At 49.2% G+C, this 103,261-nt stretch carries 104 protein-coding genes, 2 tRNA genes and 1 pseudogene (1 of these 107 only partly in view); 50 read left to right on the top strand and 57 right to left on the bottom strand.

All coding sequences use genetic code 11. The annotated features are described in order from the left end of the window. Positions 1-191: hypothetical protein (locus QQL65_RS01365; protein ID WP_284361280.1), on the top strand; the 191-nt coding region annotated here is incomplete at its 5' end. A 387-nt stretch (positions 192-578) separates the two neighbouring features. Here QQL65_RS01365 and QQL65_RS01360 read toward each other — a convergent pair. Genes QQL65_RS01360 through QQL65_RS01350 form a run of 3 tightly spaced genes read right to left on the bottom strand, consistent with a single transcriptional unit; the run spans position 579 to position 4,531 of the window. Further along, on the bottom strand, positions 579-2,222 hold the full coding sequence (locus QQL65_RS01360) for a thiamine pyrophosphate-binding protein (RefSeq protein ID WP_284361279.1): 1,644 nt from the start codon (positions 2,220-2,222) through the stop codon (positions 579-581). A gap of 12 nt (positions 2,223-2,234) precedes the next feature. Next, positions 2,235-3,386, bottom strand: a complete 1,152-nt coding sequence (locus QQL65_RS01355) for a CaiB/BaiF CoA transferase family protein (protein ID WP_284361276.1) — start codon at positions 3,384-3,386, stop codon at positions 2,235-2,237. Continuing rightward, the gene (locus QQL65_RS01350) at positions 3,386-4,531 is read right to left on the bottom strand and encodes an acyl-CoA dehydrogenase (RefSeq protein ID WP_284362054.1); all 1,146 of its coding nucleotides are present in this window, start codon (positions 4,529-4,531) and stop codon (positions 3,386-3,388) included. Before QQL65_RS01350 ends, QQL65_RS01355 begins: the two co-directional genes overlap by 1 nt. Before the next feature lie 244 nt (positions 4,532-4,775). Between QQL65_RS01350 and QQL65_RS01345 the strand changes: the two genes are divergently transcribed. After that, positions 4,776-4,849 (top strand) — tRNA-Gly (locus QQL65_RS01345). 2 nt (positions 4,850-4,851) lie between these two features. Here the strand turns inward: QQL65_RS01345 and QQL65_RS01340 are convergent. The 7 genes from QQL65_RS01340 to kynA form a co-directional block, all read right to left on the bottom strand. Continuing rightward, positions 4,852-5,382 (bottom strand): GNAT family N-acetyltransferase, encoded by a 531-nt coding sequence (locus tag QQL65_RS01340; protein ID WP_284361274.1) that lies wholly within the window; start codon positions 5,380-5,382, stop codon positions 4,852-4,854. 58 nt (positions 5,383-5,440) lie between these two features. Then, positions 5,441-5,884 (bottom strand): hypothetical protein, encoded by a 444-nt coding sequence (locus tag QQL65_RS01335; protein ID WP_284361271.1) that lies wholly within the window; start codon positions 5,882-5,884, stop codon positions 5,441-5,443. Positions 5,885-6,124: 240 nt separating this feature from the next. Next, complete coding sequence (locus QQL65_RS01330; RefSeq protein ID WP_284361268.1) at positions 6,125-6,553, bottom strand: hypothetical protein; 429 nt, start codon at positions 6,551-6,553, stop codon at positions 6,125-6,127. 129 nt (positions 6,554-6,682) lie between these two features. Further along, positions 6,683-8,602 carry a putative bifunctional diguanylate cyclase/phosphodiesterase gene (locus tag QQL65_RS01325; RefSeq protein WP_284361265.1) on the bottom strand — a complete coding sequence of 640 codons (1,920 nt, stop codon included), beginning with the start codon at positions 8,600-8,602 and terminating at the stop codon, positions 6,683-6,685. Position 8,603: 1 nt separating this feature from the next. Beyond that, positions 8,604-9,737 carry an FIST signal transduction protein gene (locus QQL65_RS01320; RefSeq protein ID WP_284361261.1) on the bottom strand — a complete coding sequence of 378 codons (1,134 nt, stop codon included), beginning with the start codon at positions 9,735-9,737 and terminating at the stop codon, positions 8,604-8,606. Positions 9,738-9,961: 224 nt separating this feature from the next. Continuing rightward, on the bottom strand, positions 9,962-10,201 hold the full coding sequence (locus QQL65_RS01315; RefSeq protein ID WP_284361258.1) for an Lrp/AsnC family transcriptional regulator: 240 nt from the start codon (positions 10,199-10,201) through the stop codon (positions 9,962-9,964). Then, a complete protein-coding gene (kynA, locus tag QQL65_RS01310; RefSeq protein WP_284361255.1) occupies positions 10,198-11,043 on the bottom strand; it encodes a tryptophan 2,3-dioxygenase in 846 nt (281 codons plus the stop codon). Before kynA ends, QQL65_RS01315 begins: the two co-directional genes overlap by 4 nt. Positions 11,044-11,047: 4 nt before the next feature. On the opposite strand from kynA, the gene QQL65_RS01305 reads away from it, so the two are divergent. Then, complete coding sequence (locus QQL65_RS01305; protein WP_284361253.1) at positions 11,048-11,218, top strand: hypothetical protein; 171 nt, start codon at positions 11,048-11,050, stop codon at positions 11,216-11,218. A 6-nt stretch (positions 11,219-11,224) separates the two neighbouring features. Here QQL65_RS01305 and kynU read toward each other — a convergent pair whose 3' ends face one another. Genes kynU through QQL65_RS01270 form a run of 7 tightly spaced genes read right to left on the bottom strand, consistent with a single transcriptional unit; the run spans position 11,225 to position 19,494 of the window. Beyond that, positions 11,225-12,418 (bottom strand): kynureninase, encoded by a 1,194-nt coding sequence (gene kynU / locus QQL65_RS01300; RefSeq protein ID WP_284361251.1) that lies wholly within the window; start codon positions 12,416-12,418, stop codon positions 11,225-11,227. A gap of 7 nt (positions 12,419-12,425) precedes the next feature. Next, the gene (locus QQL65_RS01295; RefSeq protein ID WP_284361249.1) at positions 12,426-14,045 is read right to left on the bottom strand and encodes an AMP-binding protein; all 1,620 of its coding nucleotides are present in this window, start codon (positions 14,043-14,045) and stop codon (positions 12,426-12,428) included. After that, positions 14,042-15,187 (bottom strand): acyl-CoA dehydrogenase family protein, encoded by a 1,146-nt coding sequence (locus QQL65_RS01290; protein ID WP_284361247.1) that lies wholly within the window; start codon positions 15,185-15,187, stop codon positions 14,042-14,044. The genes QQL65_RS01295 and QQL65_RS01290 overlap by 4 nt, the downstream gene beginning before the upstream one ends. Beyond that, entirely contained in the window at positions 15,187-15,990 is an 804-nt protein-coding gene (locus QQL65_RS01285) for an enoyl-CoA hydratase family protein (RefSeq protein ID WP_284362052.1), read from the bottom strand. Before QQL65_RS01285 ends, QQL65_RS01290 begins: the two co-directional genes overlap by 1 nt. A gap of 11 nt (positions 15,991-16,001) precedes the next feature. Further along, a complete protein-coding gene (locus QQL65_RS01280; protein WP_284361245.1) occupies positions 16,002-16,466 on the bottom strand; it encodes a MarR family winged helix-turn-helix transcriptional regulator in 465 nt (154 codons plus the stop codon). Further along, a complete protein-coding gene (locus QQL65_RS01275) occupies positions 16,463-17,209 on the bottom strand; it encodes an SDR family NAD(P)-dependent oxidoreductase (RefSeq protein WP_284361242.1) in 747 nt (248 codons plus the stop codon). Before QQL65_RS01275 ends, QQL65_RS01280 begins: the two co-directional genes overlap by 4 nt. Further along, on the bottom strand, positions 17,206-19,494 hold the full coding sequence (locus tag QQL65_RS01270; protein ID WP_284361240.1) for a bifunctional salicylyl-CoA 5-hydroxylase/oxidoreductase: 2,289 nt from the start codon (positions 19,492-19,494) through the stop codon (positions 17,206-17,208). Before QQL65_RS01270 ends, QQL65_RS01275 begins: the two co-directional genes overlap by 4 nt. 160 nt (positions 19,495-19,654) lie before the next feature. Here QQL65_RS01270 and QQL65_RS01265 point away from each other — a divergent pair, with 160 nt between their 5' ends. The 8 genes from QQL65_RS01265 (at position 19,655) to QQL65_RS01230 (ending at position 26,132) form a co-directional block, all read left to right on the top strand. Beyond that, a complete protein-coding gene (locus QQL65_RS01265) occupies positions 19,655-20,494 on the top strand; it encodes an alpha/beta hydrolase (protein WP_284361238.1) in 840 nt (279 codons plus the stop codon). 270 nt (positions 20,495-20,764) lie between these two features. After that, positions 20,765-21,910, top strand: coding sequence for an ABC transporter substrate-binding protein (locus QQL65_RS01260; protein ID WP_284361235.1), 1,146 nt, complete (start codon positions 20,765-20,767; stop codon positions 21,908-21,910). A gap of 74 nt (positions 21,911-21,984) precedes the next feature. Further along, positions 21,985-22,905: a branched-chain amino acid ABC transporter permease gene (locus tag QQL65_RS01255; RefSeq protein ID WP_284361232.1), complete on the top strand. Its 921-nt coding sequence runs from the start codon at positions 21,985-21,987 to the stop codon at positions 22,903-22,905. After that, positions 22,898-23,887: a branched-chain amino acid ABC transporter permease gene (locus QQL65_RS01250; protein ID WP_284361229.1), complete on the top strand. Its 990-nt coding sequence runs from the start codon at positions 22,898-22,900 to the stop codon at positions 23,885-23,887. The genes QQL65_RS01255 and QQL65_RS01250 overlap by 8 nt, the downstream gene beginning before the upstream one ends. Further along, on the top strand, positions 23,880-24,629 hold the full coding sequence (locus tag QQL65_RS01245; protein ID WP_284361228.1) for an ABC transporter ATP-binding protein: 750 nt from the start codon (positions 23,880-23,882) through the stop codon (positions 24,627-24,629). Before QQL65_RS01250 ends, QQL65_RS01245 begins: the two co-directional genes overlap by 8 nt. Continuing rightward, entirely contained in the window at positions 24,626-25,315 is a 690-nt protein-coding gene (locus QQL65_RS01240; RefSeq protein WP_284361226.1) for an ABC transporter ATP-binding protein, read from the top strand. Before QQL65_RS01245 ends, QQL65_RS01240 begins: the two co-directional genes overlap by 4 nt. 2 nt (positions 25,316-25,317) lie before the next feature. Further along, on the top strand, positions 25,318-25,734 hold the full coding sequence (locus QQL65_RS01235; protein WP_284361224.1) for an acyl-CoA thioesterase: 417 nt from the start codon (positions 25,318-25,320) through the stop codon (positions 25,732-25,734). Continuing rightward, complete coding sequence (locus QQL65_RS01230; RefSeq protein ID WP_284361223.1) at positions 25,734-26,132, top strand: RidA family protein; 399 nt, start codon at positions 25,734-25,736, stop codon at positions 26,130-26,132. Before QQL65_RS01235 ends, QQL65_RS01230 begins: the two co-directional genes overlap by 1 nt. Here the strand turns inward: QQL65_RS01230 and QQL65_RS01225 are convergent. After that, the gene (locus QQL65_RS01225; protein WP_284361220.1) at positions 26,129-27,028 is read right to left on the bottom strand and encodes an AraC family transcriptional regulator; all 900 of its coding nucleotides are present in this window, start codon (positions 27,026-27,028) and stop codon (positions 26,129-26,131) included. The two genes, QQL65_RS01230 and QQL65_RS01225, sit on opposite strands and share 4 nt — an antisense overlap. A gap of 159 nt (positions 27,029-27,187) precedes the next feature. Here QQL65_RS01225 and QQL65_RS01220 point away from each other — a divergent pair, with 159 nt between their 5' ends. Both QQL65_RS01220 and QQL65_RS01215 read left to right on the top strand, forming a co-directional pair. Beyond that, a complete protein-coding gene (locus QQL65_RS01220) occupies positions 27,188-28,705 on the top strand; it encodes a flavin-containing monooxygenase (protein WP_379863037.1) in 1,518 nt (505 codons plus the stop codon). Between the two features lie 67 nt (positions 28,706-28,772). Continuing rightward, positions 28,773-29,216 (top strand): cupin domain-containing protein, encoded by a 444-nt coding sequence (locus QQL65_RS01215; protein WP_284361216.1) that lies wholly within the window; start codon positions 28,773-28,775, stop codon positions 29,214-29,216. Between the two features lie 81 nt (positions 29,217-29,297). Here QQL65_RS01215 and QQL65_RS01210 read toward each other — a convergent pair whose 3' ends face one another. Next, a complete protein-coding gene (locus tag QQL65_RS01210) occupies positions 29,298-31,496 on the bottom strand; it encodes an autotransporter domain-containing protein (protein WP_284361214.1) in 2,199 nt (732 codons plus the stop codon). A 131-nt stretch (positions 31,497-31,627) separates the two neighbouring features. On the opposite strand from QQL65_RS01210, the gene QQL65_RS01205 reads away from it, so the two are divergent. Continuing rightward, positions 31,628-32,368 (top strand): helix-turn-helix transcriptional regulator, encoded by a 741-nt coding sequence (locus QQL65_RS01205; protein ID WP_284361210.1) that lies wholly within the window; start codon positions 31,628-31,630, stop codon positions 32,366-32,368. A 67-nt stretch (positions 32,369-32,435) separates the two neighbouring features. Here the strand turns inward: QQL65_RS01205 and QQL65_RS01200 are convergent, their stop codons facing one another. The 6 genes from QQL65_RS01200 to ilvA form a co-directional block, all read right to left on the bottom strand. After that, positions 32,436-33,842, bottom strand: a complete 1,407-nt coding sequence (locus QQL65_RS01200; RefSeq protein WP_284361208.1) for a TRAP transporter large permease — start codon at positions 33,840-33,842, stop codon at positions 32,436-32,438. Next, complete coding sequence (locus QQL65_RS01195) at positions 33,839-34,492, bottom strand: TRAP transporter small permease subunit (protein ID WP_284361205.1); 654 nt, start codon at positions 34,490-34,492, stop codon at positions 33,839-33,841. Before QQL65_RS01195 ends, QQL65_RS01200 begins: the two co-directional genes overlap by 4 nt. Positions 34,493-34,602: 110 nt before the next feature. Then, positions 34,603-35,604, bottom strand: a complete 1,002-nt coding sequence (locus tag QQL65_RS01190) for a C4-dicarboxylate TRAP transporter substrate-binding protein (RefSeq protein ID WP_284361202.1) — start codon at positions 35,602-35,604, stop codon at positions 34,603-34,605. Between the two features lie 145 nt (positions 35,605-35,749). Next, entirely contained in the window at positions 35,750-37,099 is a 1,350-nt protein-coding gene (locus QQL65_RS01185; RefSeq protein WP_284361199.1) for a sigma-54-dependent transcriptional regulator, read from the bottom strand. Between the two features lie 3 nt (positions 37,100-37,102). Next, a complete protein-coding gene (locus tag QQL65_RS01180) occupies positions 37,103-38,827 on the bottom strand; it encodes a sensor histidine kinase (RefSeq protein WP_284361197.1) in 1,725 nt (574 codons plus the stop codon). A gap of 48 nt (positions 38,828-38,875) precedes the next feature. Continuing rightward, the gene (gene ilvA / locus QQL65_RS01175) at positions 38,876-40,132 is read right to left on the bottom strand and encodes a threonine ammonia-lyase IlvA (protein WP_284361195.1); all 1,257 of its coding nucleotides are present in this window, start codon (positions 40,130-40,132) and stop codon (positions 38,876-38,878) included. Positions 40,133-40,336: 204 nt separating this feature from the next. Here ilvA and QQL65_RS01170 point away from each other — a divergent pair, with 204 nt between their 5' ends. Beyond that, positions 40,337-41,638, top strand: a complete 1,302-nt coding sequence (locus QQL65_RS01170; RefSeq protein WP_284361192.1) for a DUF3422 domain-containing protein — start codon at positions 40,337-40,339, stop codon at positions 41,636-41,638. Positions 41,639-41,651: 13 nt separating this feature from the next. On the opposite strand, the gene QQL65_RS01165 is transcribed toward QQL65_RS01170, so the two are convergent. The 5 genes from QQL65_RS01165 to QQL65_RS01145 form a co-directional block, all read right to left on the bottom strand. Then, positions 41,652-42,596, bottom strand: coding sequence for a P1 family peptidase (locus tag QQL65_RS01165; protein ID WP_284361189.1), 945 nt, complete (start codon positions 42,594-42,596; stop codon positions 41,652-41,654). Continuing rightward, a complete protein-coding gene (locus tag QQL65_RS01160; protein WP_284361187.1) occupies positions 42,593-43,240 on the bottom strand; it encodes a hypothetical protein in 648 nt (215 codons plus the stop codon). Before QQL65_RS01160 ends, QQL65_RS01165 begins: the two co-directional genes overlap by 4 nt. Positions 43,241-43,300: 60 nt before the next feature. After that, positions 43,301-44,044, bottom strand: coding sequence for a hypothetical protein (locus QQL65_RS01155; protein WP_284361186.1), 744 nt, complete (start codon positions 44,042-44,044; stop codon positions 43,301-43,303). Between the two features lie 152 nt (positions 44,045-44,196). After that, positions 44,197-44,826: a GntR family transcriptional regulator gene (locus QQL65_RS01150; protein WP_284361183.1), complete on the bottom strand. Its 630-nt coding sequence runs from the start codon at positions 44,824-44,826 to the stop codon at positions 44,197-44,199. A 3-nt stretch (positions 44,827-44,829) separates the two neighbouring features. Then, positions 44,830-46,719, bottom strand: a complete 1,890-nt coding sequence (locus QQL65_RS01145) for a glycosyltransferase family 2 protein (protein ID WP_284361181.1) — start codon at positions 46,717-46,719, stop codon at positions 44,830-44,832. Positions 46,720-46,817: 98 nt separating this feature from the next. On the opposite strand from QQL65_RS01145, the gene QQL65_RS01140 reads away from it, so the two are divergent. Next, the gene (locus QQL65_RS01140) at positions 46,818-47,654 is read left to right on the top strand and encodes a transporter substrate-binding domain-containing protein (RefSeq protein ID WP_284361179.1); all 837 of its coding nucleotides are present in this window, start codon (positions 46,818-46,820) and stop codon (positions 47,652-47,654) included. On the opposite strand, the gene QQL65_RS01135 is transcribed toward QQL65_RS01140, so the two are convergent. Both QQL65_RS01135 and QQL65_RS01130 read right to left on the bottom strand, forming a co-directional pair. Then, the gene (locus QQL65_RS01135) at positions 47,648-48,514 is read right to left on the bottom strand and encodes a sterol desaturase family protein (protein ID WP_284361177.1); all 867 of its coding nucleotides are present in this window, start codon (positions 48,512-48,514) and stop codon (positions 47,648-47,650) included. The genes QQL65_RS01140 and QQL65_RS01135 overlap by 7 nt on opposite strands. A 105-nt stretch (positions 48,515-48,619) precedes the next feature. After that, positions 48,620-49,027 carry a tellurite resistance TerB family protein gene (locus QQL65_RS01130; protein WP_284361175.1) on the bottom strand — a complete coding sequence of 136 codons (408 nt, stop codon included), beginning with the start codon at positions 49,025-49,027 and terminating at the stop codon, positions 48,620-48,622. 222 nt (positions 49,028-49,249) lie between these two features. Here QQL65_RS01130 and QQL65_RS01125 point away from each other — a divergent pair, with 222 nt between their 5' ends. Beyond that, the gene (locus QQL65_RS01125; RefSeq protein WP_284361173.1) at positions 49,250-50,857 is read left to right on the top strand and encodes a lysine--tRNA ligase; all 1,608 of its coding nucleotides are present in this window, start codon (positions 49,250-49,252) and stop codon (positions 50,855-50,857) included. A gap of 70 nt (positions 50,858-50,927) precedes the next feature. Here QQL65_RS01125 and QQL65_RS01120 read toward each other — a convergent pair whose 3' ends face one another. Beyond that, positions 50,928-51,563 carry a S24 family peptidase gene (locus QQL65_RS01120; protein ID WP_284361171.1) on the bottom strand — a complete coding sequence of 212 codons (636 nt, stop codon included), beginning with the start codon at positions 51,561-51,563 and terminating at the stop codon, positions 50,928-50,930. A gap of 175 nt (positions 51,564-51,738) precedes the next feature. Between QQL65_RS01120 and QQL65_RS01115 the strand changes: the two genes are divergently transcribed. Beyond that, a complete protein-coding gene (locus tag QQL65_RS01115) occupies positions 51,739-52,077 on the top strand; it encodes a DUF952 domain-containing protein (protein ID WP_284361168.1) in 339 nt (112 codons plus the stop codon). 3 nt (positions 52,078-52,080) lie between these two features. Next, positions 52,081-53,193 (top strand): quinone-dependent dihydroorotate dehydrogenase, encoded by a 1,113-nt coding sequence (locus tag QQL65_RS01110; RefSeq protein WP_284361166.1) that lies wholly within the window; start codon positions 52,081-52,083, stop codon positions 53,191-53,193. Between the two features lie 58 nt (positions 53,194-53,251). Here the strand turns inward: QQL65_RS01110 and QQL65_RS01105 are convergent, their stop codons facing one another. After that, the gene (locus tag QQL65_RS01105) at positions 53,252-53,914 is read right to left on the bottom strand and encodes a YiaD family glycine zipper/OmpA-like lipoprotein (RefSeq protein WP_284361163.1); all 663 of its coding nucleotides are present in this window, start codon (positions 53,912-53,914) and stop codon (positions 53,252-53,254) included. A 240-nt stretch (positions 53,915-54,154) separates the two neighbouring features. On the opposite strand from QQL65_RS01105, the gene QQL65_RS01100 reads away from it, so the two are divergent. From QQL65_RS01100 to QQL65_RS01090, 3 genes are all read left to right on the top strand, one after another. Continuing rightward, positions 54,155-54,231: transfer RNA gene (locus tag QQL65_RS01100), tRNA-Met, on the top strand. Positions 54,232-54,533: 302 nt separating this feature from the next. After that, on the top strand, positions 54,534-55,628 hold the full coding sequence (locus QQL65_RS01095; protein ID WP_284361162.1) for an SIR2 family protein: 1,095 nt from the start codon (positions 54,534-54,536) through the stop codon (positions 55,626-55,628). Continuing rightward, positions 55,625-57,406, top strand: coding sequence for an ATP-binding protein (locus tag QQL65_RS01090; protein WP_284361160.1), 1,782 nt, complete (start codon positions 55,625-55,627; stop codon positions 57,404-57,406). Before QQL65_RS01095 ends, QQL65_RS01090 begins: the two co-directional genes overlap by 4 nt. 355 nt (positions 57,407-57,761) lie before the next feature. Here the strand turns inward: QQL65_RS01090 and QQL65_RS01085 are convergent, their stop codons facing one another. From QQL65_RS01085 to QQL65_RS01075, 3 genes are all read right to left on the bottom strand, one after another. Continuing rightward, a complete protein-coding gene (locus QQL65_RS01085) occupies positions 57,762-58,958 on the bottom strand; it encodes a hypothetical protein (protein ID WP_284361158.1) in 1,197 nt (398 codons plus the stop codon). Positions 58,959-59,602: 644 nt separating this feature from the next. After that, positions 59,603-60,046, bottom strand: coding sequence for a hypothetical protein (locus tag QQL65_RS01080; protein ID WP_284361155.1), 444 nt, complete (start codon positions 60,044-60,046; stop codon positions 59,603-59,605). Positions 60,047-60,741: 695 nt separating this feature from the next. Then, entirely contained in the window at positions 60,742-61,110 is a 369-nt protein-coding gene (locus QQL65_RS01075) for a winged helix-turn-helix transcriptional regulator (RefSeq protein WP_379863027.1), read from the bottom strand. A 113-nt stretch (positions 61,111-61,223) separates the two neighbouring features. On the opposite strand from QQL65_RS01075, the gene QQL65_RS01070 reads away from it, so the two are divergent. The 6 genes from QQL65_RS01070 to QQL65_RS01045 all read left to right on the top strand — a co-directional run bounded on the left by QQL65_RS01070 (position 61,224) and on the right by QQL65_RS01045 (position 67,638). Beyond that, positions 61,224-61,919: a glutathione S-transferase family protein gene (locus QQL65_RS01070; RefSeq protein ID WP_284361154.1), complete on the top strand. Its 696-nt coding sequence runs from the start codon at positions 61,224-61,226 to the stop codon at positions 61,917-61,919. 30 nt (positions 61,920-61,949) lie between these two features. Continuing rightward, positions 61,950-62,654, top strand: coding sequence for a DUF899 domain-containing protein (locus QQL65_RS01065; protein WP_284361152.1), 705 nt, complete (start codon positions 61,950-61,952; stop codon positions 62,652-62,654). Further along, a complete protein-coding gene (locus QQL65_RS01060; RefSeq protein WP_284361149.1) occupies positions 62,641-63,426 on the top strand; it encodes a DUF2182 domain-containing protein in 786 nt (261 codons plus the stop codon). Before QQL65_RS01065 ends, QQL65_RS01060 begins: the two co-directional genes overlap by 14 nt. Positions 63,427-63,445: 19 nt before the next feature. Beyond that, the gene (locus QQL65_RS01055) at positions 63,446-63,955 is read left to right on the top strand and encodes a nuclear transport factor 2 family protein (protein ID WP_284361147.1); all 510 of its coding nucleotides are present in this window, start codon (positions 63,446-63,448) and stop codon (positions 63,953-63,955) included. A gap of 944 nt (positions 63,956-64,899) precedes the next feature. Further along, positions 64,900-65,166, top strand: a complete 267-nt coding sequence (locus QQL65_RS01050; protein WP_284361145.1) for a hypothetical protein — start codon at positions 64,900-64,902, stop codon at positions 65,164-65,166. Between the two features lie 1,533 nt (positions 65,167-66,699). Beyond that, entirely contained in the window at positions 66,700-67,638 is a 939-nt protein-coding gene (locus QQL65_RS01045) for a tyrosine-type recombinase/integrase (protein ID WP_284361144.1), read from the top strand. A gap of 113 nt (positions 67,639-67,751) precedes the next feature. On the opposite strand, the gene QQL65_RS01040 is transcribed toward QQL65_RS01045, so the two are convergent. Both QQL65_RS01040 and QQL65_RS01035 read right to left on the bottom strand, forming a co-directional pair. Then, entirely contained in the window at positions 67,752-68,498 is a 747-nt protein-coding gene (locus QQL65_RS01040) for an alpha/beta hydrolase (RefSeq protein WP_284361142.1), read from the bottom strand. 109 nt (positions 68,499-68,607) lie between these two features. Further along, a complete protein-coding gene (locus tag QQL65_RS01035; RefSeq protein WP_284361141.1) occupies positions 68,608-69,528 on the bottom strand; it encodes a LysR family transcriptional regulator in 921 nt (306 codons plus the stop codon). A 55-nt stretch (positions 69,529-69,583) separates the two neighbouring features. On the opposite strand from QQL65_RS01035, the gene QQL65_RS01030 reads away from it, so the two are divergent. The 4 genes from QQL65_RS01030 to QQL65_RS01015 are packed head-to-tail and all read left to right on the top strand — an operon-like array spanning position 69,584 to position 74,374. After that, entirely contained in the window at positions 69,584-70,156 is a 573-nt protein-coding gene (locus tag QQL65_RS01030) for a TRAP transporter small permease (protein WP_284361140.1), read from the top strand. Further along, positions 70,153-71,463, top strand: coding sequence for a TRAP transporter large permease (locus tag QQL65_RS01025; protein ID WP_284361138.1), 1,311 nt, complete (start codon positions 70,153-70,155; stop codon positions 71,461-71,463). Before QQL65_RS01030 ends, QQL65_RS01025 begins: the two co-directional genes overlap by 4 nt. Positions 71,464-71,487: 24 nt before the next feature. Continuing rightward, positions 71,488-72,612 (top strand): C4-dicarboxylate TRAP transporter substrate-binding protein, encoded by a 1,125-nt coding sequence (locus QQL65_RS01020; RefSeq protein WP_284361136.1) that lies wholly within the window; start codon positions 71,488-71,490, stop codon positions 72,610-72,612. Positions 72,613-72,670: 58 nt separating this feature from the next. Next, complete coding sequence (locus QQL65_RS01015; protein WP_284361135.1) at positions 72,671-74,374, top strand: alpha/beta hydrolase family protein; 1,704 nt, start codon at positions 72,671-72,673, stop codon at positions 74,372-74,374. A gap of 253 nt (positions 74,375-74,627) precedes the next feature. Here the strand turns inward: QQL65_RS01015 and QQL65_RS01010 are convergent, their stop codons facing one another. The 4 genes from QQL65_RS01010 to QQL65_RS00995 form a co-directional block, all read right to left on the bottom strand. Beyond that, positions 74,628-75,482 (bottom strand): formate/nitrite transporter family protein, encoded by an 855-nt coding sequence (locus QQL65_RS01010; RefSeq protein WP_284361133.1) that lies wholly within the window; start codon positions 75,480-75,482, stop codon positions 74,628-74,630. Next, positions 75,483-75,662 (bottom strand): PLDc N-terminal domain-containing protein, encoded by a 180-nt coding sequence (locus tag QQL65_RS01005; protein ID WP_284361132.1) that lies wholly within the window; start codon positions 75,660-75,662, stop codon positions 75,483-75,485. A 2-nt stretch (positions 75,663-75,664) separates the two neighbouring features. Further along, the gene (locus QQL65_RS01000) at positions 75,665-76,555 is read right to left on the bottom strand and encodes a mechanosensitive ion channel family protein (protein ID WP_284361131.1); all 891 of its coding nucleotides are present in this window, start codon (positions 76,553-76,555) and stop codon (positions 75,665-75,667) included. A gap of 81 nt (positions 76,556-76,636) precedes the next feature. Continuing rightward, on the bottom strand, positions 76,637-78,235 hold the full coding sequence (locus QQL65_RS00995; RefSeq protein WP_284361130.1) for a CHASE domain-containing protein: 1,599 nt from the start codon (positions 78,233-78,235) through the stop codon (positions 76,637-76,639). A gap of 152 nt (positions 78,236-78,387) precedes the next feature. On the opposite strand from QQL65_RS00995, the gene QQL65_RS00990 reads away from it, so the two are divergent. Beyond that, on the top strand, positions 78,388-78,600 hold the full coding sequence (locus QQL65_RS00990) for a CsbD family protein (protein ID WP_284361128.1): 213 nt from the start codon (positions 78,388-78,390) through the stop codon (positions 78,598-78,600). A gap of 54 nt (positions 78,601-78,654) precedes the next feature. On the opposite strand, the gene QQL65_RS00985 is transcribed toward QQL65_RS00990, so the two are convergent. Genes QQL65_RS00985 through QQL65_RS00975 form a run of 3 tightly spaced genes read right to left on the bottom strand, consistent with a single transcriptional unit; the run spans position 78,655 to position 80,724 of the window. Beyond that, positions 78,655-79,644 carry a sensor histidine kinase gene (locus QQL65_RS00985; protein ID WP_284361126.1) on the bottom strand — a complete coding sequence of 330 codons (990 nt, stop codon included), beginning with the start codon at positions 79,642-79,644 and terminating at the stop codon, positions 78,655-78,657. Between the two features lie 60 nt (positions 79,645-79,704). Beyond that, entirely contained in the window at positions 79,705-79,875 is a 171-nt protein-coding gene (locus tag QQL65_RS00980) for a DUF1328 domain-containing protein (protein WP_284362050.1), read from the bottom strand. A 60-nt stretch (positions 79,876-79,935) separates the two neighbouring features. Further along, positions 79,936-80,724, bottom strand: coding sequence for a response regulator (locus tag QQL65_RS00975; protein WP_284361124.1), 789 nt, complete (start codon positions 80,722-80,724; stop codon positions 79,936-79,938). Between the two features lie 221 nt (positions 80,725-80,945). Between QQL65_RS00975 and QQL65_RS00970 the strand changes: the two are divergent. From QQL65_RS00970 to QQL65_RS00960, 3 genes and pseudogenes are all read left to right on the top strand, one after another. After that, a pseudogene (locus QQL65_RS00970) lies at positions 80,946-81,065 on the top strand (NepR family anti-sigma factor); the annotation flags it as partial. Further along, positions 81,062-81,625 carry a sigma-70 family RNA polymerase sigma factor gene (locus QQL65_RS00965; RefSeq protein ID WP_284361122.1) on the top strand — a complete coding sequence of 188 codons (564 nt, stop codon included), beginning with the start codon at positions 81,062-81,064 and terminating at the stop codon, positions 81,623-81,625. The pseudogene QQL65_RS00970 and the gene QQL65_RS00965, both read left to right, overlap by 4 nt. Before the next feature lie 22 nt (positions 81,626-81,647). Further along, positions 81,648-82,544 carry a diacylglycerol/lipid kinase family protein gene (locus QQL65_RS00960; protein WP_284361121.1) on the top strand — a complete coding sequence of 299 codons (897 nt, stop codon included), beginning with the start codon at positions 81,648-81,650 and terminating at the stop codon, positions 82,542-82,544. Positions 82,545-82,647: 103 nt separating this feature from the next. On the opposite strand, the gene QQL65_RS00955 is transcribed toward QQL65_RS00960, so the two are convergent. The 7 genes from QQL65_RS00955 to QQL65_RS00925 form a co-directional block, all read right to left on the bottom strand. Next, positions 82,648-83,160 carry a Dps family protein gene (locus QQL65_RS00955; protein ID WP_284361118.1) on the bottom strand — a complete coding sequence of 171 codons (513 nt, stop codon included), beginning with the start codon at positions 83,158-83,160 and terminating at the stop codon, positions 82,648-82,650. Between the two features lie 92 nt (positions 83,161-83,252). Continuing rightward, positions 83,253-84,305, bottom strand: a complete 1,053-nt coding sequence (locus tag QQL65_RS00950) for an AI-2E family transporter (RefSeq protein ID WP_284361115.1) — start codon at positions 84,303-84,305, stop codon at positions 83,253-83,255. 63 nt (positions 84,306-84,368) lie between these two features. Then, positions 84,369-84,800: a hypothetical protein gene (locus QQL65_RS00945; protein ID WP_284361114.1), complete on the bottom strand. Its 432-nt coding sequence runs from the start codon at positions 84,798-84,800 to the stop codon at positions 84,369-84,371. Positions 84,801-84,805: 5 nt separating this feature from the next. Further along, positions 84,806-85,120 carry a hypothetical protein gene (locus QQL65_RS00940; RefSeq protein ID WP_284361110.1) on the bottom strand — a complete coding sequence of 105 codons (315 nt, stop codon included), beginning with the start codon at positions 85,118-85,120 and terminating at the stop codon, positions 84,806-84,808. Positions 85,121-85,227: 107 nt separating this feature from the next. Next, positions 85,228-86,238: a PRC-barrel domain-containing protein gene (locus QQL65_RS00935; protein WP_284361106.1), complete on the bottom strand. Its 1,011-nt coding sequence runs from the start codon at positions 86,236-86,238 to the stop codon at positions 85,228-85,230. 95 nt (positions 86,239-86,333) lie between these two features. Beyond that, positions 86,334-86,492 (bottom strand): DUF3309 family protein, encoded by a 159-nt coding sequence (locus tag QQL65_RS00930; RefSeq protein ID WP_284361103.1) that lies wholly within the window; start codon positions 86,490-86,492, stop codon positions 86,334-86,336. 217 nt (positions 86,493-86,709) lie between these two features. Then, on the bottom strand, positions 86,710-86,892 hold the full coding sequence (locus QQL65_RS00925; RefSeq protein WP_284361100.1) for a hypothetical protein: 183 nt from the start codon (positions 86,890-86,892) through the stop codon (positions 86,710-86,712). Between the two features lie 662 nt (positions 86,893-87,554). On the opposite strand from QQL65_RS00925, the gene QQL65_RS00920 reads away from it, so the two are divergent. Further along, positions 87,555-88,469 carry an MBL fold metallo-hydrolase gene (locus QQL65_RS00920; RefSeq protein WP_284361096.1) on the top strand — a complete coding sequence of 305 codons (915 nt, stop codon included), beginning with the start codon at positions 87,555-87,557 and terminating at the stop codon, positions 88,467-88,469. Between the two features lie 5 nt (positions 88,470-88,474). Here the strand turns inward: QQL65_RS00920 and QQL65_RS00915 are convergent, their stop codons facing one another. From QQL65_RS00915 to QQL65_RS00905, 3 genes are all read right to left on the bottom strand, one after another. Further along, positions 88,475-89,542, bottom strand: coding sequence for a YeeE/YedE family protein (locus tag QQL65_RS00915; protein ID WP_348529115.1), 1,068 nt, complete (start codon positions 89,540-89,542; stop codon positions 88,475-88,477). 103 nt (positions 89,543-89,645) lie between these two features. Continuing rightward, positions 89,646-90,002 carry an ArsR/SmtB family transcription factor gene (locus tag QQL65_RS00910; RefSeq protein WP_284361091.1) on the bottom strand — a complete coding sequence of 119 codons (357 nt, stop codon included), beginning with the start codon at positions 90,000-90,002 and terminating at the stop codon, positions 89,646-89,648. A gap of 43 nt (positions 90,003-90,045) precedes the next feature. Continuing rightward, positions 90,046-90,333, bottom strand: coding sequence for a thioredoxin domain-containing protein (locus QQL65_RS00905; RefSeq protein ID WP_284361089.1), 288 nt, complete (start codon positions 90,331-90,333; stop codon positions 90,046-90,048). Between the two features lie 209 nt (positions 90,334-90,542). Between QQL65_RS00905 and QQL65_RS00900 the strand changes: the two genes are divergently transcribed. The 11 genes from QQL65_RS00900 (at position 90,543) to QQL65_RS00850 (ending at position 100,136) form a co-directional block, all read left to right on the top strand. Next, positions 90,543-91,277 carry a cytochrome c biogenesis CcdA family protein gene (locus QQL65_RS00900; RefSeq protein WP_284361087.1) on the top strand — a complete coding sequence of 245 codons (735 nt, stop codon included), beginning with the start codon at positions 90,543-90,545 and terminating at the stop codon, positions 91,275-91,277. Positions 91,278-91,286: 9 nt separating this feature from the next. Further along, entirely contained in the window at positions 91,287-91,865 is a 579-nt protein-coding gene (locus tag QQL65_RS00895) for a SoxW family protein (RefSeq protein ID WP_284361084.1), read from the top strand. A 143-nt stretch (positions 91,866-92,008) separates the two neighbouring features. Beyond that, positions 92,009-92,470, top strand: coding sequence for a sulfur oxidation c-type cytochrome SoxX (gene soxX / locus QQL65_RS00890; protein WP_284361083.1), 462 nt, complete (start codon positions 92,009-92,011; stop codon positions 92,468-92,470). A 23-nt stretch (positions 92,471-92,493) separates the two neighbouring features. Beyond that, entirely contained in the window at positions 92,494-92,952 is a 459-nt protein-coding gene (gene soxY, locus QQL65_RS00885; RefSeq protein WP_284361082.1) for a thiosulfate oxidation carrier protein SoxY, read from the top strand. Positions 92,953-92,976: 24 nt separating this feature from the next. Then, on the top strand, positions 92,977-93,300 hold the full coding sequence (gene soxZ / locus QQL65_RS00880) for a thiosulfate oxidation carrier complex protein SoxZ (RefSeq protein WP_284361081.1): 324 nt from the start codon (positions 92,977-92,979) through the stop codon (positions 93,298-93,300). Positions 93,301-93,348: 48 nt separating this feature from the next. Beyond that, positions 93,349-94,203, top strand: coding sequence for a sulfur oxidation c-type cytochrome SoxA (soxA, locus tag QQL65_RS00875; RefSeq protein ID WP_284361080.1), 855 nt, complete (start codon positions 93,349-93,351; stop codon positions 94,201-94,203). 82 nt (positions 94,204-94,285) lie between these two features. Next, complete coding sequence (gene soxB / locus QQL65_RS00870; protein WP_284361079.1) at positions 94,286-95,980, top strand: thiosulfohydrolase SoxB; 1,695 nt, start codon at positions 94,286-94,288, stop codon at positions 95,978-95,980. 89 nt (positions 95,981-96,069) lie between these two features. Continuing rightward, positions 96,070-97,377: a sulfite dehydrogenase gene (soxC, locus tag QQL65_RS00865; RefSeq protein ID WP_284361078.1), complete on the top strand. Its 1,308-nt coding sequence runs from the start codon at positions 96,070-96,072 to the stop codon at positions 97,375-97,377. Beyond that, positions 97,361-98,437, top strand: a complete 1,077-nt coding sequence (locus QQL65_RS00860; protein WP_284361077.1) for a c-type cytochrome — start codon at positions 97,361-97,363, stop codon at positions 98,435-98,437. Before soxC ends, QQL65_RS00860 begins: the two co-directional genes overlap by 17 nt. 50 nt (positions 98,438-98,487) lie before the next feature. Further along, the gene (locus QQL65_RS00855) at positions 98,488-98,787 is read left to right on the top strand and encodes a c-type cytochrome (RefSeq protein WP_284361075.1); all 300 of its coding nucleotides are present in this window, start codon (positions 98,488-98,490) and stop codon (positions 98,785-98,787) included. A gap of 77 nt (positions 98,788-98,864) precedes the next feature. After that, positions 98,865-100,136 (top strand): NAD(P)/FAD-dependent oxidoreductase, encoded by a 1,272-nt coding sequence (locus tag QQL65_RS00850; protein ID WP_284361073.1) that lies wholly within the window; start codon positions 98,865-98,867, stop codon positions 100,134-100,136. 24 nt (positions 100,137-100,160) lie between these two features. Here the strand turns inward: QQL65_RS00850 and QQL65_RS00845 are convergent, their stop codons facing one another. Continuing rightward, positions 100,161-100,361: a heavy-metal-associated domain-containing protein gene (locus tag QQL65_RS00845; protein ID WP_284361071.1), complete on the bottom strand. Its 201-nt coding sequence runs from the start codon at positions 100,359-100,361 to the stop codon at positions 100,161-100,163. Between the two features lie 159 nt (positions 100,362-100,520). On the opposite strand from QQL65_RS00845, the gene QQL65_RS00840 reads away from it, so the two are divergent. Both QQL65_RS00840 and QQL65_RS00835 read left to right on the top strand, forming a co-directional pair. Then, a complete protein-coding gene (locus tag QQL65_RS00840) occupies positions 100,521-102,992 on the top strand; it encodes a heavy metal translocating P-type ATPase (protein ID WP_284361069.1) in 2,472 nt (823 codons plus the stop codon). A gap of 66 nt (positions 102,993-103,058) precedes the next feature. Further along, positions 103,059-103,261, top strand: partial view of a c-type cytochrome gene (locus QQL65_RS00835; protein ID WP_284361066.1) — the start only. 208 nt of this gene lie beyond the right edge of the window; only the first 203 of its 411 coding nucleotides appear in the window; its start codon is at positions 103,059-103,061; the stop codon falls past the right edge of the window.

Raw genomic sequence — 103,261 nt, 5'->3', positions numbered from 1 at the left:
TGGCCGCGCCGCGCAGGGGCAACAAATCGAATAGGACGGCTTTAGTCCGTCATGAGATTTGTGTTGCGCCCCGTGAGCGAAAAGACTTCCAGAACAGCTTCAACATGCCGTTCGATGATTTACGCCTGCCTTCGGCGTCAGACTGGACAATTTGCAACCAAGCGAAGAACGGCGACCCACTCTTCATTTGACCCAGCTTTCTTTATGAAGTGGTTGCTCTTTTTGACGCCGCCGTCGCAGCCTTATGGCTGCTTCCCCGACACCCCCGCCAATTGCTGCCCAACACTTGCACTGAGCAAGCGAGAGACAAGATGGACGAGCACTCAGTGCGAGGACCCCGGCGGACTTTTCCGCCGCGTCCGCGCAGGTGCAGTGATTTACATAGGGCGGACACACTTGTGTGTAGCCCGTCATGAAAATCACGGTGTGCACCGTGAGCGAAGAAGAGTTCTTCACGACCCCAACAACGCGTCCGTTGTCCGCAAGGTCTTCAAGAAAGCTGCACACAGTTTAGCGCGCTCAGAAAGGGCGGGGATAAGTTTTGGCGAATTTATCTCATCAACAGTGGTTGCTGGCGCCTAAGCGCCACGCAATTTGCTGATCGTGGTGGTTGGTGAAATTGCCTCGGGATCGATTTTGATGTGAATAATTGACGGTTTGCCAGCAGCGCGAGCGCGATCAAATGCAGGTGCAAACTCTTCGGTCTTCTCTACCGTTTCGCCATGTCCGCCATAGGCGCGGGCGAGGGCAGCGAAATCTGGGTTCACCAAGTCGGTGGCCGAAATACGATGCGGGTAGTGCTTCTCTTGGTGCATGCGGATGGTGCCGTAAATGCCATTGTCGATTACAAGCGTGATGATGTTTGCGCCCGATTGCAATGCTGCGCCAAACTCATTGCTTGTCATTTGGAAACAGCCATCACCTGCAAAGCAGATCACGTCCTTTTCCGGGTGGCGGAGTTTGCCCGCGATGGCAGCAGGTAGGCCATAACCCATTGAGCCTGAAGTTGGCGCGAGTTGTGTGCCATATTTCTTAAAGCGCCAGAAGCGGTGTAGCCAAATCGCATAGTTACCCGCGCCATTGGTGAGGATCGCATCGTCGTCTAGCGTTTCGCGCAGGTGCGCCATGATCTCGCCCATTTGCACATCGCCTGGCGTCGCCGGTAAATTGTCGGTCCATGCATGGTAGGCAGCGTTCGCTGCTTCGGCAGCACCTGTGTCGGCGCGGGCGGGGATGGTTTCAATTGCGTCAAAGAAAGCGCCCGGTGTGGCGTTGATGGCCAAAGTGGGCGTGTAGATGCGCCCTAATTCTTCTGCGCCGGGGTGAATGTGGATCAAGGTTTTGCCCGGATTTGGCATGTCCAGAAGCGAGAAGTTCTGGCTTGGGTTTTCAGAAAAACGTGCGCCGAGCAAAATCACGCAATCGGACTTGGCGATCCGCTCATTCAGCGCTGGGTTGATGCCCAGCCCCACGTCACCTGCATAGTTTTTGTGGCTGTGATCAAACAGTTGCTGACGACGGAAGGAGCAACCAACAGGTAGGCTGTGTTTTTCACTAAAGGCGCGCAGTTGGGCAACGGAGGTTTCGTCCCAGCGTGAGCCACCGGCGATGACAATCGGGTCTTTGGCGTTGGCCAAAAGCTCGGCAAACTGAGATGCGGCTTTTCTGGTTGGGGCGGGTTCTGCGACTTCGATAAAGGTGCAAGGATCAACGTCTACCGTATCGCGCAGCATATCTTCAGGCAGCGCTAGAACCACAGGTCCGGGGCGACCGCTCATCGCGATGTGGTATGCGTGGGCAATAATTTCTGGAATTCGGGACGCGTCGTCGATCTCTTCAACCCATTTGGCAAGGTCGCCAAATGTCTGGCGATAATCAACTTCTTGGAAGGATTCCCGGCCCTTCATTTCGCGGCCAATTTGACCAACGAACAGGACCATTGGGGTGGAATCTTGCTTGGCCACATGCACGCCAGCGGCGGCATTGGTGGCACCGGGACCGCGGGTAACCATGCAAATGCCCGGGCGGCCAAGCATTTTGCCGTCTGCTTCTGCCATGATGGCGGCACCACCTTCGTGACGAGAGGTGACCACATTGATATTGCTATCCACTAGGCCATCCAGAACAGCCAAATAACTTTCGCCGGGCACGCAGAACACGCGGTCAACGCGTTGGGCCTCTAGGCATTTCACCAGAATTTCGCCGCCGGTCATCTTCGCCATTTCAAAATGGTCCTATTCTTTATTCTTTTGCAATTCGGCCAAAATCTCAGCGCGGTGCTGATCGACTTTTGGGGAAGCTTTATCAAGGGTCAGTTCAGCATCGGAAAATGTGATGGGGGTGCGCACGCCGGGCACGCCATCAAGGTCTAGTTGCATGTTGCGCGCAATCACTTGTGGGTCTGCAAAGACCTCATCGATATTGTTGATTGGTCCGGCTGGCACGTTGCAACTGTGCAGCGCGTCCAAAAGCTCCCACTTGTCCCATTTTGCAAAAGCCTCGGCCAAGATTTTGGTCAATGCTTCGCGGTGGTTTTGTCGGGCGGAATTGGTCGCGTAAGCTTCGTCGGTCGCCAAATCGTCAAGCTCTAGCAAGTGGCACAGACGCTGGAATTGCCCGTCATTGCCAACGGCCAAAATGATATGTCCATTTTTCACTTCAAGCACTTGGTAGGGCACAATATTGGGATGGGCATTGCCCATGCGCTGCGGCGCGACACCAGAGGTGAGATAATTCATGGCTTGGTTGGCGAGAACGCCCACCATTGAATCAAGCAATGCCATATCCACTTGCTGGCCAATCCCAGTGCGTTCGCGCTGCCACAATGCGGCTTGGATGCCGATGGTGGCGTAAAGCCCTGTCATAATATCCGCCAAAGCGGTGCCGATTTTTTGCGGCTCGCGTCCCGGTTCTCCAGTGATCGACATCATGCCGGACATGCCTTGGACGATGAAGTCGTAACCTGGTTGCGGGGCGTAGGGACCAGTTTGGCCAAAGCCAGTGATCGAGCAATAGATTAGGCGCGGGTTGATTTCTTTCAGCGTGTCGTAATCAAGGCCATATTTCTTGAGGCCGCCAAGCTTGAAGTTTTCCACCAACACATCTGATTGCCTGACCAGGTCGAGTACAATTTCGATGTCATCAGGGTTCTTGAAATCCAATGCAATTGAGCGCTTGCCTCGGTTGCAGCTGTGGAAATAAGCGGCTGACCGATCATCTTTACGCTCAACGAAAGGAGGTCCCCACGTGCGGGTGTCATCACCCTTTGGGCTTTCGACTTTGATCACGTCTGCGCCCAAATCCGCAAAGGTTTGGCCGACCCAAGGGCCAGCCAAAACCCGTGCAAGTTCAAGAACTTTTATGCCTTCAAGTGGCTTGTTGGACATCAAAAGAACGCCTGTAATCCAGTTTGTGAACGACCAAGAATAAGCGCATGCACATCGGCAGTGCCTTCGTAAGTGTTCACGGTTTCAAGGTTGATCATGTGACGGATCACGTCAAATTCATCCGAAATGCCGTTGCCGCCGTGCATGTCACGGGCCATGCGGGCAATGTCCAACGCTTTGACGCAGTTGTTGCGCTTCACGAGCGAGATCATTTCTGGCGCGGCGTTGGCTTCGTTCATTAAACGACCAACGCGCAATGAGCCTTGTAGGCCAAGAGTGATGTCAGTCATCATGTTGGCGAGCTTGAATTGGAATAATTGCATTTGTGCCAATGGCTTGCCGAACTGCTTGCGCTCCATGCCGTACTTGTTGGCGGCGTGCCAGCACGCTTCAGCAGCGCCCATGGCGCCCCATGAAATGCCGTAGCGGGCGCGGTTCAAGCAACCAAATGGACCTTTGAGCCCTTCAACATGCGGCAGCAAAGCATCTTCGCCCACTTCCACATTTTCCATGACGATTTCACCAGTGATAGACGCGCGAAGCGAAAGCTTGCCGCCGATCTTTGGTGCGGAAAGGCCTTTCATGCCTTTTTCAAGGACAAAACCGCGGATTTTGCCGCCATGGGCATCTGACTTGGCCCAGACCACAAACACATCAGCAATCGGGCTGTTGGAAATCCACATCTTGGTGCCGTTCAGCACATAGCCATTGTCGGTTTTTGTGGCGCGGGTCAGCATGCCGCCTGGATCAGAGCCAGCATCTGGCTCGGTAAGGCCAAAGCAGCCGATCAAGTCGCCAGCAATTAGCCCGGGCAGATATTTCTGACGCTGCTCTTCTGAGCCATAGGCATAGATTGGGTAGATCACCAATGATGATTGCACTGACATCATGGAGCGATAGCCGCTATCGACGCGCTCAACTTCGCGGGCGATCAGACCGTAAGCCACATAGCCCATGTCAACGCCGCCATATTCTTCCGGGATGGTTGAACCCAGCAAGCCCATATCGCCCATTTCTTTGAACAGGGCAGGGTCAGTTGTTTCGTCATTGTAGGCTTCGCGAACGCGCGGGCGCAGCTTTTCATCAGCGAAGGCGCGTGCGGTTTCTTGCACCATGCGCTCTTCTTCGGTTAGCTGATCATCCATGCGGAATGGATCTTGCCAAGTGAATGCCCCAAGGTCAGGGCGGTCTTTATCGCGAATGCTCGGGCGCTCAGTTGTCACGGGTCGTACCTATGGGTTATTTTAAACTTCAAATAGTTTATCAGATCGATTGGCGCGATTCCAACGAAAGATGCGCATTTGTTCATGCGCAAAATGCATTTAACCCAAAAGTCGCAGTCAATCCTTGACGGAAATCATGTGGCGCTGCAAAGGTGAAGCGCTCTGTGCGGGTGTAGCTCAATGGTAGAGCAGCAGCTTCCCAAGCTGACGACGAGGGTTCGATTCCCTTCACCCGCTCCAACTTACCCCAAACGATATACATCTGTTGGCAAGCCATTTTCATCCAGCCCGCTTGAAATGAGCGCAAAGCCTAGGCCTTTGAGGATTTTGATGGACGCGGCGTTCTCTGGGTCAACAGTGGCGCGCAGGCGCGAGAAGCGGCAGCGCTCATTCCCATCCCGCACTATGGCTTGAGCGATCTCTTTGCCATAGCCTTTGCCCCATGCGGCAAACTCAAAGCCATAGATAATTTCGGGTGAAGTGCCTTCGGGATGGACGATGCCGCCCCAGCCGATCATGCGGCCGGTCGACTGTTCAATAATTGCACCAGCGCTTGATCCGTTTTTGACAACTGATGCGTAGGATGCTGCGATCCAGCGCTTGGCTTGTTCTTCGGATATTGGGGTGCCGTCATCAACCCATTTAGAAACACGGCTGTCGGCGAAAATCTCGACGATACGCGTCACGTCTGCAGCCGCAAATGGGCGCAAGCGCAAGCGGCTTGTCTCAAAGCCATATTGTTTGCTGTTTATTGATTGTTCAGAATCCGCCATGCCAAGATAGTAGGAAGCGTGAACTATTGGAGCAAGCAAAATTGGTTTGCGAAGGTGTTTAGTCTTTGCAGAGCGTTTTGAGAATCGAAGAGAGGGCCAAGGCAATCTCGTCCAATTGAGCGGCATATCGGGTATGCTTGCGGTCCATCATATATGGGTCTTCGCTTGAATGAATTGAGCCGTAAAAGAAATCATTTTGCACGCTGATTTTTGCGCAGTGCTCAAGCGCAACTGTGCATTTCTTTGCCAACAGGCGCGCATCATCGCTATCTGGCGTGACGGTTTTGGCTTCAATTGTGGCTTTGTGCGCAATTTGGCGCATTTTGCCGATATTGGTGTTGATTTCTGATAGGCGCGCGAGCGTTTCTTGACGTGTAAGCGGTATTGGCTTTTTAAGCTTTTTACCATCCTTATCGCGCGTTGTGAGCGCAAAGCAATTCGGCGTCCGAAATGCTTCAGGAATAAGGTGATCGAGAAAGTTTTTCTTCATCGCTGCAAACATAGTTTCTGCCCCATTTTCCCCCGACAGATCTTGTGCGTGGGGGAAAATACTATGCGATGTTTTAAAAAACCCTAAACCAATCATGCGATTTGGGTGAATATATCAGTTGATCTGACGATTGTTGATGTACAATTCGGCTATATCGATTTACCGAATGGTAAAATCTCACCATTCCCACCTTCTAATATTTGTCTGTTCACAGTATTCAATCGTTTTACTTGCTATTTATCAACTTTGATTTCATCCGGTTTGAATAATAATGCCGATTACTAGTGTTGCGAACACAAGGCAGATCGGGATTAGGCAAACCTGAAGAGCTGCCTCTCTTCCTGAGATTAGGCCGGTATTGGTGGCAAATGGCTGGCGTAGAAATGTTGCCCATCGCGTTTTGTGTTGGCCCGAAAGAGGATCAGGTTTGGGCAGGCGTGTGAGCATGTAAGGTGTGCCAAAATACATGACGAAATAGACGGCGCAGATCACAATCATAAAAACGGTTTGGCTGGAGCCGCTAAAGACCCACCAGAAGATGCACAGCATTGCGAGATAACTTCCAGCGACGATGCCATACACACCAATGTGCAGTTGTGTTTCAGGCTCATCCGCTTGGCTGAGGAGGTGAGTGGTTATCTGCTCAAGCTCTGATTGAACCTGTTTGGCTTTGAGTTGCATATCGCTGCTCCATAAGATGTATTGTGAATGCATCTTATGGTGTGTGGCAATGTATAAGCAATATTTCACATGCATCAATTGATGTGTAAAAGTGACGCGTAGGCTATGACAATTTGAAGAGTGTCGGTGTTATGACAAGCAGCGCGTCTCGCGGCGGTTCCAATGTTGGGCATTGAGTACCATCTGAATTTGACGATCACTGCCTTTGTTGAACTCATCAACGTCTTTCGCAGGCTTTCCAAATAGGAAACCTTGCCCTTGGTCACAACCAGCAGACTGCAGCTGGCTGAGTTGCCAAATCTCTTCCACGCCTTCTGCGGTCACAATTGTATTGAGTGAACGGCCAAGGCTGACAATGCTGTCGATAATGGCATTGCATTCCGCGTTGCCGCCAATACCTTGGACAAAAGAGCGATCAATTTTGATTTTTTGGAACTTGTATTTTGCTAGGTAAGACAATGATGAGTAGCCAGTGCCAAAATCATCGAGTGCCACAGCAACACCCATCTTGTTGATATTGTGGATGATCTCCATGGTCATTTCAGGGTTCTGAACCAGAACTGACTCAGTAATTTCCAGCTCCAAACGACGCGGATCAATACCGCTATTTATGATGGCGGTTTCAACCATGTCGACAAAACGCAAGCTGCGCAGTTGATGGGAGGAAACATTTACGGCAATTTTTTCGTCATTCTGCCATGTGGTTGCCTCTTGGCATGCGCGTTCAAGTACCCAGCGGCCAATTTCTGAAATCTGTCCGGTTTCCTCAGCGATGGCAATAAAGCGGTCCGGTGGAATGTGACCCAGTTCAGGATGTTGCCAGCGCACGAGTGCTTCGTAACCCTGCACTTCTCCGTTGATGAATGAGACTTGGGGCTGGTAGTGCACCTCGAGTTCCGTGCGGCTAATTGCCCGGCGGAGATCAGTGGCGACGCGACGCCGCTCACGTACCTCGACATCCATTTGGGTTTCAAAGATGCGGTATTTAGATTTCTTGTCGGTTTTGGCTCTGTAGAGCGCCAAATCTGCAAACTGCATCAGCGTTTCCGCGCAATAGTCGCTGCTTGGACCCAAGGCGATGCCAACGCTCGCGTCAATGTTGAGATCGTGCTGATTGATGGTCAATTGCTTCCACAAAATATCGCAGATGTTCTGCGCCATATCGCACAGTTCTTCTTCATCTGTTGGTCGATCGACAACGATCAAAAACTCATCGCCACCGAGACGGCCGATCACCACATCTTCGCTGATCATGTCTTTAAGACGACGCGAAACGCATTTGAGCACCGCATCGCCAGCAATGTGACCAAGCGTGTCGTTGATTTCTTTAAACCCGTCCAGATCAAGATACATGATGCCGAATTGGTAGTCCTCGTTTTTCGCACGCTCAATGGCTTCGTCGAGCGTTGCCCGAACATTTGCGCGATTGGGAAGGTCCGTAAGGCTGTCATGGTGCGCGAGTTGGAATATTCTGCTTTCAGCAACAACACGGTCTGTAACATCTGTGTAGGTCAGCAAGTAGCCGCCCGATGGCAAAGGATTGACTGTTATTTCTATGCTTTGACCATTGTTGAACGCATGGATTTCGCTCGACCATTTGTCCGTCGAAACGCGCTTGTAGCAATGGGCGACGAAGTCTTCCCAATCATCGCCAAAGAACAGATCTTTGTCTGCACGCGTTTCAAGCAGCTCGCGCAGTGTCATGCCCTGCCACATTTGCGTTTCTGCTAGACCGAACATGGCACAATATTGTTGGTTGAATACTTGCAGGTCATCATTTGCACCAAATAGACAAAGCCCTTGGTGCATGGCGTTGATTGCCGCTTCGAACCAAGTGTTTTGTTCTTTGGTTTTTTCGACAGTCTTGCGCAATTCAGAGTTAAGCTCGTCGAGCTCTTCGTTCATCAAACGGGTTGCGCGTTCGCGGCGCTGCGCGTCCAAATCGATTTCTTTGTATGCGCCGTCCACCAGTTTTGCGAGCTTTTCGATGTCGATATTGCCTGCATCATCTTTTGCGGAGGCAATTTGTCTTACCAGGAGCCTGTGCATTTTATGCAACATCCTTTTCTGAGAATGTCGAAATAGTCATGGTCTGGTTGTGGAACATGGTGTGGGTGCCGCTCGAGCGCGGGCAAATTTCGCCATAGGAGTAGAAGCCGATATAGGGCACATCCTGTCCGATATGGTCGTCAACGGTTTCAATTTCGTCTTCGGCGCGCTGGCCCATAACGAGCTTGCGGCCGATGCAGCTCACCAACAAACCCAAGCTATCGCTTTTATTTCGGGACGTGGCATCTGTTGCAGCCTGCGCAGCACCATAGATTAGCGCATCGCGTGTCGCTGTCATCAATTGTGCTACAGCGCCCTCTTGCATGGTGCCAGCGAAAATCAGCGATTTTGCGTCTCGATCAATGTTCAAAAGTGTGCGCACCGCGCCTTGGTCTTCTTCGTTCGTTGGGTGAACCCAAAGCGGAAACAAGAGGCCAGAGGCGGGCAGTGCAGCCGCTTCGTCGCCCAAATAGCGTTCGTACAAATCGAGCGCGGGCTTGCCGTCCAATTCATAGAGCACATTGCCTTCAGCCCGTGTAACCACACGACGTGGCCCGAAAGGTGTCCAGCCGCCTTCACAACCGTGTGCGACATCTAGCGCATCGCCATATAGGCCAACCGCAACCACCATTTTTTCGCCGACCTGATCGTTCAGCCCAACAAAGGTGCGCACAAACTGGTCACCATCGCCTGCCAATCCGCCAACTACGGGAATGTGGTTTGGAATGAGTGTGGCCATGCCTTCGACAAGTTCTGTGCCATTGACCTGCATGCCGTCACTCAGAACAAATACTGCGGCCAGATCGTCAGCCATCAAGTTTGTGGCGATGTCTAATCCTGCGGTTTGTGAGTTGGTTGAATCGCTGAAAGGGATGCAAACCGACTTGAGACGCGTCTTATCGAATTTCACCGCCGCACATGTGGCGTTAGCGCTGGCATGTGCTTGGCGCGAAAACTGACCGCCGGAAGAACATCCCATGAGTGTCGCGTTTGGTGCGCGCTGCCGTAACGCACGATGTAGATCTTGGGCCAAATCGGGGTCTGCGAAATAGAGCATCAAGTCTGGCTCAAAACCAAATTGCCAGTTTTGTCCCAACTGCTCTGCTGTTGTGTTTGAAAAGGTTTCAACGCGCATATTTCGCCCCTCGCAATTTCCCTGTTGCTGAGCGTATTTTTGTCGGTTGAGAGAAAGAAAAGCTTAATTGGGCAGGCTTTGCTGCAAAATTGGTTAATTAAATCAAGCGTTTTCTTTTAAGAATGGAGCGAAGTCCTAGAAACCCGGCGCCTTTCGACGCCGGTGATGTTGTGTAAGAGGAAATACGTAGTTGCAATTTGCAAAACGGCTTTAGCAAAGGACGCTTAAAACGCCTTGAAAGTTAAGGTTGTGAGCGATCGGGAAATACCTGGAATGTCCAAGATATTGTCATTGATATACATGCCCACATCTTCACCCTCAGGAATATAGATCTTCATCAAGAGATCGAAATTGCCGCTGGTGGAATAGAGCTCGGAAGTGATCTCACGCTCATAGATGGCATCAGCGACCTCGTACGTCTTGCCGGGGTCGCAACGCAGTTGCACAAAAACACAAGTGGTCATAGCTGGGTCCTCACATGCCATAGTTCGGGGAACAGTTCTACTTCCAGCATACGCCGGAGATAGGATACACCGCCAGTGCCGCCGGTTCCCCGCTTAAATCCAATAATTCGCTCAACTGTTGTAACGTGATTAAAGCGCCAGCGGCGGAAATAATCCTCAAAATCAACAAGCTTTTCAGCCAACTCGTAGAGCGTCCAATATTTGCTTGTGTCTTGATAAACAATTTTCCATGCGTTTTCGACATCGCTAGAGGGCTGATGTTGCTCGCGCACATCTCTTGTTAAAATCTCATTAGGTACGTCAACACCGTTGCGATTGAGCAAGCGCAGTGCTTCGTCATATAGGCTTGGTTGATTGAGTTCATCGTCCAACAATTGATGGATGTGCGGTTTGTGCGCGTGCGGTTTGAGCATCGCTTTGTTGCGGTTGCCCAAAATATATTCAACTTGCCGGTACTGTTGAGATTGGAAGCCTGATGACTGCCCAAGCGTGTTGCGAAATTCAGTGTATTCGCTTGGGGTCATGGTGCGCAGCACGTCCCATGCGCTATTGAGTTGTTCGAAAATGCGAGCGACGCGCGCGAGCATTTTAAACGCGGGCGCTAGGTCGTCATTGCGCAGCGCGTTGCGGGCGGCGATTAATTCATGAATAGCAAGGCGCATCCACAATTCAGATGTTTGATGCTGAATGATAAACAGCATTTCATCATGGGCCGTCGAGAGTGGCTTTTGCGCGTCTAGGATTTTGTCGATTTGTAAGTAGTCGCCATAGGACATGCGTCCGTCGAACGACATTTGAGCGCCTTCTTTGGCGGGGTCGTAGGGCTTGTTTTCGTTAGTCATCATTATGTCCAATATTGAATTACAGCATTTCCCGAAATTGGGCGAAGAACAATTGCTAGTTCAAATTGGCGGCATCGCCGCGTGGGATACCAAAACGACTTTCATCGGTCACATACCAATCGCACGCAACAAAGTGATGTTGCGCCCAGTTTTGATTGATATGACCGAATGGTGATTGCATTTAGGTTACTCGTGACCGTGTTTGATATTGCGGATTATCCCACAACTTTTCATTGATGACACGTTCCAATATTGTGGCTGCACCAACAACATCATCTTCGTCGATGTAAAGTGGGGTGAAGCCAAAACGCATAGAGTTTGGCGCACGGAAATCGCCGATCACACCGTTGGCAATAAGGGCCTGCATGCCGGCATAGGCATGTTCGAATTTGAATGAAACCTGCGAACCGCGATTGTTGCCATCGCGCGGACTGGCCAATTCAAGGTTTGGGCAACGCGCCTCCACCTCTGAAATAAACAGATCGCACAATTGAATTGATTTGGCGCGCACGTCGGCCATTGAGACCATGTCCCAAATGTCTAGGGACGCTTCAAGCGCTGTGAGCGCAATCACTGGCGGTGTACCAACGCGCATCCGTTCGATGCCAGCACCTGCCTGATAATCTAGATCAAACGCGAAGGGGGAGGCATGTCCCATCCAGCCAGAAAGGGCAGGGCGGATATTGTTCTGATGTTTGGGCGCCACATAGATGAAGGCGGGTGCGCCCGGGCCACCGTTTAGGTATTTGTAGGTACAGCCCACGGCAAAGTCGGCGTCGCAAGCGGTAAGGTCAACTTCAACCGCGCCAGCAGAGTGGGCCAAGTCCCAAATCACGATGATACCAAGCGCATGCGCTTTTTCGGTGATCGTTTTCATGTCGTGCTTGCGGCCAGTGCGGTAATCCACCTCGGTGAGCATCAACACGGCGATCTCTTCGCTTAGCTCAGCTTCCACATTTTCAGGATCGGCAAGGCGCAGTTCATGCCCGTTGTTGAGTGACTTCAGCAGACCATCGACCATGTAAAGATCTGTGGGGAAATTGCCATTGTCTGAAAGGACTACTTTGCGGCTTTGGTTTAGCTCAAGCGCTGACGCCACGGCTTGGTAGACCTTGATCGACAATGTATCACCCATAACCACGTAGCCAGCGGGTGCGCCAATGAGTTTACCGATACGGTCTCCAATGCGTGCTGGTTGTCCCATCCAATCGGCTTTGTTCCAGCCGGTGATCAGCATGTCGCCCCACTCTTGGGTCAACATGCTGCCCACCTTCTCGGGCGTTGCTTTGGGCAAGGGTCCCAAAGAATTGCCATCGAGATAAATCACACCTTCGGGCAGGTGAAACATGGATTTGGTCTTTTGAAAAATGCTCATTTGACTTTTACGATGCTCGCAATTGAAAACGCTGGATCTTGCCCGTTTGGGTTTTTGGCAGTGCGTCGGTGAAGATCACAGAACGCGGATATTTATAGGGTGCGATGGTGGCTTTCACATGATCCTGCAATCGCTTGATGGTGTATTCATCTTTTGGCACATCATCGGCCAAAACAACATGCGCCTGAACGATAAAGCCGCGATCCTCATCCGGTGCGCCAACCACGGCGCACTCAACCACATGCGGGTGCGCCAATAGGGCGGCTTCAACTTCAGGGCCGGCAATGTTGTAGCCAGCAGAGACGATCATATCATCATTGCGGGCGGCGAAATGGAAATAGCCATGATCATCTTGCACAAATGTATCGCCGGTAATATTCCAACCGTCGCGCACATATTTGGCTTGGCGATCATCGGCCAGATATCGACATCCGGTTGGGCCGCGAACGGCCAAGCGACCAGGTTCGCCACGTGGCATTTCGTTCATGTTGTCGTCGACGACTTTCGCTTCATAGCCGGTCACAGGACGCCCAGTGCACGCCGCTTTTGCATCTTCAAATCGATTGGTGATGAAAATGTGCAGCATTTCGGTGGCACCAATGCCATCAAGCATTGGTTTGCCGGTTTTTTCGCGCCATTCATCAAATACGGGAGCAGGGAGCGTCTCGCCTGCAGACACCGCACATCGCAATGTTGAAAGGTCAGCGCCTTCATCCATGGCGCGCATCATGGCTCGGTAAGCGGTGGGGGCTGTGAAGCAAATGGTGGCTTTGTGGGTTTCGATGATTTCGATCATATTTGCGGGAGAGGCAGTTTCCAGCAGCGTCGCCGTCGCGCCAAACCGAAGCGGGAAGATCGCTAGGCCGCCAAGACCAAAAGTGAACGCCAATGGGGGCGAGCCAACGAAGACATCTTTTGGGGTAACGCCGAGCACTTCTTGCGCATAGCCATCGGCAATCATCAAGAGATCGCGATGGAAATGCATGGTGGCTTTGGGATCACCTGTGGTGCCGGAGGTGAAGCCCAAAAGTGCCACATCGTCGCGGCCCGTATCTACGCAATCAAACTTGACGGGTTTGCCGAGGGCAATCCGATCAAGTTCCGCGTCGTGGTTGGCGGTGCCATCAAAGCTGACAATGGTTTTGAGAAATTTCGAGGTTTTTCCGCATGAAACGATTTCATCCATCATCCGGCTGTCGCAGAGCGCAAAGCTGATTTCGGCTTTGTCGACGATGGCCGACAATTCACCCGCGCGTAGCATAGGCATGGTGTTGACCACCACTGCGCCTGCCTTTGTGGCTGCGAGCCAGCAGGCAACCATTGCAGGGTTGTTGGCGGAGCGAATGAGAATGCGGTTGCCCGGCTTTACCCCATAGTCTTCTACCAATGTGTGGGCGAGGCGGTTCGTCCAATCAGCAAGTTCTTTGTAAGTGCGCTGACGGCCATTGCCAATTAGCGCGACATTGTCGCCAAAACCTTTTTCGACCATGCCATCGGTTAAGATGCGGCCAACATTAATCCGCTCAGGATAGTTGAAATTCTCAGTGAGAAAGGTCGGCCATTGGTCTTCTGGCGGCAGGTTGTCCCGCGTAAACGTGTCGGTATGCGCCGATGGTCCCAGCTTCATGATCTCTCTCCCATTGCTTGCCGCGCGATCACGATTTTTTGGACGTCAGATGCGCCCTCATAAATGCGTAATGCGCGAATCTCGCGATATAGGCTTTCCACAATCGAGCCCTTGCGAACTCCATCCCCTCCGTGGATTTGAACAGCCTTATCAATAACTTCTTGTGCTTTGTCTGTGGCGTATAGCTTGGCCATGGCGGCTTCGCGCGTCACGCGTTCTGCGCCCATATCTTTTGTCCATGCGGCGCGATAAACGAGTAACGCGGCGGCATCTACATCAAGCGCCATATCTGCAATGTGGCCCTGAACCATTTGTAAATCAAAAAGCGGTGCGCCGAACAGTTCGCGGTTTGATGCGCGATTGAGCGTTTCGTCCAATGCACGGCGCGCAAAGCCAAGGGCCGCAGCGCCTACAGTTGAGCGGAAAACATCCAAGACCGACATGGCGATCTTGAAGCCTTGCCCTGGCGAACCGATCATTGCGGAAGGCGGCAATTGCATATCAGTGAATTTGAGACGCGCCAGCGGATGTGGGGCGACAACATCGATGCGCTCGGCGATTTCGAGCCCGTCTGTATCTGCGGGAACCAAAAAGGCGGAAAGTCCTTTTGCGCCGGGGCCTTCGCCTGTGCGCGCAAACACAACATAGATATTAGCAATGCCGCCATTTGATATCCACGTTTTTTCGCCGTTCAGGACATAATGATTGCCCTTCAGTTCAGCGCTGCATTCGATATTGGCAACGTCTGATCCTGATTTTGGCTCGCTTAGTGCGAATGCAGAGATGGCTTCGCCGGAACGTGTTTTCTTCAGCCAGTCACGCTGTTCACTGGTGCCAAACAAAGATACCGCGCCCATGCCAAGGCCCTGCATGGCAAAGGCAAAATCGGCCAGCCCATCATGGCGTGCAAGCGTTTCGCGGATCAAGCAAAGGCTGCGCACGTCGAGCTTTTCGTCTATGTTTGCGCCTGAATGGATAAGAAAGCCAGCGGCGCCCAGATCAGCAACAAGCTTTTGGCAGGCAGCGTCCGTGTCCGAATGATCGACAGGCAGGTTTGCACTGCACCATGCTTCAAGTTCTTGAGACAGTGCGCGGTGTTTGTCTTCAAAAAAAGGCCAATTCAGAAAGCTCTTATCTGACATCAGTCGCCCTCAAAAACCGGTTTTTCTTTTTTCACAAAAGCGTTGTAGGCGCGCTCAAAATCTTGGGTTTGCATGCAAATGGCTTGCGCTTGAGCTTCTGCCTCGATCGCTTGGTCCAGCGACATGTTCCATTCCTGGTTCAATTGGGTCTTGGTGATGCCGTGGGCAAATGTTGGACCTGAAGCAATGCGTTGCGCCATTTTGATGGCCGCTGTCTCGAGCTCGTCGGCGCTATGCAGGGCATTGAAAAAGCCCCAGTTTGCGCCTTCTTCCGCGCTCATGGATCGGCCGGTATATAGCAGTTCTGCGGCGCGGCCTTGGCCGATGATGCGTGGCAACATTGCGCATGCGCCCATATCACAACCTGCGAGGCCAACACGGGTAAACAGGAACGCGGTTTTGGCTTCCGGTGTGGCAAGGCGTAAATCTGAGCACATGGCGATGATGGCACCTGCGCCAACGCAAACACCATCAATTGCGGAGATGATTGGTTTGCCGCAATAGAGCATGGCTTTGACCAAATCGCCGGTCATGCGGGTAAAGGCCAACAGCTGCTTCATATCCATATTGACGAGCGGGCCAATAATGTCGTGCACATCGCCGCCGGAGCAGAAGTTGCCGCCATTGGATTTGAACACCACCACATCGACATCGTCAGCGTAAACCATCTGCCGGAACGTGTCGCGCAACTCGGCGTAGCTTTCAAAGGTCAGCGGGTTTTTGCGCTCAGGTCGCAGCAGGTTGATGATAGCAACCCGGCCATCCATTTCCCAAGAAAAGTGCTCTGGTTTCAAGTCTTTCATCGAAACGGGGGTCAATGATCTTCCTCCCGCACTTTTGATAGAATGTCGATGAAATGTCCGATTTCGGTTTCGTCGATCTCTTTGAGATGCTCGTTGATCCAGCGCTCGTGCTCTGCTGCCATTTCGGCAAATTTTTCGATGCCTTTAGGGGTGAGGCGCACGAGGGTGGCGCGCTTGTCGCCCTTTACTTGCACCCGCATCACAAAACCTTCTTGCACCAATCGATCAATGATGCCGGTGACATTGCCGTTTGAGACCATCAATTGTTTGGAGAGCTGGCTCATGCGCAGCCCTTCGCGGGTGCGATCGAGCATGGCCATCACATCAAAACGCGGCAGGGTGGATTGAAAGCCAAGCCGGAGTTCTTCACGCAATTCGTTTTCGATGAACCGTGTGGTTTTGAGCATTTGCAGCCAAAGCCGCAATCGCTGTTTGCTTACAGGTTGGTCTTCAAGTTTCTCGTTTGCCACGCTCATATTTCGCCCCCTGAAATTGAAATGGCTTGTCCATTGATCCCATCAGAACCTTCGCCACATAGCCAAAGTGCGGTGGCAGATACTTCTGATGGTTCGATTAGTCGCCCTTGCGGGTTGTTTTTTGCGATGGTTGCACGCGCGTCATCTTCTTTCATGCCGGTCTTTTCAACAATCGTTTCAACGGACCGGTCCGTCATTTCTGTGTTGAGAAACCCTGGGCAGATCGCGTTGACGGTGATGCCCTTTTTCGCCACTTCAAGCGCCACAGATTTGGTGAGGCCAACCACGCCATGTTTGGCGGCGGTATATGGTGCAACATAGGCATAGCCTTTTAGGCCCGCAGTTGAAGCAACAGAAATTAGACGGCCCCAATCTTTGCCCTGCATACGCACTAGGCCCTCTTTGAGGGTTAGAAATACGCCAGTTAGATTGACTGCGATCATGCGGTTCCAACTGTCTAGGTCTGTTTTGACAATTGGGGCACTTTCCGCCGCGCCTGCATTGGCAACTACAATGTCCATGGGGCCAATTTGGTCGAACAGGGCTTTGACCGAGTTTTCGTCGGTCACATCTGCAACTACGGCTTGGATGGACTTGTGTTTTGCCGCGACCTTGTGAAGAGACGCTTTTGTGCGACCAGAAATGAAGACATTTGCGCCTTTCTCAGCGAAGGCGAGGGCCATATCTGCGCCAACGCCGGTGCCGCCACCTGTGATCAAAACCTTTTTGCCAGAAATGCTCATACCTTGATCCCTATGCCTTCAGCGCGTTCAGCGAGGCGCATCATTTGATCGCGGCCGGGGTGATATGGATCGGGCCATTCAGTTTGTTTGTCACCCAGCGCCGCTGCTGCGTGTAGCGTCCAGTATGGATTGGCAAGGTGTGGTCGCGCAAGGCAAACCAAATCGGCGCGCCCAGCAATTAGAATTGAATTCACATGGTCGGGTTCATAAATGTTGCCCACCGCCATTGTTTTAAGCCCGGTATCGTTGCGGATACGGTCTGAAAATGGTGTTTGGAACATGCGACCATAAACCGGCTTAGCGTCAGTCGAAGTTTGCCCTGCTGACACATCAATAATATCGATGCCGGTTTCAGCGAACATCTTGGCGATCTCTACCGCTTCTTCGGGCGTTACGCCGTCATCGCCAACCCAGTCATTCGCTGAAATGCGCACAGACATTGGCTTTTCGTCTGGCCATACAGCGCGCATGGCGCGGGCAACTTCGAGTGGATAGCGCATGCGATTTTCAAGCGAACCGCCATACTCGTCGCTGCGATTGTTGGACATTGGGGAAATGAAGGATGAAATCAAATAGCCGTGGGCTGCGTGCAATTCGATCATGTCAAATCCGGATCGTTCTGCCATTTCAACTGAGGATACGAATTGGTCGCGCACCATATCCATATCAGCGCGATCCATTGCCTTTGGTGTAGCGTTATTTTTTGACCAAGGAATGTCCGACGCTGAAAGAAGTGGCCAATTGTCGTTCTTAAGCGGGGCATCCATTTCTTCCCAGCCCAATTGGGTGGAGCCTTTGCGGCCTGAATGGCCAATTTGGCAGCACATCTTGGCGCTTGTTTCGGCATGCACGAAATCAGTAATACGCTTCCAAGCTGTTTCATGTTCTGGTGCATAAAGGCCTGGGCAGCCAGGTGTGATGCGACCTTCAGGTGAAACGCAGGTCATTTCCACATAAACAAGTCCCGCGCCGCCTTTGGCTCTTTCCGCATAATGGGAGAAGTGCCAGTCTGTGGGGCAGCCCCCTTTGGCTTTATATTGAGCCATCGGAGATACGACGACGCGGTTTTCCAATTCCATCTCGCGTAGTTTGAACGGGGCAAACATTGGCGCGCGGTGGGTGTTTTTTGCACCGGCTTGGGTCTGAAACCAAGTCTCGGCAGATTTAAGCCATTCAGGATCGCGCAGGCGCAGATTTTCGTGGCTAATGCGTTGTGAGCGGGTCAGCAATGAATAGTTGAATTGTACAGGATCAAGATCGAGATAGCGTTCTACTTGCTCAAACCATTCGGTGGAATTGCGGGCCGCTGACTGCAAACGCAAAACATCTAAGCGACGGTCTTCTTGGTATTTTTTGAACGCATCTTCCATTGTTGGTTCTGTGTGCAAAAATTCTGCAAGAGCGATGGCGCTTTCAAAGGCTAGCTTTGTGCCTGAGCCAATTGAGAAGTGGGCTGTTGCGGAGGCATCGCCCAAAAGCACAACATTCTCATGGTGCCATTTTTCGCACAGGACGCGTGGGAAATTGATCCAAGCAGAACCACGGATATGCTTGGCATTGGTCATCAAGCTATGACCGCCTAGATGGTCCTTGAAAATCTGTTCGCAAATCGCGATGCTTTCTTGCTGGCTTAGTTCGCCAAAGCCGAACTTGTCGAAGGTTTCTTGGCCGCACTCGACAATGAATGTGGCCGTGTCGTTGTCAAACTGATAGGCGTGGGCCCAAACCCAGCCATGCTCGGTTTCTTCAAAGATGAAGGTGAATGCGTCATCAAATTTTTGGTGGGTGCCCAGCCATACAAATTTACAGGCGCGTACATCGATGTCGGGCTTGAAATGGCCTGCAAACTCTGTGCGCGTTTTCGAATTGAGCCCGTCGGCACCGACCACCAGGTCATATTCTTTCATATATTCAGTGGCTGGTTTTGCTTCGGTGCCGAACTGCATTTCAATGTTTAGTTGGCGGGCGCGCTCTTGCAAAAGCAAAAGCATTTGTTTGCGGCCAACGCCACAAAATCCATGGCCTGTGGATACAGTTTTTGTGCCACGGTGATGCACCGCAATATCGTCCCAATAGGCGAAGTGCTCGCGGATCATATCGGACGAGATTTTGTCGTTGACCGCCATATTGTCGAGGGTCTCATCGCTCAAAACGACGCCCCAGCCAAAGGTGTCGTCGGCTTGGTTGCGTTCGATGATGGTGATGTTATGCGATGGATCGCGCAGCTTCATGCTGATGGCAAAATAGAGCGCAGCTGGGCCGCCGCCGAGGCACAAAATTCTCATCAAACCCTCCCGTTCAATTTTCAATATGATGGCACTGTCGAAAATGTATTTCAAGCTCAAAATTTTAGGCTTGAAGTATTTTTGAAATCGTGCCTCAATATGGGTGAGGATTTGATTGTGGTGACTTGCCAAAACCTGGCGGTTGCGCAACCAATAGGGGATGAACAGCGACGTGAAGCAGCCTTTGATCAAAGATTGGGATGATGCTTATTCCAATGGTGCCTATATTGATGGGGCGGATGACTTTCCGCCGCGCTGGGCCGCTTTGGCTGCTGCGTTTCGCGAGGAATTGACGGCCCTTGGTCGCGCGAAGCTTGATTTATCCTATGGTGATGCGCCGCGTGAACAGATGGATCTGTTCATGCCAGAAAGTCTGCCAAAAGGTTTGGCGATGTTTGTGCATGGTGGCTATTGGATGGCTTTCGACAAATCAAGTTGGTCCCATCTGGCAAAAGGTGCGCTGGACAATGGGTGGGCGGTTGCGCTGCCAAGCTACACGTTGGCGCCTGATGCTTCATTGACACAAATGACTGGGCAAATCGCCCGCGCAATAGAATTTGCTGCTGCCAAAATAGATGGGCCTATCCGTCTGTCTGGGCATTCAGCTGGCGGGCATTTGGTGAGCCGACAAATTTGCAGCGAGACGCCTTTGCAACGCTTTGTGCAAAAGCGAATTGAAAAAGTCGTATCGATTTCCGGGCTGCATGATTTGCGGCCCTTGATGAACACAAAAATGAACGAGACGCTCTATCTGGATGAAGATGAGGCGATGGCTGAAAGTGCTGCGTTACAACGCCCGATGGAAGATTCGGATTTGATGTGCTGGGTGGGCGCCGATGAGCGACCTGAGTTTTTACGGCAAAACAAATTGCTGGCGGAAATTTGGGCGGGATTTGGTGTGCAGACGGAGTGGCACGAGGAGGCTGAGCGCCACCATTTCAACGTCATTGATGATTTGGCGGACGCGAAATCTGCACTGTGTCAACAGTTTGCGCCTTAATCCGGCGATGCTTTAAGCTTGATATTTTAATATTGAAATATATTGAAATTCATGCACACTGAGGAGGGATGAGAAGAGCTGAGGAGAGTAACGAGTTGCCCGTTGGTGTATTGCCAATTGAGGTGACCTGTGTGTTGGAAATGCCAGATTGGTTTGCGGCTACAAGCCAATTAAAGCAATTCACGCTTTACAAAAAACACCACCTCTCTAACCTTCTTCTTATCACAAAGCGGTCACCAGTTTTGAGGTGACATTAATTGGGAGGAAAGTATGAAACACTTGAAAAAGATAGCGGCGAGTGCGCTTGCACTATCGCTTGCAGCCACGAGCATGGCCTATGCTGGTGGGGCGAAGATCGGCATGATCACGACCCTATCAGGTGGCGGTTCTGGTCTTGGCATTGATGTGCGCGATGGCTTTATGCTGGCGATCAATCAATCTGACAATAAAGATGTTGAAGTCGTGATTGAAGATGATGCACGCAAGCCTGAGTTGGCCGTGCAAATCGCAGACAAAATGATCCAAAGCGAGAAAGTCGATATTCTCACTGGTATTATTTGGTCAAACCTTGCGATGGCGGTAATTCCATCTGCAACAGCGCAGGGCAAATTCTACTTGTCACCAAATGCTGGCCCATCTCCATTGGCGGGCAAAGGGTGTCATCCAAACTACTTCAACGTGGCGTGGCAGAATGATAATTTGCACGAAGCCATGGGTGCTTATGCAAATTCTGTTGGCTACAAAAACAGCTATATCCTTGCGCCAAACTATCCAGCGGGCAAGGATGCCTTGACGGGTTATAAGCGTTTTTATGAAGGCGATTTGGCTGGTGAGGTTTACACCAAACTTGGCGCAACTGATTACGCGGCAGAAATTGCGCAAATCCGCGCCTCTGGTGCTGACAGCGTATTCTTCTTCTTGCCAGGGGGCATGGGCATTGCGTTCATGAAACAATATGCGGCATCTGGCGTTGATATTCCGGTGCTTGGCCCTGCATTCTCATTCGACCAAGGCATTTTGGGTGCGGTTGGCGACGCAGCGCTTGGTGTGAAGAACTCTTCACAATGGTCAAAAGACCTAGATAATGAAGCCAACAAGGCATTTGTTGCCAGCTTCCAAGAAGCTTATGGCCGTTTGCCTTCACTGTATGCAAGCCAAGGTTTTGACACCGCGAACTTGATCTTGTCGGCGCTTGAAGGTGCTGATGTGAAAGATGCAGATGCGTTCCGCGCTGCGCTGAAAGTTGCAGAGTTTGATTCTGTACGTGGTGACTTCCGGTTCGGCAACAACCAACACCCAATTCAAAACATCTATGTTCGTGAAGTGGTGAAAGAGGGTGATGTGTTGACCAACAAGATTGTTGGCTTGGGTCTTGAACAGCACCAAGATGCATATGCCCAAGAGTGTGGCATGTAATCTTTGAACTAACGTGCGGGGTGCTTTCGCGCTCCGCATGTTCCTTATGTAGGCTCTAGTCGGACGATTACTCCATGACAGCTGCCCTTTTTTTCGAGCAATTGCTGAACGGACTGCAATTTGGCGTCACGCTATTTCTGATGGCGGCTGGATTGACCTTGGTGTTCGGCGTGATGGGTTTGATCAATCTTGCCCATGGCTCACTCTATATGGTTGGCGCTTTTGCTTGCGCGGCAGTGGCCGCTGCAACTGGCTCCTTCTGGCTTGGTCTTGTTGCTTCAATAGTTGCTGCCGCATTTGCTGGCGCCCTAATTGAGATGACTGTGATCCGGCGATTGTATAATCGCGATCATCTGGACCAAGTGTTGGCAACGTTTGCCCTGATTTTGATCTTCTCTGAAGGGTGCCGGTTTATCTTTGGTTCGTTCCCGCTGTTTTTGGACGTGCCTGCAATTTTGGCTGGTCCGATCACTCTGCCCGGCGGATTGCCTTACCCAATTTATCGTCTTTCAATCATTGTCGTTGGTGGCTTGGTGGCCTTGGGACTTTATTTGCTTATTGCAAAAACCCGACTTGGCATTCGTATCCGCGCTGGCGAAGCAGACCGCGAAATGATCGCCGCACTCGGTGTAGATATTCGCACGCTCTACACAATTGTATTTGCATTGGGCGCTGGGCTCGCTGGCTTCGCTGGCGCGCTTGTTGGTGCCTTGCAATCGGTGCAAGTGGGTATGGGCGAGCCAGTGTTGATCCTAGCTTTCGTGGTTATCGTGATTGGCGGTATTGGTTCGATTAAGGGCGCTTTGATCGCCTCAATTTTGGTCGGGATTGTGGACACGCTCGGGCGTGTTTCCCTCCCTTCATTGTTTGGCCTGTTTATGGACCCAAGCGCGGCAAACTCCATCGGGTCGTCTTTGTCCTCAATGTTGATCTATGTGTTGATGGCGGTGGTTTTGATCTTCAAACCAGAAGGATTGGTGTCGCAAAATGGCTAGTCTTTCTCGTGAAACACTTCTCAATATTTTCCTGACCATTGGCATGCTGGCACTGCCGTTTGTGGCCACTGCGATCGATGAGCCTTTCTATATCACCCTTGCAACGCGGGTTGCGATATTGGGACTGGCCGGCGTTGGGTTGAATTTGGCGCTTGGCACTGGTGGCCTTGTGTCCTTTGGCCATGCAGCATTCTTTGGCTTGGGTGGATATGCGGCAGGCATTTTGGCCAGTCACGCGCTCAATTATACGCCGATTATGGAAAGCCCGTTTTTGATCGAAGGCACCAACCAAATGCTGATCATTTGGCTGGTCGCGATTATCGTCTCGGGCATTGGTGCCTATTTGATCGGGCTGTTGAGCCTTAGAACGTCTGGCGTCTATTTCATCATGATCACCTTAGCGTTCGCGCAGATGATCTACTACTTTGCGATTTCTTGGCCCGCCTATGGGGGCGAAGATGGTTTGTCTATCTATGTGCGCAATGCGTTTCCCGGCGTGAACACGCTTGATCCGCAAGGGTTCTATTTCATCTGCTTTGCGCTGTTGATGGCTGGCATTTGGCTTTCAGCAACGTTGAAGAATTCGCGTTTTGGTGCTGCGCTGCAATCTGCACGGCAAAATGAAGAGCGTTTGAGCGCTGTTGGCGTAAAACCCTTTAACATCAAGCTTACCGCTTTTGTTATTTCAGGCATGATGACCGGACTAGCTGGGGCGCTTTTCGCAGACCTCAACCGGTTTGTTTCCCCTTCAATGCTCTCTTGGCATATGTCGGGTGAGATCATGATTTTGGTGATTTTGGGTGGTGTTGGCCGTCTATACGGGCCGCTTGCTGGTGCCATTATTTACATCATTTTCGAGTTTATCTTTGGCGGCATGACCGAGCATTGGCAGTTCTTCTTAGGGCTTGTATTGCTTGGGGTTGTGTTGTTTGCCCGAGGCGGGGTGATTGGTTTGATCGCGGGGAGGGCACGCCATGACTAATCCCATTCTTGAGATCAAAAACCTCAACAAAAGCTTTGGCGCGTTGAAAGCCACAGACGATGTTTCGATCACCCTCAATGCGGGTGAAATCCACGCGCTGATCGGTCCTAATGGTGCGGGTAAGTCAACGCTGATCAAACAGATTTGCGGCGGGTTGTCGTCAGACAGCGGTTCAGTCATCTTCAACGGTCAAGATTTGGCCGGGCTTGATGTGGCTGAACGAGCACAGTTGGGATTGGGCCGCACTTTCCAGATATCTTCTGTGATTATGGAGTTTTCGGCGCTGCGCAATGTCATGCTTGCGGTCCAAGCAAACGCAGGCACAAGCTATCGCTTTTTCAAAAATGTGCGGACAGATAAAAAGCTTGTGGATCGCGCGATGGCGATTTTGGCGCGGGTTGAGCTTGAAGGGCGCGCTGATGTAAGCGCTGCTGAATTGTCTCATGGTGAACGACGACAGTTGGAAATTGCGCTGGCGCTGGCGCTGGAGCCGAAGGCGTTTTTGCTCGATGAACCCATGGCAGGTATGGGGCCGGAGGGCTCGAAACGGCTGATCAGCTTTCTGGATGGTTTGCGCAAAGAGGCGCCGATCTTGTTGATTGAGCATGATATGGATGCCGTGTTTTCTCTGGCGGACCGGATCTCTGTATTGGTTTATGGTCGTGTGGTTGCTTCTGGGACAGTCGATGAAATTCGCAACAATCCTGCGGTGCGCGAAGCCTATTTGGGAGAAACAGCATGAGCGAACTCCTAGATATTGAAAATATCGAAGTGTTTTACGGTCCTTCGCAAGCGCTGTTTGGGGTTAGCCTTAAGGTCGGCGAAGGTGAAGTTGTGGCGCTGATGGGCCGCAATGGGATGGGCAAGACCACCACAATTCGCACCCTTTGCCGAATGTCAAAGCAAAAGGCTGGTCGAATTGAGTTCGCAGGTTGCGACATCGGGTCCATGCCTTCGCACAAGGTTGCCCAATTGGGTGTTGGGTTGGTGCCCGAAGGGCGGCGCTGTTTCGCCAATCTTACGGTTGAAGAAAACCTGGTTGCAGCCGCTCGCGCGGGCGAATGGAGCCTTGCGCGAGTATATGAGTTGTTCCCACGCCTTGAAGAGCGGCAGGGCCAAATGGCCAACACCCTTTCTGGCGGCGAACAACAAATGCTAGCCATCGGCCGGGCGCTAATGACCAATCCTAAGCTACTTGTTTTGGATGAAGCGACCGAAGGGTTGGCGCCGGTTATCCGCGAAGAAATCTGGCGCGCTGTGCGCGAGTTAAAAGCAACTGGGCAATCGATTTTGATTGTTGATAAAACCCTATCCGAATTGCTGCCAATCGCGGATCATTGTGTCATCCTTGAACGCGGACGCACTGCTTGGACGGGAACGCCAGATGCGTTGACGCCTGAGTTGGCTGACCGGTATTTGGGGGTCTGATTATGGCGGCCTTCCAATATGATCAACCAGTGATGTTCCGTCATTGTGACCCGGCGAAAATCGTTTTCTATCCGCGTTATTTTGAAATGGTGAACACGGTAATTGAAACGTGGTTTGAGCGTGAGGCGAACTATCCATTTCTGACGATGTTTGACGACGCAAATACGGGTGTGCCAACCGCTGCAATTGAAACGCGATTTCATGCGCCTAGCCGCATGGGTGACATGCTGAACTGGACGTTGCAGGTCACGCGTTTGGGTGGCACCAGCGTAAGCTTCGACATTGACGCGCATTGCAAAGATCAAAAGCGCGTAAGCGTTGTCACAACCCTTGTGCATGTGGATGGGCAAACGGGCAAACCAAAATCATGGCCGCAAGCGGTAAGAGATAATATTCATAACTTTATGGAACGGACATAATGGCGAACATCAGTTTACACCCTGAAGGCTGGAAACCAGCAAAAGGCTACGCGAACGGCATGATCGCTGAAGGGCGCACGATTTTCGTTGGCGGCCAAATCGGCTGGAACGCTGATCAAGTTTTTGAAACCGATGATTTCATCGAACAGATGAAACAGGCCCTACGCAACATAGTCGCGGTGGTCGAACAAGCTGGTGGCGAACCAAAAGACATTGTGCGTCTAACTTGGTTCGTGACGGACAAAAAAGAGTATTTGGCCAAGCAAGCGCAAGTGGGCAAAGCCTATCGCGAAGTGATGGGCTACAATTTCCCCGCCATGACCATGGTTGTGGTTGCTGACCTGATTGAGGATCAGGCGAAAATCGAAATTGAAGCGACAGCGGTTTTGCCGGACTAATCGAATTGGCGCTTACTCGTCGACAGAGTTTGGTTTGGCGTTTCGCCAAAGGCTTCACGGTATTCTTGCGCAAAGCGCCCCAGATGCTGAAAGCCCAAATCAAGTGCAATTTGAGTAACCGTTTGGTTCGGGCCGGGTGCTAGCAACAAGTGCCGCGCCCAACGAAGGCGTTCCAATCGCAACATCTGCATGGGCGTTAGGTTGTAAGCCTTTTTAAAACTATATTGCAACGCACGCGGTGATGCGCCTGCAGCTCGCGCAATATCATCAAGCGTTAGGTCCAGATCAAATTGAGATTTGATAATCTCCATCGCGCGCTTCATTTGGTTGTTGGCGAGTTCGGTTGGCCGCGCATCAAAGAAGCATTGGATGTTGCTTGGGGCAGCTTGCAGTAGCTCAAGGATCATCTCTGACCCCGACGTTGGCATCACGTCACGGTCTGCATCTTGGAACATGTGGCGCAATCTCTGCCGCCACGTTTCGAGCTGCTTTGCTTTCATGCGGATGGTGGGTTCAAAACGAATAGGTGATTTTAGCTGACGCCCTAAGAATTGCTCGGCTTCTGCTTTGACCCGCTGAGCATCAATTTGCACGAGCAGCATTTCGCAATCTGCATGCCAGACCATTTCGGTTTTTAGGTCTGGGTTCAAGATGGTGGCAAATTCGGGTGAGCTGTCAACGATCTGATGGCCATTCTTTACCTGAGCGCGTCCACGAAGTGGGATTTGGATAAGATAAAACTCTTCCAATTCACCTGGCTTGATCTCTACTTTGCCGCCATAGCGCATGTAGTTGAACGATAGGTCGTCGGTCGCCACATGGTTGTGCACCACGTCAAGTTGTGAGGTGCCGGGCAGAATATCCAGTTTGTGCGCGCAATATTTGCGCGCGACCATTTCGCGGGCGCAATCAAGGTCGCTCGAGCGGAACAATCGATGCTTTGCCAATGGCTCGTGGACAACAGGCTTGCTTAACCAAGTGCTGTCTACGCACTTTTGCGTTTTCTGGATAGACTCCTCCCCGTATCTGCCTTTTAGTTTAGGCATAAAATAAAAATGATGCAATCGGCGGAGGAGGGGACGATGGCACAAAAGAAAAAGGTCGCAGTGATTGGTGCGGGCGTGAGCGGGCTGGTGACAGCAAAAACGTTCAAGGAAAAGGGCCACGATGTGACTGTGATTGAGCGCAGTCATGATCTTGGTGGGGTATGGGAGTTGTCACGGTCTTATCCGGACGTTCAAACCCAGAGCCCAAAAGACTTATATCGCTACACCGATAAGGCGATGCCGGATGATTATCCAGAATGGCCTAAAGGGCCGCAGGTGCACGCTTATTTGGATAGCTATGCGGCTGACTATAATCTGCGCGATCTCATTCGGTTCAACACAAGTGTTTTAGGGATGGCGCGGCGCTCGGATGGCGCAAAGGGTTGGACCTTGTCTCTGCAGGAAGAGGGCGGCAAGCCAAAAGATGAGGACTATGACTTCGTTGCGGTTTGTACCGGACAATTCAGTGAGAAAAACATTCTAACGCACCCCGGCCAAGAAGCGTTTGAAACGCAGGGCGGGAAGGTGATGCACTCGTCAGAATATACGGACCCCTCGATTGTTGAAGGCAAAGACGTAACGGTTTTGGGCTTCTCAAAGTCGGCAACAGATATTGCGGTGAACGCAGTGAAGTCTGGCGCAAAATCAGTGAACATCGTTTATCTGCAAAGCGTGTGGCGGGTGCCCTATTTCATCGGCGGGCTGATTAATTTCAAGCGCATTCTTTATATTCGCAAGCAAGAGCAGATGTTCCCAAGTTGGGGGCTAAACCCGATGCAAAAGTTTGCGCATGTGATCGCCAAACCTTTCGTTTGGGCGAATTGGCGTGGACTTGAGGCGCTGTTGAGCATTCAGTTGAAGCTGAAGAAAACGGGGCTGAAACCGGACATCAAAATTGAAGATGAGATCAATTGTTCGGTGCCGATTGTTACTCCTGGTCTGTTCGACATGATTGCCGATGGTCGGATCAAAGCGATCAAAGGAACCTTCAAAGAATATGAAGGGGACAGCGTTGTTCTAACCGGTGGGGAACGCGTGAAAACAGACATTGCAATTCAAGCGGTGGGTTGGAAGCTTGGCGTGCCGTTCTTACCCGATGAATATCAGGAAAAACTCGTAGAAGAGGATGGGCAATATCGGCTTTATCGGATCATTGCCAATCCTGACTTGCCGGATATGGGCTTTGTTGGTTTCAACTCATCTTTCTGCACGGTCTTGTGTGCAGATTTGGCGGCCAATTGGTTGGTGCGCTATGCGGATGGCAAGTTGGATAAGCAGCCAACAGCTGCTGAGATGAACAACAATATTGAGATGATGTTGAATTGGAAACGCAATGAAAAACCGTCTGCCAAAGTCTATGGCGGTTTGTGTGTTGCCCCTTACCACTTCAAACATTTTGATGAGTTACTCGATGATATGGGCGCGAAGAAGCGTCACCGCAATCCAATTGCGGAAAACCTTGCGCCGCCAAATGCGGATGCATATCGCGAGTTTTTGAATTCGACCCCAGACTACAAGGTAAGTTAGGCGGGCCGATGCTTCGCTGCCGCACCTAGCGTGCGGCAGCGCTTAAAAACCTAAATGGAGAGATAAGATGAATATGACACCCGGCATTACGCCGAGCGGTGAGGGCATCTCTGCGCTCAAATGGAACATCTTGGGGCAAACTTACATCCCAAAACTATATTCTGATAATGCATTTGTTTGGCACGCTTTGCTGCCTGCGGATAGCTTTGTTCCGCCTCATGTGCACCCAACTCAGGATGAGTGGATCACGATCCTTGACGGTGAATTAGAGGTGGCGTTCGGGGATCAAGTATTCACCGCGGGCGCTGGTGACACGGTGAAAATGCCAATGGGAATTGCCCACGGCATAACCAACAAATCTGGCAAGGACGCCAACTGCTTTTTTGGCGTAGCGCCAAGTCGCAAGCTTTTTGAATTATTCAACGCGCTGCATGATTTGGGGGATCCTGACGAGGTTGTTCGGCTTTCTGCATTGCACGAGGTGGATTTCCTCCCCCCGCCAGCGGGATAGTCAAAACAACCTAACCCCAAATATGAGGGCGGAGGCTTTGCCAGCCTCCGCCCTAAACCAAATTATCAGTTGAAGTTTTACCTAAAAGGAAGACTTGAATCCCGCTTGCGCTGTTATGCCAAATCCATGGGCCGTGCCACTGGTTAGCTCAGTGTCAAAGTACAGATTGGTGTTTTCATTTAGTTGTTTGTTGGCTGTCAGACCAACAAAAGCCGAACCGGAGATGGGCGCGCCGCCGGGATCAAAGGTTAAGTTTGTTCCAAGCAAGTTGGCGGTTACAGAATTTGCACCCCAATTGAACTGGCCATCGACACCTGCGCGAGCGGTTACCAGTGTTTCGTTGTCGTTTACCAAGTCGGCTTCGACTTTTAGACGGGTGTCGAGTGCATGAACGTCGCGAGCGCCAACTGTTAATATTGAATCGGCACCGTTTTCTGTATAGCCGTCAATATGTTGGAATGTGTAACGACCACGTAAGCTGGTACGGGTTGGTTTGCCGCCAAAATCAGTTTCCAGCAGATTGAATGTCACTTCGGGTGCAACAAAATACCCGTTAAAGTCAGCGGTGACTGTTTCTATTCCAGTTGCGGCCAAGTTGTTTAGGATTTGCCGGCTGCTTGTATGCTGCAAAACACCACCAGTTATGGCTAGGTCAATATGGCCGCCAATTTGTCCGTAAAGACCAGCATATTGCCCTTTTGCATCGACGGTTTGGGTGTTGCCTGGGGTGCTGAGTTGTGCCGCACCAAACCCAACGAATGCACCAGCCGTAAATTCTGGATCGAGCATGGATTCGACACCGATTACGCCACCGCCGAATACAGTATTTGCTTGGGTTGCGGAACCTGAAGCGTTGTTGGATTGCAGGCCTGCGAAACCATTGGCCCATACTCTGCTATGATCTTCGGCTTGCCAGTCTGCTCCTTCTGGCCATTTGTTGGTCGGTGATTGAGCATAGCCTAAAGCGTTTGGATTTTCCTCGGCGTTGGCGTTCGATGTTTTGGGCTTGGCAAGCATGTTGAACGTGCCAGCAAGCAGGGCATCGAGTGAATTATCGATATGGGCGAAGCTGGTGGTATCAATTACATCCACAACATTGCCTTGGACCAATGAAGGTGCGCCATTTGTGTTCAAAATGTCGGGCGCTTTGTCAAAAGTGTAGTGGAGCGAAAGACCGTTAGCTACATTTAGCGTGTCTGTGCCTCCGCCAAATACCAATCCGCCTTGCAACACTGTGCCGGGCAACAGGCGAAGTTCGTTGTCGGCGACACTAGCGAATTCGATGGCGTTGCCTAAAGCTGAAAACACACGCCCTGAAATTATGGCTTTTGAATCCAAGCCATCCACCAGGATGCCTGATGCATTGGGACCGCTGGTGTTGATTGTGCCATTGTGAGTTACCGAGGTTCCAAGACCAAATGCATTTACACCATAAGAGCTGTCGCCGCTGGTTGAGACCACTCCATTTACAATTGCTTGTGAGTTGGTGCCGCTGACAGAAATGCCTGGAGCAAAGTCACCACTGGTCGTAATGCTGCCGTTGTTCGTTGCTGTAACACCGCCTGAACCGATCAATTGGATGCCCAATGCAGCATTTCCTGTTGTGCTTATTGTGCCGTTATTTACCGCCGTCGATCCGTCGCCTGTCGATAATATTGCTGTCGCAGAGGTGTTGGTCGTTTTGATTATGCCACTACCAGCGTTGGTAATTAGTGCATTGACGCCCGTAGAGTTGACGCCATTGCTTGCAGACCCAGTCGTGTCAATTGTGCCAGAGTTTGTGATCTGAATATTTGTTCCAGTTTGTGCTTGGATACCATGTGAGTCGTCACCTTTGGTCACTAATTCGCCGCTGTTCGTGACAGTGGAGCCAGTCCCAGTAGCCAGGATGCTTGTTGATGAAGGCAGGAAGGTCGTGACTGTGCCAGTGTTGATCACTTGGCTATTGGTCCCAAATGTTGCAATGCCGGTTGCGGCAAAACCGCTCATAGTAATTGTGCCATGGTTTTCAACTACTGCGTCTGCGCCTGTCGCAACGACGCCAACTGCGGCTGCCGCTGGCACAAATATTACGCCGCCTTGTTCGACGACGCCTTTGTCGCCAGGATTTAACATCGACTTACCGGAACCTAAGACTTCTCCGTTTGTTACGGTAAAGCTTTGGGCAAATATTGGCCCGGTAGATGCAATTATCGCGATGATTGAAACGGCGCCGGACAACATTTTGATCGTGTCGGTTGAGCCGTGTTTTGAACAAGATATCTGATTGAAGTATGGCATTTGAACCCCACAAACTAAGCTAAACAATCGATAAACAGATTGTTGTTTCTTGACGCCTGCCAAATGAGAGGCGAAATAGATTTTCATGTGGGCAATTTTCCAAGTATTGTTGCGTACCTGAGGGACACTAAATGAATACACTCGAAAAGCTCTATGATTGCGCGTCTCGGTATCTTGAAAAGGATCGCGATTGGTCGAGCTTCTCAGTGGAGTTTGGTCGTATCTTTGATTGTGAGTTTGCGTTGTACCGCACCTCAGACGAAGACGCAGTTGCAGTCACAGCCCACGATTCAGTTTTAGCAACTTCAAATCCTGATTGTATGCAGGACTTCTTTGAAAACCGGTTTTATCAAATGCGTCCAATGCAGGAGGGTGATTTAACGCCGCTCGAGCCACATCGGCGCACGGAATATTTTTCAGATGAGCAAGTACGTGAACTTGGACCTTTCTATACCTTTATGCAGAAGCATGGTGTGTTCTATCTGATGATTGCGCCAGCGTTGATGCCTGATGGTTCGGTGTTGTCGCTGACGGTTTGGCGCAGCGAAGACGAACCAAATTTTGATGATGTTGAGAAACAGAGATTAGCCCTGTTTATGCGTTATCTATTGGCGTTAGTGCGCGACAGTGAGCTTAAAATGGTCAATCACGAATCTCGATTGTCCGATTTTGGCGAGCGTTATGGACTGACCAGTGCTGAGATTGAGGTTCTAGGTGCGCTTTTGGCAGGGCATTCATTGCGTGATATTGCGACCAAGAGTGGTCGGAGTTATGGGACTGTCCGGTGGCACGTGCGCAATATTTTGAGCAAGTGTCATGTTAACAGCCAAAAAAATCTATTACACGAGTTCTATGCTTTGATTGAGAATTAGGACGCTAGGAACGATTTGGGAAAGATCTGCCGGAACGTCAAAGCCCCGGCAGATGGAATGCGGTTAATCAGCCAAGCAACAAGCTAGGCAGCCATAGCACGATGCCTGGGAAGGCAATGAGCACGGCAATGGTGATCGCGTCAGCTACGAAGAATGGTGATGCGCCGCGGAAGACATCTTGAACTGAGATGTCCGAACGCACGCCCGCCACCACGAAGCAGTTGAGGCCAATGGGTGGAGTGATCAGGCAAAGCTCTGCCATTTTCACCACAATGATCCCAAACCAGATCGCGCAACCCCAGCCGCTCATGCCAAAGGCACTATCAGCTGCGGTGACATCCATGCCGCCATTAAGCGCCATAACGGCTGGGAAGACCACCGGAAGCGTTAGGAGCAACATGCCGATCGCATCCATGAACATGCCCAAAATGGCATAGGCCAAAAGGATCATGATCAGCGTGATCATTGGGTTTTGCTCAAGCGTTACGATCCAGTCCGAGAAAGCACCGGGCAAATCCGCAAAGCCAAGGAAACGGACAAAGATCAACACGCCCCAAATGATCGTGAATATCATGACAGCGAGTTTGCCGGTTTCCATCAGTGCGTCTTTGAATTGTGGCCAACGCATGCCGTGGATGAGTGCCATCACGAAGATGACAAATGCACCGATCGCGCCACCTTCAGTTGGTGTGCCCCATGCATCACCGCCGAACGGGTTGTAGATGAAGCAAATGATGATGATCACAACAAAGAAGATCGGAAATGCCGGCGGTAGCGACTTGAAGCGCTCGCCCCAAGAATAGCCCTTTACCGGTGGCCCCAGTTTTTTGTTGAATGTGGCCATCAACACAACCAACCCGCCATAAATGAGCGCTGATACAGCGCCCGGCAAGAAACCGGCAAGCAGCAACGCGCCAACATCTTGTTCCACAATGATGGCGTAGATCACCAAAATCGCTGACGGTGGGATAAGAGACGCAAGTGTACCGCCTGCTGCCACAACGCCTGCTGCAAAGCGCTTGTCGTAGCCGATTTTGAGCATTTCAGGGATGGCAATGCGCGCAAACACCGCAGAGGTGGCGACCGATGCACCAGACACGGCGGCAAAGCCAGCTGTCGCAAACACGGTTGCAACGCCCATGCCGCCAGGCAACCAGCCAACCCATCGTTTTGCTGCTTCAAACAATGCTTTGGTGAGGCCTGCATAATAGGCGAGATAGCCAATAAGGATAAAGGTTGGGATTAGCGAGAGCGCTTGCGACGACACTTTGGAGTGTGGCACTTGGCCTGCGGTTTTGGCGGCGACTTCGAGCGCCCAGAAAAACTGGTTTGGATCGTAACCCTTTTTGGACCAGAAAATCCAAATGAGTCCGGTTAGGCCAGCAAGGGCAGCGGCGAATGCAACACGCACGCCGATCAATACCATAATCAACAGCAGGCCGGTGACGATGAGGCCAATATCAATTGAGGTCATTTAACTGTCTCCTCATCAACGTCGTCGAAACCTGAAACATGTTCGGCCTCGCGGGCAGCTTGGGTTGCTGCATCTTCGATAAGGGGTACCGCGACAGGCTCAAGTGTGCCAGTGCGCAGTGCACGACCATATCCCCAAAGCTGAAGGGTCAGGCGGATTGAAAGAATGAAAAACGCAACCGGAGCTAAAAGCTTCGCGGGCCAGAGCGGAATGCCAATATCCATCGATGAGTCTCGGCTCCACATTGGGGCGGCGAAATCGAACGACCGGGCAAAGTGAGCCCACGACCCCCACATCAATAACAGCATCAAAATGAGCATCACGAATGTCGAGATGAACTCAGCGGTCCAAAGCGGGCGGCCCTTTAGCCGACCAACCAAGATGTCCATGCGGATGTGTCCACCAAGGCGCTGGGTGTAGGCGACGCCCACAAACGCGATGAGCGGCATGGCTTGTTCGATCCAATCGACATAACCGGGCAATGGTCGATTCATGAAATTGCGACCGCCAACAGAAACAACCGCCATTAACATGAGTGAAAAGACGGCCAAGCCGCCAATGAATGCCAAAAGGCCTTCGATTTTGAACAGTTTGCGATCAAATTTTGAAAGCCAACTGTCATCGGTAAGAACAGATGAAGCACCTGCCATTTTAACTCCCCCCAAGTTTGAAGCCAAAGCTCAAACCTTAGTTTAGATAAAATTCACCCGGCGTCACGCTTTTCAAAGGCGCGGCCGGGTGAACTTGTCATTTGTCGGGCTTAGTTTGAAAGAGTTGAGAGCACGAGGTCTAGCAACTCTTGAGCTGGTAGGCCTTTGGCTGTGTTGTCTTCAACCCAAGCTTGAGCGATGCCGCCAGCAGCTGAACGGAATGCTGCAAGCTCTTCGTCTGAGTAGGTCACTTTTTCGATGCCACGCTCTTCAAGCGCTGGGCCCCAAGCTTCCATTGTTGCACCATTATAGTTGTTCACATAATGCGCCAAAGCTTCAGGAATTGAGCTAAGCAAAGCGTCGCGGTGCGCGTCAGAAAGACCGTTTAGGGCATCTGTATTTGCAACAACTGGGCAGTTCACTGTGCCTGGGTTCAGGTTAGTCGTCCACCACTTGCCGCTTTCGATTGTGCCATATGACATGTGCGCGTGCGGTGCGAATGAGACAGCTTTCACAACGCCTGAGTCAAGTGCTTGGCGCACTTCGGTAGCTGACATTGAGTTTGGAACCGCTTTAACAGATTCCATAGCACGGCCAATGCCGCCTGTTGCGCGAACAGTCATGCCTTCAAAGTCGGCAACTGTGCGTGGAGCATCGCCAACGCCAACAAAGTTATATTGTGGCAGCGGAGAAGGCATCAACAATGTAGCGTTCCAACGACCCAAGTCTTTTTGGGTTGCTGGGTGGCTGTAAACCGCCATTGACGCTGCAATTTCAGCTTCCAAAGAGCTAACGCCAAGGAATGGCAATTCCAAAACGGTGATCGATGGGTTTTTGTCCGCGTGGTAGCCAGCGCAGAATTGTGCCATTTCAAACGCGCCGATTGAGATGCCGTCTAGGTTCTCGCGGTTCTTTGATAGGCCACCATATGACAAGTTAAGTGTGAATTCGCCGTTGGTTTTCGCAGATACCAATTCAGCGAGTTTTTCAACATGCTCGGTGAACGCGCGGCGTTTGCCCCAAAGCGAAACGTTCCATTCAACGGCCATGGCTTCAGCAGCGAAACCAAAGGTAAGCGTGGTCGCGATTGCGACCTTTGCGATATTTTTCATAATGTCCTCCCAAAAGAAACTTCAAACCCGACCCAAATGGATCGTGTTGAATTGCATCGTAGCAATTGAGCGGAATTTGCCTATGAAGAAAACTGCGTAGGTAGATGCTTGCCACCTTGCGGAAATCCGCAGGGCGAAAACTTGCCTATAACAGGTCTTGTTTGTTCAGGTTCAGTTTGACGATTTTTTCGTTCAAAGTCCGTCGCCCGATGCCAAGCGCTTCTGCAACCGCATCCATCTTGCCTTTGTGGGTGCGAATGGCTTTGGCGATTAGTGTACGCTCGAACGCTGCAACGGCTTCTCGCAGAGTTTCAGGCACATCGCCCATATCGTTTTGCACCCGCAACGCATCATTGATGGAGCTCGCGCCACGTCGCGATGCAAGGATTAATCGTTCGGCCACATTGCGTAGCTCACGTACATTGCCCGGCCAGTCATGCGCAATAAGTGTCGCCATGTCTTCTGCGGTAACTTCAGGGATTTGTGTTTCGTAGAGCTCCGCGTAATTTTGCAAGAAATGCTCAAAAAGCAGTGGAATGTCGTCGCGCCGTGAGCGTAGCGTGGGCAAATCAATCACCACATTGGACAAGCGGAAATAGAGATCTGAGCGGAAACGGCCCTCTTCAATGGCTTGATCAAGTGGCTCGTTAGAGGCTGAGACGATGCGCACGTCGACGGTGATCGGTTTATCAGCGCCAAGTGGCAAAATTTCGCGCAGTTCGATCGCGCGCAACAATTTTGCTTGAACGTCCAAAGAACAGGTGGCGATCTCATCAAGAAACAGTGTGCCACCCTCCGCTTGGCGGAACAGCCCTTGCGATTTGCCAGTTTCTCCAAAGATAAATTGCTCAAAACTGTCGGCTGCGATGTTGGCGCAGTTAACAGCGATAAAGGGGCCGTTCGCGCGATCCGACAAATTGTGCATAGCACGGGCGACCAGCTCTTTGCCGGTTCCTGTTTCCCCCAAAATGAGTGCGGCGGCGTGGGCTGAGCTGAAATCAAGCACATTTTCACGCACTGATTGCAACAGTTCAGATTTGCCGAGGAGAACACGATCAAGACCAGACAGCGTGGCGAGCTGCTTGCGCAGTCTTTCCGCTGACTTCGACAAACGATGCTTTTCGGCTGCGTTGCGCAAAATGGTTAGGAGACGTTGCGGATCAAATGGCTTCTCCAAAAAACTATAGGCGCCATCGCGCATGGCTTGCACGGCGGTTGGAATGTCCCCATGAGCGGAGATCAATACAATGGGTAGTTTCGCAACACCTGATTTTTCGTTCAGCAGGTCAAGCCCAGAGCTTTTTGGCATGCGCACGTCTGACAGGATCACATCGGGCAAAAAGGCGATGACCTTGTCCTCAATCCCAGTTGCTTCGGCCAGGGCTTCGACTTCCCAGCCGGCGGCACCCATCAGGTGGATCAGCGAATTGCGCATTTCCTTATCGTCATCGATGATAATGGCGCGATAGTTTGCGTTTTTGAGTTGAGCCGCCAATTTCTATTCCTCGCCAATAGGCAATTGAATGATGAATTGTGCACCTATTTCATAGTCACTTGCGCTTAGCAATCCTTGGTGCTCGCGCACGATGGCCGCAGAAATCGCCAATCCTAACCCCATGCCTTCGCCAGATGGCTTATTGGTGTGAAACGGTTCTTGCAACTGTTCGATTGATTGACCGGCAAGACCGTGGCCCCAGTCTCGTACAGCAATTGTGAGGTGCTCCTGATCAGCGGTCGCTGTGATTTCGAGTTGTTTTTTATCACTTTCGCGCATGGCTGAAATGGCGTTGCGGAACAAATTGACGAGCACTTGCTCAAGCCGCTGTTTGTTGCCTTTGATAGTTGGCAATGTGGTGGCAAGGTGAATGTCGATTTTGATGTTTTGCTGAACGAGATCGTGTTTCACAAGGCCAATGGCCCCATCGACAAGATCACGAATGACAATGTCTTCTGTGGTGTTGTCACCACGAACCGAGAAGAATTTGAGTTCTTTCGTGATGTTTTCCATGCGCTGAACCAAACCACGCAATTGATCCACCAGACCGCCCGGCTTGTGTCCTGAAGATATTTCTTCGGCGGCAAGGTAGTTGCGCATTGCCGATATGGGTTGTCCCAATTCGTGGGTCACTGACGCAGCCAATTGTCCAAGCGCTGCGAGTTTGCTGGTGCGCGCAAGCTCGCTTCTTGTTTGTTCCAACCTTCGCTGTGTCGCCTTGCGTTCTTCAATTTCAGCGACCAGTTTTAGCCGGTCATCATGGGATGCTTTGAGTGCGCGCTGGAGTTGGTTTGATCGAAAGGTGACGAAGGCAATTCCCATGATTGCGACGACGATTGCGGCAAGGATGATGACAAACCATGTCCGCTCAAAAAGGCTCGAGGCGGGGTTGATGTACCAAAGGGTCCAGCCGCGTCGCTCCAGTTGTTTGTTGGCATAAAGATAGTTGGTGCCATCTAGTTGGACCTCGTTGTCTTGCCCCAACAGCCAGTCGATCGGTTGCAGCTCTTGTTTGCCAAATTGCTGCATGTTCTGGATTTGGATGCGTTGGCTTTCGCTTAGCTCAGTCGTTGCGCGGTAGCGCCATTCGTCAGAGGTGGCGAACACCACGATGCCATCCTTGTTGGTCACCAAGATATCGTCACCCGAGGCTGCCCATGCGCCGGTGAGTTCACTCAAGGCAATTTTTAGCGCAACGACCCCAATCGGCTTGCCCGTGCTGTCGCGCACCGTATCGCCGATAAAGAATCCAGGTGTGAATGTGGTGGCTCCAATAGCGAAAAATTCGCCGCGCTTGCCCGCCATTGCATCTTTGAAATAGGGGCGAAAACCGTAGTTTTTGCCTAGGAAATTGATTTCTTTTGCATAGTTGGAAGCGGCAATCGTCCAGCCGTTGGCGTCCATTACATAGATGGCTTCGGCCTTTGAGCGATTTGCAAAATCTTCTAGCCGTTGGTTGAGTCCCGCTACATCTTTTTGCTCGAGGGCGCGCACCACCGCAGGGTCTTGCGCAACGATAAAGGGCAAATGCTCCAGCCGCTCAAGGGCGCTAACTAGTGTGGAATGATATAGCTGGGCGCGGCCTTCTGCGCGTTCTAGTTCGACTGCTTTGAATACGGAAAGTGAAGCAAAAAACAGCGCAATAAAGCCGCCCAAAATCAAACCAGTAATGGTTATGATGTAGGCGAGATTTTTGATCGGGCCGAGCGCTTCTGTGTTCTTGTTCATGATCTCAACATGATCGTTGGGCTGAGTTTTTGTCAAACACAAACCAGATCAAATTATCAGGCTCGACAGCAAGTCATTGTCTGTAATGTCTTGGAAACCGAAGTCACCTTCCACCAGTTTCTCTTTTAGTGCATCAAAGTTCTTAGGGTCGTTTGTCTCGATTCCCATCAATACCGTACCAAAGTTTCGCGCTGACTTTTTGAGATACTCAAAGCGCGCAATATCGTCGTTTGGCCCGAGCATATTCAGAAAGTCTTTTAGCGCGCCGGGACGTTGTGGCATGCGCAGAATGAAATATTTCTTGAGGCCTGAATATTTAAGCGCCTTTTCCTTCACCTCAGGCAAACGCTCGAAATCGAAGTTGCCGCCGGATGTAACACAGACAATGTTTTTGCCTGCGAGCATATCGGCGGGCAAGGCGGCCAGTATGTCAATCGACAAAGCACCTGCAGGTTCAAGCACCATGCCTTCAATATTGAGCATTTCAATCATCGTGGCGCACAAGCGATTTTCAGGCACCAAATGTACAATGTCCGCTGGCAAATGCTTGAGCATATCAAAGTTCAGCGCGCCAACTTGTGCGACCGCTGCACCATCAACAAAATTGTCGATGGCTTGCAGCTTAACCCGTTCATGTTGCATCAAGCTGGTTTTCAGACTGGGGGCACCTTCGGGTTCGACCAACAAAATTTCGGTGTTTTGCGCAGCGCTTTGCAAATATTTGGAAACGCCTGCGGCCAATCCACCACCGCCCACAGGCATGATGATGAGGTCGGGATGTACGCCATCAAGCTGCTCTAATATCTCCAAGGCGATGGTGGCCTGTCCTTCAACAATATCGGCGTGGTCAAATGGGGGCACCATGAGGGCTTTGTGCTCATCTGCAAATGCAAGAGCGGCTGCATAGCACTGGTCGAAAATGTCACCGATCAGTTTGATTTCGACATTCTTGCCGCCAAATGCGCGGGTCTTGTCGATCTTTTGCTGTGGTGTTGTTACGGGCATAAAAATTGTGCCAGTGACGCCAAAGTGAGCACAACTAAAAGCAAAGCCTTGTGCGTGATTGCCCGCTGATGCGCAGACAAATTCGCCTTTGTGGTTCTCATCTTTGTCGAGCGCTTTAGAAATGAAGTTATATGCGCCACGCAATTTGTAGGAGCGCACAGGCGTCAGATCTTCGCGTTTGAGGAAAATGTTCGCTTCGTGTTTTTGGCTCAAATAGACGTTCTTTTGTAACGGCGTTGCATCAAGTATTTGGGCCATTCGGTTTTTTGCGGTGGCAACTTGGGTTGTGAATTCGGTCACTTTTTCGTCTCTTGATGCATTGAAATTCGCTTTGTTGTTCTAGACCTACACACGTTTTGGGCACCTGACAAACGGCAATGGTGACGAATTGGTTCTACGACCAATTATGCATGAGGTGGGCAGCCGGTATGACAAAATGCGCACTTGTCGCTCTGCCTAGCGGTCGCCATGCTGCTGGTTTGATCGGGCAGGGGAGATCATAAGATGGCAGAAGAGAGTGAAGGTTCTGGGTTTGCGGATGGTGAGCTTAGCGCGGATAGTTTTTTTGATCACGAGTTGCGTAAGCCAATTCACGAGGAAATTCATGCGCGATTGATACCGCCACTTCAAGCGCCGTTACGTGCGCGGCGTATTGTGTTTTTAGTTGGGCGACAAAACGAACAGATGGCCTATGCTAGCCGACAATTGCGCGACTGGTGCCAAACGGTTGGAATTGAAGGCCCAAAAGAAAGCTGGCGGCAATTTTCATTCTCAACTGAAAAATATTCTGTAACATGGGAAGCGCATACTGAATTTGTGACGCTAACTTGGTACGCACCGATCAATGATTTGACGGCCAGACCAACAGGTGTTGGCCTTGAAGTGCTAAAGCAATTCCCGATTATCGCAGCTGCCCGCATTGATGTTGTCGAGCGGCATGAGATTTCGCCTTCGGCGCTTTTGGGGTTCGAACCAAAGAGCCTTTGTTTGTCACGTGTTGGTAGTGGAAATGCTCAAATTGGAACCGACTTTCAAACCGATGAACATGGTTTTACGCGGTTTGAGATAGCAGTTGATCAACTCAGTTCAATCAAGACTGGCATCTTGGTGCGGCGGCTTCTGGAAATCGATACCTATCGTACAATGGCGCTCGTCGGTTTGCAGGATGCGCGAGTGCAATCTTGGATTGTTGGTGGGCTAGAAACAGAACTTAGTTTGTTGAATGAAGAGATCGGCACGGTCTCGTCAATTGACGATAGCAAGCGCATTTTGGGCATGCTGCATTCTTTGTCGGTTCGGGCAGGGCAAAGTCTTGACGCGACAGCCTATCGGTTTGCGGCCAGTCAAGCTTATGGCGATGTGCTGCAAATCCGACTTGATCGGATTGAAGAAGAGCAGAGCGAGAAGCACACCACCATCACACGCTATTTGTCCAACCGGGTAGACCCGGCGCTAGCAACCTGTCGTGCAACGGAGAAGCGGCAGCGCTCGCTCAATAACAAAATCGCAAGGTCTATCCAGCTGCTCGATGCTCGAATAAATGTCGATATTCAGTCGCAAAACCGCGAGGTGCTGAGTTCGATATCGCAGACGGCAAAGGGGCAATACAAATTGCAGTCAACGGTTGAGGGGCTATCGACCATAGCGATTTCTTATTATGCACTTGGTATATTGGGCTACGTGCTGGCTGGCTTTGCTGACTATTTGCCATTGTCCAAAAACATGATGTTGGGCGCGCTGGCGCCGTTGGTTTTGTTGGCGAGTTGGTTTGGTATTCAAGCGATCAAGAACCGGCACAAGGCGTAGATGTGACGATCGATTAGCCAGCCGCTGCCAAAATGGCGTCCCAAGCCAGTTCGGATGCCATGGCACCTAGAGCAAATGGTGGCATGCCCGGGTCAGTGACTTGTTGGGTGCTGACCGCCAACAAGACGTCGCCGTCAAATTCGGAATGGAAGGGTTGAATGCCTCGTGCCATGGAACTGTGCACCTGCTTTGAAACCTGGGTCAGTGCTTCTCGGCTGATGACTTGATTGGTCACCATCAATGTTAGTGTTGTGTTGCCTTTTGCCGGGGTGCCGATTTCTCCAATGTGCTCGTGAAGGTGGATCCTGCGCTCGGTTTTGGGGGCCAAATTCCCACGCACAACGTTTCCGGATTTATCGATAATTGCGCCGAATGGGTTGAGGACAGTGGCAACAAAGATTTTGGTTTTGCCAATTTGACGAAACGCTGCACCCTGGCCTGTGCGTTCACCATTATATCCCTGTTCAGTTAGGCATTTGCCCGCACTTGCTGCAAATCCTGCGCCAACTTTTCCTTGTGCAAACAGGTTTGGCTGCGCCGCATTTAGCGCTGCACGACCAAGTGCTTTGTCCGGATAAACAGCATTGTCGCGAAACCGATAGTCATAAATGATGGCGCCTGCAGCCAAGGCAATATCTTGCCAATGAGTTGAGTAGTTTGCGCGTTTGTGCAGTTCTGCGCCGACGCCAAGGATTGCTTCTTGCCCATAGGCGGAGCCGCCTGCGAAACAAATTGCGTCGACTTCTGGATAATGCGTACCGATAGAGCCAATTGCGCCGCCGCGACAGTCCGATACCATCATAGATCGGTTTTGAAATTCAAACACGGTGCAACCTGTTTGAGCTTCGACATAGTCGGCCGTTCCGATACGAATTTCAGGAAAATCGAACTTCAGCGTGTCGCGATCAACTCGGTTGGTTGTAGCGCTCAAATCGGTCGTGTCATTGGTGATGCTCACGCGTTTGCCTTCAGCCAGTTTTGCAAATCAGTGCACATTTTATGATGCCCCAGAATAGATTTTGGTACATCTTTTTCGCACTCAAGTACATGGGCCAGATCTTCAAGGATTGTCACAGTTGCGCCTGCCTTTGCAAAGGTTTGGTAGACCTTGTGGTCATAGCCTTTGTCCGCTGTTCCGATGCAGACAAAGGATTTTTCTGCATGTTTTTGAATGTTGTTTGGCACTTGCGGGACTTTGGAGGAAGGCGTGAGCCAGGCCAGTTGGGCGTTGCTGGTGAACCCTTGATCCAACAAATTTGCCATTAGAACAGTGCCCAAGGACTTGCCAATAACTAGTTTAGAATTGTGGTCAGGCAGTTGGTTTAGCGCCTCGCAAATCGACGTTGCATCGTCCTTTAGAATGTCCATGATTTCTTCAAAAGAAAAGTCGCGAAATCCTTCAACTTTGTCATATGCATAGTCGGCCGCAGCAATTTGGTAGCCCTGATCTATCAGTAACTGGCGAACAAAATAGAATATCGGGTTCTCAAGCCGGTAACCGACGCCGGGCAGCAATAGTGCAATGCGAGAAGCGCCAGCATTTTCGTCGCTGAGATCGATTGAAAAGCGATGTTGTTTGCGACCGAGTATCTCAATTGGCATGGGTTTGCGCTCACTTAAAAGCCCAAGTTTAAATGACTTCAAAAGTGGCGCAAGGGTGATTTAGTTATTCGGCGGTGGCATCTTAGCGGCTTCTAATGGATCGATTCCCTCCCAAGTGCCTATGCTTTGAAGTAGTCGAAACCGCGTGAATGAACTGCGATCAAACATTGGCTGGGCTTTGTGTTGATCGATCATTGAACGGTGGGTGCCATCTTTGTAAGCGGCGGCCAGCATATCGGGGGAATTGCGCCAGACTGTGAAAGATGCACCGTCAGGTGTTCCAATTGGGTTGAATATTTGTCGCACAACGTTTGCGCCCAGTGATTTGTAGAACGCGCGGACATCTTCGACCTTGCGAACAAATTCGCGTGCGCGGTCAAAATCTGTTTCATCAAACCCCTGATATCCAGCGCTTGTGAGCACGGCCATTACCCCGTCAGGGTCAGTGTCTAGGGCTTCTAAGTTGGGGTGGGGTTCTTGTTTTGTTGAAAAATCTACGCCGCCTCGGTGGGCTACCACTGCGAGCAGACCATGCCAGTTTTCTGTCGACTTATTGGAAAAGTCCAATTTGTTGGCGGCATGTTTTAGCCCTTGCAAAGCCGTATTTTCGTCATCATAGAAGCCAAGTGCGGCCCAAATATTGCTGATCTCGGTACGGAAACCGTCTTTGCCGATTGGCGAGTCTGGCCCACATCTCCAAGCTTTTGCCATCGGCGGTCCTGCAAAGCTAATGTCAGTACTGGACAAGGGCTTTGGAAAATGTGCCAAATGGATCGTTAGCCAACTGTAGCTAGGGTTTTGCATGTTGCCTCCTCAGCCCAATAGAGCCAAGTGGCACGGGCCTGTGCAACCTAGATAAAGCGACTTCAAGTAGCCTATGGGTGGGAATGAGGCACAGCAAGGTAAATCCGCATTTGCAAGCGGTACAGAACTTGTAGCGGTCGTCGAAAAAAAATCTACAAAAATGAGCTGAGTTTGCGACCCGTGAGTTTGACGTGCCGCTCAAGCACTTTTGCGGCATTTTCAATATCGCCGTTTTTCAAAGCCCGAACGATAGTCCGGTGGTCATGTTCAATGCGTGTTTCCCATTTGGATTTCCACGTCGCAAACAAAAAGCGAGCGCTCGCCACGTGTAAATCGTCCAATGTTGCGAGTAGTTTTGGCATTTTGCAATCAGCAACGATAGTGCGATGGAAACGCTGGTTTGCATCTTCCCAAGTATAGATGTCTTGTGCCTTTTCGCCCTCATCAATTGCTTGCTGGGCAAGCGCAAATGTCTGCGCGTTTAGATGCGGAAAAGCATGGCGGAGCGCAAGCACTTCAAGTACGGAACGCATTTCCGCAACTTCTTTTGCTTCGGACACATCAAAGGTTGAAACGCGCACGCCCCGACGTGGGATGCTGACGGCGAGGCCACGTGCTTCGAGCTGCCGAAATGCCTCCCGCACGGGAACATGGCTTGCGCCAAACTCCTCGGCGATATGGTCCTGGCGCAGCTTTTCATCCGGCAATAGTTCACCGCGCACAATCCGGTCGGCAAGAACGGAGGTGATGTCTTCAACAATGGTGCGCTTATGGTGGTCCATAAATTATAGATAAATTGATTTGGATGCCGCTGTCGAGGGGGCTGCTGAATTTGTCGCATCGGTTTTTGTGCGGTCGTGGCGTGGCAATTGGGTGCGCGCGTGCGTTGTCTTCTCCCAAGAAAAAGGCGTTATGGCTAGTTGAAGGGCCGCGCGCAATGTCGCAAAACTTGTAAGCAACCAATAAAAAGGCAGTAGAAACTGCCAGCCAAACAGATGAAGCTGTCTCGTATGCAAAAGCCCTAGAAACGCTGTTGAAATGGCGCTGAGATATCCGGTAATAAGGATTAGCGTGTACATATTGAATTGCAGATATTGGGTAAGGACCAGCCCTTTTTGGGTGAAAAGCTCAAACGCAAGTTTGGCGACGAAAAGCCCATGCAAAGGGGCGGAAAACACTAACCCGCCCACATAGATGTAAAAGATGATGGCGTTCATCCAGCCGATTTGATGAAAGAGGGATCTAAAGTCGCGGCTATGTACCAAAAGGGTTTGCATCCAGCCTTTCATCCAGCGTGTGCGTTGTTTGACCCAAGGCCATATTCCAATAGGGGCCTCTTCGCGCGTATAGCTGGGCAACACGCCGCATTTCAGCTTTTTGCGCGCTAGACGGATCCCAAGGTCTGCGTCTTCGGTGACGTTAAAACTATCCCAAGCGCCAATGTCTATAAGGGTCTGCGTGCGAAAGTGGTTTGATGTGCCGCCCAATGGCATAGGCATATTCAATTGAGCCAGAGTGGGCATGATTAGACCAAATTGGGCTGCATATTCAGTCGCGAATAGCGCGGTGAGCGGGTTTTCGTTGGCGTTGTCGATAACCAGTTCAGCTTGCAAGCACTCAAGCTCCGCGTTCTTGGCAAACAGTGTTGCCGCTAAGCGCAACTGATTGGGTTCAGGAATATCCTCTGCGTCAAAGATCACCAGATGCTCGCCGCGCGCAAAGGGCAGGGCAAAATTGACTGCTTTGGGTTTGGTGCGGGGTTCGCTGTCCGGCACCTTGATGAGTTCAAAGCGAATGTCGTTCAAGTGTGGCTCCACGGCCTCAATGGTTTTTGCGGACGTGGCTTCAACAACGAATTTGATGTCCAGTTTTTCTGCCGGGTAGTTGAGCGCCTGCATAGCTTTGACCAGCTGTTCAACCAAAATAGCTTCGTCGCGCAAAGGGATGATAACGGTATAGATGGGTAGCTGATTGTCTCCGAGCAGTGTCGTACGGTCCATAGGTTTGACAATTCTGCCATTAAATGCGCAAGCAAGGCGAAAACCCGCGGGCAGCAGAAATAATAGAGTCATTAGAAGTGTCGCAATAGGTTGAAACCAGCCGAGCGGAAAGAACACGCTTAGCGCGACAGCGCACACGATGATGAGAAAACTGTAGCGGGTGATTTTGGACAAACCTAGATGGGCACTTGCAAAGGGCCATTTACGCGCCAACCGGACAATTGCACTTTCATAGAGAGCTGTTCCTTGTTGGAAAACAAAAGCCGACCGCAATGCGCTGGGTGCAACCATACATAGTTGGCCGCGCAGCTGATGGTTTTCACTGATGCGTTTCGCCAATTCAACATATCGCCAAAAGTCCGGCGAGATAAATAAGACGTCGCGATCGAGCATTTTACCACGCAAACTGGCGACGGACTTGAGCTGATCAATGTTGTCAACGTTGAGCGCGCGTACCGCTAAGGGAGGTACTTGCTGGGTGAAAGCTAGCTCAAGCACCTTTGCCGCGCGAGCATAGACATCTTGTTCGCTCAGGTTGAGTTGGGCAGCACAATACTCAAAAGGATCAACGCGAGCGTCTGCGGCCTTGCGCAGTGCAAACAGCGCCGACCAATCACTTTGATAGTACTCTTTGAATACGCGCCGTAAAAGCGCTGCCCCCAAGGGCTCGTTCAACCCATCCACAAACTAAATCACTAAAAAATTGCTTTAATAAAAATATGAAAGATAATGTGGCCAAGTTTATCAACTGAGTCAAAGGCAGATTTGTGCATATGTTTCGTCGCAGCTTCGTTGATGCCCTGAAAACTGCGCTGTTTGCGACCGCGGTTGCGCTGTTTTGTACTCCTCTACACGCGCAAACTATCCCAAATCATAATGACCCTTCGGCCCACAAAGATGCGTTGGATTTGTCGCTTGTGCCATCCATAAGGTTCCTAACTTCGAGCGACTTTCCGCCGTTTAACTTTAAGGACCCTACGGGTGAATTAATTGGGTTTAATATCGATCTCGCAGAAGCAATTTGTTCTGAAATTGATGCGGATTGCACCATGCAAAGTTGGCCTTGGGCGCAACTCAAAAAGGCGCTTGCCGATGGGCAAGGCGATGCGATTGCGGCAGGCGTCAGTATTGATGCAAACAACGCGCAGTTGATGAATTTTTCCCAAAGCTATTTGCAGTTGCCGGGGCGCTTTGTTGCACACCAGAATTCAGATGTAGGCGCTTCATTTGACCCGCATTCATTGTCCGGCCCGGTTGGCGTACGGCGCGATTCTGCTCATCACAGTTTTCTAAAGGCGCACTTTCCAAACCTCACACCAATTTCATATGACAGTGATTTGGACGTTTTGGTGGGGGTTGCTCAAGGCGCTCTGGAATATGCATTTGTTGATGGAATGCGTGCGTCTTTTTGGCTTATCCAAAATGATTGCTGCATGTTCATTGGCGGGCCATATTTTGATGCTCAGTTTTTCGGCGAGGGATTGGCTATCGGCGTTGCGATGGACAAGCAAAACACCCTGCGCGCTATTAATATCGCGTTGCGGCGTTTGGCTGAAAACGGCAAGAGAGACGAGTTGTTTTTTAAGTGGTTTCCACTCAGTTTCTACTGATTTTGTTCTTCTTCTTTATTCAGTGCTTTTTGTGAAACAGTCTTGGCAAACGGAAAGCGCAACGACCACCATAGATGTTCGGGGCCCTCGTTTTGATGCGCCTTTAAGCCGATTGTCATGTTGTCGTGCCCGGCTGCAGGCTGGTCAATGTAGGTGCCGAAAATTCGGTCCCATACGCTGAGGGCAAATCCATAGTTTGAGTTTGTTTCGCCTACCTCGATGGAATGGTGAACTCTATGCATGTCGGGGGTGACTAGGATTGGCCGGATGAGTTTGTCGAGCCAAAGGGGAAGTTTGAGATTGGCGTGGTTAAACAGTGCTGTGCCGTTGACGACACCTTCAAAGATCACAACCAGCACCGCTGGTGCGCCCAAAATGATGACCGCTGCGGCTTTGACAAAGATTGAAAAGACAATTTCTAGCGGGTGAAATCGAATGGCGGTTGATGCGTCGATATCATGGTCCGAATGGTGGACACGATGTAGGCGCCACAATAGGGGAATTTTGTGGGTCGCCCAATGCTGACCCCAAATGACAAAATCAAGCACCAGAAATGCAATTATCCATTCGACAAAATTTGGCAGGTCTAGCCAGTTGAAAACGCCAATGCCCCATTGTTTGGCATAAATTGCAGCGAGCAGTGCGGTAATGGGCACGAGCAGATTTGCAAGTATGAGGGTGACCAGCGACACAGTGAGGTAGCTCGAGGCCATGATGCCAATATTGGTGGCCCAGCGGCGGATACGTGAATGGCGTCGCGCACGACGTGGCCACATTGCCTCTAGAACCATCATTGCCAAAAAAATTGCAACGAAGCTGCCAAACCGCCATGCACCTTCACTAAACCCAAGTTCTTCCACTATGCACTCCTATATATGCATTATCTTATATAGGTGTTGCGTAGATCGGAATAGTCACTTGTTGTGCAACAATGTGTGATGTGAAGGTGCTCTATTGGCTTGGATCTATTCTACGCGGTGGCGGGCTTGGGCCGCGAGTTCAATTGCAGCGGATGTGAGTTTGTTCACTTTCAAGCGACCGCGCAAAAGCTCCAAGATGCGGACCTCTTCAGGTCGAATATCAAGGTCAGCAGCCGCCACTTCAACTGCAACAGCATAGGCCGTGTCTCGCAATTTTGGCGGAATTGTTTCTGCGATTAAATCCAGTACATTGTTCATGCCATTGTCATTATCTAGCGCGTCGGCGCACTGGCCACAAACAAATGGCAAAGCGTCTTGAGTAAAGTCGCGGAAGATCGGCAGGTTGCGAACGACAGAGCCGATGCGACCCAACTCTTCGTCTGACATGCGGCGGTCTGATGCTGACACCATAACCATGATGTAGACGAGTGCTTCTTGTGGCGAAAGTGACATTTTTTGCCCTCATTGAGTGTGGTTTGTTGGTTCGAAAAACTAGGAGCGTTGAGCCTCAATTACAAGCCAGAACTCAAACTAATTTGTTCTTGGCAATGTAGCGCGGCATTGACGCATCTGCAAAGGTGTGCGAAATCGCGTGAATTGCTAGTTTTCAACGCTTGTTTGAGATTTCAGCATGGGCAATATCACACCATAATTTTCCAACCAAAGGGCAGCCAAATGGCAAATACCCCCACCATCTTTGACGCAGAGTTTTTCGCAAACGCCGCCAATGCGCGCGCATGGCCATTTGAAGAAGCGAAGAAGATTGTCAAACGGTTGGAAAAATCGCCCAAGGATGAGGTGCTGTTTCAAACCGGTTATGGCCCATCTGGTCTGCCACACATTGGTACATTTGGTGAAGTTGCACGCACATCTATGGTGCGGACCGCATTCCGCTTGCTGACCGGGGACAAAATTCCATCAAAAATCATCTGCTTTTCAGATGATATGGATGGGTTCCGCAAAGTGCCGACCAATGTGCCGAACCAAGAGCGCATGGCTGAATATTTGGGTATGCCGCTTACCAAGGTGCCGGATCCATTTTCAGACGAATATCCAAGCTTTGCGCACCACAATAATGCGCGTTTGCAAAAGTTCTTGGATGACTTTGGCTTTGAATATGAGTTTGTCAGCTCAACCGACTATTATACGTCTGGTGTGCTCGACAAGGCGCTTTTGCGCATGCTCGAAGTTTACGACGATGTGATGAAGGTCATTTTGCCAACGCTTGGTGAAGAACGTCAGAAGACTTATTCTCCGTTCCTGCCGCTGTGCCCGCGCACAGGCAAGGTGCTTCAAGTGCCGATGATTGCACGTGATGTGGAAGCGGGGACCGTGACCTATATCGACCCCGAAACCAATGAAGAGGTGACTGTTCCGGTTACTGGTGGTGCAGTGAAATGCCAGTGGAAAGCAGATTGGGCTCTTCGCTGGTATGCGCTTGGTATCGACTATGAAATGTCGGGCAAAGACTTGATTGACAGTGTGCGTTTGTCGTCTCGCATAGTGCGGGCCATGGGTGGCACGCCGCCTGAAAGTCTGAGCTATGAGCTGTTCTTGGACGAAAAAGGCCAAAAGATTTCCAAATCAAAAGGCAATGGATTGTCGATGGAAGACTGGCTGACATATGCGTCGCCTGAAAGCCTTGCACTGTTTATGTACCAAAAGCCAAAGACGGCTAAGAAGCTCTATTTTGATGTGATCCCTAAAGCGGTTGATGAGTTTTACGCGTTCTCAAAGGCGGCGGAAAAGCAAACGCCTGCGGAGCTACTCGAAAACCCAGCAACGCACATTGCAGGCGAATTTCCGCCCGCGCATGAATTGCCAATTAGCTTTGCGTTGTTGTTGAACCTTGTTTCTGCAGCGAATGCTGAAGATAGTGACGTGCTTTGGGGCTTCATTTCACGCTATGCGCCAGATGCGACGCCAGAAACTCATCCAGAGCTTGATCGCTTGGTTGGATATGCAATTCGCTATTTCAATGACTTTGTGAAGCCGACCAAAGAGTTTCGCGCTGCAACTGAGCAAGAAGCCAAGGCAATGGCTGAACTTGCGGCTCGACTTGATGAAGTGGAAGACGCAACTGACGCCGAAGCCATTCAAACGTTGGTTTTTGAAGTTGGCAAAAAGTATGAGTTCGAGCCGCTGCGCAACTGGTTTAAAGCTCTTTACCAAGTGCTCTTGGGACAGGATCAAGGGCCACGCTTTGGTTCTTTTGTAGCACTTTATGGTGTTGAAGAAACAAAAGCATTGATTGCTAAAGGTTTGGCTGGCGAGTTGCTTTAGTCACAATTCAAATTGATTGCCATTTGCGAAACAGCTGGTCTGTTTTGCAAATGGCAAATGATCGACTGCGCTACTGACTTGCCCAAAGAATGCGTGCTATCCAATCGACCTCGTTGGTGGACAATGCCCTTGGCGGATGCTCTGGGTTTAGGGAATGCAATTCAATATTGTTGGCGGTTTGGCGATGTAGAATTTTTGCCATGACCTCGCCATCGTGGGTGCGCACCACCACGCGGTCACCGCGCCGAATTTGTTCGGCTGGGGATACGATAATAACGTCACCATCTCTATAGAGTGGCAGCATGCTATCACCGCTAACCTCTAACGCATAAGTGTTGGAGTTTGGTCCAACGGGAATGTTGACTTCGTCCCAGCCTTGGCCAACCGGGAAGCCGCCACTGTCGAAAAAGCCGCCTGCGCCTGCTTGGGCGAAACCCAACAACGGCACCGCAGCTTGGTGGTTGTCCGCCTGTTCATAAACGCCACCTCCAGCCAAAAACTGATCCATGCTTTCGCCAGCGGAGCCAAGCATTTTCGCAATGCTTTCGGTCGAGGGCCAGCGTTCGCGTCCGTCTTTTGAAACGCGTTTTGAAGGGTTGAAGGCTGTTGGGTCTAGACCGGCCATGCGCGCTAGTCCGGACACAGAGAGGCCGCGTCTCTGTGCAAGCGAATCTATAGCGGACCAAATGGCGCGATGGGTGATCATAGTATTTCCATAATAGAGCAGGAATAATTTCTGCCAACAAGGACAAAAGTCCTATTAGTTGTTAACTATCCTTAATCCATTTGTAAAGTGCGAAAGCAAAAGAGTCAGGCTTTTCCTTGCTTATTGGCCAATATTTCCCTAAGTCCGATGCAAAGCAAAATGCATAGTGGTATTTATGAAAATCTACAAAGTATGTTCAATGGAACATTGGCAAAAAGCGCAGGCAGAAGGTGTTTTTACAGGTGTTGCGGTTGATTTGGCCGACGGATATATCCACTTCTCAGCCGCTGACCAGTTAGCGGAAACACTGTCTAAACACTTTAAGGGGCAGACCGACTTGGTTTTGCTGACCGTCGATGCCGGACAGATCGAAGAAAAGCTAAAATGGGAGCCATCACGCGGTGGCGCGCTGTTTCCTCATCTCTATGCCGATTTGCCGCTGCGCGCAGTTATTGAAGAGCATGCGTTGTTGACCGATGAACAAGGTGAGTTTGTCTTACCGGAAGGCCTGTAAAAGATGATCTCCAAATTCGCAAAGTTTTTGAGCCATCCAACCATTCAGAATTTTTCTCGCGATGGGTTGTTGCAGCTTGATCCTGAAGTGGCGCACCAATTGACCATTAAGGCGATTAAGCTTGGTGCTGTGGCGCCGCAAGAAACAGAAGATCCAAAATTTTTTGCAACCGAGATCGCTGGGTTACATCTAAAAAACCCGATTGGGATGGCGGCTGGGTTTGATAAGAATGCAGAAGTCGCTAATCAGCTTTGTGATATTGGGTTTGGTTTTGCCGAAGTGGGTACAATTACGCCGCGTCCACAGGATGGGAACCCAAAGCCGCGGCTGTTTCGCGTTCCGGAAAAAGAGGGTGTGATCAACCGGATGGGCTTCAACAATGAGGGTCACGACGCTGCATATGAACGTTTGGTGCGTAACAAACAACCTGGCACAACCATTGGCATAAATGTGGGCGCAAACAAGGATAGTTCTGACTTTGTAGCGGATTATGTGGCCGGCGTGACGAAGTTTGCACCAATTGCCGACTATTTGACGGTCAATATTTCATCGCCCAATACCCCCGGTTTGCGTGATCTGCAGTCTGGCGAGGCGTTGAAGCGTTTGTTGGGTGAAGCGCTGAATGCGAGGGCGAAATCGTCTGTTCGTGTGCCGGTATTCTTAAAGCTTGCGCCTGATCTAAATGAGACTGAAATGGATGAGGTCGTCGACGTTATTCGTCAGGTTGATTTGGACGGTTTGATTATCTCCAACACTACATTGTCGCGTGAGCAAGTTGCGGGCTGTAAAAATGCAAACGAAGCGGGCGGTTTGAGCGGTAAGCCATTGTTTAATTTCTCGACCATGCGTTTGGCTCAAATGCGTATGCGTGTTGGCAATGATTTGCCTATTATTGGGGTTGGGGGCATTCATTCGGCTCAATCTGCCATTGCAAAATTCTCAGCCGGTGCGAATGCGATCCAACTCTATAGTGCATTGGTATTTGGTGGCATGGAATTGCTGCGCGATATTAAGAACGGCGTTGCCGTGAAAATCCGAAATGGCAAGCTCAAGAATGTGCAAGACCTTACTTCAACCGATGTTGAAAGCTGGGCGAGCGGCAAAGCGCAAATCTGATAAATAAAAACCCGAGACGTTCGCCTCGGGCTCTTGATATTTGAATTTGTGTGACGCTCTAGGTCAGCGGTGCAATTTGGATTTCAACACGTCGGTTCGCCGCTTTGCCAGCTTCTGTTGAGTTTGTGGCAATGGGTTGACTCTCGCCATATCCGGTGACGTAAATCCGTCGAGGATCAACGCCGACACCTGACACATAGTTAGCTACAGACATCGCCCGGCGATTTGATAAATCCATATTGTATTGCTCAGAGCCCGAAGAATCAGTATGGCCGTAAACATCAACCAATGTCTTTGGATAGCGCTGTAAGACGGTTGCAACTGATGTCAGCACTTTGTGGAACTGAGGTTGCACCTGATCCTGATCGACGCCAAACGTGATGTTTGAAGGCATATTGAGGATGATGTTGTCGCCCTGGCGGGTAACGGTTACCCCAGAATCAGCAAGGCCAGCACGAAGTTCTGCTTCTTGTTTGTCCATATATGCGCCAACGCCGGCGCCAGTAAGAGCGCCGAGCCCTGCACCAATCAAAGCGGCGCTACGCGCGTCTTTGTTTGCCACTGAGGCGTAAACAAGTCCAGCGAATGCGCCAGCTGCAGCGCCCGCTGCGCCGCCCTTAACAGAGTTGCGCAAATCGCCTGCGTCGTTGTTCAGCCAAGTTGGTGTGCAGCCTGAAAGCGCAAGTGCTGTCGCTGCTACGATAAGAATTGGTTTTTTCATGATTTTTTCCAATGCCGCCAAAAATCTCTTTGTCATGATACATGACTTTGCGGCTAGAAAAAGATCATCAAATCCCTGAATTTTTGATAATTTTGCCAAGGTTGGGGATTTGATGAAAACTGTGTGGTGGTTTTGCTTGACAAGGTTTGCTCACCCGCTTTATATCGCGCTCGAACAAATCAACAGCCAAGCTGTTCGATATGTTCATGTTTTGCCTTTTGTTCCAATCGGCAAATGTGTGGCGGGGTAGCTCAGCTGGTTAGAGCAGCGGAATCATAATCCGCGTGTCGGGGGTTCAAGTCCCTCTCCCGCTACCAAAATTTTCATTATATTGCAGGATGTTAGGTGGGAGAAGCACTTCGCGTTTTTGCGTGTGGATTGGCTTGGGTTGCATTTGGGTTTTTGCCTCTGGTGATTTCTTCCCTATGACTTGGAAATAGTGAGACGTTTGGTTAGACTTCAATTATATTAAGAATACGTGCGGGTTGACGCTATGAGATCGATGTTTAGTTGCCATCAAGAAAGTCGACTCTAAATATTGCGTGTTTATACATGCCCAGCACAACTTTTCAGGGAACATACTATGCCAATAATTCGGTCAGAGCTCTATGACAAAAATTTGAATTTTCTGATCGGTTCGGGTGCTTCCCACGGTTTATTTCCTACTTTGGCATTAGCGATTAAAAACTCCCAAACTGGCAAAAATCATACATTTGAAACTCTCGTAACCAAGTTTGAAAAGAATAAAGTCCTGAAATCACTGCTCTTCTCTTGGTATGTGGAGAAAGTGATTAAACCGGCGACCCAATTCGATATTGAGCTTTTGTCACTTTTAGGAAGTGATGTGGAAGACGAAGTTATTGCGAACTATGAAAAATTTATGTCTTCAGTTCTGACACTTCTTTCTCGCAAATCCTACCTTAACCGCGCAAATGTTTTTACTACAAACTACGACGGGATGATCGCGCATGTGGCTGAAAAAATGTTACGCAATGGAACTGCTGACTTCGTTCTAAACGATGGTGGTACTGGATTTATAAAACGTACGTTAGATGCAAAGTCTTTTAACCGTACCTATCAAGATCATGGCGTTTTTGATCGGCATGCCAAGAGTGTGCCTCAGGTCAATCTCATTCAAATGCATGGGTCAGTTTATTGGTACAAAGACGGCGACCGAATTGAGATTTCATATCGACGCCAACATGCGGTTGATAGGATAGATGATGTACCTATGCTGGATTGTTCTGAATTAGGCAAGCTACTAGGGGATGAGCAAAAGTCAGATGAAGATCTATTAAAGCTTCAGGTCGAATATGACACTGACGTTATAGATTTATTCTGGGAAAAGTACGAGCAGCTTCCAGTCGTAAATCCAACGAAGTGGAAATTTCACGAGACAGTTTTTGAGGAGCACTATTATCAAATGCTTCGCCTTCTCAGCTATGAGTTGGAGAAACCTAATACCGTTTTCATAATCTTTGGTTTTTCCTTTGCTGACGAGCATATTCTAAACCTTGTCAAACGCTCCTTATCAAATCCATCGCTCAAACTCTTCATTTGTTGTTTCAATGATAAAGACCGGGAAGAGTTAAACGCGAAGTTTGAGATTTTTCCAAATGTCGAACTTGTTTCGTTGGATGGGGATTTGAACTTCACTAGGTTTAACTACGAGGTATTCGCCGTGGGCGAAGCAGCATCGGTTAATGCCACATGAGTATCCAAATCGGTGAGGTCATTGCAGTCATGGGTGTAGAGGTTTCACTCCGTGCCTATGAAAACTCAAACTTGGAAACGCACTTCTATAACGGTCGGCGCTACAAAGGCGTTTCGATTAGAGAATTCATTTCAATAGAGCATGGGTTTCGTGAGATTATATGCATAGTTGAGGGGGAGTATTTAGACGAGAGAAAGGCTGAACAGGTTGGTGCCCAAGTGCGCTATGAGCGAAAATTGAAAGCGCGACCGATAGGCTTTTTTGAGAATGCCAAATTCTATGACGGCATCAAATTTCTACCCAAGATAGGTGATCCAGCCAAATTACTGTCTGAGGAACAGGTTAACAGAATATTTGAGCGCAAAGCCAATTCGGACTTTGTGATTGGCAAATTAATGAAGGAAGAGATTGCAGTCTCATTGCCGTGGCAGAAATTGTTCAACAGCCACTTGGGAGTTTTTGGGAATACAGGGAGTGGGAAGTCAAACACTCTCGCGAAACTCTTTACTGTTCTATTTGATAAAAAAATCGATGAAATTGCACAACATAGCCAATTCATATTTTTAGACTTCAATGGCGAATATACAGGCGAACAGATCGTCCAATCAAATCGAAAGTGTGTGCTTCGTTTGAAGACACGCACCAATGACGGCGATAAGTTCCTTTTACCAGAGGAAGAATTCTGGGATGTGGAAACACTCGGCATTCTATTCCAGGCGACGGCCAACACACAAAGGCCATTTTTGCGCAGGGTGATTTCTGAAAGAGAGAAATTTCGTGATTATCCAGAAAGTCTTAACAACTACGTGCGATCGATATTTGAACGTGTGTTAATGTCTGAAAGTCCAAACCCAGAAGCTTTAGAGTTGCTAAAGTCTCTATCCAAAAATCTTGAACTCTGCAAGGATTTGGTCGTTGCAATTCACAATGTTGGCTATAACAATAGGAACCCGGGATTTTTCTATAAAACCCAGCATGACAGTCACTACTTTTCCACCGGAAAAAACACTTACAATGATTATTTTTCTGAATTGGTGGAGGCGATTGATGTAGGGGAGGTCGGGGGCTTTAAAGAGTTGCAATGTAGAGCTGAATTAAAGCTGATTTCGGACATCCTCTATGGTTTCGCGCAATATGATCATATCAATCCGTTGCTTCGCCGAATTGAAGCCCTAAAAAATGACTTTTCTAAAGTGCTTGCGGTCGGGATAGAAACGACTAATTCGAAAGCCATCACGGTCATTTCTCTACGGGATTGCAATCAGGATGTGAAAAAAATACTGCCTATCTTTTTGGCCAAACATTTCTACAACTCACACAAAGAAAGAGTTTCGAATTCTTCGCCTCCTAATTCTACAATGCATTTGGTTATTGATGAAGCTCACAATATTCTGTCTCAGCAGTCAACACGGGAAATGGAAAGCTGGAAAGACTACAGACTCGAGCTCTTCGAAGAGATCATAAAAGAGGGTCGAAAATTTGGCGTGTTTATTACTCTTGCTAGCCAACGTCCGGCAGATATTTCGGCGACCATTGTGTCGCAACTACATAATTACTTTATACATCGACTGGTAAACGATCGAGATTTGGCACTGCTCGAAAACACCATTTCGACTTTGGATAGCGTCTCTCGTAGCCAAATCCCCATGCTGCCACAGGGGGGATGTGTGGTAACTGGAACGTCTTTTGATATTCCAATGCTAATACAAGTCGATAAGCTAGATGGTGACAAGGAACCGGACAGCAGCGATGTAAACCTTGAGAAATTGTGGAGCTAGTATGGCGAAGCTAAATATCATGGCGCCAAGGCTGCTTGCGAGCTTGTTTTTGAAAATCTCATTTCGTTAGCAGCTTTCTCATTTCCTTATCCCCATCTGAACCATTAACCCATTGCCAAGGCGTTCGTGGTTTATGCGCAGCGAGCGCTGGACAGTTCTTTTTGTCACGTGCAGCTGTGCGCAATTTCTTACGGGCTTCGCGTGGGTGAGGCATATTAGCCAGCGGATTTCCCAACATTTGGCACTTTTTGTAGTACCAGATTTGTCGGTTTGGATTGATGTATCGCCTATTGGCTGGGAAACTCCGGAAATTGCCGCATACAGCCGCCTCTAATAACTGGTATTATCTATGTCCTTACTTATATAGATTGGCAGTAGAATAGCTGCTAGTTAATTTACCCAGGCGAGAAGAAACCACGGCTTGCAATTCTTTGTAGCTTACCGTTCTTGATCCCAGATACCTAATTGGCGCGGGTTTCTTGAACCGTTTCTCAAACCTCATAGCCCTTTCAAAAGGGCGCTGCTTCATGCGATACGCGCCTTGGGCGAAAAATCGTTCTTTGTCTAAATGCATTGCAATAAAGCGCCGGAGCTGATTTTCACTGACTATTGTCGGATCGCAAAATCTTGGCAGTCCGAATTCAAAGAATTTTGAGAAGGTAGTTTTGAAGTTTAATCCTTCTAGGTCTCGGAGAGAATACAAACCTGTTTCCTCAAGCGTGTGCCTGCCTAGCGTTACTTCAATCCTGCTTCTCTGCTTTTCGAGTGGCAGAATATCTCTCGTGCGCTTGCTGGGGTCCTGCTTGTCTAGCTCTTTGTGCATAATCCGCCAACTTGTGTAGGGGGTATTCTGGGATCCGAAGTAAACCGTGGAACCCAATGTGGGCTCGAGCTCAGGTGTTTCGATTACTTTATTAGAGCAAATCTCATTCTTGGTAAGCATAAAATGCCGGGTGTATGTCTTGCTTTCATTCCCCCCTGAAGGGGAGACCATGCGCATACCATCACTCCTTGTGGTGAAATGGTCATCGATTGGCAGGAAATGTCGCACAAGTACAGCATACATTCTTGCAAAACTCTCGATCGAAATCGCCTTGGGCCTAAAGTCCAGCGAGAGTTCCAATAGGACGATCTTTGGATCGGTTGTTAGTTCTAAGTCGTTTTGAAACATCTGTTTAAGTTTGTGGAAATGTTTCGGTTTGAACTCCTGTATGCGAAACGTGAACCGGCAATCCTCAGGTTGCGCCTGTGACAAGTCTTGAACCCAAATACTTTCCTGTAGATGCTTTTTTAGATGCCGACGAATGTCTTGAAAGATGAGACCATGCCGTTTGGGGCGAATTTCAAATTCAACAAAATCGAGGCAAAAGCCAGTTCGGTATTGTCTCAGGTCGATCTGTGGTCTGGCAATGTATTCGTTTGCGTATCTCTTATGCCCCAATCGGTAGTCTGAAGCGGGCACCAGGTCGTAGTGTAGCAAGGTTGGCGTACGGGTGTTTAGCAACGGATCGTTGAGGCGGGCATTCTTTACTTCAACCGGACCAAACTTCATATCTTTTTCCCTACTTGCTGAAGCGTGCCATATTGGGATTGGATCGATGGAAAACAAGTATCCGTGTTGAAGATATTTTTGCTTTGATTGAATTCCATTTTGTTAGAGGAGCATAGAACCGCGGTTGATTGTGGCAACTGCGTGCATCCCCATGCTTAAGTGCTGGATTTTCTAGGACATCGAGTTCAAAAGGACGCGGCGCGGCTTGGTATATATTTGGCTCAATAGCAAAATGGTTAAATTCGCTTCCATTGCGTTATGAACCCGTTCTTATTTGTTCGGTTTTGTGGGTGAGGTTACACTTTGCTTAATAGGTCAGTTTATCGGTCGATCCCGCAACGCCGGTTGCTAGCCATTCCTAATTATTGGACTTGTTTTGGGGTAGGGTACCAATTGAAAAACGTGGGATTGCTTGTTGGACTATTTTGTCTCCGTTGAAGCAAAAATAGTTTTTCAAACTTAACTACAGCTGACTTTTTTTGGTGTTTTAGTGTTGTAGTTCAGCGCTCAATCGCTGAGCGTATTTTTTAGCTGTTTAGCTGTTTAGCTGTTTAGCTGTTTAGCTCCACAGTAGTTGTCGAACAACTTTAAGGATTTAGCTGAGGAAAGCGATTTCATCAAACGGGCTTCCCTCAGTCATTCTCCTAGCTCAATAGAGCAATTAGCACGCGCTTTGCCCTTTCATCAAATACAGGGTGAGGAACGGATGACCGGATAGTTTGGATAATTTGGCGCTCAGTCTCCGATAGTTTTGTGTCTAGTTCTTGCTGGATTGCAACGAACAGCTCTTCTCCAAAGTGTTCCATCATCATCAGGCGAAGCAGCTTGCCTTTCTGAATCTCTAAGGCTTTCTCTAAATCCATTGCACGCTCAAAGGATACTTTTGTTGACCCTTGTTTAATCATCGTCAGCATGTTGGGGTTTTGGTAGTTGGCTTCTGCGGCAATTACTTTTTGTGACTTGCCTTCAAGGCGTAACTCTTCAATCCGGTCTGCAACGAATTGCTGCACAGTTTTCTGCGTTTTACTCATTTTTGTTGGTCTTTTGTAGTGCGTTGAACTTACTTCACTAATATTGCAACCGAACATTGGGACTGTTCGTTAATTTGAACTTGCCAAATCATTTTTGAAAAGTTCCATATTGGCTGTTACGCGAATCCAAGCTGAATCTGCATAGTTGAAGTGCGACACTTGTTTTTTGAATCCGAGCTATACTTAACATCGTTTTGATGTTGGGTGCATGAGTGTGATTATCAGTTTTGAAAAGCACAGTTCAGCGAACAGAGATTTGAATTTAAAGTGGGTCTAAAATCAGCTCTGAGGACAAAGCGAATATGCGCGAGTAGTTCGACGCGACCGTTAAAACGGCATATATAAGTCGGTCCGAGTTAGTGGTATATATTCAAACGCTGCGAAAAAGATACTGAGGTCCGGTATTGCTTGAAATATTTTGTGGTCCCGATTTGAGTAAACATTTCGCAGGAACGAATTGCCGCTTTCGCCGGTGGAGTTTGTCACGCGCGTTCTTTCTTAAAATTGCTCGGCGCACCGCTTCGTTGAGGGAGTGATATGTCCGGGTCATTAGCTTCTGTTTAAACGGCCGAACATAACTCTCCCTATCGGTGAGTTTAGGTGGCACGGCGGCTCGGTGGTCTAGTCTGACACTGTTGCAATATTGTTCACTAGGTGGCGTCCGTGCTGGGCCGAATGGCGGCAACGGAATGAATACCTGCTTTTTTCGTATTTTGCCAACAAGTTCAGGCGCGCCATTCGCCTAACACGGACTATTCTAAGTCCGTTTCGGCTGAGTGTTTCAGCCACCAGTTGTGCATACACTGAAACATATCACTTAGGTCCAGGGCTTTCTGAGTAGCTGTGTATTCCACCCGCGGCGGCACCTCCGCATAGATTTTACGTTGCACTAGACCGTCTTGCTCAAGTGCGCGCAATTGATTGGTCAACATTGTCTGTGTGATGCCGTCGATCATGCGTCGCAATTCATTGAATCGCTTTGTTCCGCGGAAAATGAGAATTTGGAGTACGATTAATTTCCACTTTCCACCGATTAGCTGTGCAATGTCCGGCATAGGACAAAGTTCTGAAATATCAATATCTTGAACATCTTTGTGGGATTTCGAGTTGCCTAAAAGCATTGATATGTGCTCCAACAGTATCAAAAAGAGTACTATATACGAAAATACTGCCTACTTGTAAACAAATACTAAGTAGATATCTTCTTATCAACACAACTTGGAGACGAATTTGAATGCTTACTCTTCATACATTTAGCGGCGCACCACGTGGGTGGCGGGTATTAATGGGCCTGGCATTTAAAGGTCTAAAGGCAGACATTCGATTCATAAGCTTCTCTGAATCAGACCAATTCACACCAGAATTTAGGGCCATCAATCCACGGTCTACAGTGCCTGTTTTGGAAACGAAAGACGGTGTGCTGCGCGACTCCATTTCGATCCTCGCTTGGTTAGATAGAGCTTATCCCAGCATTCCACTTTTTGGCTCCACGCCTGCGCAAGCACGAGAGATTTGGCAGATCACAATGGAGTGTTGTGATTATTTGCGTGAGGCCAACCGCCAACTGCTGACACCCGTATTTGCAGGTGACGGCACTATTCCGAAACCGGGCAGTCAAGAACTGACAACCTTACGAACTGCTGCAAAACTTGCTCACAATGAATGCGCCTATCTGGAAGACATCTTGAAGGATGGGCGATTGTATCTAAGTGGCGAAACGCCAGGAGCAGCTGATGCTGTTGCATTTCCTGAAATTCGCCTTTTGCAACGTGCTATCGAAACTAAGCCTGACTTGACCCGTGAGCTTAATTTCACTCGATTATCTGAGGACTATCCACACGTTTCTGCGTGGATCGATAGACTTAACAAAGTCCCAGCAGTGCGTGCGACTATACCCACGCATTGGAAATTGTCCCCAGCAGCAACCTAATCCCTAGTTTGATATTCAAAGGAAAATACAATGACTCCGACAAAATTCGCCAGCCGTGAAGAATGGCTAACAGCTCGCCGTGCACTACTTGAGATGGAAAAGGCGCACACCCGGGAAAAGGACAAAATTACAAGGGCCCGGCAAGCACTGCCCTGGGTGAAGTTGGATCAAGATTATTTGTTTCAAACTGACACGGGGGAAGTACCGATGTCAGACCTATTTGGCGACCACAGTCAGTTAATTGTCTATCACTTCATGTACGGTCCAAAGTGGGATGCCGGCTGCGTCAGCTGTTCCTTTTGGGCGGACAGTTTTAACGGTATTGCTTCGCATCTCGCGGCGCGGGACATCGCATTTGTGGCCGTTTCGAGCGCACCTATGGCGATGATCGCACCGTTCAAAAAACGAATGGGGTGGAATTTTGACTGGGTTTCCTCCAGTCCAAGCAGCTTCAACTCAGATTTTAATGTGGGTTTTGGCCCGGATCGGCCCAAAAATAGACCACTGATGTACAATTTTAGCGAAATCGAATCTGCCTTTATGGATGAAATGCACGGTACGAGTGTTTTTGCCCGAGGCGATGATGGTGCAGTCTATCACACTTATTCGACTTATGGCCGAGGTCTAGATATTACCAATGCTGCTTACAGCTATATCGACATGACACCCAAAGGTCGAAATGAAGCTGCTGAAGGCAACCCGATGAGTTGGGTCAAGCACCATGACAACTATTAATTTTGGCGTTGGTCCGCTATTGCGCTCCAACTTAATTGCCGGGTTTGCTACGCTAGCCATGATCTGCTTGTGCTGGCTATATTTGTTATCTGGTGCCGGCATGGCAATGGACATCCTTGAGATGTCGGTGTTTGGCATCCCCAGTCTTGTTCTCAGTGCTGTCGAACAAGAAGAGGGCATGCAAATGTCTACAGTGATGATCAAGCCCAGCCTGTTCGGCACAACAACGATGTGGTGGCTGATGATGATAGCAATGATGCTACCCGGCACTTTGCGCCATCTCCCTGTGTTGGGCAGCACTTCAATACGGGTCTCCATGTCACTTGGAATGTTTTTATCTGGGTATGCCGCAATTTGGCTAGGTTTTTCGCTGATCGCTACAGCAATGCAATATGGATTGGTATCCGTGAACGTTTTGCACCCGACGAAAATGTGGAGCACGAACGCGCTATTCAGCATCATACTTCTATGCACTGCTGGGGCAGTGCAGCTGACAAAAACAAAAGCAAAACATCTATTTGCGTGTCAGCAGCAACCAACGTCGCAGTCTCCATGGAAGTTGGGTCTGAAATATGGGGCACACTGCCTTTTTGCTTCATTCTTTCTTATGTGTTTGCTTTTCGTCGGTGGTGTCATGAACATCTTTTGGATCGTAGGGCTGTCACTGATCGTGACAGTAGAAAAACTATTGCCTGCTCCACGCTTGTTCAGTGCGGCGATCGGTCTGATTTTCATCATTGCGGCGGCGACAATCGTTATCTCAACTATATAGACCTTAAGAGGATAATCTTATGCTAAACAAGCAGCAATTTATGCTGGGCACGACTGCCGTGCATGGAAATGAACCGCCGACAAGCGGCTCTAACTTGGCGCCTCACGAGCAGATTTATTCGCTTCTCAATGACTATGCTCATACATTGGATTCGGGACGTATTGAAGACTGCGCAGCTTTGTTTGCTGACGCTGACTTCGCAATTGAAGGCGTTGCAACAGTTCATGGCAAAGAAGGCGTTGCAGACTTGTTTTCCGTTATTATTCTTTACCAAGATGGCACACCTCGCACAAAGCATCTCATTTCAAATGTTGAAATTGCGATTGGCCATAATGGTAAAACGGCTCGTGCCGTCAGTTATCTGACAGTAATGCAGCAAGTCGACGCACATCCACTTCAACCAATTTTTTCAGGTCTATATGCTGATGAGTTTGTTCTACGGGCTGGACTTTGGGCGTTCACGTCTCGCAAAGTTTCCAATGCTCTGTTTGGCGACATGAGTCTGCACCTCACTGCACCACCAATTTGAGGTTAGTCGTTATAGGTGAACAGAACTTCGGGCACTTTGGTTTTTAACTTGAGCCGCGAAAGAGTTTCGAAAATGAACAATTTGTCTAATCTAGTCGCGTTCTCATAGTTTAGCCTCCAATTCAACATCTCCTTTCTAGCTGAGAAGTCGATAGTATTCCGGTAGATCTTGGCGGTGTGAACGCTCGATAGTGTCGGTCAATTGAGGTGTCGCGCGTTTAGTGTAGCTATGGCGTTTTCCTAAGACTCTGACTTACCAAAGAAACATTGCCCGGGACCCGTGGTCGTAGTCTGTTCAGGTTTCTTTGATGCGGCAAAAGCACTTATATATGACAGGATCGACGAATTCAATTTGGTTTCGCCTAGCGGAGTTTTTCTTAGACAGCTATAGATGCACGCCAACAATGCCCGTTTTGTCGAGCTGTGAGCTAAATTGTTCAAAGTTTCAATGTGACAGGAATAGCAGCTTTGCGAATAGCACTTAAGGACGACGAAGGGCTCAAAGTGGTCCATAATCTCATATATATTGCCAAAGTCGGCTTTTGGGGCGATTAACTTCTGTTTGAAATGGCACATAGCACGCTGAACCATTGACACGCTTGATGCTAGACTTTGTCAAAGTTGGCGATTTATAGAATCAATCTGCTCGATTTGAGTTGTCAGGTACGTCGACTGTGCCTGATCAGTTATGGAGTAAAAAGTGTTAGCTGGCAAACATTGTCGTACTGCGGCGGGGTAATGCACGTATAGTCCGTCATTCGGTCAGCGGGCAAATACCCACAGGCGGCTGTTGGTAACTTTGCAACTATTCGCTGCGCTTTGTTCCGTCATCGGATTTGGGGATGTATATAAAAATGAAAACGCGTATTTGTGCGTCAATGTCGTAAGCAGTAAAACAAGTCATTAATAACGTAACACAGCTCCAGTCTATGTTAGGAGTTGTAAGTGCCGACTTATTTCTTTTTGATTGCGTTATTGAAGGTGCTAGTTAAACTTCTTTTGCGCAATGAGCAGAAGACCAACCTGCAAACTGCGCGTCTAAAGCAAAGCCTGATATTTGGGCTTTCTCCTAAATTGGCGGGATATCTCATGATCGAGGTATCTCGCCTTTGTCGTCCGGACTATAAAACAATCGGGCCAATCGGATTGCTGCTTAAAACTGCTGGGGTGCTCACAGGCGCGACTCAAGAGTTTTTGATGATGTGGGTGTAGTTAATATTGAAAACCTCGCTCAGCGAGCTTCTGGCTGAATCCTATTATTGGTCATGCACATTGGTTTGTAGCTTGGGGTATTATGCACTTTTTGAACGTGCGCGGCATAGCGTTAGCGATACAAGCTTGAGCGAATATAGCTGCTAGATGAAATTCGCAATGCATCCATTCCAAAAGGCAGGGTGATTGTTCAACTTTGAATTGCCGGGAAGTGAAACGAAGTCCAAATCTTGCTTGACCAGATCAAGTCCATTTCAATAAAAATTGTCCAACTCTTCTATATATGTTTGTACCTTAATAAAGGTATATACTATTTAGATGAGTAGGCAGAATTTTAACTCAAAATCACACATCCCGGTCATTGTAAAAGTCCTAAAGTTGGACTTCACCGGGTGCTAAATATGTCCAACTTTTGTGACTCACGACCATTGAAGTCCTAATTCCATGGTGAATTCTGGCCAAAGTCCAAAAAAAGAGGCGATCACCGAAGTGACCGCCCTATAAGTTGGCAAGTCCTAATATCCGGTTGGACTTACAATTACGAAAGTGTGCATGGTCGTGTCTAGCAACCACTCACGCGCTCACCGGATGAAGCGCAATCTCGTGATGATTTGTTATAGCGCACCGGCTGCTGGAAGAATAGCGGTGTACGTAGCTTTGTGTCGGTGTGCGGTTGTTGGTGAAAGGGTAGGGTAACAGCGGGCTGGGAGTAGGCTTTTTGGGCGCTTGACTTCCAGTGCGGTGGGCGGGCGCCCATTTTCATCTATCACTTCTCGCACCCTCTATTTCTCTAAATTCACCCACAATACTTAAACAACTCTCAGTGACTTCTCTGCAGGTCTAATCACAATCTTACCGTCAAACACTCCATCTACTCGCGTTCGTTTCACTTGCAGCCTAGATCGTGTATTGATCAATATACTATTCTCTTTGGTCGGGCCTTGGTTTGTTGTTACTTCACTCACAAACGCACTGCAATTGGCTAAATAGATGATTGGCTATATCTGTATCAATTCGCGTTAGAATGCTGTTTCTATTTCGCGTAAAAAGTGCGCGAAAAATCGTTTTTGTTAAATCTGTCAACCTGAGCATGCGAGAAGCCTGGAAATGCTGGGTTTTTGTCAACTTGAGGATAATGATCTGGTTGACAATACTGGCGTTTTGGTTGACAGCGGCCCGATTTGTCAACCAGCTGTCAACCAGCTGTCAACCAGCTGTCAACCAGCTGTCAAACCCAGCAAATGACTTTGGCGCGTTCCGGTTCATGTTATTCCTTCTATCCCAACCCATATAGCCGGTTTTTGACCGTAGGGCAGGGCCCTCGTGCGCCAAAAGCGATGTGCTGTCTGACAAATGTTCTTGTAAAGGCAATGGTCCGTGATTTCATGTATGCGGATGTAGCTCTTCTCGCATGTAGTTTGCTCGTTTGGCGATCCAGTCTCAGCGTTAGATTTCATTTTTTTTCGAAAATATTCAGCACCCCAATCGACGCGCGGGTATATAATAGATGTTGAAACTAAATGGAGTGCATCTATGCAGCCCAAGACAGTACGCGATGCCGCAAGTGTGTGGATCTTGCGATGCGAACTCGATGAGTTGGAGAAGTCCACAATACGATCATACAAAGGACAATTGAAACATCATATTCTACCGTTATTAGGCGACAAGGAACTCAAGGCTCTTACTCGACGCACTGTTCGGGAGTTTCTGGATGCAATGCTTGCCAAGTCTACACGATCAATGACCGCAAAGGTGCTTACGTCACTTCGTTCCCTACTTTCTGAGGCGGTTGATCGAGAATGGATTGATTATAACTTTGCGAAGGATATCAAGCTAAGAAAGAATAACCGGTTAGCCTTTCAGCCAGTTTTTCCAAGTAAAGCAGATTTACGAGCGTTGCTTGAAAACTCAGTTGAGAAAGACAAACCCTTTTGGACCACCGCCATATACACAGGCATGCGACTCTCAGAATTGAGAGGCCTAAGGTGGGACAATGTGAACTTTGAAACTGGGATCATATCAATAACGCAGCGAGCAGACGAGAATTTCAAGATCGGTCGACCAAAGAGCAGGGCGAGTGAACGAAAAATTCCAATGGCACCTAGCGTCATCTATCAATTGGAAAGATGGAAGCAAATGTGCCCGAAAGGACATTTAAACCTGGTTTTTCCAAATGGTAAGGGCAATATTGAGAGTTCGGCCAACATTCATTCTAGAAAATGGCAACCACTTATGAAGTCTGCGTGCCTTTTGAATTCAGAGGGCAAGCCAAGGTTTAACATTCACGCTTTGCGACATGGCGCAGCTTCGCTCTTTTTGGAACAGGGGTGGCCGATCAAAAAGGTCCAATCGATATTAGGGCACTCGAGTATTTCAATGACAATGGATACATACGGTCATCTTATGGAAGACGTTGCGAATGACGTCGGGCTGTTCGTCAAGCTTGAAAGGGACCTTTTGACCAAGTCGTAACTTTGAAGCGGTGCTGGCATTTTTCGTCAGCGCCGCCTCCGAAATGTGGCCAAACCAACAGGACAAAAGTCTTGAGTGTATTCCGACATAATTTGATCAATAGGTTACTGTAGTTAGATAAGATCAAGTTTGATAAATGAACTGATTTCTTGAGCCATAAATTCCTTGTCATGATCAAGCGTTGCCACATGGTAGGAGTTTTCAAGTAGCTTGAGCATAACTGTTTCTGAAGCGACAGAATTTGCGATTCGTTTGCCATTTTGGGGGCTAACTACATGGTCCTCGCGCGACTGAAAAATTAATATCGGCTTTGACATAAGTTCGAGCATTTGGCCGGTGGCACTGGCTAAGATATATCGTTCTTTGAGGGCGCGACATGGGATTTTATCGTAGCAGATTTCACGAATACTGGGGTCTTTAATGTCAGAACCGATTCCATCGTGATAGGCTTTAGGCTTGTCGTCAAAAATAGCCAACATTTGGTACGAAGAATACAGGCCCGTGGACGCGTTTATGGTGACAACATTTCGAATTTCTTCTGGAAAACGAATAGCGATGTTGAGCGCAATAGTTCCGCCTAGCGATAACCCAGCGACAGTAATTTTCTGGTGTTCTTTGCGCAAATCGTGAAGGGCATTTTCAGCGGAAGCCAACCAGTCGCGGAACCCTGTTTTTGCAAGTTCTTCAGGTGTTTCTCCGTGCCCGGCGAGTCGTGGAGCATGGACTGTTGCGCCTGTTAGTTCATGAAGTCGTTTGCCCAGCCATTTGACACTTTGCGGTGTGCCAGTGAACCCATGGATCAACAAAATTCCTTGTTTCGAACCGTCTAGCTTAAAAGCTTCTGGGCTATTGATATCCATCTGTAAATCCACGTTATAAAAATGCTTCGCCTTATTTTGCGGAACATTGTGTAGATGGATAAAATTCTCAAATACCGATCTTAGATCGTTTGATCACTAAGAATGATCACTATGCAATATTGAACCGATCGATGTAATAGGAACGGAACAGTCGCAGTAGTGCAGTGTCCGCGGCGTGGCTCCATGCCATATTGATATCAACGGTGGCTTGGAATGAGTTTATTGTCCGTACTTTTAAAGAGCGGGGAAGGGAAGGTTCGATACCTACGGGCAGCAAAGTTAACCCACGACCATTCAACACCCTTTGAAAAATTACGTGAATATCCCATGCTTCATCTAAAACGTTTGGGTGAATCTGGTGTTCTTTGAACGCGGCATCCAAAAATAGTCGATATGGCCGCCAATTGTCTCGAACGCCCAACACAAGGGGGGTCGTGTTTAAGTCAATTTCAATCGCACTGTTCGCTTCTAAAGGCTCAACAATTCCGACCGCTGATCGCCATATTGTTTTTTGCTTTATTGCTTTGTCGCGAACCGTTTCGTGTTCGAGTTGAAACCCAATATCAATGTTCCCTTTTTTCAAATTACGCATCATACTGTCCGTCGACATTATGTGCATTTCAATTTGAACATTCGGGTAAACAGCCTGAAACTCTTCTATTCCCTTTGTGAGCTCATTTGAGTTCGCCAAAGCAGAATATCCAATTATGATATGCCCCATTTTGCCAGATTCTGATTGTCGTGAACTTCTTATCGTGCGTTCAAACTGGGCGACGGTTTGACGCGCATCATCTAGAAAAATTCGGCCATTTTCAGTGATCGAAATTGATTTGGTGTTGCGCTCAAAAATCTTAAATCCAAGATCTTCTTCGGTATCACGAACAGCCTTTGAGATTGCGGGTTGAGCGACGTTTAAAATTTCAGAAGCTGCGCGAAACCCGCCGGCGTCCGCGACTGCCAGCGCATAGCGCAAATGTCGTATATCTAGCCGCGATAGCCTGTAAACCATACGTTCTCCTTGGATAGCCATTGATAACGATCCGCGATCAATTGATCAAGTAATGCTACTTGCTTGATTTGAATGTGTGGAAAATATTCACAATCAAATTTGGGGCGAGGAGTTGGTGAGTTTGGATTGGTTAATGTTGGAAAGAGTTTTCCAAAAAACGTCGCGCATGCTGATGTATCTCGGCGGAGCGGGTTTGATGTTGATGATGCTCAATGTCACGTTAGATGTGTTTTTGAAGGCGGTATTTAATTTTCCCATTCAAGGCACGGTAGAGATTTCTTCTTATTACTACATGGTTGCAGTTGTTTTGTTGCCGCTCGCATTCGTCGAGTATGAAGATTCCAACATCAACGTCGACCTCATCTACAACTTACTGCCGGCTCTTGCGCAAACCATTTGTCGTTTCGTTGCTTATGCGTTGACGGTGGCCGTATTGAGTGCAGTTGCATGGCGCACAGGCATTGATGCCGTTCATTCCTTTCAAATCGGAGAAGTTGTGATGGGAAGTCGTGAGGTCATTGTTTGGCCTGCCCGCTGCATATTACCATTTAGTTTTGCGTTGGCGGCATTCGCCTCACTCTTAAAGGCTGTTCAGCTATTTCGGGGCGAGGATTCGCGTCAAACTCCAAGTAGGGCAGATGCGTCATGACAGGCAATTTGATTGGATTTGCCGGCATTGGCGTACTTTTCTTGCTGCTTGCATCACGCGTTTCGATCGGGGTCGCGCTTATGCTGGTTTCTATCGTAGGTATTGCGCTTTTAACCAATGTGACCGCAGCGTTTGGAATTGTGAGCGCGCTTCCGTTTAACTTCATCGGTGATTGGTCACTTACTGCAATTCCCATGTTCTTATTGATGGGCTTTGTTGCCGCGAACACCGGCCTTGCTTCGGGGGCGTTTGACTTGTTGGGTGCACTTATGGGGCGAGTGCCTGGTGGGTTAGCATCGGCGAGCGTAGGTGCGTGCGGTCTATTTGCTGCGGCTTCTGGTTCAAGTATTGCTACAACTGCGGCCATGTCGCGGATTGCCGTGCCTGAAATGCTCAAGGCGGGATATCATCCTTCTTTGGCAACGGGTGTCGTTGCTGCATCTGGGACTTTAGGTTCCCTAATTCCGCCATCAATTTTGATGGTATTGTTTGGCATTTTCACCGAACAGTCTATTGGTAAACTCTTTATCGCTGGTGTGGTTCCAGGGATATTGTCTGTCGCGATCTATGTCGGCATGATTACCATTCGCGCCGCGCTAAACCCAGCCCTAGCACCGCGCATGCAGAGCCGTTTAGACATGCAGCTAATCGGCAGGCTTGTCTTAAACGTGTGGCCGTTTCCTGTGCTTATTGTTGGTGTGCTCGGCGGTATTTTTGCCGGTTTGTTTACGCCGACAGAAGCGGGGGCAATTGGCGCTTTTTTTGCACTCATTATTGCAGCTGTTCGCCGAAGCCTTACACTTGAAAACTTAGCAGTGGCGATAAAGCAAACAGTTGTTGCAACATCATCGATATTCTTTTTGTCGCTCGGCGCCGTTATGTTTACCCGTTTTATGGGGCTGTCTGGCGTGCCAAGAGTTTTGGCAGACAGCATGCTGATGATTTCGGGTAATCCTATCGTCATCATTTTGATGATTGCTGTGCTCTTCATCATCTTGGGCATGGTCATCGACTCCATTGGCCTGATGCTTCTTACGCTGCCAATTGTGTTGCCTGTGCTTGAGGCAACAAGCATTGATTTAATATGGTTCGGCATCATAACCGTTAAGCTTTTAGAAATCGGATTGGTTACACCGCCAGTTGGGTTGAACCTTTATGTGCTGCATAGCGCTTTGAGCGGCCGTGTGGCGCTAAAGGATATCATTTACGGCACCACATGGTTCATCGGAATGGACCTTCTCACACTTGCAATCCTCGTCGCATTTCCTGCGATCGTATTGTTCATGCCCTCAATGATGATGGGTTAATTTGTTCTTTAATTGGGAGGAAGAATGAAAAACTTCAAGAAAATTTGTTTCGTACTTGGAACGTTAACGGCAACTAGTACAACAGCAATTGCCGCAAACTATAATGCTAATCATTTCTTTGCAGAACGCCATTCAATGGTGCGCGGGCCTTATGTCGAGTTCGCAAGACGCGTTGCAGAGAAGACAAACGGCGATGTGACTTTCCAAGTCTTTACCGGCGGATCGTTGTTGCCGCCCGCGGCATCCTTGCAAGGGCTAAGAGATGGTGTTGCGCAGATAAGTTATCATGCAGGCACCTACACGCCAGCAGAACTGCCGGTGGCAAACCTGATCGGCAATATGGCATTTTACAACACAGATCCAATGGTGATGGCCTTTGCATCTACCGAGTTCGGATTGACCAACCCTGCGGCCCTGGAAGAGTGGGCGAAAAATGGTGTAGTTTTCGGTGGGGGGTACTCCACATCGCAATATTTTATGATGTGTAATACCACAGTTGAAACTCTAGCTGATGTTAAAGGAAAACGACTACGCATGCCTGGCGGTGCGTGGACAAGATTTGCCGAATATATCGGGGCTGTGCCGGTCTCAATCCCTTCAAGCGAAATGTATACGGGTTTGGATACGGGGTCACTTGACTGCGCCGTAGCAGCTGCTGACGCATTAGATAGCTTTAGCCTCAAAGACGTTGTGACGAGCATGAATACGCTAGCGATTGGCAACTATTATGCCGGTTTCGAGTGGGGCTACAACAAAGCGTTTTGGCGTGGACTGAGCGAAGATAACAAACGCGTTCTATTTGATGAAATGGCATATGAGCTTGCTCAGCATCGCCTTGCTTTCGACGCTGATGTCAACAAAGCCGTGGATGCTGCGAAATCAAACGGAATGCAAGTTTATTCACCAGATGAGGCACTTGTCAGTTCCTTAAATAGATTTGTTGCTGAAGATGAAAAAGTGCTCATTGAAAATGCAAAAAAGCGCGGTGTTGAAAATCCTGAGGAGATCCTCGCTCAGTTCAAATCAATTGTCGACCGGTGGGATGCCTTATTGAACAGCGTTGATCGCAAAGATGTCGACGCGCTTGCTGCACTAGCTAAAACTGAAATTTATGACCGATTGGACCTAAGCACCTACGGCATGAAGTAAGAAAATTTATGGTGGTTGGAAATCTTGATTTCCGACCTCTTTTTGTGAGGAGAATGAAATGCTTCTTAAAAATTGGAAGTTGTTTCTTGTTGGATTGACGTTTGTGCTTGTTGGGTCAGTTTTGGCGCATTTTGTGCAAACTTCAAACGGTGTAGAAATTAAAGATACGCGCTTTATTGGCGCAAACGGCAAGCTACAAAGTGGTTTGCTTTATGTGCCTGAAGGCGTGAGTGCTGAAAACAAGGCACCGGCAATTTTGGCGGTACATGGCTATATAAACTCACGTGAAGTTCAAAGCGGCTTCGCGATTGAATATGCACGCCGTGGATACATTGTTTTGGCACTCGATCAAACTGGACATGGTTATTCCGAAGGCGCAGCTTTTTCCGCTGGCTTTGGTGGGCCAGCAGCGCTTCAATATCTGCGCGGTTTAGATATCGTAGACGTTGATAATATCGGTTTGGAAGGCCACTCGATGGGTGGTTGGACTGTTTTGGCCGCTGCGGCTACTTATCCAGATGATTACAAATCGATCGTTCTTGAAGGTTCAAGTGTCGGCGCCCCGTTCGCTGCTGAAGGAACCACTGAATGGCCGCGCAACGTTTCCGTCGTGTTTTCTAAATTTGATGAGTTTTCACAGTTGATGTGGGGAGTTGCAAAAGCGGATGACATTGAAACCAGCGAAAAGCTACAAAAATTCTTTGGCGCAGATGATGTGGTCGAAGAAGGAAAGTTATACGGCGATATCGCTCAAGGTAATGCTAGAATTCTATGGCAGCCTCCTGTTACGCACCCTGGTGACCACATTTCGCGCGCGGCGATTGGTCACTCAATTGATTGGTTCGATAAAACGCTTGAGGGAGCGGAAAGCATCCCGTCCTCAAACCAAGTTTGGTATTTTAAAGAACTAGGAACTCTGATTGGGCTTGTCGGTTTTGTTGTGGCGCTTTTGGGCGTGTTGCAAGGGCTTTTGCAAATGCCAACGTTTGCGAACATGCGAAAAAAACCTCAGGAGTTTGCTTTTGAAGAACGCAACCCTAAGTGGTTGGGTTTGTTTCTATTTAGTACGATTTTCCCTGTAGCGAACTATTATTTCTTGTTCAGTTTGGCACAAGGGTGGTTTCCTGCTTCAGCATTGTTGCCACAAACAATTACATCTCAGGTTGCCTTTTGGGCGGTAATAAACGGTGCTGTTTTCGCGGTTTTGGGACTTGTAGTTCGGGGCAATTCGGTCAAGTTTGAACTGGATGTTGCCCGGGCCGCGTTGCTTGCCATTTCTGCAGTATTTGTAATGTATTTCATTACAATGTTTGTCGACTTCTTCTTCAAAGTTGACTTTAGATTTTGGTTTGTTGGCGTGAAGTTGTTAAGTGCCGAGCGCTTCGCAATTGCACTGATCTATTTGGTGCCATTTACCGCTTATTTCGTGTTGGCAATGCGTGCATTGCACGGTGGGCTTTCTATTCGAAAGCAAAGCACACTCCAGACTTATGCTTTGAATGCATTGGCTTTAATGGGCGGATTTGCCTTGTTCCTTGTAGCGCAATATATTGCGTTGTATGCAACTGGAAAGCTGCTGACACCTAGTGAGCCTTTAAACACAATTGTTATGTACCAATTTGTACCAATTCTGCTAACCGCAGCAATTATCAGTACATTTTTGTACAAACGCACGTCGAGCTATTTGCCTGGCGCATTTGTGAATGCCTTGTTGGTGACATGGTACATTGTCGCCGGCCAAGCAACTCAATTTGCATTTTAAGCTTGAGCATTTGACGCTGGTTGATTTCTAAATTCAGCTGAATTTGATTATAGAAAAATTCGGTGCTGATGCGCATACGTGCATCAGCATATTTTTGCGAGAACTTAAATGTTGTTCATTGTAAGCCTTTTGCTCTAGCTATCTTTAAAAATAGATAAGCAAGTGAAACTATTTCTGCGAGTCGGGGTTCAAGTCCCTCTCCCGCTACCAGATATTTCTATTGTGTTGCAGGGTTCACCATTCCGAACGGCGATCAGCTCCCAATTTTCTCTGCACGCACTTGGCTCCAAATCGCAAAGCTAAAAATTGCTGTTCCACCCACGACATTTCCGATTAGCACCGGCAAAATGAATCCAAACACTGCGTCCGCCAAATCTGTTTTTTCGGCCAATACCAAGTATGCGACTTCAACGCTTCCTGCGACAACATGCGTGAAGCCGCACAGTGCGATGAGGTAGGTGAACGAGAGAATGACCCAAAAGGCACTTGTTGCAGTGGGTAATATCCAAACGATTGCGGCGATGAGTATACCCGCAGGGATACCCTTGACGAATGCGGTGAACGGCGGGTTGTGCGTAGCATGGAGCGAAATATCTGCAATTGCTTTATTTACCGCGTCGTCAAATATGCCAGCGTTTAGGATGACAAGTGCAGAGATGAATGCGCCTACGGTGTTTGCACCAAACACCAATCCCCACAAGCGCCCCAAACCCAGAAAGTTTTTTACGCTAGGATTTGCGTAAACTGGGACAACAGTGGTCATCGTGTTTTCAGTGAACAACTGCAGACGGCCAAGGATAACCAACAAGAAACCGAAGCTGTAGCCGATGTTCTCTATAAGCGGTCGCCATGCCTCGTCGGGAAGATGAACGCGAAAAACGGCCATGCCAATGAGTGAAAAGCTGATCATTATGCCGCCTGCGATCCCAGACCAAATCAAAGCACTTACAGGGCGCTCTAACTCTTCTTCACCGTCGCGTGCGATGATTTCGAAAACCAGACGTGAGGGAAGACGGCTCGCTTGTTGTACCGTTTGACGCTCTTTGATTTTCATTTCTTTTTCGAGTGCGACGCGATTGGAAAGAACCTTGCGTTTTTCAACATTCATCTAACTTTTGCGCCCCAACATGTACCAAAGGATTAGTCCAACCACAGGCAGAACTAGGATAACAACAATCCAAAGTGCTTTGGTTAGCGCGGTGGTGCCAGACTGAATGATTTTGATGATCGCCCAGATATCGAGTACTAGGACGATGAGGCCCAAAAGACCGCCAACTTCGATGCCCATGATTATATTCCTTTTTGTTTGGTTAAGTCATTGGCCGCAACATTTAGGTTTGCATTTTCAGGCAGCATGAGCTGACGGTGTGGGAACGGTATTTCAATTTCGGCGTCATCAAGAGCGTTTTTGACCGCCTCTAACACATTTAGTTTTACCGAATATACGTCATCGGTTGACGACCACCAGCGCGCCTTCAGGTTTACTGATGAAGCTGCAAGGTCAGATACACCTACATCCGGGTTTTTGAAGTCACTGACGCCTTCCACCGATTTAATGGCATCTATGATTACTTTTTTCGCTTTGGTGATGTCGGCTTCATAAGAAATGCCGAACTCGTAGTCAGTGCGAATTTTTGGATCGCGCGTCATAATAGTTATCGGGTTGGTGAAGATCTCGCCATTTGGGATCGACACGTCGCGTCCATCAAAAGTGTGAATCCAAGTGGAGCGAGTAGAGATTTCTTTGATTACCCCTTCATAACCATCAAATTCAATCCAGTCGCCCTCTGTGAATGGTCGGCGCAGTAGGATGATGAGGCCAGCAAGAAAGTTTTGTAAAATGTCGCGAAAGGCAAAACCAATAGCGACAGAGCCAACGCCGAGCACTTGGATCAGTTCGGCGGCGCCTACACTAGGGGCAACAATTGCGACAGAAATGAGCAAACCAACGAAAATGGTTGCCACGTGAGCAATGCGCCCTAGTGCAACCCCAACACTTTTGGCTGCACGAGCACCAACTATGCGGGACACGAGATCTTTGATGATTCTGGCCGCAACAAAGACCAAGGCAAAAACGATAAGCGCGATAAATATTTTGGGAAGCAGGGTGAAAAATCCGCCAATCATGCTGCCTACAGTATCAATTGAGTTGGTCGCGGCGTTAGTTAGCTGGTCAATCATTGCTCAGTTTTCCAATCTCCACAGTCTCGTGTTTGATTGAAAAACGCTTGGGGCGTTAAATGGTTCCAAATAGCAAAGAGCTTAGGTTGAATTTACCAGGGGAATGATGATTTCAGCTTCTAATCCATGATCTTTAAATGTGCGGATTATGGTGCCGCCCAGTTCACCTTGAATGTTGGCGTCAATCAGCTTTGTGCCGAACCCTTTTCTGTCAGTGGGCTTTTGTGCAGTTGGGCTTGCCTCTTCCCAAAATAGGCGGATAACCTTGTTATTTTTTTTCTTATAGAGCTGCCAAGAAACTTCTAATTTTCCATGAGGCTCGGCAACACCGCCATATTTAAGGGCATTGGTCGCAAGTTCATGGCAAGCCAAGCCAACTGCCTGTGTCGCCTTCTCATTTAATTCGACTTTGGGACCCTTCAGGGCACAATGCTCAAGGTCTTCGCCAAACACCTGTTTGAGTTCTGAGGAAAGCAATTGCTCAAGATCCGCTCGCGCCCACTTTGATCGGGTGAGGAGGTCCTGCGACGTCGCCATTGCGTGCAAACGCGCATTGAAACTCTCTAAGAACTCATTGATGTCTTGTGAATTGGCGCCGGTTTGACGTGCAATTGCGAGCACCCGTGCGATCGAATTTTTGATGCGATGGCGCATCTCCTGCAAGAGCATTTCTTTTTGGCCGAGTGCCTCTTCAACGACACGTTTGACTTCATGAGCTTGGCGAACCGCGTTTTGCTGCGCCAGCGTTGCGATGGCCAACGAACAAGCCAAAATGCCGGACAAGCTGCCTAAAACTAACGAACTCAAATGCGGGAATCCGTCATAAAATGAATCTGTTTCGTGTAGTTCGATTAACCAAGTGCGGCCACCGATCTTTAACTCTTTGGTGAGGTGACGTTGCGCTTCCTCGGGTGAAAAACTCGCTGCCTCGTAAAGTAGTTGACCCGAGTCCGTGGTGCGGAAGGCAACGGTTTGCATGTTTGGCTGATCAATGGCTGAAATGTGCAGATCGCCGGCGCGGAAGGGGGCGTACACAAACCCTTTTACATCTTCTCCGACTGAGTTTGGTGCATCGATTTGGCCGAAAGGGAGATATAGCAAAAAGCCTGCTTGTTTATGATTGGTGATTTCTTGAACCAATTCGACTGGCGCTGTGGCGGATAGTTCGCCAGTCCGAATGGCACGTTTCATCGCGGCGCGGCGGCGCTGTTCGTGATACATATCGAACCCAAGGGCGGTCTTATTGCGTTCATCTTGCGGTTCGAGCAGTACGATAGGGCTTCGTTGTTGCTCATTAGTATCGGGCCAAACTTTTCGCACCAATTCATAGTTGTCGAGCAGTTTTTGCTCAGATGTGCCTTCTTCGCCTACGTTGATGAACTGAGCATAGCCAATGCCCTGAACCCCGGCATGCTTGTTGACAATATCAATGCCGCGGACAAATCGCCGGAAGGCGACGCCGTCAACCAGACCCTGATTTGCATTGAGCAAGGAGCGGGTAGATAGCAATAGCGCAATGTGTTGATTGAGGCGCTGGCGTATATTATCCACTGCTTCGTTCGCGGCAAGTTCGAAGCGTTTGTTTTGTGTTTCTTGTTCCGCGTTGAATACAACTGCTGTCATGCTTAGCCCGAGGCTTGCAACAAGCGCGAATACCATTAGGGGCAAAAACTTTTTCATACGGCCCTCAAATTTTCCTTTTGACGCAAATCGCGCAATTGTTCCCGATATTTTAAACGCGTATCAGGGAGAATTGGATCACAAACATTTTTTTCGGAACAATTTTGTGAAGTCGTGCGTTGCTCTTTCAAACACGGAAAGGAGTTCTTTTCATGGACTGGAACCAAATTGAAGGTAAATGGACACAGCTTCAAGGCGACATTAAAAAGCAATGGGGCGCGTTGACGGATGACGATCTTGCTAAGATCGATGGTGATCGCGACAAGTTTGTTGGCAAACTGCAGGAGCGTTATGGCAAGGCACAAGCCGACATTGAAGACGAAATTCGTCTTTGGATGGCGAACTCGCGGTTGGACGAACATTAAGAGCCGCAGAAATATCTGAGTATCTGGGGTGCAGCAATTCATTGTTGCGCCCTTTTATGCGTTTGCCGGAAAAGTGAGCTTATAGGTGAAGCCGTCTATGCCATTTTCGGTTTCTGCATTTCCAGAAACCGCGGCCGGAACAATTCTTTCCAAAACTACACTGCCAAAGTGTTTCTCTGCATCTCGTGCGCTTTTCTTGTCGTTCGCTTCTTCGCGCCAGACAAAAGTAACTTCGTTTGCCCGATCGTCATGTGGGTGTTGTTCAAAGCAAATGCTGATCGCCTTGTTTTCAACCAAGAAGTTGCCATGATTTTTGGCGTTTGAAATCAGTTCATGTAGCGCCAATCCTAAATGCATAGTCGCATTTGGTGTGAGGATGGTGTCTTGACCATCAAATTGGATGAGTTGTTGAACGGACTGCGAAAACAAACTTTTCTGCCGTTCGACCAACGCCATGGCGCTGGAACCTTGCCAGTCATTCTGTGTAATCGCATCTTGCGAATTCGAGATGGCTTGAATTCGGCCACGAAACCGGTCGATAAATCGGTCCAAATTGTCTGAATGACGCGCGGTTTGAAAGGCGACGCTTTGTACCATAGCAAGTAGGTTCTTGGATCGATGAGAAACTTCTTTGAGTAGTGTGCGCAGCACATTCTCGCGTTGACGCTCTTTGGTCAGGTCTTTTACGGCGGTGAAAATTTCGCGGCCATTCTCGCGATCAAAAACCAATTCAATTGAAAAATGAAAAGTTGAGCCGCTGCGGGTTGTCCATTCAAACTCACAACTCTCACCTGTTTCAAGCAGGTTGGCCTTTTCGGCCTCTAAGCGTTTGCCAAGCGCCTCGCCAAACATGGCCTGATCGCTGGGTGGAACGTTGTCAGTTATTGACCATTGTTGGGGGACATTCGCCACATATTCATACTCAAACTTATCATTTTGCAGCATGACACAAATGCCGGTTCGCACCAGGGCAAAGGTGAGATAATCGAGTTTTTTGGTTGGGTCTTTCTGTTCTTTTTCCCAAGCAAGACTGTGACGAAGCATATCTACTCATTGTCGTTGTAGTAAAAAGGGGTGGCATTGAATGCCACCCGCTGTTTCTTGTTATTTAGTTCCTCTGCGGAATGCGCCTGTTATCAGTGAAATGACCAACATAGCCAAGAAAAGGAAAAACAGGATTTGTGCGATACCTGCAGAAGCGCCTGCGATGCCGGAGAAACCAAAGATGCCCGCGACAATCGCAACAGCTAGAAAAACCAATGTATAATAAAGCATCATACTCTCCTTTGTGATCTGTTGGTTAAACGCGGAAGAGGCGCTTTGGTTCCTAAAAAACTAGCTTCTTAGCTCATTGTCGAAGAACAGAGCTTGCGAGATCAGAGCTTTTACGGTTTCTTCGCGGAAAGGCTTGGTGACCAAGAACGTTGGTTCTGGGCGTTCGCCTGTCAGCAAGCGCTCTGGGTAAGCAGTGATGAAGATGACGGGCAGATCGTCCTGCGTCAAAATCTCATTAACCGCGTCAATGCCAGAGCTGCCGTCAGCCAGTTGAATATCGGCGAGTACGATGCCCGGTTTTTTGCGGCTATACAGGGTGCGCGCTTCGTCGTGTGTGCGGGCGATGCCCGTTACGCTGTGACCCAAGCCCTCAACCATCTGCTCAATGTCCATCGCGATCAGTGGCTCATCTTCGATAATCATGACATTGGTTGCCACTTGGCGGGCGATTTCTTGGTGGGCTTGATCAAGGACGTTGGTCACTTCGTCCTTTTCAAGATCAAGGATTTCAGCAACCTGATCATGGTCGAAGTCTTCAACGCTATTTAGAAGAAACGCGTTGCGCGCCTTGGTGGAAATGCCGGCCAGTTTGTTGGCGGCACGCTTTTCCCATCCATAAGGGCTTTCAATTTCTTTGATATCAACTTGAGATGTTTCTACCAGTTTGCAGAACAGTTTATATAAGCCAACTTTGTCGCTTGACGTTGTTGGGAAAGAGTTCACGTCTTCAATGAGTGTTTCCAGTGCGAGCGCAACATAAGTATCGCCTGAAGATTGCGAGCCTGTTGTTGCCCGTGCGAACCTGCGAAGATACGGCAAATGTGCCGCAATGCGGGTAGAAAGTGACATAAAATTCTCCATAGACCAACGGGTCAGATGAAGTGGTAACGTTGGCGGACGAAAATAGTTCCATTTTTTTTGGAACTTTTTTTCAGATGATGCGTTTTAATAGAAATAGGCGCAATATTTGATTACGGAAACGATTTATGAACGACACCCCAAAAATGAACGGAGCTGCACATGGGGCGCACTCAGCGACACCAAGTGATAGCTCCGAACACATCTCCAAAAAGCTTCGCGAGCTGTACGACTCGGTGGCAGACGAAGGCGTGTCAGATCGATTTTTGGATCTCCTGGAACGGTTGGACCAGGCAGAAAAGGAGTCAGGCCCTGAAGGAGAATCGTCATGAGTTCGGAAAAACCGGAGCGTGATGAGTTCAAGCGCGAGCTTTTGAGGATGTTGCCTAATCTGCGTGGTTTCGCCGTGTCGCTGGTGGGAAGTCAAGATCGTGCCGACGATTTGGTCCAAGACACGATCATGAAAGCTTGGGGCAATAAGTCGAGATTTGAGCCGGGCACCAATATGAAGGCTTGGTTATTTACTATCCTGCGCAATGAATTTTATTCGCAAATGCGTAAAAAAGGTCGCGAAGTGCAAGACAGTGAAGGTGTGCATACTGAATCGCTTTCGAGCCATCCTGCGCAGCTTGGAAATATGGACTTAAAGGATTTTCAAAAAGCACTGGCAAAGTTGCCAGACGATCAACGTGAAGCCATTGTTTTGGTTGGCGCCTCTGGCATGTCCTACGAGGAAGCAAGCGAAGTTTGTGGTTGTGCCGTAGGTACCATCAAGAGCAGAGTTAATCGGGCACGTGAACGCTTGAAAGACCTGCTTGAGGTTTCAGGACATCATGAGTTTGGGCCTGATGCCACCAATGCTGCCATCACCAAACAACCGCTGACACTGTGAGCCGCGCTGCGCTGGAAAAATCATGAATTTCGCTGTCCTTCTCAATCGCGATGGTGGCACACTAAAAACAATGGATGTGGACGTTTTCGGTCAACAAGCGCAAGCTTTACTGATCGAAAGCGGTCATGTCGCTGCTATTCATATAGTGTCCGGAGATGAGCTTTCAGCGCGTGTCGACTACATAATTGGCGACACATCAATCGACGCAATTGTTGTTGGGGGCGGTGATGGAACGGTTTCGTTTGTTGCTGGCAAAGTTTGGCGGGCAAAAAAACAACTCGCCGTTTTGCCGGCTGGCACCATGAACCTTTTTGCTCGTTCTATCGGCATGTCGCTCGACTTAGACTTGGCCGTCGCACAAATTGCCAATGGTACCAGGTCAAAAGTTGATACAGCGACTGCCAACGGACAGCCTTTTTTACATCAATTTGCCCTTGGCATTCAGCCGCGTGTTGTTCAGCAGCGCGATGAGTTGGAACATAGGTCGCGCTTCGGCAAAGTATTTGCCGGGATTTCGACTTTTCTGTCGACCATCGTGCAACCACCCAAACTGACAATTAAGCTTGAACATGACCATGGCGTTTTGTCCGAGAAAGTCAGTTTGCTTTGTGTGACGAACAATTTATATGGTCGCGGTCACATTCCTCATGCCGATAGGCTGGATGATGGCAAGATCGGCATCTATTGGGCGCAGCCGCTCACTACACGCGAGTTTTTGAAGCTCACGTCTGACTTGCTGCTCGGCATTTGGGAAAACAATCCAAATCTCACTGAAATTGTCACAACAAAGGCTGTCTTGTATATGCCGCGCGTGAACAAAAAAATGCGCGCGACGATCGATGGCGAGTTGGTGCCGTTAGAGCGCAAGACGGTGTTCGCGTTGGATCGGCAATCCCTCAATGTGATCAAACCGGAATAGTTGAAACATTTTTCTTTTCTGACGGTTTGTTCGTTTCGGCAAAAGAAAAACCCGCCAGCAACACAGCATGACGGGCTTTTCAGGGGGACGAGGGTGATCGTTATTATTCGCTAATTGTAGCGCGCAGCATCCAAAGTGCCTTTTCGTGGAAGGTGAGGCGTGCGGTTAGCAAGTCTTCTGTGACCATGTCTTTACCGTCGCCAGCCGCTTCAGCAGCGCTGCGCATTTTACGGGCAATTGCCTCATGCTCTTCAATCAGGTCCTCAACCATTTCTTTGGCTGAGCAATTGTCCAGCTCTTTGGTTTGTGGCGCAAAATTCGAAGCGTCAGACATCACAAACGGTGCCGTGTGGCCAATCGCGCGAATACGCTCTGCCAACACGTCAATGGCTGCGAAGAGATCTTGGTAGTGTTCTTCTGTTAGTTCGTGCAAAGGCTTAAACAGCGGACCAACCACATTCCAGTGATAAACATGGCTTTTGATCATCAACTTGTAGCTGTCGATTAGAACATCAGACAGTTGTTCGGCAATCTGTTTTTGATAACTTTTATCAAGACCTGTTTTGGTGTTTTCGTTCTTGGGTTCGGCGCGCATTATGTTTGCAACGGTACTCATGAGAGCTCCTTAAATATCTGATTTGCGTTATACATTTTCGCTTTCATATGGTTCATTTAGTCAACGGTTGAGGCCAGATTTGGTTCCAATGTTCATTGCAGTTTTTGATGGCTTTGATGCAAGTTGCAAAAGATGCATCGCCCGATGATGAGAGATGGGACGGCGACTAAACCGCCAAGTGGACCCCAAGCCCAAATCCAAAATGTGATGGACAAAAATACAAGGAATGGGTTCAGCGTCATTGCGCGCCCAATCAGCATCGGCGTGATGAATTGCGATTCAACGAAGTTGATGGTGAGATAGGTTATTGCGGGCAAAAGTGCAGCGTTGCCGGTGTCGAAGGTTAGAAGTCCGACGCCCACCATAGCCGCCAGCATGAGCGCTGGACCGACATAGGTGATGTAATTCAGTAGCCCTGCGAGAATGCCCCACATCAAGGCACCAGGAATACCGATGAGCCAAAGCGCGGTGGCGACCACAAGTGCAACACAAATATTGATTAGCGTGATCGAGAGAAGGTAGCGCGAAACATTGTGCTCGACATCTTTAAAGATGCGCGCACCGCGATAGCCTGCGTTCAACACAATGAGGTTGCGCACGACAGAATCTTTGATTTGTTTTCGGGTAGCGACGAAGAAAAACAAACTCGCCAAAAACATAAGTAGCTGCGCCAAAACAACTGGCGCGATGGTGAACACATTGGTGATTGCTGAACCTTCGTCTACCTGAACCACCACATCCGCATCGTTTTGTACGACGCCATCGATCCGCTCGCGAATGCCTTCCAAGGCTGAAAGAATGCCTTCCCAATCGGCAAATAGTTGCTGCAAACGTGACCAAAGCAAGGGCAATTTTGCAACCCATCCCGAAAGCGGGATCACAATTGCTGATAGAATGGCAATGATGATGAAGAAGAAGCAAAATACAACAGCTAAGCTGGATAACCAGGCCGGTGCGCCAAACTTTTCCAGTCGGTCGGAAACAGGCCCAAACATCAAGCCAATAATCACGGACATGAAAACCGGCGCAATGATGAGCTGCGCGGAAACAATGATTGTTGAACTACAAAGGACAATCAGCAGCGCGGCCAAAATTGCCAGCATGAACTGGTAGGTCGTTGTCAGATTTGGATGGAGCTGGCGCATTTGTCAAACTGCGGGTGAGCTGAAAGTGGGTTCTGACCACTAGGGAGTAGAACCCATTTCAGTTTATTGCGCGAGCCGCTTAGGTTGCGGCTTTCTTGGTGATTTTTGCGTAAGCGCCAACCCAGCGATTGCGATCAAAGGCGCCAATGTGGCTTTTGACTTTGTTGCCGCGCTAATGGCGGTGAAGATCAAGCTGTTGATCGCTTGTGTTTGTAATTGCTGCTGCTCAACCTTGCGTCTTTGGTCGCGAAGATAGCGAAAAAGAACCACTAGAATTGTGGTGAGGCTAGCAATGGCAGCTATACTGAGTGATGCGATGACAGCGTTGGTTTGCTCGACAATGCCGTACCAGGCGGCGAACAGAAGCGCCAAATATGCTGTGGTGCCAGAAATCAATGCAATGACCAGCAAAAGCGAGTTGGTTTGGACACGGCTCGTAATGGTGCCTACGAGCCGGTCCAAAGGTGAAGAGTGAGCTTTCTTATTCACCTGCATGGTCATTATCCACGTGCCAACAAGGCGATTGCAGCACCAGCACCCAGAGCAATGGCCACAGATTTCAACGGCTGTTCTTTGATGAGGTTTTCAACTTTTGCCAATTCTTGTGCTGCCTCATCAGCCGTTTTCTGGCTGGTTTCGGCAATGGCTTCTTGAGCCGTTTCAACAATACCTGGCTGATTATCTGAGCCGTTAACGGCTTTTAGAAGCGCGTGTACGTCGCTTTGCAAACTCTCGATTTGCTTTTCGAGATTTTCAACGACATCTGGTTGGTTCTTGGTGTTTGAACTACGTTTGTTTGATGTACGAGTTGCCATGATTAATCTCCTTTTGTCTGATAGTTAAACGTTTGAAAAACAAGAAAGTTCCAAAGAAAAAGGGCGCTCTTGCGAACGCCCTTTGTGGTGATAAATGATGTCATCAATTACTTGATGATGTATGCATCTGGATCAGCTTTGTAAGCTTCAGCATCGTAAGTTGTGCTGTTTTCCAGTTCCGCCTTTGTGAAATCAGAACGCACCATCAGGTTTGCATCTGCATCTTGATAGATGTGAATGCGGCTATTGCTCAAAGCAACCGGCTTTTCGCCAAGGCCAAGGAAACCGCCAACATCAACGATATAGGCTGTTACTTCGCCTTTTTCCGTGAGCAAAACGTCGCCGATTTCGCCGATATCATCATTGTTTGGGTCCTTAACACGTGTGCCGATCAGCGCGTCTGCACTTAGGTCTTCATATGCAACTTGCATCATGTTTGAATGTTCCCAATCCCATGACTTCAACACATCAAGACGTTTTTTGCCTTCTTCGGTCCACGAGAATTGGAATGGCTGATATTTATCGTCGTCGTTCAGCGCGTCACGGTTAAACTCGGCCGCTGCTTCCAATTGTGCTTTGGTCATGTTGGTGATGACAACGCGTTCGCCGTCACGTTCAACCCAATCCACTTGCTCAATTGAAAGGGCAACTTCTTTTTCGCCCATGCCAAGGAAGCCGCCGACACCAACAATAACCCATTCAGCATTACCGTTTTGGTCCATCACGACATCATTGATGTCACCGACGCTCTTAGCGTCTGCATCAGCAGAGGTGTAAACTTTCTTGCCAAGGAGGTTTGAAGCCAGCACAGCTTGACCGCTCATTGTAAGCTTTGTTTCCGTTGACGAAGCCATGGCAGCAGAAACTGAAGAAGTCACAACTGCATTGTCAATTTTTGCATCACCATTGCTATCTGTTGCTATGCTTGGTGTCTCAACTTCAGAGCTGACACTCGTTTCGACATCAAGATTTGAGCTTGCGTTTGTGTTATCGCTGGACACTTCCACGTCTGTTTGAGTTGATGAGTTCAGATCTGTGGAAACGGTGTTGTTGTCTGCAATCGCTGAGCTAGTCAAAAGTGCAAACAAAGCTGTTGTTGTAAGAAGGTTCTTTTTCATTTTTTTCTCCTTTTTACGATTCCGCCATTGGCGTTTGATAACTCAATAAACGGTAACCGGTTATTTTGGTTCCATGTGTAGTGAGAATATTTTTCTTAGATGCGGCCAAACAAAAGCAGCAGTAAGAAAATGGTCAGGAAAAGTCCCAATACGCTGACTGGGCGATAGCCCCAGCCGCGCGCGTATGGCCATGCAGGGGCGACGCCAACAACTGAAATGATCAGCAGTATTAGGATCAGAGTGGTTAGGCCCATTTTTCATTCCTTTCATTTCCCGCGGTCTTCTTAAATCTTCGCGGGGTTCGAAATAGAAACGAATGAACGAGCAGAAGGTTCCATTAATATCTATTAAGTATTTGAAATAAATAAAAAAACCCGCAACTCATGTTGCGGGTTGAAAGTTGTGTTTACAGTCTGCCGGTTATCGCTCGATACGGAGGACATAGCGCGTAACCGACAATTTTGTACTTCATTATTCGCTCGGTGTTGGGAGGTCAGGTACACTGAGTTCAATCGAAACGCTTTCTTGTGGGGTAAAGAAGCCGGAGAAAGTGAGGTAGCCAAAAAGCAACAATGCTGCGATGGCGATCACGGCAACGAACCAGCCAGCTGATCCATCTTTTGTTACCACTACCGTGTCTTTTCTGTCAGACATTTTGCATTTCCTTTCGTTTGTGTCAGTGAAACGCATCTGGTCAAGAAAAGGTTCCAAGGATATGGTCAAAATTTCAGTGGATGCGAAACTAGCCTTACGGTTTTAACTAAGTACAAAGTGTATGACGGGCCTTGATTGGAGCTTTTTCGTTGGCGAACGTATAGATTGCTGAGGACACATTTCAGCAAGAAGTTGCTGCCAGGGACCTCATAAATCCGCGTTTTTTTTGAAACAATTGTCTGATTGTTGTGAGCAGAGTTTGGTTTTGTTGCTCCTTAGCTTCAATGTTTGGACTTTTTGAATTCGCACGCTGTTTCCGATTGCAGAAATTGGACGGATATTCTGAGATCGGCGATCTATAGCTGGTTGGGTGAAAGGCAAACTTCCAAATCTACCGGTGCGCCTCAGAAATGTGGACTAACCAATCGGAAAATAGGTTTAAAAAGTAAGTAAGTGAATCATAATCCGCGTGTCGGGGGTTCAAGTCCCTCTCCCGCTACCAAAATTTTCGTTACATTGCAGGTTGTTAGTTGCGACAACGATTTCGTAAGTTTGAGCAATGGCTGAGTTGTAGTGCGATCTTGTATTGGCCGCCGTAAGTTCGCTCTTGTTAGTTCTAGTCAAATTACATATGATTTTTAATATGTAATTTGGAGGCGAAGATGATCACGAGGCGTGGAGTAATAAAGGCGGGACTTGCTGGTGCTGCAATGATTGGGTTTCCGGGGGTGACCAGGGCACAAGTGAACACCACAATTGTGAACGGTGAATCAAAACTGCACGTCATCAATGATGGGTTTATGCAATTGCCGATGGGGTTTGTGTTTGGCAATGCGCCGGAAGAGGAATTGAAGGCTTTGTTGGCAACCAATCAACTTGCTTTGGATGCGGTGGCGCCACCCTGTAATGTGACGGTATTGGAAAACGAAACGGGTTTGGTTGTTTTCGACGTTGGCGGGGGAACGAATTTTTTGCCTAGCCTTGGTGGGTTTTTCGATGCTTTTGTCGAGGCAGGATTTGAGCCGGATCAGGTGACAGATGTTGTGTTTACGCATGCTCATCCAGATCACTTATGGGGAATTATTGACGACTTTGACGAGATAATTTTCCCAAACGCTCAATATCATATTGCACAGAAAGAGTTTGATTTTTGGATGGCGGACGACACGCTGTCCAAGATGTCGCCGGAGCGTCAATCGTTCGCGGTTGGTGCGAAGAACCGCTTAACTGAACTGGCAGAGCAGTTCAGCTTTTTTGCATTTGGGGATGAGATTTTGCCAAATGTTGAGGCAGTGGACACGAGTGGGCATACGGTTGGGCATACAGCATTTGCCGTGCATGGTGAAACGCCAACGATGATTGTTGGTGATGCGTTGACGCACCCCATAATTTCATTTGAGAAGCCGCATTGGCCCACCGGTTCAGATCATGACATGGATAAAGGCATTGCAACCCGCAAGGCACTGTTGGATCGCCTATCGAGCGACCAAATGCAAATTATCGGCTACCACCTAACGAACAACGGGGTCGGTCGCGTGGAGCGCAATGTCGATGCTTACCGCTTTGTTGCAGGTTGAAAGCGCTAAGAGGCGTTAAACTGAAATGCACGATCGCCGAGCAGATAAGCCAAGCCAATACGTGCGCCGATAGCAATCGAGATGATGACGATTGGCGCACTGATCGTCATCAATGATGCCGCGCTTAATCCTTGGCCGATGGTGCAGCCAAGCGCAAGAACACCGCCAAAGCCCATAAATGCCGCTCCAGCAATATGACGTCCAAGTTCACGTGCATCATCACACGCTTCCCAGCGCACGGATTTTTGTTTCAATGCACCAAGCGCTGCGCCCAAGATAGTGCCGAAAACCAAACCAACGCCATAGTCTGGGCCGACGCCTGTATTGGCGACAAACTGTAAAATTCCATCGCCGAGCGGCAACACAAAGCTCGCTGATTCCAGCTGTACAGGCGAGAAGGACTGCTGTTGAAAATAAGCTGTGATGATCCAGCCTGCAGCAATTGCAACTCCAACAATTAGCCCGGTCAGCTGCCCCTTGGCGTTTTGACGAAAGTCTTTTGATTTGAAAATCCAGAACGCGCCAGCGACGATAAGAAGGGCGATTGTTGGGATACTCGCCCAAGCCCCTACGCCCGCAGAAACTAGTGTTGGAATTGATTGGTTGGCCGCAAAACTGAGATCAACGCTGAAATTGCCTTCAATGAATGTGCGAATAGGGGACAGCAGGCCCCTGCTGGTTGCCAGTGCTGTAATGCCGATGACTAAGAACGCCACAAATCCCTTTAGGCTGCCGCCACCTAAACGGATGAGGGCACCGAACCCGCATGTGCCAACAAGCGCCATGCCAATGCCAAACAAAAGGCCGCCAACAATGTGAGCGCCAAGTGCAAGATTTGTTGTGAGATAGAAGCTGGAAGAGAGATCAACGATGCCGAATTGAATCGCGATTTGGCTTAGTAACGCGGCAACCAATGCCGCCAAGGCCCATGTGCGCAAGCCAGACGCATCGCCCGAATACCAAGCTTTCTCAAATGCTGATAGTGTGCAAAACACATTCACACGCGCAACAAATCCAAGTGCAATGCCCACAGCAACTCCTGCCAATGGCAGGCCAAAATCGGCTTCGATCATCGCCATTCCTCTCCGTATCCCCTGGGCGCATCATAAGGCGCAAATCTGCCAAATGACAAATCAGGTTTTCAAAGAGCCGTTCAAAACGGAAGTTTTGTGGAGGTTATTCGTCGGTATTATCTTGCTTTTCATCAGCACAAAATAGCTCGTAGAGCTGAGCGATGATTGCTGAGACTTCGTTGTTCGCAATAGAATAATAAATGGTGCGACCTTCGCGGCGCGTGTTGACCAACTTGTCAAATCTTAGCCGAGCAAGCAGCTGCGAAACGGAGGCTTGCGGCATAGACATAATACGCTCGAGATCAGAAACCGACTTTTCGCCTTCCGATAGAATGCACAAAATTAGCATGCGCGACTCATGGGACAGCGCTTTGAGCAAATCGCTTGCTTTACGAGCTTGTTCCATCATGTCGCGGACTTCTTCAGGAGAAGAGTTTTCGCTAAGTTTTGGCAATGCCATAGTGGTTACGAGTGCCTATTGTGATTTCTTGTTTGCCTAGATGTCAAAGTTTAGCCGGTTTTTCAAGTTTTTCCATCAATTCATCAAGTAAGAACCAAAAGAACTCGTCACCAGCATAACCGCGAAGTCGTCCGATTTCTTGATCCTTATCAATCAACACGAAGGTCGGGGTGAAAATATCAGATTTTATGTTTTCAAGATCGACCGGCCATGGATCGTGTATATCAATTTGCCGAAGAGGTGCCTTTTTCCCTTCCCAAGTCTTTGGATAGATCTCACCAATTTCCTCATGCCATTGCTCGCAATAGGCGCAGCCTTCTTGCTCGAGCATTAGCAATTGCTGTGCAATTGCGGCACTCGACAAAAAAATAATAAGCAAAGGTGAGGTTGCTAAGGCTTTGAAAATAAAGAATTTCACAAGATTCTTCCATCCAAATTTAAGTCCGCCCAGCATAACAGATAAAAATATATAGTGGAAATCAAATATATTTCAGCTAAGGTGAGGAAAGATATTAAATTTCATATATGTGGTAGGGGCATATGTTGGATGTAAGTATTTGGGGGGCGTTCTTAGCGGGCGTATTATCTTTCTTTTCCCCATGCGTTCTGCCGATCGTGCCGCCTTATCTTGCTTATTTGGCAGGCGTTAGTTTTGAGCAATTGAGTGACGAGGAAATCGAAAAAGGCGCAGCCCGACAAATATTGTTCGCGTCTATTGCCTTTGTGGTTGGATTTTCAGTTGTCTTTCTTGCGCTGGGCGCAACGGCCAATGTGCTTGGGCAAACCATTTCGCAGTATTACGACATCCTATCGATTGTCGCCGGCGTGATTATTATGGCGATGGGGCTGCATTTTATCGGCCTATTGCGCCTATCGGTGCTTTATCGCGAAGCGCGGGTGCAGGTGAACAGTAAGCCAGTTGGATTGCTTGGCGCATTCATTATGGGGCTGGCATTTGCCTTTGGTTGGACGCCATGTGTTGGCCCGGTTTTGGCAACAATTCTATTTGTCGCAAGTTCTGAAGATACGGCTTGGCGCGGCATGAGTTTGCTGTTCGCTTATTCTGCGGGCATTGGCATCCCATTTATCTTGGCTGGCGCATTTGCAGCGCGGTTTATCAAGATGGCGGGCCGACTTAAACGGCACATGCGAAAGATCGAAATCGCCATGGGGATATTGCTTATCGTCACGGGCCTTTTGTTTGTGACCGGGAACATGAGCGCGATTGCGCAATGGCTTTTAGAAACATTTCCAGCCTTTGGTGCTGTTGGATAGGGGGAGAAAATGCTGCGCATAATTCTAACTATGGCCTTTGCTTTGATCACGACTGTCGCCAGCGCGGGCACGATCGGCGAAGATGGGTTGCACAAACAAGACTGGTTTGCGCTTACATTTCGCGACATCGCAGAGGATATTGAAACAGCGGCGGCTGATGGAAAACGCCTTGCGTTGGTGTTTGAGCAGCGCGGCTGCATTTACTGCGCAAAGATGCATGAAGAACTTTTGTCGGACCCTGAGGTCGCTGACTATCTGCAAGAGCATTTTCTGATTGTTCAGTACAATATGTTTGGCGATGAGGAGGTTACGGACCTCGATGGCGATGTCTTGACGGAAAAGACCGCAGCCCGCAAATGGGGTTATGTTTTCACGCCAACCATTGTGTTTTTGCCTGCAGAAGTTCCTGCCAATTCCATCTCGGTGAGCAAAGCTGCGGTGGCGACCATGCCTGGCGCCTTTGGCAAGTGGACATTCTTAAACATGTTCAAATGGGTCTTTGATCGTGGCTATGAAGGCGACGAGCACTTTCAGAAGTATCACGCTAGAATCATTGAACAATTACGTGCGGAGGGGCGCCTAAAGTAAGGCGCAAATTGTTTCATGTTCATATCGTTGAATACAATACATATGAACATTTGAATTAATATATTGATTGAGAGAAGATATCGCTCTAAGCTTGTTCATATGTGAACGAGATCAGACGATCCGTCTCAGGGAGGGGGACTGATATGAAGAAACTTGTAGTCGCTGCATCGGCCGTGCTCATGCTTACTGTTGGGGTGGCTTTAGCGGATGCTGTGGGGCCAAACGACGTTGCAATGGCAGATGCCGTTGTCGCGGAATCATTGACCGGCGTCGCGGGCGACCCGGCGGCGGGTCGCGACATCATGATTAACCGAAAACTTGGCAACTGCCTCGCATGCCACGTCAATTCTGAAATTCCAGAGCAGCCATTTCATGGTGAAGTTGGCCCGCCATTGGATGGTGTTGCTGATCGCTGGACCGAAGGCGAGTTGAGAGCAATCTTGGTGGATGTAAAGCAGGCGATGAACCCAGAATCGATCATGCCATCATTTTATAGCCTCAAGCTTGGCGCACGCGTTGCAGAAAAGTTTGAAGGCAAAACCATTTTGGGTGCCCAGCAAGTAGAAGACGTGCTGGCGTACCTAATGACCTTGAAAGAGGAATAGGCACCATGAGCAAGGAGACCAGAATGAAACTATCCAGACGTAAGGTGCTTGCATTGGGCGCTGGGTTTGGCGCAGCGGCGTTGACCGGATTGTCAACAAGCGGGATTGCTTTTGCTGATGAAGCTGCCACCCAAGCAGCGATTGATGCATTTGCGGCTGGCGCAGAAGTTGGCGAAGGGCGCATCAGTCTAACAGCGCCCGAAATCGCGGAAAACGGGAATACCGTTCCAATTTCTGTCGACGTCGAAAGCGAAATGACGGAAGCCGACCACGTCGCTGCTGTGATGATCTTAGCATCGGGCAACCCAAACCCAGGTGTGATCACCTTTAACTTCACACCGATGAACGGCGTTGCTGCGGCGACCACACGCATTCGATTGGCGAAAACGCAGGACGTAATTGCCGTTGCGAAAATGAGTGATGGATCGGTGTTCATGGACAAAAAGCTTGTCAAAGTAACCATTGGCGGGTGTGGCGGTTAAGCGGCTGCACGAAGGAGAATTATTATGGCGACAAAACCTCGCGTAAAAGTACCGAAGAAGGCCGCAGCTGGTGATGTGATCACAATCAAAACATTGATCAGTCATGCGATGGAAAGCGGTCAGCGCAAAGGAAAAGATGGGAATCTTATTCCACGCAAAATCATCAATAAATTCACCGCAGAATTTAACGGCGCAACCGTTTTCTCTGCAGATATCGAACCCGGCGTCGCGGCCAATCCATTCATTGAGTTTAACGTCAAGGTAATGGAAAGCGGCACGTTCGACTTTAAATGGTTGGACGATGACGGCTCGGAGTACACGAGCAGCAAAGAGATTGCTGTTGAATAATTTTTGCGGGTCTTGAGCACTTCAAGATCCCTTTAGAGGAGGAGACAGATGATCAAAGTAGGGGGGATTTTTGCCGCAGTTGGCATTGCGGCGATGCTTGCAAGTCTTGTATCGCCTGCGCTGGCCGATCCGGACAATAATCAGCTGATCATTGAAGGCGAGCTTATTGTTACCGATGTTGCTGCGCCTGACAGTTCACCGTTGGATCATATCTATTCAGGTTGGCGCTTCCGCTCACCGGAAACACAATCGCTGCAAATGGATGACTTTGAAAATCCGGGATTTGTGGCTGTTGACGCTGCGGCTGAGACTTGGGAAACCGCCGATGGCAGTGAGGGCAAGTCATGTGCTTCCTGTCATGAGGATGTGTCCAGCCTTGCAGGTTTGCGTGCTGAATTGCCGAAATGGGATGAGGCTACCAATAAGCCAGCAACAATGGAAAATCTGATCAACCGTTGCCGGACAGATCGGATGGGCGCTGAAGCTTGGGGTTGGGAGCAAAAAGAGATGGTCAATATGACGGCTCTGATTAGCTTACAATCTCGCGGCATGCCGGTGAATATTCAAACAGACGGGCCGATGGCTGAGTGGATGGAAAAAGGAAAAGACCTTTACTATACCCGCGTTGGTCAGCTCAATATGTCTTGTTCGAACTGCCATGAAGATAATTATGGCAATCAAATTCGCTCAGATCATTTGAGCCAAGGTCAGATCAATGGATTCCCGGTTTACCGTTTGAAATGGGCAGGTTTGGGTTCAATCCATCGCCGCTTCAAAGGTTGTATGGAGAATATTCGGGCGACGCCGTTTAAGCGCGGATCGGATGAATTCATTGCGCTCGAAGCCTATGTAGCATCACGTGGTGCGGGGTTGGCGGTCGAAACGCCATCGGTGCGCAACTAAAACAACATATGACGCGGCAGCGCCACGGCGCTGCTGCATTGCTGATCCGGCGTAATGGGTGAGGATTCAATAGGGGTGAATTATGTTTTCTCGTCGTGAGTTTTTGATGGCGGCAGTTGCAACGTCTGCAATTGGTGGGCTGGGCATGCCGGGACAATGGGCCCGCGCTGCTGCGCGCCAAGAGCTGTCTCAAAGCGATTTGCTCGACATGGACGCTTACGGCAATGTCACTCTGGTCCACATCACAGATTTGCATGCGCAATTGATGCCAGTCTTTTTCCGAGAGCCATCAATCAATTTGGGTGTTGGCGACGCCTATGGCAAGCCGCCACATGTGACGGGAAAAGACTTTCTGGACTTGTACAATATTCAGCCTGGCTCGGCTCAGGCTTACGCGCTCACCTCAGAAGACTATGTGAACCTGGCAAAGTCTTACGGCAAAATGGGTGGCATGGATCGTATTGCAACGGTTGTAAATTCCATCAGATCAAGCCGCGCGGACAATATGTTGTTGCTCGACGGTGGCGACACTTGGCAAGGCAGTTACACTTCTAACATGACCCATGGCGCGGATATGGTTGAAGTCATGAATGCCCTCAAACCAGATGCGATGACGGGGCATTGGGAATTCACATATGGCGTTGACAGGGTCACTGAGATTGTGGACGAGCTGCCATTCCCATTCTTGGGCTCTAATATTTATGATGCTGAGTGGAACGAACCAGCATTTGAGGGATACAAGATTTTTGAACGCGGTGGCGTAAAGGTCGGGGTAATTGGTCAGGCATTTCCATACACCCCGATCGCGAACCCGCGCTGGATGTTCCCTAATTGGTCATTTGGCATTCGCGAGGAAGATATCGCCCGCAATATTGAGGCTGCGCGAGCAGATGGCGCAGAGCTGATCGTTTTGCTTTCACACAACGGTTTTGATGTTGATCGTGCGCTTGCAAAACGCGTTGACGGTATTGATGTGATCTTGTGCGGTCATACGCACGATGCGTTGCCCGAACCTTTGCTGGTGAACAAGACTTTGCTGGTGGCAACTGGTTCGCACGGCAAGTTTGTTTCTCGTTTGGACTTGGACGTCCAAAAAGGGGATGTGAAGGGCTTTAAATATCGATTGGTTCCAATCTTTTCTGATGTGATTGAACAGGATGCTGAAATGACGGCGTTGGTTGAAAAGGTGCGCGCACCATACAGCGAAGAACTTGCGCGCGAACTTGGCACAACGGACAGCCTTTTATACCGTCGCGGCAATTTCAATGGCACCTTCGACGACCTGATCTGTCAGGCACTTATTGAGGAGCGTGATGCTGACATCGCACTTTCCCCAGGCTTTAGATGGGGCACTAGCGTTCTGCCAGGAGAGGCGATTACCGTTGAAGATTTGCACAATGCCTGCGCAATGACTTATCCGTCTGCGTATCGTAGCGAGATGACTGGCAAGACCATCCACGACATTTTGGAAGACGTGGCCGACAATTTGTTTAATGCCGACCCTTATTATCAACAAGGTGGCGACATGGTGCGAGTTGGTGGCATGGGTTACACGATTGACCCGACAAAGACGATCGGTAACAGGATCACTGATATGACGCTGCTGGAAAGTGGTGAAAAGATCAATCCAGAAAGCACGTATGTTGTCGCAGGTTGGGCATCGGTAAGCGAAGATGTTGAGGGCCCTGCAATTTGGGATGTGGTGGAAGATCACCTGCAGAAGAACCCCGTTGTTGCGCTTGAGCCAAACCGTTCGGTCAAAGTTATTTCCAGTTAGACTTGATTTGAGAGTTCTTTTGAAATGCGAGTGAAAATTTGTAAAAATACATATGAAAAATCATATGAATCAAAGAGGGGCGTTATCAGATGAGCAAAAAATCGATGCTGAGAAGCGCAAAAGGTCGAAATGATCATCCGGATAATGGCCGCCGCGCCTTCCTGAAAAATGGATTAGTTGCCGGTGGCGCGGCTGCGTTAGGTGCAGCGGCTGCTGGGGCGGCGCAAGCTGCCGGCGAGAATGTAATTTTGCAGAAACAAGATTGGCGGACCTATTTGGGTGATGGTGTCGATGCGCGGCCATATGGTACTCCCTCCGCGCATGAAGCACACGTGATACGGCGAAATGTTGAATGGTTGACTGCGGACCCGGTCAGTTCAGTTAGCTTTACGCCGTTGCATGAACTTGACGGCATCATCACCCCAAACGGCGTGTGCTTTGAACGGCATCATGGCGGCATCGCGGAGATTGACCCGACCGCTCATCGCTTGATGATCCACGGGCTTGTGGACACGCCACTGGTTTTTACCTTGGAAGACCTCAAGCGGTTTCCCCGTGAAAACAAAGTGTATTTCCTGGAATGTGCTGCAAATTCGGGCATGGAATGGCGCGGGGCCCAATTGAATGGGGTGCAGTTCACCCACGGCATGATCCATAATGTGATGTATACTGGCATCAAGTTGCGCCACGTTTTGGAAGAAGCCGGTATTAAACCAAACGGCAAGTGGTTGTTGGTTGAAGGCGGCGACGCTTCGGCAATGACCCGTTCAATTCCAATTGAAAAAGCGCTTAATGATTGCATGATCGCCTTCAAGATGAATGGCGAAGCGTTGCGCCCTGAACAAGGCTATCCAATGCGCTTGGTGGTGCCTGGGTGGGAAGGCAATATGTGGATTAAGTGGTTGCGCCGAATTGAAGTTGGCGATCAGCCTTGGCATCAGCGCGAAGAAACCTCCAAATATACAGATCTTATGCCTGACGGTCGGGCGCGTCGGTTCTCTTGGCAAATGGACGTCAAATCAGTGATCACTAGCCCAAGCCCACAAGCGCCGGTTACTCATGGCAAAGGCCGTACAGTTATCTCAGGTCTGGCTTGGTCAGGCGCTGGCAAAATCTCGCGGGTCGATGTGTCTGTTGACGGAGGTCGAAATTGGCGATCAGCACGAATTGACGGGCCAAGCCTGTCGCGCTCAGTTCATCGCTTCTATCTCGATATCGATTGGAACGGTGAGCCGCTTTATTTGCAGTCGCGTGCAATGGATGAATATCGAAATGTGCAGCCCACTAAGGATGCATTGCGCGCAGTGCGTGGGGTAAATTCCATCTATCACAATAACGGAATTCAAACTTGGTATGTGGCCAAAGACGGAGTGACAGAGAATGTTGAAGTATCTTAAGTCTGTCGCGCTAGGGGCGCTGGTTTGTTCTGCATTTTCCGCTGCCGGGTTTGCACAAGGCGATGTTGATAAAGGCAAGAAGGTCTTTAACAAATGCAAAGCCTGCCACATGGTCGGCGATAAGGCGAAGAACAAATCGGGCCCCGAGCTTAATGAGTTGTTTGGTCGTGCCGCCGGTTCGAAAGATGGCTTCAAATATTCAAAAGCCATGCTTGCGAAAGGCGAAGACGGGTTGGTTTGGAATGAAGAAACGCTCAATGCGTTTTTGACCAAACCCAAGGCTTTTGTGAAGGGGACGAAAATGTCCTTCGCGGGCATCAAAAAACAAAAGGATATGGACAATTTGTTAGCATACCTTGGCACGTTTTCGACGGCAGAAGTTCAGGCACCTGTTGCTGAGCAAGATGACGTTTCGGATGATGCAAACGCGCCTGCAGTGACAACGCAAACAAACGTGGCCGCTTCCGCTGCTGAAGTGCCTGAGCATGGCGTGTTTCATTTGGGCCGTGTTGCTACTGATGACGAAATTGCAGCTTGGGATTTTGATGTGCGTCCCGATGGAATGGGTTTGCCAAACGGTCGTGGAACAGTTGCTGATGGCGAAGAAGTTTTCGTTGAGAAATGTGCTTCTTGCCATGGTGACTTCGGAGAAGGTGTCGGTCGTTGGCCGGTTCTTGCGGGCGGCCAAAATAGCCTCCAAAATGAACGCCCGGTCAAAACGATTGGCTCCTACTGGCCGTATCTTTCAACAGTTTATGATTATGTTCAACGCGCGATGCCATTTGGTGAAGCAGCAAGTTTGACAGATGATGAAACATACGCAATCACGGCATATCTTTTGTATCTAAACGATATCGTTGATGATGAGGAGTTTGAGTTATCAAAGGAAAACTTCCTGACGGTTGAGATGCCAAACACAGCCAATTTTTATGCCGATGATCGGGAAGATGAGCCGCAATATTCTGTTTCGGCGGACCCATGCATGAACGAATGCAAGGTTGGTCCGGTTGAAATCACTAAGCGGGCCCAAGTTTTGGATGTAACACCGGATCAAGAATGATGAACAGGAGCGCTGCATGCATTGTTGGGTCTCTTGTGGCAGCGGCTTTCATGAATCAATCTCTTGCAACACTCAGCTTTGCAAATGGTGAGCTGCTTGGTGGTGAAATTTTGAACATTGCGGGCGACGTCGATTATGGCGCGTATTTGGCCGGAGAATGCGTTGTTTGCCATCGTGCGGGCAGCGAAATACCCACTTTATACAATTATGACAAAACATACTTCGTCGATGCGATGGTTCGGTTTCAGCAAGGGCTGCGCAAAAACACAACGATGCGTGATATTGCATTGCAGCTTGGCGATGAAGAGATCGCTGCGTTGGCAACATATTTTGAGCGGGCTGCCGAATAGGACTTGTTAGCTTTCCCGCTTTGCATTGGATGGCGCATCAGTTGGATGCGCTGCAACCAACAATCATGGAGGGGAAAATGACACTAAACCGGAGAACGTTTAACGCACTATTTGGAGCAACTGCTGCAGGACTGGCCATGCCGTCCATTGCAAAAGGGGCTGGAAATTCAACGGTAGTGGTGATCGGCGGCGGTGCAGGGGGCGCCACAGCCGCGCGATACATTGCCAAGGATGCAAAGGGTGCGATCAATGTTGTTCTGATTGAACCCAAGACCCATTTCACAACCTGCTTTTTCTCAAATCTCTATCTCGGCGGTTTGCGCAGTTTTGAATCGATTACGCATTCGTACGAAAAGTTGGCGCAAGAATATGGCATTCGTGTTGTGCACGCATATGCCACGGGCGTTGATCGGGACAAAAAACAAGTCCGCATCGATGCCGGTGACCCAATTCCCTATGATCGCTTGGTGATCTCGCCGGGTATCGATTTCAACTATGACACGACCCCCGGATACAACGCTGCGGATATGGACTTGGCACCATCTGCATGGCATGGCGGTGAGCAAACCAAATTGCTGAAAGCAAAACTGGATGCATTGGAAGATGGTCAAAATATTTTGATGGTAACACCACCAAATCCTTATCGGTGTCCGCCTGGGCCATATGAGCGTGTTTCAATGATGGCACATGTTTTGAAATCAAAGGGCTTCTCAAAGTCTCGCATCGTTGTGCTTGATCCCAAACCAAAGTTCTCCAAACAAGGATTGTTTCAAGCTGGGTGGGAACAATACTATCCGGGAATGGTTGAGTGGCTTGGCCCCGACGTGCATGGCGGTATTGGCAATATTGATGCGCAAGCCGGAATTGTTGAAACTGACTTTGACGACTTTGCAGGTGACCTGCTGAATGTTATTCCGGGGCAAATGGCAGGCAAAATTGCGCAACTTGCAGGTTTGACGAATGAAAGCGGTTTTTGCGAGATTGATCCTACGTCAATGCGTTCGGCAGTTGATCAAAATATCTTTGTAATTGGCGATAGTTCAATTGCGGGCGATATGCCAAAGTCCGGCTTTTCGGCAAACAGTCAGGCAAAGGTTTGCGCCATGCACGTTCGGGCGGATTTGTTAGACAGTAAGCGTTTTCCTGCCAAATATCGCAATACTTGTTGGAGTTTGATTGCGGTTGATGATGGCGTCAAAGTTGGAGCGTCATATGGCGCGACAGACGAGAAGATTGGCAAAACTTCAAGCTTTATTTCACAAGCGGGCGAAGACGCAGAAACGCGAGCCGCCACCTATCGAGCATCAGTCGATTGGTATGCAGCGATAACTGCTGATATGTTTGGCTAATCCTAGCTTGTCGATCTGGACTGACTAGCCAATTGCAGTGCTAGGATAGCCCGCTTTTTCAAGCGCCGCAGTTATTGTGCTCACCTCGGCGCTTGAGCTAAGCGTGATTGTGTTGGTCGCCAAATCCGCTTTGACGCTTGCGAATGGATCAACTTCTTTGATTGCCTTGGTCACTGTTGCTTCACAGTGGCCACATGTCATGTCAGGCACAGCAAACTTCGTCATTTCAATTCTCCAAAAAAGTCGTGCGTTGAATCAACTGATAAGCCTTCCCTTTGCTGTAAGGTCAAGATGCATCGATAGGCAAAATATTGAAACAGCTGTTGACCTTCCAATGACTGGAAGGTTTATGAAGAGTTCAATTGTCATTTTTGGAGTGAACAAATGAACGCGCATACTGACTTATCAGCCGAAGTTAAAAGGCTTAACTTGCCCATCTCCGGGATGACCTGCGCGTCCTGTGTAAAGCGTGTGGAAACGGCGGTCTCCAAGGTTGACGGAATTTCTGATGTTTCTGTCAATTTGGCAACTGAATCTGTGAGTTTGAATTTCAACTCACCAGGAACAATTACCGAAGTGGTTCGCACCATTGAAGATGCCGGCTATGAAGTGCCGACCACCACAATGACCTTTGAAATTGAAGGCATGACATGTGCTTCGTGCGTGAAACGAGTTGAGGATGCACTAAAGAGCGTTGATGGAGTTATCGCCGCATCGGTGAACTTGGCGACCGAAAGCGCTTTGGTCGAGGCGCGAGGCAATGTGGATGCTGCTTCGCTGACCCAAGCCGTCAAAAAGGCGGGGTATGGAGCCAAGTCGCAATTGACCGATGCGAATGCGTTGGAGCAGCGCAAGGCTCAAAAGGACGCGGAATATGCAACCTTAAAGCGCAATCTGTTGATTGCTGTCGTATTCACTTTGCCGTTGTTTGTTTTGGAAATGGGGTCCCATTTCATTCCCGGCATGCACATGCTTTTGATGGAATCTGTAGGCATGCGCAATTTGTATTTTGCTTATTTTGTGATGGCGAGCATCGTGCAATTCGGCCCTGGGATGATATTTTACAAGAAGGGTGTGCCAGCTCTTTTGAGATTTGCGCCTGAGATGAATTCTCTTGTTGTCCTAGGCTCAAGTGCTGCTTGGGGATATTCGGTTGTGGCGACATTTTTGCCCTCTTTGCTGCCTGCTGGCACAGCGAACGTCTATTTTGAAGCAAGTGCAGTCATCATCACACTGATTTTGCTTGGGCGCTTGTTGGAAGCGCGGGCAAAGGGGCGAACAAGTGAAGCCATTACAAAACTGATGAGCCTGCAAGCAAAGTCGGCACGGGTTTTGCGGGACGGCAAGTTTGTCGAGGTTTCGCTTGATGAGGTCATTGCGGGTGATATTGTCCAGGTTCGTCCGGGCGACAAGGTTCCGGTGGATGGCGAAGTTACTAGAGGAAACAGTTTTGTCGATGAAGCCATGATTTCGGGTGAGCCTGTGCCAGTCGAAAAGAGTGTTGGCAGTGAAGTCATTGGTGGCACGATAAACAAAACCGGCAGCTTCGAGTTTCGCGCAATTAAGGTTGGCGCAGATAGCGCTTTAGCGCAGATCATAAAGATGGTCGAAAATGCCCAAGGGTCAAAGCTGCCAATTCAAGCGCTAGTGGACAAAGTGACTGCGGTTTTCGTGCCAGTTGTCATGCTGGTGGCGCTTATTACAGTTGGTGTTTGGTTGGCGTTTGGGCCCGAGCCAGCGCTTTCGTTTGCCTTAATCAACGGTGTTGCGGTTTTGATAATCGCGTGCCCATGCGCTATGGGGCTCGCGACGCCAACATCGATCATGGTCGGGACTGGACGGGCTGCCGAGATGGGCGTGTTATTTCGCCATGGCGAAGCGTTGCAAGAGTTGAAAAACACGCAAGTGGTGGCCGTCGATAAAACGGGTACGTTGACCCTAGGGCGGCCAGTGCTTACGGATTTTGACGTAACTGATGATTTTGATAAGGCGGAAGCCTTGGCGCTGGTTGCGGCTGCGGAAGCGAACTCGGAGCATCCGATTGCCGAGGCGATTGTGGCAGCGGCACATGAACAGGGCCTTGAAGTGCCCAAGACAAGCTCATTTGACTCGTTTACCGGCTACGGCATTCGGGCCGAGGCGGACGGGCGTACGGTTGAGGTTGGGGCTGATCGCTTTATGACAAAGCTCGGCCACGAATTGTCTGCCTTTGCTGAAATCTCAAGGCGACTTGGACGTGAAGCAAAAACGCCACTCTACGCCGCCATTGATGGCAAAATAGCTGCCATTATCGCCGTCGCCGACCCAATAAAAGAAACCACACCAAAAGCAATTGATGCGCTGCATGCGCTCAGCTTAAAAGTGGCAATGATAACCGGCGATAATCAAGAAACGGCCAATGCCATCGCCAAAAAACTGAAGATTGACGATGTTTATGCTGAAGTGCTGCCAGCAGGCAAAGTTGAGGTTCTTAAGCAAATTCAAGCGGCGAATAAGCGTGTTAGCTTTGTCGGTGATGGTATCAACGATGCGCCTGCGCTTGCCCAAGCTGACGTTGGCATTGCCATCGGTACGGGTACTGACATCGCAATCGAAAGTGCTGATGTTGTGCTAATGTCCGGCGATGTGCAGGGCGTCGCAAATGCGATTGCTTTGTCGAAAGCGACAATCAAGAATATTCAGCAAAACCTTTTTTGGGCATTTGCCTACAATGTCAGCTTAATCCCGGTGGCGGCAGGTGTACTATATCCTTCAACGGGCACATTGCTTTCGCCTATGTTGGCCGCCGGCGCGATGGCTTTGTCGAGCGTGTTCGTTTTAGGTAACGCATTGCGTTTGAAACGGTTCGCTGTTTGATTTTGTTTGTCCAACTACAGTGTTCAATGCCTTAATTTGGACCTGTTGTCTGGGCACAAACGTGAAATGGCAAATAGAACGGCGATCATTGTGGTTTTATTGGTGTTCGGGCTTTTTGGTGTGGTCATTCTTGACCGTACTAAGCCCGAGCCAACTGGTGAATCGATGATCGAAGTTGTTCCCATTGTTGTGAGCGAAGAGATAATGGAGGGCAAGCAGACGTTTGATGAAAACTGTGCTGCCTGTCACGGCAAAAACGCTGCGGGTCG

This window comes from Maritalea porphyrae (assembly GCF_030159895.1).
Classification (GTDB): Bacteria; Pseudomonadota; Alphaproteobacteria; order Rhizobiales; family Devosiaceae; genus Maritalea; species Maritalea porphyrae.
Note: the sequence above shows the minus strand (reverse complement) of the source record. Positions and strands in the feature narration are given on the sequence as shown.

Bases quoted from the DNA above. Each gene is read 5' to 3' on its own strand.
- QQL65_RS01090 (WP_284361160.1), top strand. From the start codon at position 55,625: ATGAGTATCCAAATCGGTGAGGTCATTGCAGTCATGGGTGTAGAGGTT.
- QQL65_RS00905 (WP_284361089.1), bottom strand. From the start codon at position 90,333: ATGCTCGAGCAAGAAGGCTGCGCCTATTGCGAGCAATGGCATGAGGAA.
- QQL65_RS00900 (WP_284361087.1), top strand. From the start codon at position 90,543: ATGTTGGATGTAAGTATTTGGGGGGCGTTCTTAGCGGGCGTATTATCT.
- QQL65_RS01245 (WP_284361228.1), top strand. From the start codon at position 23,880: ATGACTAATCCCATTCTTGAGATCAAAAACCTCAACAAAAGCTTTGGC.
- QQL65_RS01025 (WP_284361138.1), top strand. From the start codon at position 70,153: ATGACAGGCAATTTGATTGGATTTGCCGGCATTGGCGTACTTTTCTTG.
- QQL65_RS00950 (WP_284361115.1), bottom strand. From the start codon at position 84,305: ATGCGCCAGCTCCATCCAAATCTGACAACGACCTACCAGTTCATGCTG.
- QQL65_RS01130 (WP_284361175.1), bottom strand. From the start codon at position 49,027: ATGTCACTTTCGCCACAAGAAGCACTCGTCTACATCATGGTTATGGTG.
- QQL65_RS01275 (WP_284361242.1), bottom strand. From the start codon at position 17,209: ATGAGCATTTCTGGCAAAAAGGTTTTGATCACAGGTGGCGGCACCGGC.
- QQL65_RS01220 (WP_379863037.1), top strand. From the start codon at position 27,188: ATGATGCAATCGGCGGAGGAGGGGACGATGGCACAAAAGAAAAAGGTC.
- QQL65_RS01225 (WP_284361220.1), bottom strand. From the start codon at position 27,028: ATGGTCGCGCGCAAATATTGCGCGCACAAACTGGATATTCTGCCCGGC.
- QQL65_RS00975 (WP_284361124.1), bottom strand. From the start codon at position 80,724: ATGTCACTTTCTACCCGCATTGCGGCACATTTGCCGTATCTTCGCAGG.
- QQL65_RS01285 (WP_284362052.1), bottom strand. From the start codon at position 15,990: ATGAAAGACTTGAAACCAGAGCACTTTTCTTGGGAAATGGATGGCCGG.
- QQL65_RS00860 (WP_284361077.1), top strand. From the start codon at position 97,361: ATGTTGAAGTATCTTAAGTCTGTCGCGCTAGGGGCGCTGGTTTGTTCT.
- soxC (WP_284361078.1), top strand. From the start codon at position 96,070: ATGAGCAAAAAATCGATGCTGAGAAGCGCAAAAGGTCGAAATGATCAT.
- soxB (WP_284361079.1), top strand. From the start codon at position 94,286: ATGTTTTCTCGTCGTGAGTTTTTGATGGCGGCAGTTGCAACGTCTGCA.
- QQL65_RS00965 (WP_284361122.1), top strand. From the start codon at position 81,062: ATGAGTTCGGAAAAACCGGAGCGTGATGAGTTCAAGCGCGAGCTTTTG.
- QQL65_RS01340 (WP_284361274.1), bottom strand. From the start codon at position 5,382: ATGGCGGATTCTGAACAATCAATAAACAGCAAACAATATGGCTTTGAG.
- soxZ (WP_284361081.1), top strand. From the start codon at position 92,977: ATGGCGACAAAACCTCGCGTAAAAGTACCGAAGAAGGCCGCAGCTGGT.
- QQL65_RS01265 (WP_284361238.1), top strand. From the start codon at position 19,655: ATGAACAGCGACGTGAAGCAGCCTTTGATCAAAGATTGGGATGATGCT.
- QQL65_RS00910 (WP_284361091.1), bottom strand. From the start codon at position 90,002: ATGGCATTGCCAAAACTTAGCGAAAACTCTTCTCCTGAAGAAGTCCGC.
- QQL65_RS01155 (WP_284361186.1), bottom strand. From the start codon at position 44,044: ATGCAAAACCCTAGCTACAGTTGGCTAACGATCCATTTGGCACATTTT.
- QQL65_RS00940 (WP_284361110.1), bottom strand. From the start codon at position 85,120: ATGGCAACTCGTACATCAAACAAACGTAGTTCAAACACCAAGAACCAA.
- QQL65_RS01160 (WP_284361187.1), bottom strand. From the start codon at position 43,240: ATGCCAATTGAGATACTCGGTCGCAAACAACATCGCTTTTCAATCGAT.
- QQL65_RS01350 (WP_284362054.1), bottom strand. From the start codon at position 4,531: ATGGATGATCAGCTAACCGAAGAAGAGCGCATGGTGCAAGAAACCGCA.
- QQL65_RS01270 (WP_284361240.1), bottom strand. From the start codon at position 19,494: ATGAGAATTTTGTGCCTCGGCGGCGGCCCAGCTGCGCTCTATTTTGCC.
- QQL65_RS01240 (WP_284361226.1), top strand. From the start codon at position 24,626: ATGAGCGAACTCCTAGATATTGAAAATATCGAAGTGTTTTACGGTCCT.
- QQL65_RS01200 (WP_284361208.1), bottom strand. From the start codon at position 33,842: ATGACCTCAATTGATATTGGCCTCATCGTCACCGGCCTGCTGTTGATT.
- QQL65_RS00955 (WP_284361118.1), bottom strand. From the start codon at position 83,160: ATGAGTACCGTTGCAAACATAATGCGCGCCGAACCCAAGAACGAAAAC.
- QQL65_RS01195 (WP_284361205.1), bottom strand. From the start codon at position 34,492: ATGGCAGGTGCTTCATCTGTTCTTACCGATGACAGTTGGCTTTCAAAA.
- QQL65_RS01305 (WP_284361253.1), top strand. From the start codon at position 11,048: ATGTCCAATATTGAATTACAGCATTTCCCGAAATTGGGCGAAGAACAA.
- QQL65_RS01235 (WP_284361224.1), top strand. From the start codon at position 25,318: ATGGCGGCCTTCCAATATGATCAACCAGTGATGTTCCGTCATTGTGAC.
- QQL65_RS01035 (WP_284361141.1), bottom strand. From the start codon at position 69,528: ATGGCTATCCAAGGAGAACGTATGGTTTACAGGCTATCGCGGCTAGAT.
- QQL65_RS01110 (WP_284361166.1), top strand. From the start codon at position 52,081: ATGATCTCCAAATTCGCAAAGTTTTTGAGCCATCCAACCATTCAGAAT.
- QQL65_RS01315 (WP_284361258.1), bottom strand. From the start codon at position 10,201: ATGACCACTTGTGTTTTTGTGCAACTGCGTTGCGACCCCGGCAAGACG.
- QQL65_RS00895 (WP_284361084.1), top strand. From the start codon at position 91,287: ATGCTGCGCATAATTCTAACTATGGCCTTTGCTTTGATCACGACTGTC.
- QQL65_RS00920 (WP_284361096.1), top strand. From the start codon at position 87,555: ATGATCACGAGGCGTGGAGTAATAAAGGCGGGACTTGCTGGTGCTGCA.
- QQL65_RS01115 (WP_284361168.1), top strand. From the start codon at position 51,739: ATGAAAATCTACAAAGTATGTTCAATGGAACATTGGCAAAAAGCGCAG.
- QQL65_RS00850 (WP_284361073.1), top strand. From the start codon at position 98,865: ATGACACTAAACCGGAGAACGTTTAACGCACTATTTGGAGCAACTGCT.
- QQL65_RS01075 (WP_379863027.1), bottom strand. From the start codon at position 61,110: ATGCTTTTAGGCAACTCGAAATCCCACAAAGATGTTCAAGATATTGAT.
- QQL65_RS01140 (WP_284361179.1), top strand. From the start codon at position 46,818: ATGTTTCGTCGCAGCTTCGTTGATGCCCTGAAAACTGCGCTGTTTGCG.
- QQL65_RS01080 (WP_284361155.1), bottom strand. From the start codon at position 60,046: ATGTTCGGTTGCAATATTAGTGAAGTAAGTTCAACGCACTACAAAAGA.
- QQL65_RS00935 (WP_284361106.1), bottom strand. From the start codon at position 86,238: ATGAAAAAGAACCTTCTTACAACAACAGCTTTGTTTGCACTTTTGACT.
- QQL65_RS01150 (WP_284361183.1), bottom strand. From the start codon at position 44,826: ATGGACCACCATAAGCGCACCATTGTTGAAGACATCACCTCCGTTCTT.
- QQL65_RS01360 (WP_284361279.1), bottom strand. From the start codon at position 2,222: ATGGCGAAGATGACCGGCGGCGAAATTCTGGTGAAATGCCTAGAGGCC.
- QQL65_RS00980 (WP_284362050.1), bottom strand. From the start codon at position 79,875: ATGCTTTATTATACATTGGTTTTTCTAGCTGTTGCGATTGTCGCGGGC.
- QQL65_RS01125 (WP_284361173.1), top strand. From the start codon at position 49,250: ATGGCAAATACCCCCACCATCTTTGACGCAGAGTTTTTCGCAAACGCC.
- QQL65_RS01105 (WP_284361163.1), bottom strand. From the start codon at position 53,914: ATGAAAAAACCAATTCTTATCGTAGCAGCGACAGCACTTGCGCTTTCA.
- QQL65_RS01230 (WP_284361223.1), top strand. From the start codon at position 25,734: ATGGCGAACATCAGTTTACACCCTGAAGGCTGGAAACCAGCAAAAGGC.
- QQL65_RS01015 (WP_284361135.1), top strand. From the start codon at position 72,671: ATGCTTCTTAAAAATTGGAAGTTGTTTCTTGTTGGATTGACGTTTGTG.
- QQL65_RS01180 (WP_284361197.1), bottom strand. From the start codon at position 38,827: ATGAACAAGAACACAGAAGCGCTCGGCCCGATCAAAAATCTCGCCTAC.
- QQL65_RS01170 (WP_284361192.1), top strand. From the start codon at position 40,337: ATGGCAGAAGAGAGTGAAGGTTCTGGGTTTGCGGATGGTGAGCTTAGC.
- QQL65_RS01055 (WP_284361147.1), top strand. From the start codon at position 63,446: ATGCTAAACAAGCAGCAATTTATGCTGGGCACGACTGCCGTGCATGGA.
- QQL65_RS01190 (WP_284361202.1), bottom strand. From the start codon at position 35,604: ATGAAAAATATCGCAAAGGTCGCAATCGCGACCACGCTTACCTTTGGT.
- QQL65_RS01000 (WP_284361131.1), bottom strand. From the start codon at position 76,555: ATGATTGACCAGCTAACTAACGCCGCGACCAACTCAATTGATACTGTA.
- kynU (WP_284361251.1), bottom strand. From the start codon at position 12,418: ATGAGCATTTTTCAAAAGACCAAATCCATGTTTCACCTGCCCGAAGGT.
- QQL65_RS01060 (WP_284361149.1), top strand. From the start codon at position 62,641: ATGACAACTATTAATTTTGGCGTTGGTCCGCTATTGCGCTCCAACTTA.
- soxA (WP_284361080.1), top strand. From the start codon at position 93,349: ATGATCAAAGTAGGGGGGATTTTTGCCGCAGTTGGCATTGCGGCGATG.
- QQL65_RS01065 (WP_284361152.1), top strand. From the start codon at position 61,950: ATGACTCCGACAAAATTCGCCAGCCGTGAAGAATGGCTAACAGCTCGC.
- QQL65_RS01335 (WP_284361271.1), bottom strand. From the start codon at position 5,884: ATGTTTGCAGCGATGAAGAAAAACTTTCTCGATCACCTTATTCCTGAA.
- QQL65_RS01330 (WP_284361268.1), bottom strand. From the start codon at position 6,553: ATGCAACTCAAAGCCAAACAGGTTCAATCAGAGCTTGAGCAGATAACC.
- QQL65_RS01010 (WP_284361133.1), bottom strand. From the start codon at position 75,482: ATGAATGTTGAAAAACGCAAGGTTCTTTCCAATCGCGTCGCACTCGAA.
- QQL65_RS00995 (WP_284361130.1), bottom strand. From the start codon at position 78,235: ATGAAAAAGTTTTTGCCCCTAATGGTATTCGCGCTTGTTGCAAGCCTC.
- QQL65_RS00985 (WP_284361126.1), bottom strand. From the start codon at position 79,644: ATGCTTCGTCACAGTCTTGCTTGGGAAAAAGAACAGAAAGACCCAACC.
- QQL65_RS01295 (WP_284361249.1), bottom strand. From the start codon at position 14,045: ATGAAGCTGGGACCATCGGCGCATACCGACACGTTTACGCGGGACAAC.
- QQL65_RS01070 (WP_284361154.1), top strand. From the start codon at position 61,224: ATGCTTACTCTTCATACATTTAGCGGCGCACCACGTGGGTGGCGGGTA.
- QQL65_RS01260 (WP_284361235.1), top strand. From the start codon at position 20,765: ATGAAACACTTGAAAAAGATAGCGGCGAGTGCGCTTGCACTATCGCTT.
- QQL65_RS01045 (WP_284361144.1), top strand. From the start codon at position 66,700: ATGCAGCCCAAGACAGTACGCGATGCCGCAAGTGTGTGGATCTTGCGA.
- QQL65_RS01280 (WP_284361245.1), bottom strand. From the start codon at position 16,466: ATGAGCGTGGCAAACGAGAAACTTGAAGACCAACCTGTAAGCAAACAG.
- QQL65_RS01120 (WP_284361171.1), bottom strand. From the start codon at position 51,563: ATGATCACCCATCGCGCCATTTGGTCCGCTATAGATTCGCTTGCACAG.
- QQL65_RS01290 (WP_284361247.1), bottom strand. From the start codon at position 15,187: ATGTCAGATAAGAGCTTTCTGAATTGGCCTTTTTTTGAAGACAAACAC.
- QQL65_RS00930 (WP_284361103.1), bottom strand. From the start codon at position 86,492: ATGGGCCTAACCACTCTGATCCTAATACTGCTGATCATTTCAGTTGTT.
- kynA (WP_284361255.1), bottom strand. From the start codon at position 11,043: ATGACTAACGAAAACAAGCCCTACGACCCCGCCAAAGAAGGCGCTCAA.
- QQL65_RS00840 (WP_284361069.1), top strand. From the start codon at position 100,521: ATGAACGCGCATACTGACTTATCAGCCGAAGTTAAAAGGCTTAACTTG.
- QQL65_RS00855 (WP_284361075.1), top strand. From the start codon at position 98,488: ATGAATCAATCTCTTGCAACACTCAGCTTTGCAAATGGTGAGCTGCTT.
- QQL65_RS01040 (WP_284361142.1), bottom strand. From the start codon at position 68,498: ATGGATATCAATAGCCCAGAAGCTTTTAAGCTAGACGGTTCGAAACAA.
- QQL65_RS01355 (WP_284361276.1), bottom strand. From the start codon at position 3,386: ATGTCCAACAAGCCACTTGAAGGCATAAAAGTTCTTGAACTTGCACGG.
- QQL65_RS01250 (WP_284361229.1), top strand. From the start codon at position 22,898: ATGGCTAGTCTTTCTCGTGAAACACTTCTCAATATTTTCCTGACCATT.
- QQL65_RS00945 (WP_284361114.1), bottom strand. From the start codon at position 84,800: ATGCAGGTGAATAAGAAAGCTCACTCTTCACCTTTGGACCGGCTCGTA.
- QQL65_RS01005 (WP_284361132.1), bottom strand. From the start codon at position 75,662: ATGGGCATCGAAGTTGGCGGTCTTTTGGGCCTCATCGTCCTAGTACTC.
- QQL65_RS00960 (WP_284361121.1), top strand. From the start codon at position 81,648: ATGAATTTCGCTGTCCTTCTCAATCGCGATGGTGGCACACTAAAAACA.
- QQL65_RS00990 (WP_284361128.1), top strand. From the start codon at position 78,388: ATGGACTGGAACCAAATTGAAGGTAAATGGACACAGCTTCAAGGCGAC.
- soxY (WP_284361082.1), top strand. From the start codon at position 92,494: ATGAAACTATCCAGACGTAAGGTGCTTGCATTGGGCGCTGGGTTTGGC.
- QQL65_RS01205 (WP_284361210.1), top strand. From the start codon at position 31,628: ATGAATACACTCGAAAAGCTCTATGATTGCGCGTCTCGGTATCTTGAA.
- QQL65_RS00925 (WP_284361100.1), bottom strand. From the start codon at position 86,892: ATGTCTGACAGAAAAGACACGGTAGTGGTAACAAAAGATGGATCAGCT.
- QQL65_RS00845 (WP_284361071.1), bottom strand. From the start codon at position 100,361: ATGACGAAGTTTGCTGTGCCTGACATGACATGTGGCCACTGTGAAGCA.
- QQL65_RS01325 (WP_284361265.1), bottom strand. From the start codon at position 8,602: ATGCACAGGCTCCTGGTAAGACAAATTGCCTCCGCAAAAGATGATGCA.
- soxX (WP_284361083.1), top strand. From the start codon at position 92,009: ATGAAGAAACTTGTAGTCGCTGCATCGGCCGTGCTCATGCTTACTGTT.
- QQL65_RS01020 (WP_284361136.1), top strand. From the start codon at position 71,488: ATGAAAAACTTCAAGAAAATTTGTTTCGTACTTGGAACGTTAACGGCA.
- QQL65_RS01255 (WP_284361232.1), top strand. From the start codon at position 21,985: ATGACAGCTGCCCTTTTTTTCGAGCAATTGCTGAACGGACTGCAATTT.
- QQL65_RS01210 (WP_284361214.1), bottom strand. From the start codon at position 31,496: ATGCCATACTTCAATCAGATATCTTGTTCAAAACACGGCTCAACCGAC.
- QQL65_RS00915 (WP_348529115.1), bottom strand. From the start codon at position 89,542: ATGATCGAAGCCGATTTTGGCCTGCCATTGGCAGGAGTTGCTGTGGGC.
- QQL65_RS01215 (WP_284361216.1), top strand. From the start codon at position 28,773: ATGAATATGACACCCGGCATTACGCCGAGCGGTGAGGGCATCTCTGCG.
- QQL65_RS01085 (WP_284361158.1), bottom strand. From the start codon at position 58,958: ATGAAGTTTGGTCCGGTTGAAGTAAAGAATGCCCGCCTCAACGATCCG.
- QQL65_RS01320 (WP_284361261.1), bottom strand. From the start codon at position 9,737: ATGCGCGTTGAAACCTTTTCAAACACAACAGCAGAGCAGTTGGGACAA.